Source organism: Streptomyces sp. NPDC046712 (assembly GCF_040645695.1).
Classification (GTDB): Bacteria; Actinomycetota; Actinomycetes; order Streptomycetales; family Streptomycetaceae; genus Streptomyces.
The window spans coordinates 1-110455 of sequence record NZ_JBEYYW010000019.1 but is presented as its reverse complement, the minus strand read 5'-3'; the positions used below and the strand labels follow the sequence as shown (position 1 = coordinate 110455).

General features: G+C 72.0%; 112 protein-coding genes and 1 riboswitch (1 of these 113 cut by a window edge). Of the genes, 56 read left to right on the top strand and 56 right to left on the bottom strand.

Annotated features, from left to right (window positions below):
* A protein-coding gene (locus tag ABZ939_RS24310; protein ID WP_361858895.1) for an alkaline phosphatase PhoX crosses the window boundary here: on the top strand, window positions 1-280 show its 3' end. The gene continues 1133 nt to the left of window position 1, outside the view; only the last 280 of its 1413 coding nucleotides appear in the window; its start codon lies off the left edge, out of view; its stop codon occupies window positions 278-280.
* Window positions 281-342: 62 nt separating this feature from the next.
* Here the strand turns inward: ABZ939_RS24310 and ABZ939_RS24305 are convergent, their stop codons facing one another.
* Together ABZ939_RS24305 and ABZ939_RS24300 are read right to left on the bottom strand one after the other, a co-directional pair.
* Window positions 343-1560, bottom strand: coding sequence for a TerD family protein (locus ABZ939_RS24305; RefSeq protein ID WP_361858892.1), 1218 nt, complete (start codon window positions 1558-1560; stop codon window positions 343-345).
* Window positions 1561-1605: 45 nt separating this feature from the next.
* A complete protein-coding gene (locus tag ABZ939_RS24300) occupies window positions 1606-1836 on the bottom strand; it encodes a hypothetical protein (RefSeq protein WP_361858889.1) in 231 nt (76 codons plus the stop codon).
* A 70-nt stretch (window positions 1837-1906) separates the two neighbouring features.
* Between ABZ939_RS24300 and ABZ939_RS24295 the strand changes: the two genes are divergently transcribed.
* Entirely contained in the window at window positions 1907-2878 is a 972-nt protein-coding gene (locus ABZ939_RS24295; RefSeq protein ID WP_361858886.1) for an AraC family transcriptional regulator, read from the top strand.
* A 204-nt stretch (window positions 2879-3082) separates the two neighbouring features.
* Here ABZ939_RS24295 and ABZ939_RS24290 read toward each other — a convergent pair whose 3' ends face one another.
* Window positions 3083-3892: an NAD(P)-dependent oxidoreductase gene (locus tag ABZ939_RS24290; RefSeq protein ID WP_361858883.1), complete on the bottom strand. Its 810-nt coding sequence runs from the start codon at window positions 3890-3892 to the stop codon at window positions 3083-3085.
* A gap of 224 nt (window positions 3893-4116) precedes the next feature.
* On the opposite strand from ABZ939_RS24290, the gene ABZ939_RS24285 reads away from it, so the two are divergent.
* The gene (locus ABZ939_RS24285; RefSeq protein WP_361858880.1) at window positions 4117-5055 is read left to right on the top strand and encodes a 5-dehydro-4-deoxyglucarate dehydratase; all 939 of its coding nucleotides are present in this window, start codon (window positions 4117-4119) and stop codon (window positions 5053-5055) included.
* Window positions 5052-6182 (top strand): hypothetical protein, encoded by a 1131-nt coding sequence (locus ABZ939_RS24280; RefSeq protein WP_361858877.1) that lies wholly within the window; start codon window positions 5052-5054, stop codon window positions 6180-6182. The genes ABZ939_RS24285 and ABZ939_RS24280 overlap by 4 nt, the downstream gene beginning before the upstream one ends.
* 64 nt (window positions 6183-6246) lie before the next feature.
* On the opposite strand, the gene ABZ939_RS24275 is transcribed toward ABZ939_RS24280, so the two are convergent.
* A complete protein-coding gene (locus ABZ939_RS24275) occupies window positions 6247-7437 on the bottom strand; it encodes an MFS transporter (protein ID WP_361858875.1) in 1191 nt (396 codons plus the stop codon).
* Between the two features lie 161 nt (window positions 7438-7598).
* Between ABZ939_RS24275 and ABZ939_RS24270 the strand changes: the two genes are divergently transcribed.
* Window positions 7599-9017 carry an NCS2 family permease gene (locus ABZ939_RS24270; RefSeq protein ID WP_361858872.1) on the top strand — a complete coding sequence of 473 codons (1419 nt, stop codon included), beginning with the start codon at window positions 7599-7601 and terminating at the stop codon, window positions 9015-9017.
* Here the strand turns inward: ABZ939_RS24270 and ABZ939_RS24265 are convergent.
* Both ABZ939_RS24265 and ABZ939_RS24260 read right to left on the bottom strand, forming a co-directional pair.
* A complete protein-coding gene (locus ABZ939_RS24265; protein WP_361858870.1) occupies window positions 9010-11055 on the bottom strand; it encodes a hypothetical protein in 2046 nt (681 codons plus the stop codon). The genes ABZ939_RS24270 and ABZ939_RS24265 overlap by 8 nt on opposite strands.
* Window positions 11052-11441 carry a hypothetical protein gene (locus tag ABZ939_RS24260; RefSeq protein WP_361859052.1) on the bottom strand — a complete coding sequence of 130 codons (390 nt, stop codon included), beginning with the start codon at window positions 11439-11441 and terminating at the stop codon, window positions 11052-11054. The genes ABZ939_RS24265 and ABZ939_RS24260 overlap by 4 nt, the downstream gene beginning before the upstream one ends.
* 69 nt (window positions 11442-11510) lie before the next feature.
* Between ABZ939_RS24260 and ABZ939_RS24255 the strand changes: the two genes are divergently transcribed.
* Window positions 11511-12056 (top strand): GNAT family N-acetyltransferase, encoded by a 546-nt coding sequence (locus ABZ939_RS24255; RefSeq protein WP_361858867.1) that lies wholly within the window; start codon window positions 11511-11513, stop codon window positions 12054-12056.
* A 1-nt stretch (window position 12057) separates the two neighbouring features.
* On the opposite strand, the gene ABZ939_RS24250 is transcribed toward ABZ939_RS24255, so the two are convergent.
* From ABZ939_RS24250 to ABZ939_RS24235, 4 genes are all read right to left on the bottom strand, one after another.
* Window positions 12058-13506 (bottom strand): penicillin-binding transpeptidase domain-containing protein, encoded by a 1449-nt coding sequence (locus ABZ939_RS24250; protein WP_361858864.1) that lies wholly within the window; start codon window positions 13504-13506, stop codon window positions 12058-12060.
* Between the two features lie 139 nt (window positions 13507-13645).
* A complete protein-coding gene (locus tag ABZ939_RS24245) occupies window positions 13646-14263 on the bottom strand; it encodes a response regulator transcription factor (protein WP_361859050.1) in 618 nt (205 codons plus the stop codon).
* Window positions 14264-14292: 29 nt separating this feature from the next.
* Complete coding sequence (locus tag ABZ939_RS24240) at window positions 14293-15549, bottom strand: histidine kinase (RefSeq protein WP_361858861.1); 1257 nt, start codon at window positions 15547-15549, stop codon at window positions 14293-14295.
* Window positions 15546-16541, bottom strand: coding sequence for a hypothetical protein (locus tag ABZ939_RS24235; protein ID WP_361858858.1), 996 nt, complete (start codon window positions 16539-16541; stop codon window positions 15546-15548). Before ABZ939_RS24235 ends, ABZ939_RS24240 begins: the two co-directional genes overlap by 4 nt.
* Window positions 16542-16703: 162 nt before the next feature.
* Between ABZ939_RS24235 and ABZ939_RS24230 the strand changes: the two genes are divergently transcribed.
* Window positions 16704-17201, top strand: coding sequence for a cupin domain-containing protein (locus ABZ939_RS24230; protein WP_361858855.1), 498 nt, complete (start codon window positions 16704-16706; stop codon window positions 17199-17201).
* Between the two features lie 69 nt (window positions 17202-17270).
* Here the strand turns inward: ABZ939_RS24230 and ABZ939_RS24225 are convergent, their stop codons facing one another.
* Complete coding sequence (locus tag ABZ939_RS24225; RefSeq protein ID WP_329122037.1) at window positions 17271-18041, bottom strand: IclR family transcriptional regulator; 771 nt, start codon at window positions 18039-18041, stop codon at window positions 17271-17273.
* A 119-nt stretch (window positions 18042-18160) separates the two neighbouring features.
* On the opposite strand from ABZ939_RS24225, the gene ABZ939_RS24220 reads away from it, so the two are divergent.
* The gene (locus ABZ939_RS24220; RefSeq protein ID WP_361858852.1) at window positions 18161-19654 is read left to right on the top strand and encodes an aldehyde dehydrogenase (NADP(+)); all 1494 of its coding nucleotides are present in this window, start codon (window positions 18161-18163) and stop codon (window positions 19652-19654) included.
* Window positions 19655-19672: 18 nt separating this feature from the next.
* Here ABZ939_RS24220 and ABZ939_RS24215 read toward each other — a convergent pair whose 3' ends face one another.
* Window positions 19673-20671 carry a zinc-dependent alcohol dehydrogenase family protein gene (locus tag ABZ939_RS24215; protein WP_361858849.1) on the bottom strand — a complete coding sequence of 333 codons (999 nt, stop codon included), beginning with the start codon at window positions 20669-20671 and terminating at the stop codon, window positions 19673-19675.
* Between the two features lie 87 nt (window positions 20672-20758).
* Between ABZ939_RS24215 and ABZ939_RS24210 the strand changes: the two genes are divergently transcribed.
* The 4 genes from ABZ939_RS24210 (at window position 20759) to ABZ939_RS24195 (ending at window position 24211) form a co-directional block, all read left to right on the top strand.
* A complete protein-coding gene (locus ABZ939_RS24210; protein WP_361858847.1) occupies window positions 20759-21673 on the top strand; it encodes an AraC family transcriptional regulator in 915 nt (304 codons plus the stop codon).
* 146 nt (window positions 21674-21819) lie between these two features.
* Window positions 21820-22296, top strand: a complete 477-nt coding sequence (locus ABZ939_RS24205) for a GNAT family N-acetyltransferase (protein ID WP_361858844.1) — start codon at window positions 21820-21822, stop codon at window positions 22294-22296.
* Window positions 22297-22358: 62 nt separating this feature from the next.
* Window positions 22359-23075 (top strand): DsbA family oxidoreductase, encoded by a 717-nt coding sequence (locus ABZ939_RS24200; protein WP_361858841.1) that lies wholly within the window; start codon window positions 22359-22361, stop codon window positions 23073-23075.
* Between the two features lie 80 nt (window positions 23076-23155).
* A complete protein-coding gene (locus ABZ939_RS24195) occupies window positions 23156-24211 on the top strand; it encodes an aminotransferase class V-fold PLP-dependent enzyme (protein WP_361858838.1) in 1056 nt (351 codons plus the stop codon).
* A 22-nt stretch (window positions 24212-24233) separates the two neighbouring features.
* On the opposite strand, the gene ABZ939_RS24190 is transcribed toward ABZ939_RS24195, so the two are convergent.
* On the bottom strand, window positions 24234-24758 hold the full coding sequence (locus ABZ939_RS24190) for a MarR family winged helix-turn-helix transcriptional regulator (RefSeq protein WP_361858835.1): 525 nt from the start codon (window positions 24756-24758) through the stop codon (window positions 24234-24236).
* 169 nt (window positions 24759-24927) lie between these two features.
* Between ABZ939_RS24190 and ABZ939_RS24185 the strand changes: the two genes are divergently transcribed.
* The gene (locus ABZ939_RS24185; RefSeq protein WP_361858833.1) at window positions 24928-25995 is read left to right on the top strand and encodes an alkene reductase; all 1068 of its coding nucleotides are present in this window, start codon (window positions 24928-24930) and stop codon (window positions 25993-25995) included.
* Window positions 25996-26112: 117 nt separating this feature from the next.
* Here ABZ939_RS24185 and thpD read toward each other — a convergent pair whose 3' ends face one another.
* From thpD to ectA, 4 genes are all read right to left on the bottom strand, one after another.
* Entirely contained in the window at window positions 26113-26979 is an 867-nt protein-coding gene (thpD, locus tag ABZ939_RS24180; RefSeq protein WP_361858830.1) for an ectoine hydroxylase, read from the bottom strand.
* Window position 26980: 1 nt separating this feature from the next.
* Entirely contained in the window at window positions 26981-27379 is a 399-nt protein-coding gene (locus ABZ939_RS24175; protein ID WP_361858827.1) for an ectoine synthase, read from the bottom strand.
* Window positions 27380-27456: 77 nt separating this feature from the next.
* Window positions 27457-28725 (bottom strand): diaminobutyrate--2-oxoglutarate transaminase, encoded by a 1269-nt coding sequence (gene ectB / locus ABZ939_RS24170; protein ID WP_361858824.1) that lies wholly within the window; start codon window positions 28723-28725, stop codon window positions 27457-27459.
* Window positions 28722-29222, bottom strand: a complete 501-nt coding sequence (gene ectA, locus ABZ939_RS24165; RefSeq protein ID WP_361858821.1) for a diaminobutyrate acetyltransferase — start codon at window positions 29220-29222, stop codon at window positions 28722-28724. The genes ectB and ectA overlap by 4 nt, the downstream gene beginning before the upstream one ends.
* Window positions 29223-29829: 607 nt before the next feature.
* Here ectA and ABZ939_RS24160 point away from each other — a divergent pair.
* Window positions 29830-31218 (top strand): MFS transporter, encoded by a 1389-nt coding sequence (locus ABZ939_RS24160; protein WP_361858818.1) that lies wholly within the window; start codon window positions 29830-29832, stop codon window positions 31216-31218.
* A gap of 117 nt (window positions 31219-31335) precedes the next feature.
* Here the strand turns inward: ABZ939_RS24160 and ABZ939_RS24155 are convergent, their stop codons facing one another.
* The gene (locus ABZ939_RS24155; protein WP_361859047.1) at window positions 31336-32436 is read right to left on the bottom strand and encodes an aminotransferase class V-fold PLP-dependent enzyme; all 1101 of its coding nucleotides are present in this window, start codon (window positions 32434-32436) and stop codon (window positions 31336-31338) included.
* A 143-nt stretch (window positions 32437-32579) separates the two neighbouring features.
* Between ABZ939_RS24155 and ABZ939_RS24150 the strand changes: the two genes are divergently transcribed.
* Window positions 32580-33665 carry an amidohydrolase family protein gene (locus ABZ939_RS24150; RefSeq protein ID WP_361858815.1) on the top strand — a complete coding sequence of 362 codons (1086 nt, stop codon included), beginning with the start codon at window positions 32580-32582 and terminating at the stop codon, window positions 33663-33665.
* 45 nt (window positions 33666-33710) lie between these two features.
* Here the strand turns inward: ABZ939_RS24150 and ABZ939_RS24145 are convergent, their stop codons facing one another.
* Window positions 33711-34271, bottom strand: coding sequence for a GNAT family N-acetyltransferase (locus tag ABZ939_RS24145; RefSeq protein WP_361858812.1), 561 nt, complete (start codon window positions 34269-34271; stop codon window positions 33711-33713).
* Window positions 34264-36474 (bottom strand): penicillin acylase family protein, encoded by a 2211-nt coding sequence (locus ABZ939_RS24140; protein ID WP_361858809.1) that lies wholly within the window; start codon window positions 36472-36474, stop codon window positions 34264-34266. Before ABZ939_RS24140 ends, ABZ939_RS24145 begins: the two co-directional genes overlap by 8 nt.
* A gap of 59 nt (window positions 36475-36533) precedes the next feature.
* Here ABZ939_RS24140 and ABZ939_RS24135 point away from each other — a divergent pair, with 59 nt between their 5' ends.
* Both ABZ939_RS24135 and ABZ939_RS24130 read left to right on the top strand, forming a co-directional pair.
* The gene (locus ABZ939_RS24135) at window positions 36534-37250 is read left to right on the top strand and encodes a siderophore-interacting protein (protein WP_361858806.1); all 717 of its coding nucleotides are present in this window, start codon (window positions 36534-36536) and stop codon (window positions 37248-37250) included.
* A 302-nt stretch (window positions 37251-37552) separates the two neighbouring features.
* On the top strand, window positions 37553-38530 hold the full coding sequence (locus tag ABZ939_RS24130) for an SCO1860 family LAETG-anchored protein (protein ID WP_361858803.1): 978 nt from the start codon (window positions 37553-37555) through the stop codon (window positions 38528-38530).
* A 73-nt stretch (window positions 38531-38603) separates the two neighbouring features.
* Here the strand turns inward: ABZ939_RS24130 and cobC are convergent, their stop codons facing one another.
* The gene (gene cobC / locus ABZ939_RS24125; RefSeq protein WP_361858800.1) at window positions 38604-40151 is read right to left on the bottom strand and encodes an Rv2231c family pyridoxal phosphate-dependent protein CobC; all 1548 of its coding nucleotides are present in this window, start codon (window positions 40149-40151) and stop codon (window positions 38604-38606) included.
* Window positions 40148-41305 carry an SAM-dependent methyltransferase gene (locus ABZ939_RS24120; protein WP_361858797.1) on the bottom strand — a complete coding sequence of 386 codons (1158 nt, stop codon included), beginning with the start codon at window positions 41303-41305 and terminating at the stop codon, window positions 40148-40150. The genes cobC and ABZ939_RS24120 overlap by 4 nt, the downstream gene beginning before the upstream one ends.
* A gap of 68 nt (window positions 41306-41373) precedes the next feature.
* On the opposite strand from ABZ939_RS24120, the gene ABZ939_RS24115 reads away from it, so the two are divergent.
* Window positions 41374-42102, top strand: coding sequence for a ZIP family metal transporter (locus ABZ939_RS24115; protein WP_361858794.1), 729 nt, complete (start codon window positions 41374-41376; stop codon window positions 42100-42102).
* A gap of 2 nt (window positions 42103-42104) precedes the next feature.
* Here the strand turns inward: ABZ939_RS24115 and ABZ939_RS24110 are convergent, their stop codons facing one another.
* From ABZ939_RS24110 to ABZ939_RS24080, 7 genes are all read right to left on the bottom strand, one after another.
* Window positions 42105-43532, bottom strand: a complete 1428-nt coding sequence (locus ABZ939_RS24110) for a cobyrinate a,c-diamide synthase (RefSeq protein ID WP_361858791.1) — start codon at window positions 43530-43532, stop codon at window positions 42105-42107.
* On the bottom strand, window positions 43526-44134 hold the full coding sequence (cobO, locus tag ABZ939_RS24105) for a cob(I)yrinic acid a,c-diamide adenosyltransferase (RefSeq protein WP_361858788.1): 609 nt from the start codon (window positions 44132-44134) through the stop codon (window positions 43526-43528). The genes ABZ939_RS24110 and cobO overlap by 7 nt, the downstream gene beginning before the upstream one ends.
* Entirely contained in the window at window positions 44134-46164 is a 2031-nt protein-coding gene (locus ABZ939_RS24100; protein ID WP_361858785.1) for a putative cobaltochelatase, read from the bottom strand. The genes cobO and ABZ939_RS24100 overlap by 1 nt, the downstream gene beginning before the upstream one ends.
* Window positions 46165-46204: 40 nt before the next feature.
* Entirely contained in the window at window positions 46205-47713 is a 1509-nt protein-coding gene (locus tag ABZ939_RS24095; protein WP_361858782.1) for a cobyric acid synthase, read from the bottom strand.
* Window positions 47710-48672, bottom strand: a complete 963-nt coding sequence (locus ABZ939_RS24090; RefSeq protein ID WP_361858779.1) for a cobalamin biosynthesis protein — start codon at window positions 48670-48672, stop codon at window positions 47710-47712. The genes ABZ939_RS24095 and ABZ939_RS24090 overlap by 4 nt, the downstream gene beginning before the upstream one ends.
* Before the next feature lie 32 nt (window positions 48673-48704).
* Window positions 48705-48849, bottom strand: a riboswitch (cobalamin riboswitch).
* Between the two features lie 154 nt (window positions 48850-49003).
* Window positions 49004-49225 carry a hypothetical protein gene (locus tag ABZ939_RS24085; protein ID WP_361858776.1) on the bottom strand — a complete coding sequence of 74 codons (222 nt, stop codon included), beginning with the start codon at window positions 49223-49225 and terminating at the stop codon, window positions 49004-49006.
* Window positions 49226-49237: 12 nt separating this feature from the next.
* Window positions 49238-50503 (bottom strand): inorganic phosphate transporter, encoded by a 1266-nt coding sequence (locus tag ABZ939_RS24080; protein ID WP_361858773.1) that lies wholly within the window; start codon window positions 50501-50503, stop codon window positions 49238-49240.
* A gap of 362 nt (window positions 50504-50865) precedes the next feature.
* Between ABZ939_RS24080 and ABZ939_RS24075 the strand changes: the two genes are divergently transcribed.
* Together ABZ939_RS24075 and ABZ939_RS24070 are read left to right on the top strand one after the other, a co-directional pair.
* Window positions 50866-51993, top strand: a complete 1128-nt coding sequence (locus ABZ939_RS24075) for an alpha/beta hydrolase (RefSeq protein WP_361858771.1) — start codon at window positions 50866-50868, stop codon at window positions 51991-51993.
* 103 nt (window positions 51994-52096) lie between these two features.
* Window positions 52097-53479, top strand: coding sequence for a hypothetical protein (locus ABZ939_RS24070; protein WP_361858768.1), 1383 nt, complete (start codon window positions 52097-52099; stop codon window positions 53477-53479).
* Window positions 53480-53510: 31 nt separating this feature from the next.
* Here the strand turns inward: ABZ939_RS24070 and ABZ939_RS24065 are convergent, their stop codons facing one another.
* The gene (locus ABZ939_RS24065; protein ID WP_361858765.1) at window positions 53511-53912 is read right to left on the bottom strand and encodes a VOC family protein; all 402 of its coding nucleotides are present in this window, start codon (window positions 53910-53912) and stop codon (window positions 53511-53513) included.
* Window positions 53913-54003: 91 nt separating this feature from the next.
* The gene (locus tag ABZ939_RS24060; RefSeq protein WP_361858762.1) at window positions 54004-54894 is read right to left on the bottom strand and encodes a neutral zinc metallopeptidase; all 891 of its coding nucleotides are present in this window, start codon (window positions 54892-54894) and stop codon (window positions 54004-54006) included.
* A gap of 275 nt (window positions 54895-55169) precedes the next feature.
* Here ABZ939_RS24060 and ABZ939_RS24055 point away from each other — a divergent pair, with 275 nt between their 5' ends.
* The 3 genes from ABZ939_RS24055 (at window position 55170) to ABZ939_RS24045 (ending at window position 58229) form a co-directional block, all read left to right on the top strand.
* On the top strand, window positions 55170-56768 hold the full coding sequence (locus ABZ939_RS24055) for an ABC-F family ATP-binding cassette domain-containing protein (RefSeq protein WP_361858759.1): 1599 nt from the start codon (window positions 55170-55172) through the stop codon (window positions 56766-56768).
* A gap of 322 nt (window positions 56769-57090) precedes the next feature.
* Window positions 57091-57312 (top strand): helix-turn-helix domain-containing protein, encoded by a 222-nt coding sequence (locus ABZ939_RS24050; RefSeq protein WP_006123601.1) that lies wholly within the window; start codon window positions 57091-57093, stop codon window positions 57310-57312.
* A 119-nt stretch (window positions 57313-57431) separates the two neighbouring features.
* Window positions 57432-58229 carry an enoyl-CoA hydratase/isomerase family protein gene (locus tag ABZ939_RS24045; RefSeq protein WP_361858756.1) on the top strand — a complete coding sequence of 266 codons (798 nt, stop codon included), beginning with the start codon at window positions 57432-57434 and terminating at the stop codon, window positions 58227-58229.
* Window positions 58230-58237: 8 nt separating this feature from the next.
* Here the strand turns inward: ABZ939_RS24045 and ABZ939_RS24040 are convergent, their stop codons facing one another.
* A complete protein-coding gene (locus tag ABZ939_RS24040) occupies window positions 58238-58936 on the bottom strand; it encodes a hypothetical protein (protein ID WP_361858754.1) in 699 nt (232 codons plus the stop codon).
* Window positions 58937-59028: 92 nt separating this feature from the next.
* Between ABZ939_RS24040 and ABZ939_RS24035 the strand changes: the two genes are divergently transcribed.
* Genes ABZ939_RS24035 through amaP form a run of 5 tightly spaced genes read left to right on the top strand, consistent with a single transcriptional unit; the run spans window position 59029 to window position 61288 of the window.
* Window positions 59029-59478 (top strand): Asp23/Gls24 family envelope stress response protein, encoded by a 450-nt coding sequence (locus ABZ939_RS24035; protein ID WP_361858751.1) that lies wholly within the window; start codon window positions 59029-59031, stop codon window positions 59476-59478.
* Between the two features lie 30 nt (window positions 59479-59508).
* On the top strand, window positions 59509-59727 hold the full coding sequence (locus ABZ939_RS24030) for a hypothetical protein (protein ID WP_361858748.1): 219 nt from the start codon (window positions 59509-59511) through the stop codon (window positions 59725-59727).
* Window positions 59728-59733: 6 nt separating this feature from the next.
* The gene (locus ABZ939_RS24025; protein WP_361858745.1) at window positions 59734-60084 is read left to right on the top strand and encodes a hypothetical protein; all 351 of its coding nucleotides are present in this window, start codon (window positions 59734-59736) and stop codon (window positions 60082-60084) included.
* Window positions 60081-60695, top strand: a complete 615-nt coding sequence (locus tag ABZ939_RS24020; RefSeq protein ID WP_361858742.1) for a DUF6286 domain-containing protein — start codon at window positions 60081-60083, stop codon at window positions 60693-60695. The genes ABZ939_RS24025 and ABZ939_RS24020 overlap by 4 nt, the downstream gene beginning before the upstream one ends.
* Before the next feature lie 5 nt (window positions 60696-60700).
* Entirely contained in the window at window positions 60701-61288 is a 588-nt protein-coding gene (amaP, locus tag ABZ939_RS24015; protein WP_361858739.1) for an alkaline shock response membrane anchor protein AmaP, read from the top strand.
* Between the two features lie 20 nt (window positions 61289-61308).
* Here amaP and ABZ939_RS24010 read toward each other — a convergent pair whose 3' ends face one another.
* The 6 genes from ABZ939_RS24010 to ABZ939_RS23985 form a co-directional block, all read right to left on the bottom strand.
* On the bottom strand, window positions 61309-62064 hold the full coding sequence (locus ABZ939_RS24010) for an SDR family oxidoreductase (protein ID WP_361858736.1): 756 nt from the start codon (window positions 62062-62064) through the stop codon (window positions 61309-61311).
* Between the two features lie 4 nt (window positions 62065-62068).
* Entirely contained in the window at window positions 62069-63853 is a 1785-nt protein-coding gene (locus ABZ939_RS24005; RefSeq protein ID WP_361858733.1) for a glycoside hydrolase family 15 protein, read from the bottom strand.
* An 87-nt stretch (window positions 63854-63940) separates the two neighbouring features.
* Complete coding sequence (locus tag ABZ939_RS24000; protein WP_361858730.1) at window positions 63941-64741, bottom strand: SURF1 family protein; 801 nt, start codon at window positions 64739-64741, stop codon at window positions 63941-63943.
* A 69-nt stretch (window positions 64742-64810) separates the two neighbouring features.
* A complete protein-coding gene (locus ABZ939_RS23995) occupies window positions 64811-65044 on the bottom strand; it encodes a hypothetical protein (RefSeq protein ID WP_352192130.1) in 234 nt (77 codons plus the stop codon).
* Between the two features lie 54 nt (window positions 65045-65098).
* Entirely contained in the window at window positions 65099-66073 is a 975-nt protein-coding gene (locus ABZ939_RS23990) for a DEDDh family exonuclease (RefSeq protein ID WP_361858726.1), read from the bottom strand.
* Window positions 66074-66300: 227 nt separating this feature from the next.
* Complete coding sequence (locus ABZ939_RS23985) at window positions 66301-66948, bottom strand: TetR family transcriptional regulator (RefSeq protein WP_361858723.1); 648 nt, start codon at window positions 66946-66948, stop codon at window positions 66301-66303.
* 97 nt (window positions 66949-67045) lie between these two features.
* Here ABZ939_RS23985 and ABZ939_RS23980 point away from each other — a divergent pair, with 97 nt between their 5' ends.
* The 8 genes from ABZ939_RS23980 (at window position 67046) to ABZ939_RS23945 (ending at window position 74279) form a co-directional block, all read left to right on the top strand.
* Window positions 67046-67843 carry an acetoacetate decarboxylase family protein gene (locus ABZ939_RS23980; protein ID WP_361858720.1) on the top strand — a complete coding sequence of 266 codons (798 nt, stop codon included), beginning with the start codon at window positions 67046-67048 and terminating at the stop codon, window positions 67841-67843.
* Window positions 67843-68727, top strand: coding sequence for an SDR family NAD(P)-dependent oxidoreductase (locus ABZ939_RS23975; RefSeq protein WP_361858717.1), 885 nt, complete (start codon window positions 67843-67845; stop codon window positions 68725-68727). Before ABZ939_RS23980 ends, ABZ939_RS23975 begins: the two co-directional genes overlap by 1 nt.
* Before the next feature lie 11 nt (window positions 68728-68738).
* Window positions 68739-70031: an amidohydrolase family protein gene (locus ABZ939_RS23970; protein WP_361858714.1), complete on the top strand. Its 1293-nt coding sequence runs from the start codon at window positions 68739-68741 to the stop codon at window positions 70029-70031.
* Window positions 70031-71254 carry an amidohydrolase family protein gene (locus ABZ939_RS23965; protein WP_361858711.1) on the top strand — a complete coding sequence of 408 codons (1224 nt, stop codon included), beginning with the start codon at window positions 70031-70033 and terminating at the stop codon, window positions 71252-71254. The genes ABZ939_RS23970 and ABZ939_RS23965 overlap by 1 nt, the downstream gene beginning before the upstream one ends.
* 24 nt (window positions 71255-71278) lie before the next feature.
* On the top strand, window positions 71279-71992 hold the full coding sequence (locus ABZ939_RS23960) for a VIT family protein (protein WP_361858708.1): 714 nt from the start codon (window positions 71279-71281) through the stop codon (window positions 71990-71992).
* 194 nt (window positions 71993-72186) lie between these two features.
* Complete coding sequence (locus tag ABZ939_RS23955) at window positions 72187-73077, top strand: sterol desaturase family protein (RefSeq protein ID WP_361858705.1); 891 nt, start codon at window positions 72187-72189, stop codon at window positions 73075-73077.
* Window positions 73074-73217 (top strand): hypothetical protein, encoded by a 144-nt coding sequence (locus tag ABZ939_RS23950; protein WP_361858702.1) that lies wholly within the window; start codon window positions 73074-73076, stop codon window positions 73215-73217. The genes ABZ939_RS23955 and ABZ939_RS23950 overlap by 4 nt, the downstream gene beginning before the upstream one ends.
* 18 nt (window positions 73218-73235) lie before the next feature.
* Window positions 73236-74279 carry a zinc-dependent alcohol dehydrogenase family protein gene (locus ABZ939_RS23945; RefSeq protein WP_361858699.1) on the top strand — a complete coding sequence of 348 codons (1044 nt, stop codon included), beginning with the start codon at window positions 73236-73238 and terminating at the stop codon, window positions 74277-74279.
* Here the strand turns inward: ABZ939_RS23945 and ABZ939_RS23940 are convergent.
* Window positions 74269-75588: a CoA transferase gene (locus tag ABZ939_RS23940; protein ID WP_361858695.1), complete on the bottom strand. Its 1320-nt coding sequence runs from the start codon at window positions 75586-75588 to the stop codon at window positions 74269-74271. The two genes, ABZ939_RS23945 and ABZ939_RS23940, sit on opposite strands and share 11 nt — an antisense overlap.
* A 77-nt stretch (window positions 75589-75665) precedes the next feature.
* Window positions 75666-77204, bottom strand: coding sequence for a S8 family serine peptidase (locus ABZ939_RS23935; RefSeq protein WP_361858692.1), 1539 nt, complete (start codon window positions 77202-77204; stop codon window positions 75666-75668).
* A 285-nt stretch (window positions 77205-77489) separates the two neighbouring features.
* On the opposite strand from ABZ939_RS23935, the gene ABZ939_RS23930 reads away from it, so the two are divergent.
* From ABZ939_RS23930 to moaA, 3 genes are all read left to right on the top strand, one after another.
* Entirely contained in the window at window positions 77490-77885 is a 396-nt protein-coding gene (locus ABZ939_RS23930; protein ID WP_361858689.1) for a DUF485 domain-containing protein, read from the top strand.
* Window positions 77882-79516, top strand: a complete 1635-nt coding sequence (locus ABZ939_RS23925; protein WP_361858686.1) for a cation acetate symporter — start codon at window positions 77882-77884, stop codon at window positions 79514-79516. Before ABZ939_RS23930 ends, ABZ939_RS23925 begins: the two co-directional genes overlap by 4 nt.
* 153 nt (window positions 79517-79669) lie before the next feature.
* Window positions 79670-80659, top strand: coding sequence for a GTP 3',8-cyclase MoaA (gene moaA / locus ABZ939_RS23920; RefSeq protein WP_361858683.1), 990 nt, complete (start codon window positions 79670-79672; stop codon window positions 80657-80659).
* On the opposite strand, the gene ABZ939_RS23915 is transcribed toward moaA, so the two are convergent.
* On the bottom strand, window positions 80642-80941 hold the full coding sequence (locus ABZ939_RS23915; RefSeq protein ID WP_361858680.1) for a hypothetical protein: 300 nt from the start codon (window positions 80939-80941) through the stop codon (window positions 80642-80644). The genes moaA and ABZ939_RS23915 overlap by 18 nt on opposite strands.
* Window positions 80942-81065: 124 nt before the next feature.
* Window positions 81066-81410, bottom strand: a complete 345-nt coding sequence (locus ABZ939_RS23910; protein ID WP_361858677.1) for a DUF3099 domain-containing protein — start codon at window positions 81408-81410, stop codon at window positions 81066-81068.
* Between the two features lie 181 nt (window positions 81411-81591).
* Here ABZ939_RS23910 and ABZ939_RS23905 point away from each other — a divergent pair, with 181 nt between their 5' ends.
* Window positions 81592-81867 carry a GlsB/YeaQ/YmgE family stress response membrane protein gene (locus ABZ939_RS23905; RefSeq protein ID WP_361858674.1) on the top strand — a complete coding sequence of 92 codons (276 nt, stop codon included), beginning with the start codon at window positions 81592-81594 and terminating at the stop codon, window positions 81865-81867.
* 109 nt (window positions 81868-81976) lie between these two features.
* Here ABZ939_RS23905 and tyrS read toward each other — a convergent pair whose 3' ends face one another.
* The 3 genes from tyrS to ABZ939_RS23890 form a co-directional block, all read right to left on the bottom strand.
* Complete coding sequence (gene tyrS / locus ABZ939_RS23900; protein ID WP_361858671.1) at window positions 81977-83248, bottom strand: tyrosine--tRNA ligase; 1272 nt, start codon at window positions 83246-83248, stop codon at window positions 81977-81979.
* 54 nt (window positions 83249-83302) lie between these two features.
* A complete protein-coding gene (locus tag ABZ939_RS23895; RefSeq protein ID WP_361858668.1) occupies window positions 83303-84694 on the bottom strand; it encodes a metallopeptidase TldD-related protein in 1392 nt (463 codons plus the stop codon).
* An 82-nt stretch (window positions 84695-84776) separates the two neighbouring features.
* Window positions 84777-86309 (bottom strand): TldD/PmbA family protein, encoded by a 1533-nt coding sequence (locus ABZ939_RS23890; protein ID WP_361858665.1) that lies wholly within the window; start codon window positions 86307-86309, stop codon window positions 84777-84779.
* A 185-nt stretch (window positions 86310-86494) separates the two neighbouring features.
* Between ABZ939_RS23890 and fabG the strand changes: the two genes are divergently transcribed.
* The 3 genes from fabG to ABZ939_RS23875 all read left to right on the top strand — a co-directional run bounded on the left by fabG (window position 86495) and on the right by ABZ939_RS23875 (window position 88563).
* The gene (gene fabG, locus ABZ939_RS23885) at window positions 86495-87214 is read left to right on the top strand and encodes a 3-oxoacyl-[acyl-carrier-protein] reductase (protein ID WP_361858662.1); all 720 of its coding nucleotides are present in this window, start codon (window positions 86495-86497) and stop codon (window positions 87212-87214) included.
* Between the two features lie 4 nt (window positions 87215-87218).
* On the top strand, window positions 87219-87995 hold the full coding sequence (fabI, locus tag ABZ939_RS23880) for an enoyl-ACP reductase FabI (RefSeq protein ID WP_361858659.1): 777 nt from the start codon (window positions 87219-87221) through the stop codon (window positions 87993-87995).
* 169 nt (window positions 87996-88164) lie between these two features.
* Complete coding sequence (locus tag ABZ939_RS23875) at window positions 88165-88563, top strand: hypothetical protein (protein ID WP_361858656.1); 399 nt, start codon at window positions 88165-88167, stop codon at window positions 88561-88563.
* Here the strand turns inward: ABZ939_RS23875 and ABZ939_RS23870 are convergent.
* Window positions 88517-89221, bottom strand: a complete 705-nt coding sequence (locus ABZ939_RS23870; protein WP_361858654.1) for a FadR/GntR family transcriptional regulator — start codon at window positions 89219-89221, stop codon at window positions 88517-88519. The two genes, ABZ939_RS23875 and ABZ939_RS23870, sit on opposite strands and share 47 nt — an antisense overlap.
* 64 nt (window positions 89222-89285) lie before the next feature.
* Between ABZ939_RS23870 and ABZ939_RS23865 the strand changes: the two genes are divergently transcribed.
* From ABZ939_RS23865 to ABZ939_RS23850, 4 genes are all read left to right on the top strand, one after another.
* Window positions 89286-90596 carry an MFS transporter gene (locus ABZ939_RS23865; protein ID WP_361858651.1) on the top strand — a complete coding sequence of 437 codons (1311 nt, stop codon included), beginning with the start codon at window positions 89286-89288 and terminating at the stop codon, window positions 90594-90596.
* Between the two features lie 17 nt (window positions 90597-90613).
* Complete coding sequence (locus ABZ939_RS23860; RefSeq protein WP_261992078.1) at window positions 90614-90730, top strand: SGM_5486 family transporter-associated protein; 117 nt, start codon at window positions 90614-90616, stop codon at window positions 90728-90730.
* 220 nt (window positions 90731-90950) lie between these two features.
* The gene (locus ABZ939_RS23855; RefSeq protein ID WP_361858648.1) at window positions 90951-91157 is read left to right on the top strand and encodes a hypothetical protein; all 207 of its coding nucleotides are present in this window, start codon (window positions 90951-90953) and stop codon (window positions 91155-91157) included.
* Between the two features lie 47 nt (window positions 91158-91204).
* The gene (locus ABZ939_RS23850) at window positions 91205-91723 is read left to right on the top strand and encodes a histidine phosphatase family protein (protein ID WP_361858645.1); all 519 of its coding nucleotides are present in this window, start codon (window positions 91205-91207) and stop codon (window positions 91721-91723) included.
* A gap of 79 nt (window positions 91724-91802) precedes the next feature.
* Here ABZ939_RS23850 and serB read toward each other — a convergent pair whose 3' ends face one another.
* On the bottom strand, window positions 91803-93017 hold the full coding sequence (gene serB, locus ABZ939_RS23845; protein ID WP_361858642.1) for a phosphoserine phosphatase SerB: 1215 nt from the start codon (window positions 93015-93017) through the stop codon (window positions 91803-91805).
* A 113-nt stretch (window positions 93018-93130) separates the two neighbouring features.
* Entirely contained in the window at window positions 93131-94705 is a 1575-nt protein-coding gene (locus tag ABZ939_RS23840; RefSeq protein WP_361859044.1) for a streptophobe family protein, read from the bottom strand.
* A 256-nt stretch (window positions 94706-94961) separates the two neighbouring features.
* Here ABZ939_RS23840 and ABZ939_RS23835 point away from each other — a divergent pair, with 256 nt between their 5' ends.
* Window positions 94962-97541, top strand: coding sequence for an FHA domain-containing protein (locus ABZ939_RS23835; RefSeq protein ID WP_361858639.1), 2580 nt, complete (start codon window positions 94962-94964; stop codon window positions 97539-97541).
* Window positions 97542-97613: 72 nt separating this feature from the next.
* On the opposite strand, the gene ABZ939_RS23830 is transcribed toward ABZ939_RS23835, so the two are convergent.
* From ABZ939_RS23830 to ABZ939_RS23820, 3 genes are all read right to left on the bottom strand, one after another.
* On the bottom strand, window positions 97614-98357 hold the full coding sequence (locus tag ABZ939_RS23830) for a transglycosylase SLT domain-containing protein (RefSeq protein ID WP_361858636.1): 744 nt from the start codon (window positions 98355-98357) through the stop codon (window positions 97614-97616).
* Between the two features lie 293 nt (window positions 98358-98650).
* Window positions 98651-99733, bottom strand: a complete 1083-nt coding sequence (locus tag ABZ939_RS23825) for an S-adenosylmethionine:tRNA ribosyltransferase-isomerase (protein WP_361858633.1) — start codon at window positions 99731-99733, stop codon at window positions 98651-98653.
* The gene (locus ABZ939_RS23820; RefSeq protein WP_361858630.1) at window positions 99730-100428 is read right to left on the bottom strand and encodes an SDR family oxidoreductase; all 699 of its coding nucleotides are present in this window, start codon (window positions 100426-100428) and stop codon (window positions 99730-99732) included. Before ABZ939_RS23820 ends, ABZ939_RS23825 begins: the two co-directional genes overlap by 4 nt.
* A gap of 171 nt (window positions 100429-100599) precedes the next feature.
* Between ABZ939_RS23820 and ABZ939_RS23815 the strand changes: the two genes are divergently transcribed.
* The 3 genes from ABZ939_RS23815 to ABZ939_RS23805 all read left to right on the top strand — a co-directional run bounded on the left by ABZ939_RS23815 (window position 100600) and on the right by ABZ939_RS23805 (window position 102772).
* Window positions 100600-101745, top strand: coding sequence for a GAF domain-containing sensor histidine kinase (locus ABZ939_RS23815; RefSeq protein ID WP_361858627.1), 1146 nt, complete (start codon window positions 100600-100602; stop codon window positions 101743-101745).
* Window positions 101738-102382, top strand: a complete 645-nt coding sequence (locus ABZ939_RS23810; RefSeq protein ID WP_361858624.1) for a response regulator transcription factor — start codon at window positions 101738-101740, stop codon at window positions 102380-102382. Before ABZ939_RS23815 ends, ABZ939_RS23810 begins: the two co-directional genes overlap by 8 nt.
* A 147-nt stretch (window positions 102383-102529) precedes the next feature.
* Window positions 102530-102772: a chaplin gene (locus ABZ939_RS23805; RefSeq protein WP_361858621.1), complete on the top strand. Its 243-nt coding sequence runs from the start codon at window positions 102530-102532 to the stop codon at window positions 102770-102772.
* Between the two features lie 67 nt (window positions 102773-102839).
* On the opposite strand, the gene ABZ939_RS23800 is transcribed toward ABZ939_RS23805, so the two are convergent.
* Window positions 102840-103046 carry a hypothetical protein gene (locus ABZ939_RS23800; RefSeq protein WP_361858618.1) on the bottom strand — a complete coding sequence of 69 codons (207 nt, stop codon included), beginning with the start codon at window positions 103044-103046 and terminating at the stop codon, window positions 102840-102842.
* Between the two features lie 2 nt (window positions 103047-103048).
* Complete coding sequence (locus tag ABZ939_RS23795) at window positions 103049-103834, bottom strand: hypothetical protein (RefSeq protein ID WP_361858615.1); 786 nt, start codon at window positions 103832-103834, stop codon at window positions 103049-103051.
* Window positions 103835-103987: 153 nt separating this feature from the next.
* On the opposite strand from ABZ939_RS23795, the gene ABZ939_RS23790 reads away from it, so the two are divergent.
* The 4 genes from ABZ939_RS23790 (at window position 103988) to ABZ939_RS23775 (ending at window position 107212) form a co-directional block, all read left to right on the top strand.
* Complete coding sequence (locus ABZ939_RS23790; protein WP_361858612.1) at window positions 103988-104785, top strand: ABC transporter ATP-binding protein; 798 nt, start codon at window positions 103988-103990, stop codon at window positions 104783-104785.
* A 71-nt stretch (window positions 104786-104856) separates the two neighbouring features.
* Window positions 104857-105285: an NfeD family protein gene (locus tag ABZ939_RS23785; protein ID WP_361858609.1), complete on the top strand. Its 429-nt coding sequence runs from the start codon at window positions 104857-104859 to the stop codon at window positions 105283-105285.
* 103 nt (window positions 105286-105388) lie between these two features.
* Window positions 105389-106348, top strand: coding sequence for an SPFH domain-containing protein (locus tag ABZ939_RS23780; RefSeq protein WP_361858606.1), 960 nt, complete (start codon window positions 105389-105391; stop codon window positions 106346-106348).
* A 90-nt stretch (window positions 106349-106438) separates the two neighbouring features.
* Window positions 106439-107212, top strand: a complete 774-nt coding sequence (locus ABZ939_RS23775) for a sulfite exporter TauE/SafE family protein (protein WP_361858603.1) — start codon at window positions 106439-106441, stop codon at window positions 107210-107212.
* Between the two features lie 59 nt (window positions 107213-107271).
* Here ABZ939_RS23775 and ABZ939_RS23770 read toward each other — a convergent pair whose 3' ends face one another.
* The 3 genes from ABZ939_RS23770 to ABZ939_RS23760 all read right to left on the bottom strand — a co-directional run bounded on the left by ABZ939_RS23770 (window position 107272) and on the right by ABZ939_RS23760 (window position 109311).
* Window positions 107272-107778 (bottom strand): HNH endonuclease, encoded by a 507-nt coding sequence (locus tag ABZ939_RS23770; RefSeq protein ID WP_361858600.1) that lies wholly within the window; start codon window positions 107776-107778, stop codon window positions 107272-107274.
* 163 nt (window positions 107779-107941) lie between these two features.
* Entirely contained in the window at window positions 107942-108478 is a 537-nt protein-coding gene (locus tag ABZ939_RS23765; protein ID WP_361858597.1) for a YbhB/YbcL family Raf kinase inhibitor-like protein, read from the bottom strand.
* A 50-nt stretch (window positions 108479-108528) separates the two neighbouring features.
* Window positions 108529-109311 carry a sporulation protein gene (locus tag ABZ939_RS23760; RefSeq protein ID WP_361858594.1) on the bottom strand — a complete coding sequence of 261 codons (783 nt, stop codon included), beginning with the start codon at window positions 109309-109311 and terminating at the stop codon, window positions 108529-108531.
* Between the two features lie 75 nt (window positions 109312-109386).
* On the opposite strand from ABZ939_RS23760, the gene ABZ939_RS23755 reads away from it, so the two are divergent.
* The gene (locus ABZ939_RS23755; protein WP_361858591.1) at window positions 109387-110028 is read left to right on the top strand and encodes a DNA-3-methyladenine glycosylase; all 642 of its coding nucleotides are present in this window, start codon (window positions 109387-109389) and stop codon (window positions 110026-110028) included.
* Window positions 110029-110455: the final 427 nt, after the last annotated feature.

Here is a 110455-nt window from a genome sequence, read left to right as displayed (position 1 = left end):
CGCCGACCCGGACAAGGACGGTGCCTACGACGGCCCGGACAACATCACCGTCTCTCCCTACGGCGGTCTCGTCATCGCCGAGGACGGCGAGGGCGTCCAGCACCTCTTCGGCGCCACCGAGCGCGGCCGCACCTACCCGATCGCCCGCAACGACCTGAACGACAGCGAGTTCACCGGCGTCGTCTTCTCGCCCGACGGCGACACGCTGTACGCCAACATCCAGGACCCGGGCATCATGGTCGCGATCACCGGACCGTGGCGCCGCCAGCCCCGCCGCTGACCTCGCCCCGAAACGCCGGAAGGGCCCGCCGGTCACCCGGCGGGCCCTTCCGCGTGCCGAGGTCAGAGCGCCTGGGCGGCGGGCTTCACCATGCCCCGGACCGTACGGGACTTCACGAACTCGCCCATCGCCGTCATCTCCCACTCGCCGGAGAACTGCTTGATGAGCTTCGCCATCATCACGCCCGTCTGCGGCTCGGCGGTGGTCAGGTCGAAACGGACCAGCTCCTCGCCGGTCGCCGCGTCCATCAGCCGGCAGTACGCCTTGGCGACCTCGGTGAACTTCTGGCCGGAGAAGGAGTTGACCGTGAAGACCAGACCCGTGGCGTCGGCGGGGAGGCGGCCGAGGTCGACCACGATGACCTCGTCGTCGCCCGCGCCCTCACCGGTCAGGTTGTCGCCGGAGTGCTTGACGGCACCGTTCAGGATGGAGAGCTTGCCGAAGTAGCAGCTGTCCAGGTGGTTGCGCTGGGGACCGTACGCGATGACCGAGGCGTCGAGGTCGATGTCCTTGCCGCGGTACGCGGGCTCCCAGCCGAGACCCATCTTGACCTGGGAGAGCAGCGGGCGGCCGCCCTTGACCAGGGACACGGTCTGGTTCTTCTGGAGGCTGACCCGGCCCTTGTCCAGGTTGATCTTGCCGGTGGAGACCGGGGCGGCGGGAGGAGCCGCCGGGGGAGCGGACGGCGGGGGAGGCGTCGGGGCGGCGATCCGCGGGTCGACGGGGGCGGCGGCCACCGGAGGCGCGACCGGGGGCGCCACCGGCGTGGCCGCCGGCTCCTCGTCCACCGAGACACCGAAGTCGGTGGCGATGCCGGCCAGCCCGTTGGCGTACCCCTGGCCCACGGCGCGCGCCTTCCAGGCTCCGTTGCGGAGATAGATCTCCACGACCACCAGCGCCGTCTCCGTACCGAGCTGCGGCGGGGTGAACGTGGCGAGGACGCTGCCGTCGTCGGCGTTCCTGATCGTCGCTGTGGGCTCGACGCCCTGGAACGTCTGGCCCGCCTCGTCGGGGCTGGCGGTGACGACGATCTTCTCGATGCCGGGCGGCACAGCGCCGGTGTCCACCAGGATCGCGTCGGGAGCCGTGCCGCCGCCGGAGCGGTAGGTCACACCGGGGCCGGTCGGCTGGTTGTAGAAGATGAAGTCGGCGTCCGAGCGCACCTTGCCGTCGGCGCTGAGCAGGAGGCCCGAGACGTCGAGCCGCACCGGGGCGGCCACGTCCACCGCCACGCGCGCGGCGGAGAGAGGGATGTTCGAGCCGGGGGTCATAGCGGTCATGTCAGGGGTAACGAGCGAGACCGCTTTGCCGTTCCCTTACCTTCGCTACCTTCGGCCACCCTGGTTACGGGGGTGGTTCCGGGCCGCGCGCTCGTTGCCGAACTTGTACGCGCCCGTCCAGCGCGCCATGACGAGCTGGGCGTCCCCCGACGCGACCTCCGTCAGGAACTTCTCCGCGCGTCCTCCGCGCAGGGTGCCCGCGGCGCGTCCTCGGTGGGTGAGGACGACCGTGCCGTCGGCGCGCTGCTCGTAGCTGAATCCATGAGGCTGTGGCATGACGCGCATCCTGCCGCTCCGGGGCAGGTCCGTCATATGAATATGTGAGCGGCTCGTATTCTTTCCGCTCGTGGGTGGGAGCTCTTTTCGTACGCAGGACGTGGACGAGGCGCGGCAGGAGATCGACGCGCGGTACTACGCCAATTTCATGGACGTCATCGAGCGGCGGCAGCGTCCCTTCGTGGCCCGGTTCGACACCGTCGACCTGGGCGAGGTGGTCATCGGCGACCTGGCCTGCGGCGCGGACGTGCGGATGCGCTTCGGCGAGCTCGGGGCGTTCCATGTCAACGCCCCGCTCAGCGGAACGATGGAGATGCGCCAGGGCGGCCGCGCCCCGGTGGTGGCGACGGCGACCGAGGCCGTGGTGCTCGACCCCTCGGGGGATACCTGTCTGGACCGCTGGAGCGGGGACTGCCGGACCGTCTCCGTCAAGATCGGCGCGGCCGCGCTGCACGACCGGCTGGAACAGCTCCTCGGGCGCCCGCCGCGCGGCGCCCTCGCCTTCGAGCCGACTCTGGACATCTCGCGCGGCCCCGGTCTGAGCTGGGCGCGCTTCGCCCGGCAGGTGGCGCGCGAGGCGCTCGCCGGGGACAGCCTGGCCCACCACGAGCTGGTCGCACGGCCCCTCCAGGAGGCCCTGCTCAACGGGCTGCTGCTGGCCGCCGAGCACCCCTGGCGCGAGGAGCTGGCCCACCCGGCGGAGCCGCTGCGGCCCGCGCCCGTCAAGCGCGCCATGGACGCCGTACGGGAGCGTCCCGAGCACCCCTTCACCACCACCGAACTCGCCGGCCTGGCCCGGGTCGGTGTGCGCCGGCTCCAGGAGTCGTTCCGGGAGTACGTGGGGATGTCACCGATGGCGTACGTCCGTGAGGTCCGGCTCGAACGGGTCCACGAGGAGCTGCGGGCCGCAGGACCGGGCGAGCTGAGTGTCAGCGAGGTGGCCTGGCGCTGGGGCTTCGCCCATCACGGGAGGTTCGCGGCGCAGTACCGGACCCGGTTCGGCGAGTCGCCCTCGCAGACCCTGCGGCGCTCGGCGGGGTGACGGCCGGACGCGCCGTCGGCCGGACGCGCCGCGTTTCGCGGACAGTTGCCGCGCTGAGCGGATCGCGGGGCCGCACACCGCCGCCGTAACGTTTCCTCTGTCGCGTGTGCCACCGCATGCAGTGACCCGGGCCCCGGCCGGCGCCCCCGCATAAGTCCGGCCGGGGGCCTGCGTACCCACCCCTCCCGCGCCGCGAGACACCCCCTAGTACGGCCAGCGCGGCGGGTCGGTGCAGAAGTGGCCGCCCAGGTTCGCGTCCCTCGGATCGTCCTCCGCCGGCAGCCCCTGCTCGGCGATGATCCGCTCGGCGAACCGCTCCGAGTCGTCCTGCGGCTCGTAGCCGAGCGCCCGGGCCGAGGAGAGATCCCACCACAGCCGGGTGTTGGCGGACGATCCGTACACCACGGTGTGCCCCACCTTCTCGGCGGTGAGCGCCGCGTGGAGGAGCCGCGCGCAGTCGGCGGGGCTCAGCCACATCGACAGCATCCGGACCGAGGTCGGCTCGGGGAAGCACGAACCGATCCGTACGGAGACGGTCTCGAGGCCGTGCAGGTCCCAGTAGAACTGGGCGAGATCCTCACCGAAGCACTTGGACAGGCCGTAGAAGGTGTCCGGCCGGTGCGGGGTGTCGACGGGGATCACCGGCTCGTCCCCGCGCGGGCGGGGAGTGAAGCCGACGGCGTGGTTGCTGGAGGCGAAGACGACGCGGCGCACCCCCTCCTCGCGCGCGGCCTCGTAGAGGTGGTGCAGGCCGGTGATGTTCGCGGCGAGGATCTTCTCGAAGGTCGACTCCAGGGAGATGCCCGCGAGATGGATGATCGCGTCGACCCCGCGGACGGCCTCGCGCAGCGCCTTGCGGTCGGTGAGGTCGGCGGTGATCGCGTCCGGTGCGCCCTCGACGGGCGCCAGGTCGAGCAGCCGGAGCTCGTACCCGTACGCGGGCAGCAGCTCGCGCATCAGCGTGCCGACGCCCCCGGCGGCGCCGGTGAGCAGGACGGTGCGGGGTGTGGGCATCGGGGAGGTCTCCGTCCGTGGATCTGATTCACAACCGTGGACACGGTAGGGAGGGGGCTCGTCGAGCGTCAAGAGCGCACACGGACCGTCAAGAGTGAACGCTGGAGGGTGTTTTGCGCCTTGACCGGCACTTCAGGGCTGCTCTAGCGTGAAGTCGTTCAAGAATATGGACAACAATCAGAACTGTGCACGACGGTGCACGACGGACTTCTCTGGGAGCGCCCGTGACCTCAGCCCCGCTCGCCGGCCGGCTCGACGGCCTGCTGTTCTTCCCCGTCACCGCCTTCGGACCGGACGGCACCGTCGACCTCGACACCTTCCGCGCCCATGTCCGCGGCGGCATCGAGGCGGGCGCGGCCGCGGTCTTCGCCTGCTGCGGCACCGGCGAGTTCCATGCCCTGACCCCCGAGGAGTTCCGCGTCTGCGTCGCCGCCGCCGTGGAGGAGTCCGCCGGCCGGGTCCCCGTCCTCGCCGGCGCCGGCTACGGCACCGCGCTCGCGATCCGGTACGCCCGGCTCGCCGAGGAGGCGGGCGCCGACGGGCTCCTCGCCATGCCCCCGTACCTCGTCGTCGCCGACCAGGCTGGGTTGCTGCGCCACTACACCGAACTCGCCGCCGCCACCTCGCTCGACGTCATCGTCTACCAGCGCGACAACGCGATCCTCACCCCCGAGACCGCCGTGGCCCTCGCCCGCGCCGAGGGGATCATCGGCCTCAAGGACGGCCTCGGCGACCTCGACCTGATGCAGCGGATCGTCAGCGCGGTCCGCGCCGAGGGCCTCGACCTCCTCTACTTCAACGGCCTGCCCACCGCCGAACTCACCGGACTCGCCTACCGCGGCATCGGCGTCACCCTCTACTCCTCCGCCGTCTTCTGCTTCGCCCCCGACATCGCCCTCGCCTTCCACACCGCCCTCGCCTCGGGCGACGACGTGACCGTGGAACGGCTCATCGACGGTTTCTACCGCCCCCTCGTCGAACTGCGGGCGAAGGGACGCGGTTACGCGGTCTCCCTCGTCAAGGCGGCGGTACGCATGGGCGGCCTGGACGTCGGTGAGGTGCGGCCGCCGCTGAGCGAGCCCGCGCCCGAGCACCTGAAGGAACTCGCCGCGATCATCGAGCGCGGACGCGCGCTGCTGGCGAAGCCGGAGGGCGAGGCATGAGGGCAGGGACCTTCGTCTACCCGTGGGACGTCGTCGGTGACCCGGCGGCGCCCGACCTCCTCGCGGACCTGGGCGTCGCACAGGTCACGCTCGCCTCCGCGTACCACTCCACCCGCGCCCTCACGCCCCGCCACCCGGGACACCGGATCGTCACCGCCGAGCACGCCGCCGTGCTCTACCCGCCGGACGAGACACGCTGGTCCGGGCGCGCGCTGCGACCGTACGAGGCGGGGGAGTGGGCGCCCGGCGACGCGTACGGGGAGGCATCGGGCGCGCTCGCGGCCGCCGGCCTGGAGGTGCACAGCTGGGTGGTCCTCGCCCACAACTCCCGCCTGGGGGCCGAACATCCCGGGACCTCGGTCGTCAACGCCTACGGCGACCGTTACCCCTGGGCCCCGTGCATCGCCCGACCCGACGTCCGCGCCCACCTGGTGGACCTGGCGGTGGAGGCGGCGGTACGGCCCGGCGCGGCCGGCACCGAGCTGGAGTCCTGCGGCTGGTACGGCCTCGCGCATCTGCACGCCCACGACAAGACCGCGGGGGTCGGACTCGGGGACCGGGAGCAGTACCTGATGTCCCTCTGCTTCTGCCCCTCCTGCCAGGAGGGGTACGGGGAGGAGGGCGTCGACCCCGACGCGCTGGCGGCGGCCGTGCGCGGCGCCCTCGCGCCGGTGTGGGCCGGAGGCGCCGTCGGCCCGCTCGACGGCTTCGCGGACGCCGCCCTGGCCTGGCGCACCAGGACCGCCCGCGCGCTCCAGGAGTCCGCGGTGGCCGCGGTCCGGGCGGCCGCCCCGCCCGGCTTCCGCGTCCTGCTCCACGCGGACCCGCACCCGTACCGCTGCGGGGCGAACGTCGGCACCGACCCGGCGCACGTGCTCGCCCTGGCCGACGGCGTGGTCACCCCGGCCGCCACCGTGGCGCCCTTCGCGGCCCACGCGGCACCGGACACCGTCGTCGCGGCCAACTTCCCGGTGGTGACGGGGATGGGCGGCTCCCCGTCCACCCTGATCGAGGACGCGAAGCGGGCGGCGTCGGAGGGGGCCACCGAACTCCGCCTCTACCACGCGGGCCTGGCCTCGAACTCCGACCTGGCAGCCGTCAGGGAGGCCCTGCGGGCGCTGGGCTGAGGCGGGGGCCAGGCCGGGGCCGGGGGCGGAGCTGGGGCCGGAGCATCTGGGACGCCCGGGTGCCTCAGGCGTCCGCCCGCGCCGGGGCCTCTGCGCGGGCGGACGTCCGGCCGACGAGGGCGATCGCTCCGGCGAGGCCCGCGACGGTCAGGAGGGGCAGCAGCAGCCGGATGTCGAGGAGGGCGACCAGGCCCGCGCCCGCCGCAAGGGCGATCGCGTTCGGGACGAAGACCAGGGTGTGTGCCGTCGCCGCCGCGCGTCCCATTGCGGCCTCCGGGGCCTCCCGCTGGACCGCCGTCATCGCGGCGATCAGGACGCAGGGCAGGCCCACGCCGATCAGCGCGCTCGCCACCAGCGCCACCCCGTCGTGCGGGACCGCGCGGGCGCCCGCCGCCACCGCGAAATGGGCCAGTCCGGCGGCGGACAGCAGCCGCTCGGGAACACGGCGCAGCAGCGGTCCGGCCGACAGCCCCGCGGCGACCGAGCCCGCTCCCTGGACGGCGTACAACACCCCCGCGTACGCGGGGGAGTGACCGAGTCCCCGGTCCACGACGGCGTAGATCGCCGCCCCGTTCACCCCGGCGAGCAGCATCGTGAAGGAGCCGGCCAGGACCAGGGGGCGCAGCACCGGCGAGGACCGGATCGTCCGCAGGCCCTCCGCCGTGTCGCGGAGCCAGTGGGCCGACGCCGGGCGCACCGGCTTCTCCTCCCGTACCCGCATCAGCGCGAACACCCCCGCGGCCAGCGCGAACGTCGCCGCGTCGAGCAGCGCCACCGGACCGCCGCCGTACCGGGCGAAGAGACCGGCCGCGGCGAGCGGGGCGATGAGCTTCACGCCCTCGTTGACCGTCATCCGCAGCCCGTTGAAGTCCCCGAGCAGCCGCTTGTCGAGCGCGCTCGCGGCCAGCGCGACCTCCGCCGCATCGTGGACGGTGCCCTGGATCCCGTACACGACAAGCACGGCGAACAGCAGCCACACCCGGTCCGCCGCGTCGACCCACAGCAGCGTCGGCAGCAGCGCCGCCATCGCCACGTTCGACCACACCATCAGCGGGCGCCGCCGCACCCGGTCCGCGACCGTGCCGAGGAGGGGACCGACGAGCGCCGGTGCCCACAGGGCGAACACGGTCAGCGCCGCCAGACTGTCCGAGCCGGTCAGGGACTTGACCCAGATCCCCGATGCCAGCCACATCGCCGTCGTGCCGAATCCCGACACCAGTACCCCGGTCAGATAGAGCCCCGCAGTTCCTCGCATGCCCGCAGCCTGGCGTCTGAGGTGGCCGGTGCGGATCGGGCAGATGCCCTAGAGGCAGAGGCAGAGGCAGAGGCAGAGGCAGAGTCCGGGTCCGTAACACCGGGGACACCTGAAACGGTCCACGGCTGGGCACAATCCAGCCAGCCGTCCCGAGGAGAACCATGTTTGACACCAGAACCAACCCGGTCGACCGGTACTTCGCGATCAGCGCCAGGGGGTCGACCTTCGGCCGGGAGATACGCGGCGGTCTCGCCACGTTCTTCACGATGGCCTACATCCTCGTGCTCAACCCGATCATCCTGGGCAGCGCGGAGGACAAGTTCGGCCACCAGCTCAGCGGCGCCCAACTGGCCACCGTCACCGCCCTGGTGGCCGCCGTCATGACCGTCGTCATGGGCGTCGGCGGCAACCTCCCGCTCGCCCTCGCCGCCGGACTCGGACTGAACGCCGTCGTCGCCTTCCAGCTCGCACCCCTCATGAGCTGGCCGGACGCGATGGGGCTCGTCGTCCTCGAAGGTCTGCTGATCTGCGTCCTGGTCGTCACCGGGCTCCGCGAAGCCGTCATGCACGCCATCCCGCACCCGCTCAAGCAGGCCATCAGCGTCGGCATCGGCCTCTTCATCGCCTTCATCGGCTTCGTCGACGCCGGCTTCGTGACCCGCATCCCCGGCGAGACCGGCGCCGTCCCCGTCCAGCTCGGCGCGGGCGGCCACCTCTCCGGCTGGCCCGTCCTCGTCTTCTGTCTCGGTGTGCTGCTCACCATCGCGCTCATGGCCCGCAAGGTGAAGGGCGCGATCCTCATCTCCATCGTCACCATGACCGTCGTCGCGATCGTGATCAACGAGATCGCCGACATCCCGGCGGCCGCCTGGGGCCTGACCGTCCCGGCCGTCCCCGAGGACGTCGTCGCCGCGCCCGACTTCGGCCTCGTCGGCTCCTTCAGCCTCTTCGGCGCCTTCGAGCACATCGGTGTCGTCACCCTCGTCCTGCTCGTCTTCACCCTGCTGCTCAGCGACTTCTTCGACACCATGGGCACCGTCGTGGGCGTCTCCAGCGAGGCCGGTCTCCTCGACGAGAACGGCAAGGTCCCGCAGCTCGGCCGGGTCCTCCTCATCGACGGAGCCGCCGCCGTCGCGGGCGGAGCCGCCTCCGCCTCCTCCAACACCTCCTACATCGAGTCGGCGGCCGGCGTCGGCGAGGGGGCCCGCACCGGCTTCGCCTCGGTCGTCACCGGTGGCCTGTTCGCGCTGGCCCTCTTCCTCACCCCGCTGGCCACCGTCGTCCCCGCCCAGGCCGCCGCACCCGCCCTGATCGCCGTCGGCTTCCTGCTGATGTCCCAGGTGCGGCACATCGACTGGACGAGCTACGAGATCGCGATCCCGGCCTTCCTCACGATCGCCGTCATGCCCTTCACGTACTCGATCACCAACGGCATCGGCGCCGGATTCCTCGCCTACGTCCTCATCAAGGCCGTCCTCGGCAAGGCGCGCGAGGTGCACTGGCTGCTGTGGGGGACGGCCGCCCTGTTCGCCGTCTACTTCGCGATCGACCCGATCGAGCAGCTGCTCGGCGTCAAGTAGCGCTGCCCGCAGGGGAGTCCGTCCCGGCGATGGCGAGCAGCGCGGCGCGCGCGGCGTCGCACAGCTCGTCGTCGTCCGGGACGGAGCGCCAGGTGCCGTGCGGGACGGGCCGCTCGTCGGCGTCGAGGAACGCCCTGAGGACCGGGAGGGCCGGCGCGGCGGGCGGGCCGATCCGGGCCAGGAGTCTCACGGTCTCGGTGACCGCCCGGTAGGCGTTGCCCCGTTCGGGGAAGGGCTCGATCGCGCGGACGAGGGCCGGAACGACCTCGTCGGCCTGTCCGGTGATCCGCCACAGCGCCTCGCCGACGCACAGCGGCAGCCAGCCCTCCGCGTGGACGTCGAGCAGCTCACGCAGCCGAGCGACGTACGGGGCGCCCTGCGGCCCCAGTTCGCCCACCACCCTGGCCGCGCTCTCCCAGCGGTACGCCTCGCCCCGCTCCGGAACCAGCAGCGCGAGCGCGGGCTCCCGGTCGCCCGTCAGCCGCCCGTACGCGACCGCCAGGGCGCGCGGAGCGAACGACTGGCCCTCGGGCGGGGCGTCGAGCAACGCGCGCAGCCGCTCCGGGGGCACGGCCGCGGACGCGGCCGGCCCGATCGCGGCGAGGGCGTCCAGCGCCCACACCGCGCCGTCGGTGTCCAGGAGGTCGCGCAGCTCCGGGATCGCGGGGGCCGCCGCCGCGCCCCAGGCCGTGAGGACCTGGCAGAGCGCGCGACGCTCGTCGACGGTCGAGGCGGCGGCCAGCCGGGCCCGCAGCGGCGGCAGCAGCGCGTCGGCGTGGGCGGCGAGACCTCCGGCGACCTCGGTCAGGCTCGGCTCGTCCGCCCCCCAGCCGGCGGAGTGCATCTCGAAGTACGAGAATGCCGGCCGCACCTCCGACAGCCGGCGTGCGACCGGCGGCACGCATCGGGCGTCCCCGATCCGGGACAGCGCCCAGACGGCCTGGTCCTGGGCCGGCAGGTACGGCTCGCCCTCGTCCGTCACCATGGCCGCCAGCGCGTCGGCCCAGGGGCGGGCGGCGTGCCCGCACATGCCGAGGACGCGGCCGGCGAAGCGCCGGTTCTCGGGTTCGGGGTCGGACAGCAGACGGGCGACGGCCGGGAGCAGTTCGGGCCCCGCGGAGCGCCGGCGGCTGATCGCGTCGGCGGCGGCCTGCAGCGCGCCCGCGCGTACGGCGCTCTCTTCGTGGGCGAGCAGCTTCACGGCCAGGGCGACCCGGCCGGCCCGGTCGTCGCCCAGGAGGCCGTGGGCCCAGGTGACGGTTCCCTCGAGGTACGTGACGCCCGGCCGCCAGGTCGCCGGCTCGCTCCCGAGCAGGACCTCGGACACCGTCCGTGCGTACGCCTCGTCGTCCTGCCCAGGCAGCGCGGCGCGCAGCGCCTGCACGGCGACGAGACGCGCGGCGGGCTCGGCGCCGTCCATGAGCGCACGCAGCCAGTCGACGGCCGCGGCCCGTTCCGCGCCGCCGTGCGGAGTCAACGAGCCGATCGACCCGACGAGTTGACCGCGTGTCTCCGCCGCCGGCTCCACCGCCCACCGGGCCCGCAGCGCCCTGAGCACCTCGTCGGCCCGGTCACGCGCCTCGGCGAGAGCCTCCGCGACGGCGCCGCGGATCGGGGCCAGGGGGTCGTCGAGCATGGTCAGCAGGTCCGTCACCGCCAGGTCCCAGGCGGCGGCCCAGGCCGGGTCGACGAACCGGGGCTCCGCGGTGTTGCCTTCGTGGGCCAGGCACCCGACGAGCTCGACGAGCTCCTGACGCACGCCCGGCTCGATTCCCGGGTCGGCCGCGGCGCGGAGCACGTACGGGACGGCGGGCGCCGCGGAGGTGTCGACGCATCCGCCCTGGTGGTGGATGTGCGTCAGCAGATCGTCGGCCGCCTCGGCCGCCTTCTCGGGCCGATGGAGATCCCGCAGCATGCCGGGCACGTCCTCGGCCGAACCGTAGGCATGGTGGAGGCTCGCCCAGTCGACGGCGTCGAGTCCCGCGAGGGGGTCGCTCATCTCCGTACAGGTCGGGTCTTCGAAAGGGCGCGGGCTCATGCCACGGCATTCTTCCGGGCCCGGTTCTCGTACCGCAGCGCGGCACCCGTCACCACCGCGCCGAGGCCCTCCCACAGGCCCACGCCGAGGAAGCCGGCCGGTGCGCGGCCCGTGACGACGGCGAGGGTGAAGACGGCGCAGGTGAGGAGGCGGAACGGGACCGTCCAGCGGAAGAACGGCTTCCAGTCCGCGAGCGAGGCCAGGACGTAGTAGACGCCCATGTTGAGCGCGGCCATGGAGGAAGCGGTCAGAAAGACGAGGGTGTGGTCCCCGTCCGCGCGGCTCGCGTCGGGGAGGGGTTCGAAGCCCATGACGGTGAGCAGGGTGTCGGGCGCCACGAGGCCCACCACCCCCAGCGCGGCGGCGAGCAACCCGAAGACGGCCATGGTCCAGCCGGACAGGGAACGGGGCAGTCGCACGGCGGTCCTCCGCGGGGTCGAAACTATGCTCGGTTCATGAGTGACCTTGCATACCGTGTCGCGGGGCCTGCCGACCAATCGGCCGTCGCCGCGCTCGACGACTCCTTCACCACGGAGTACGTCTACGAAGTCGCCGCCGGGGACGTCGGGTTCGGGCTGCGGCTCGTGGCCGTCGACCCGCCGCTGGTGAAGGTCTTCCCGGCGGACGACGAGAGCGAAGGGGACGACTCCGGCGGCGGCCCGCACGAGATCGTCGCCGTCGACGCCGACGGGACGATCTGCGGGTACATCGCCGTCGCCGTCGAGGAGTGGAACCGGCGCCTCGTCGTCCACCAGGTCACCGTCGCCCCCGCCCACCGCGGCCGGGGCATCGGCGGCGAGCTGATGCGCCGCGCCCTGGCCCACGGCCGCGAGCGCGGCGCCCGTACCGCCTGGCTGGAGGTCACCAGCGTCAACGTCCCGGCGGTACGGGCCTACCGGCGCATGGGGTTCCGGCTCTGCGGCCTGGACACCACCCTCTACACCGGCACCGAGTCCGAGGGCGAGACCGCGCTCTTCATGGCCAAGCCCCTGGACCGGTAGGTCACTTCAGGGCCGCCTTCATCATCTTCTGCGCCACCGGGGCCGCGAGCCCGTTGCCGCTGACCTCGGAGCGGGCGGCGCCGGAGTCCTCGATCAGGACGGCGACCGCGACCTCCTTCCCGGTCTTCGCGTCCTTGGCGTAGGACGTGAACCAGGCGTACGGCGTCTTGCTGTTGTTCTCGCCGTGCTGCGCGGTGCCGGTCTTGCCGCCGACCTCGGCGCCTTCGACGGCCGCGTTCGTGCCCGTGCCCTTGTCCACCACGGTCACCATCGCACTGCGCAGCTGCTCCGCGGTCGAGGACGAGACGATCCGCCGGGTGTCCCCGTCCTCGAAGGACTCGAGGGCGTCTCCGTCGGAGTCGACGACCTCCGACACCATGTGCGGCGCCGCCATGAGCCCGTCGTTGGCGATCGCCGCGGACACCATGGCCATCTGGAGCGGCGTCGCCGTCACATCGAACTGGCCGATGCCGGTGAGCGCGGTCTGCGCCTTGTCCATGCCGGACGGATACACGCTCGCGTAGGCGCGGACCGGGACGTCCCTCTCCTTGTCGTTGAAGCCGAACTTCTCCGCCATCGCCTTCACCTTGTCCTGACCGAGGTCGACGGCCATCTTGGCGAAGACGTTGTTGCAGGAGTACCGCAGCGCGGTGCGGATCGTGGCGTTCTCGCAGGGTGCCGAGGCGTTCTCGTTCTTCAGCACGGTCCGGGTGTCCGGCAGCGTGTACGGGTCGGGGCTCTCGGTCGCCGTGTCCACGGAGCCGTACAGACCGTTCTCGAGCGCGGCCGCCGCGACGACCAGCTTGAAGGTGGAGCCCGGCGGTAGCGGCTGTCGCAGCGCCCGGTTGACCAGCGGCTTGTCCTTGTCCGTGGTCAGCTCCTGCCAGGTGGAGCCGTCCGTCAGACCGGCGATCTTCGACGGGTCGTACGACGGGGTGGAGACCAGGCCCAGGATCCGCCCGGTCTTCGGGTCGATGGCGACTGCCGCGCCCTTGTTGTCGCCGAGGGCCCGGTACGCGGCCTTCTGCACGTCCGGGTCGATCGTGGTGACCACGTTCCCCGGCTCCTGCTGCTTGCCGGTGAGGGCGTCCAGCGGGTTCTTCAGCCGGGTGTCGGTGCCGTCCAGGACATCGGAGTAGATGCCCTCCAGCTGCGTGGCGCCGTACGCCTGCGAGCTGTAGCCCGTGACGGCCGCGTAGAGCTCGCCGTCGGTGTAGTCGCGCTTGTACGCGAGGTCACTGCCCGCAGTCTCCTTCGAACCGGTGACCGGAGAGCCGGCCACGATGATGTTCCCGAGCGGCTGCGCGTACTGCGCCATGACGTTCCGCCGGTTCTTCTTGTCGTCCGCGAGGGCCTTGGCTTCGTACGCCTGCACCCAGGTCGCCCGGCCCAGCAGGGCGAGCACCAGGAGCAGCGAGAAGACCGAGGCGCGCCTGATCGTCTTGTTCATCCCATATGCGGGACGAGCGGGAGGGGGCGGGTCGTTCCGGATGTGTCCCGTTTCTCAGGGAACCTTCATGCGCGAGGACACGAGGTCGGCCCGTTCGGCGGGGGCCGGCCGGCACCCCCGTGGTCGGCCGGCCCCGCCGTCACCGGGGCGTGATGAACCCCGACTCGTACGCCAGGATCACCGCCTGCGTACGGTCCCGTGCCCCCGTCTTCGCCAGGACCGCCGCCACATGGGTCTTCACCGTCGCCGGGCCCACGCCCATCCGGCCGGCGATCTCCGCGTTCGTCAGACCCGTCGCCACCAGGCGCAGCACCTCCGCCTCCCGCTCGGTCAGCCGGGCCACCCACGGCGGCGCCGCCGGGGGACGGCGGCGGGCATGTTCGGCGGCGAGGCCCCGTACCGCCGCCGGGTAGAGCAGGGAGTCGCTGCGCGCGACCAGCCGGACCGCGTCCACCAGCTCCTCGGCCGCCGCCCGCTTCAGCAGGAACCCGGCCGCGCCCACCCGCAGCGCGTCGTACACGTACGCGTCGTTCTCGAAGGTCGTCACCACCACGATCCGCGGGGGCTCCGCCATCCCCGTCAGGATCTGCTCGGTCGCCCGTATCCCGTCGATCTCCGGCATCCGCACGTCCATCAGCACCACGTCCGGCCGCCGCTCACGCACCACCGACACCGCCTCGGCGCCCGTCGACGCCTCGCCGACCACCTCCAGGTCGGGCTCCGCGTCGAGGATCACCCGCAGCGCGGTCCGTACCATCCGCTCGTCGTCCGCGAGCACGATGCCGATCACCGGCCACCCTCCTTGCTCGCGCTCGGCTTCGCCGTCCCCAGCGGCAGCCGCACCGCGAGGCGCCAGGCGTCGTCCACCGGGCCGGCCTCCGACGTGCCGCCCAGGAGGCGGGCGCGCTCCGCGATGCCGAGGAGGCCGCGGCCGCCGTCGGGGCGGGCCACCGGCGCGCGGGCGGGCAGGGGGTTCTCCATCGTGATCTCCAACTCGTCGTCGTGCAGGGCGAGCCGCGCGGTCACGCGCTCGCCGCCCGCGTACCGGCCCGCGTTCGTCAGGCCCTCCTGGACGATCCGGTACGCCTCCCTCGACACCGCCTCCGGCACCCGGTCCAGGTCCCCGGTCACCGAAAGCTCCACCTTCGGCCCGGCGCCCTTCACGAGCGCGTCCAGCGCGTCGAGCGGCAGCCCCGGCAGCTCTCCGTCGTCCTCGCCCTGACGCAGCAGGCCGAGGACGGAATCCAGTTCGCCGACCGTGCGCCGGGTGGTCTCCTCGATCGCGGCCAGCGCCTCGCGTACGAACTCCACGTCGGTGTCCAGGACCCGCCGCGCCGCGCTCGCCTGGAGCGTCACCGCGCTCAGGGCGTGGCCGACCGAGTCGTGCAGTTCACGGGCGAGCCGGTTCCGCACGGCCAGCTCCGCGGCGCGCCGCTCGGCCGCCGCCAGCCGGTCCGCCGGGCTCGGCCCGAGCAGCCGCGGGGCCTGGCGTGCCAGGAACTCCCCGCCGGCCGCCGCGGCGGCGACGAGCCCGAGGAGCATCAGCATTCCGAGCGGAATTCCGGCCCAGACCATCCACGCCCGGTCCAGGCCCCAGAAGGAGCTGAGCGCGGACTCCCGCAGCTCCGCCGAGAACGGCAGCGCCATCGTCGTGACCGCGAACGGCGGCACCGCCAGCGTCGCCCCGCTGATCAGCGCCCCGATGCCCACATGGAGCGTGTACCAGCCGGCCGTCCGCGCCTTGGCGCTCCGGCCCCTCGCCGGGCCGTCCGCGTACCGGTCCGCCGGGACCCCGCACAGCGCCCGCGCCGCCGCCACCGAGATCGGCCGGGTCAACGGGAAGAGCGAGCTGACGGCGGCGAGCGGCAGGCCGATCGCGTACGCCCCGAACTGCACGGTCAGGCTCGCCGCGAACATGCCCTGCCCGCCGGTGAACCAGGCCATCACCACGGTGCCGACCAGCCAGTACGGCATGAACAGGGCGCCGCCCAGGATCAGATGGACCCAGCGGAGTCTCGCCCGCTGTCCGAGCAGGGCTTTCACGCGCTCGCGCTCCGGCGCCGAAGGAAGACGGCCAGGCAGCCGGCCAGCAGGAACCCCGTGATCATTTCCCCAGCGTAGGTCAGCTGCATCAGGCCCGTGGGCTCCTTGGCGGGATCGGTCCCCGGCATGAAGGTCACCAGGAGCAGGTAGCCGCCCCAGCAGCCCGCCCCGCCCGACCCGACCCAGCCGACACCGAGCACCGTACGCACGGAGGCCGACCGGGCCCACTGGAAGACCAGGGTCAGGACGAAGACCACGGCGAGCGCGAGGAACAGCAGTCGCAGCCCTTCGATGACGTAGAAGTCCCCGTCCCGCTGGGCGATCCGCGATGCCGGGAGCCCGGTCGTGGAGCCCGCGGCCCACAGCAGGTGGACCGTGGCGGGGCCGAGGGCGACCAGCGTGGCAGTGACCGCCGTGACGCGGACACCGGTACGGGAGAAGCGGGCGGGCAGGTCGCCGAGGGTGCCGCGCCAGACATGGCCCCAGCGGTCGCGGGCGTAGAGGAAGAAGAGGGTGCCGAGCGCGAGTCCCTGGACGATGAAGCCGCCGTAGACGGTGCCGAACACCCACTCGTCGAGGAAGGGTTCTCGGCTGCCGGCCGGCTCGGGACCGGAGAGGAGCCCGACGGCGGTCTGGGCCGGGAAGCCGATCATGATCGGGGCGAGCAGGCCGGTCGCCACCCACATCGGGAAGGCGAGCAGCCAGGTCGGCACGCGCCGCCCCCACGGCTGGGTGAGCAGCAGAGCGAGGAGCACGACGACGGCGTCCATCACCACCGAGATCGCGTTGACGGCGGCCATCAGCTCCCGGTTCTCCAGCAGGACGCTGCCGGCCGGGATGCCGACGTCGCTGCCCGCGACCCAGGCGATCTTGAGCGAGATGTACGGGAGGCAGGCCACGACGGCCAGGGCGCGCAGGATCCGGCGGGCGGTGCCCGGGCGTCCGGGGGCCGGGTCGGGGAGGGGGGCGGGGAGAGGAGCGGTCCGTGTCATGGCTTCACGCTCCCGCGCGGGCCCCTGCCCTCACCTCCTGCCCACCGACGAACCGCCTCCGCCGCACGGGGGAGACGGCCCTCCACCCTCCCGGATTGACCCATGTCTTCCAAGCGGAAATGCACCCATCGCCCGGTCACTCGTCCCCATAGGGTGATCTTCATGAAGACGACGCAGCCCTTCGCCCCGCTCCTCACCCGCGCCGCCGGCGCCGAGACCACCGCCGACCCGAGCAGCGTGATGACGCTCCTCGCCGATTCCGACACCACCGGCGGGCAGCTCACCAGCTACCGCTCGACCTTCGCGAAGGGCGCCGTCGGTGCCCCGGCGCACTTCCACACCAAGGCGTCGGAGATGTTCTACGTGCTCGGCGGCTCGCTCCAGGTGCTGCTCGGCGAGGAACTGACCGTCCTGGAGGAGGGCGACTTCCTGCTCGTGCCGCCGCACACCCCGCACGCCTTCGCCGCGGCGCCGGGCGCCGAGGCCGACGTCCTGTTCGTCTTCACGCCGGGCATGGCCCGCTTCGACTACCTGCGGCTGCTCGGCCGTGTCATGCGCGGCGAGGCGAGCTTCGAGGAGATCAAGGAGTCCTCGGAGCGGTACGACAACCACTACGTCGACAGCCCGGTGTGGCAGCGGGCGCTGGCGGAACGAGCCTGACCGAAGGTGGGCGCGGCTCGGGGTGACGGGGCTCGGGGTGACGGGGCTCGGGCTAGGGCTCGACGAAGCTCAGAGCCGGCGGGTCGCCAGCGTCAGCCGGTCGCGCGCGTCGAAGAGGGCGTCCTTGATCATCTGCTCGTGCCCCGGGGTCAGCCGGGCCACCGGCACCGAGCAGCTGATCGCGTCCCGCGCCGGGGTCCGATAGGGGATCGCGATCCCGAAGCAGCGCAGCCCGAGGGTGTTCTCCTCGCGGTCCACCGCGTAGCCCTGCTCGCGGATGAGATGCAGCTCCTCGATGAGCTTCTCGCGGTCGGTGATCGTGTGCTCGGTCAGCGCCGGCAGCGTCTCCGGCAGCAGCTTGCGGACCTGCTCGTCGCTGTGGGTGGCGAGCAGCGCCTTGCCGAGCGAGGTCGAGTGGGCGGGCAGCCGGCGGCCGACACGGGTGAACGGCCGCAGATAGTGCTGGGACTGACGGGTCGCCAGATACACCACGTTGGTGCCGTCGAGCCGCGCCAGGTGGATGGTCTCGGTGGTGTCGTCGGAGAGCCGGTCCAGGGTGGGCCGGGCGGCGGCCACCACCTCGTCGCCGTCGATGTACGACGTGCCGACCAGCAGGGCCCGTACGCCGATGCCGTACCGCGTACCCGTCGCGTCCGTCTCCACCCAGCCCAGCTCGACCAGGGTGCGCAGCAGCATGTACAGGCTGGACTTGGGGTAGCCCACGGCTTCCTGGACGGCGGCGAGCGAGTGCATTCCGGGGCGCCCGGCGAAGTACTCCAGCAGTTCCACCGTGCGCACCGCGGACTTGACCTGGGCCCCACCCGTGTCGGCAGTCGACATTGCCCTCGCCCCTCATCTTGGTGCCTCTTGTGGAGACGGCACGCCCGTCAATAGAGTCCCGATTCATCTACAGGAACTTTGTTCAGAATAGCGAACAAGGCGTGAAGAGGGGCGTGGCGGTGGCAGCTGAACCAGTGTGGAGTGTGGACCCCCGGACGGGGAAGCCGCGGGAACAGGTTGCGGTGGAGGCCACAGCCGATGAGGTCGACCGGGCCGTCCGCGCCGCGGCCGCCACCCGTGAGGCGCTCGCCGACCGTACGGTGCGGGCCGCCCTGCTCCGTACCGCGGCGGACCTCCTCGACGAGGCAGGACCGCACGTCATCGAGGCCGCCGACGCCGAGACGGCGCTCGGCCCGGCCCGGCTGACCGGCGAACTCGCCCGCACCACCGCCCAGTTGCGCTCCTTCGCGGACGTGGTCGACGAGGGCTCCTTCCTCGACATCCGGATCGACCTGCCCGACCCCACGACCACCCCGCCCCGGCCCGACCTGCGCCGCTGGAAGATCCCGCTCGGCGTCGTCGCCGTCTACGCGGCCAGCAACTTCCCGCTCGCCTTCTCCGTCCCCGGCGGCGACACCGCCAGCGCTCTCGCGGCCGGCTGCCCCGTCGTGGTCAAGGCCCACCCCGACCACCCGGCCACCTCCGAACTCGCCGCCTCCCTGCTGCGCCGGGCCGCGGCCAAGGTGGGGCTGCCCGAGGACGTGGTCGTCCTCGTCCACGGCTTCGACGCCGGGGTGGAGCTCGTACGCCACCCGCTGGTCGCGGCGGCCGGCTTCACCGGGTCCATCCGGGGCGGGCGGGCGCTCTTCGACGCGGCGGCCGTCCGCCCCGTCCCCATCCCCTTCCACGGCGAACTCGGCTCCCTCAACCCGGTCGTGATCACCGGCGCGGCCGCCGAGGAACGGGCCGGCGAGATCGGGGCCGGGCTCGCGGCCTCCATGACCATGGGCCAGGGCCAGTTCTGCACCAAGCCCGGCTTCGTCCTGGCGCCCAGCGGTGAGGCGGGCGACCGCTTCGTCTCCGCCCTGACGGACGCCGTCAGCGAGACCGAGCCGGGCGTGATGCTCGACCACCGGATGCGGGGCTCCTTCCTCACCGGCACCTTCGAGCGCGCCGAACTCCCCGGCGTGACCGCGCCCGTCATGCCCGGCCCCGGCGGGCCGCACACCGTCAACGCGGGCTTCCTGACCGTGGACGCCGGCGCCCTGGTCAAGGGCGAGCACGACACCCTCCTGGAGGAGTGCTTCGGCCCGGTGACCGTCGTCGCCCGCTACGACTCCCAGGAGCAGATCACCGCGGTCCTCTCCCGGCTCCCCGGCAATCTCACCGCCACCCTGCAGATGGCGGAGGAGGACCCCGACGCGGCCGCCCTGCTCGCCGAGCTCACCCCGCTGGCGGGCCGCGTGCTGGTCAACGGCTGGCCGACCGGCGTGGCGGTGGCGGGCGCCCAGCACCACGGCGGGCCCTACCCGGCCACCACCTCCACCTCCACCTCGGTCGGTGCGACCTCGATCGAGCGCTGGCTGCGTCCGGTCACCTACCAGTCGACCCCGCAGCACCTGCTTCCGCCGGAACTGCGCGACGACAACCCGCTCGGGCTGCCGCGCCGCTGACCCGGCCCGTACCGGGGTTCACACCCGCACCACGATCTTCCCGGTGTGCGTGTTGGACTCCATCAGCCGATGGGCGTCGGTGATCCGCTCCAGACCTTCGAAGGTCTCGGCGATCACCGGCGCCAGCGAGCCGTCGCGCAGACCGGAGCCGATGAACCCGGCCATCCGACGCCGCCCCTCCTCCGTGCGCACCACCGCGCCGTTGGCGTAACCCCGCACGGTGAGCGGCCAGTTCATCGGCAGCGTGGCCGGCCGAGGGTCGAGCCAGCCGTACAGCACCGCCGTGCCGTCCGGCTCCAGGGCGTTGCCGAGCTCCGCGAACCCGGGCCCTCCGATCGCGTCGAAGGCCACCCGCGCGCCCCGGCCCCCGGTGAACCGCTTCACCTCCTTGACCACGTCCTCGCTCTCGGTCGTGATCACCCGGGCCGCGCCCAGATCGAGCAGTCGCTGCCGCTTCCCCTCGCCCCGCGTCGTGGCGATCGGCACCGCGCCGACCCGCCGGGCCACCTGGATCGCGGCCGTCCCCACGCCGCTGGACGCCCCGGTGATCACCACGGCATCCCCGGGACGCAGCCCGCCCGCCTCCACCATGCCGCCGTACGCGGTCGAGTACGTCAGCCACGACGCGGCCGCGGTCGCCGCGTCCACGCCGTCGGGCCGGGGCACCACGTACTCCTCGGGCAGCATCACCCGCTCCGCGTACACCCCGTGCACCCCGAAGTCGAAGTTGGCGGCCGCCATGACCGGATCCCCCACGGCGTACGCGGTGACACCCGCGCCGACCGCCTCGACCACCCCCGCCGCCTCGTAGCCGAGCCGGGAGGCGGGAAGGGTGGCCGGGTAGTAGTAGGTCCCCGCGCGGAACAGGGCCTCGGCGCGGTTGAGGCCGATCGCCTCGACCCGGAAGAGCACCTCGCCGGGGCCGGGGGCGGGGAGCGGAACCTCCTCCACGGTCAGTACCTCGGGCCCGCCGAGCTGGTGGAACAGCACCGCACGCGTCATCTGTCGATTCGTCATGTCATCGACCGTAGGCAGGCGTGGCGAGACGTTCCATGTCCCAGGACCTCCCCATCATGTCCACACGTCTCGCGGTACGGTGCGGTCATGGACGTACTGAGCGATGCCGTCGCGGCGATGCGCACCGGGCGGCCCCACTCCTCCCGTACCGTCAACTCCGGCTCCTGGGGCTTCCGTTTCCCGCCGGGAAAGGGTGCCGGCTTCCATGTGGTGGTCCAGGGCACGGCCTGGCTCGTGCCGCCGGGCGTCGGCGAACCCGTCGAACTCCGCCCCGGGGACGTGGTGCTGCTCGCGCACGGCACCGGCCACGGGCTCGCCGCCCACCCCGGCGCCCCGCTCGTCGACGCCGTGCAGGCCCCCGACGGCTCCTGGCCCACCCCGCCCGACCGCGCACCCGCCGGTGCCGACGAGACCCTGCTGCTGTGCGGCGCGTACCAGGTGAGCAGGGCCAGGGCCCATCCTCTCTTCACCGAGCTGCCGCCGTTCGTGCACATCCCGGCCCGTCCGGGCGCCCACCCCCGGCTGCGCGCCGCGGTGGACCTGCTCGGCGCCGAACTCGCCGACCCGCAGCCGGGATCCGACGCGCTCGTGCCCGCCCTGCTCGACACCCTGCTCCTCCTGATGCTGCGCACGTGGTGGCTGACCGAACGCCCCGACCGCACCACCGGCTGGTCCGCGGCCCTGAGCGACCCGGTCGTCACCGCGGCCCTCCGCGCGATCCACGCGGACCCGGCGCGGCCCTGGACCGTGGAGGAACTCGGCGCCGAGGGCGGCCTCTCCCGCGCGGCCTTCGCCCGCCGCTTCACCACGCTGGTGGGCCGGCCTCCGCTGGCGTATCTGACGTGGTGGCGCATGACGACCGCCGGGCGGCTGCTGCGCGCGGACGACACACCGCTGCGCACGGTGGCCCAACGCGCGGGATACACCTCGGAGTTCGCCTTCGCCAAGGCGTTCAAGCGGGAGTACGGCATGGCGCCGGGGCGGTACCGCAAGGGGGCCTGAAAGGGGGTGCGTCCCCGGGGGCTCGGTGGTCCGTAGGCCCCGGGGTCCTGGGGCCCGGGCGCGCGAGGGTCCGCGGCCCGAGGGGTCTGGGCCCCGGGTGCTCGACGGTCCGCAACCACGGTCCCGGCCGCCGCGTCCCCGTTGTCATGATCAGAAACGCGACCCCCGACGACCTCGACGCCATCGCCGCCCTGCACCTCGATGCCCGGTCCACGTACTACCGCGGGCACGTCCCCGACGCCGAGTTCGCCGGACCCGAGGAGCTCGCCCGCACCAGGGCCGGCTGGGGCAGGGCCGTCGAGCGCGGCGAGGTGCTCTGTGCCGAGCGGGACGGCGAGATGGCGGGCGTCGCCGCGTACGGGAGGGTGGACGGGACCATGATGCTCACCCAGCTCCACGTCCGGCCCGACCGCTGGCGCCGGGGCGTCGGCGCCGAGCTGCACGCCGCCTGCCTCGACCGGTGGCGGGCCGCGGGTGTGACCGGCGCCCGACTGGAGGTCTTCGAGAAGAACGAGCGGGCCCGGGCCTTCTACGCCGCCCATGGCTGGACCCCCGACACCGACGCCCCGCGCTCCGGCACGCACCTCGTGCTCCGGCTCACACTGGAGCCCGTCGCGGAATGAATCCGGCCGACCGGGGTGTTCCCGCCGTGGAACACCCCCCGACCCCGGAGAGAAGCAAGAACATGCGCGTCGAGATCTGGAGCGACATCGCCTGCCCGTGGTGCTACATCGGCAAGGCCCGCTTCGAGAAGGGGCTCGCGGCCTTCGCCCACCGCGACGAGATCGAGGTGGTGCACCGCTCCTTCGAGCTCGACCCGAACCGGCCCAAGGGCGACACCGCTCCCGTGATCGACATGCTGGCCAAGAAGTACGGCCGCACCCTGGAGGAGGCCCGCGCCATGGAGGCCCATGTCGCCTCCAACGCGCACTCCGAGGGCCTCGGCTACCGCACCGAGGGCCGCGACCACGGCAACACCTTCGACATCCACCGCCTCCTCCACCTCGCCAAGGAGCGCGGCCGGCAGAACGAGCTGCTCGACCTCGCCTACCGCGCCAACTTCGCCGAGGAGCGCTCCGTCTTCGACGCCGAGACCCTGGTGCGGCTCGGAGTCGAGGCCGGTCTGGACGAGGCCGAGGTCCGGTCCGTCCTCGCCGACGAGAACGCGTACGCGGACGCGGTACGGGCCGACGAGCGCGAGGCCGCCGAACTCGGCGCGAACGGCGTGCCGTTCTTCGTCCTCGACCGCCGCTACGGCATCTCCGGCGGCCAGCCCGCCGAGGTCTTCACACAGGCCCTGGAGCAGGCGTGGCAGGGCCGGGCGCTGCAGCCGGTCGGCGGGGACGCCGCCGCCTGCGACGCCGACGGCACCTGCGAGGTCCCGGGCCCGTCCGGCGCCTGACCGACCCATAAGCATCGCTTGGGGATTCCCCTTGATCACTCGTCGTTGACGTCAGGTCGGGGGGAGCCCAGGCTGGAGCCATGGATCTCATGGACCCCCTCGGCGGAGCCGAGTTCGCGCCGAAGCAGACGTATCTGAACACCTCCGCCTGCGCGCTGCTCCCACGCCGCACGATCGAGGCGATCACCCTGCTCGCCGAGGAGACCGCCGACGGGCGGCCGGAGGGCGCCGGCAGCTTCGAGATCGTCGCCGAGGCCCGCGCCACCTACGCCCGGCTCATGTCCGTCCACCCGGACCGGGTGGCCGTCGGCAGCTCGGTCTCCGTGCATGTCGGGATGATCGCGCAGTCGATGCCGGCCGGGTCCGAGATCCTCTTCCCCGAGGGCGACTTCAGCTCCGTCATCACGCCGTTCACGGTCCGCGGCGACCTCAAGACACGCTTCGTCCCGCTGGAGCGGCTCGCGGAGTCCATCCGTCCCGGGACGACCCTCGTCGCCTTCTCCGCCGTGCAGTCCGCCGACGGCCGGACGGCCGACTTCGAGGCGGTACGGGCCGCGGCGGCCGCGCACGGCGCCCGTACGCTCGTCGACGCCACCCAGTCGGCGGGCTGGCTGCCGCTGCGGGCGGGGGAGTGGGACTACACCGTGGCCGGCGGCTACAAGTTCCTGCTCTGCCCGCGCGGGGCGTCCTTCCTCACGGTCACGGAGGAGGCGCAGGACTCGCTGGTCGCGATCCACGCGGGCTGGGTGACTGGCGAGGAGCTGTGGGTCAACAGCTACGGACCGGTGCGCGAACTGGCCCGGTCGGCACGGCGGTTCGACGAGCCGCCGGCCTTCCTCTCGTACCACGGGGCCGCCCGCTCGCTCGCCCTGCTCGAAGAGGTCGGCATCGAGCGGATCGAGGCCCACAACAAGGCGCTCGCGGCCCGCTTCCGGGCGGGTCTCGTGGACCTGGGCCACGCCCCGGTGCGGGACGTCTCCGGCGTCGTCTGCGTGCCGGGCCTCGGCGACCGCCAGTCCGCACTCCGCGAGGCCGGCGTCGTGCTGTCCGCCCGCGCGGGCAACCTGCGGGCGTCCTTCCACCTGTACAACAGCGCGGCGGACGTGGACCGCGCCCTGGAGGTCCTGGCCGGCTGACGGTCCCCCGCCGCCCCGCGCCCTATGCCCCGCGCCGTGTCTTCGGTGCGGGGCATTCGTCCGTCTCCGCGCAGAGATTCCCCTCGACCTTGGCCAGCAACCGCACGAGCTCGGCGCGCTCGGCCGGGGCGAGGCCGGCCAGGGTGTGCTCCTCCAGGCCCGTCCAGGCGTCCGCGACCCCCGCCCGCAGCGCGCCGTCCCCGTCCGCCGCCTCGACCAGGACCGCGCGCCGGTCGGCGGGGTCCGGGCTGCGCCGTACGTAACCGCTCTGTTCCAGGCGCTGGAGCATCTTGGTGACCGTCGAGGGGTCGAGACCCATGGCCTTGATCAGCTCCGACTGGCGGACCGGACCGCAGTCCCACAGGCACATCATCAGGAACTCCTGGCCCGGGTAGAGCCCGACCTCCTTGAGCAGCCGGCCCGCGGCGATCCGGTGCAGCCGGGCCACCCGGGCGATCGCATGGCTCACCGGCCCGCCCTGAGCGGTGGACGGCACCGGGCTGCTACCGGCGGGGTCCGACGGGGACGCGGACGGGGACTCGGGCATCGCTGGCTCCTTGCGGCGGGGTCCGGGGGTACTTCCAGGCCCTTGGGGCCAGGGCGGAGGAGGGGGTGTCCGCCTGCCTCACCAAGATTACCTTGGTCGGCCAAGTAATGCGTTACAGTGGCGTCAGGCCGAATACTTGGCCGACCACATAAATTTTCCGGAGGCCGTCATGACCACTGCATTCGACCCCATCGACCTGGCCGGCACCCGACTCCAGAACCGCATCGCCATGGCCCCCATGACCCGCAGCCGCGCCCACTCCGAGGACCGGACCCCGAACGCGCTGGTGGCCGAGTACTACGCCCAGCGCGCCTCCGCCGGCCTGATCATCACCGAGGGCACCCAGCCCTCCGCGGTCGGCCAGGGCTACCCGAACACCCCCGGACTGCACAGCGCCGAGCAGACCGCCGCCTGGCGCGAGGTCACCGACGCCGTCCACGCCCGCGGCGGCACGATCTTCGCCCAGCTCATGCACACCGGCCGGATCGGTCACCCCGACCTCCTCGACGGCGACCTCCACCCGGTCGGCCCGTCCGCCGTCCGTGCCGGCGGGCAGCTCTACACCCTCGACGGTCTCAAGGACTTCGTCACCCCGCGTGAGCTGTCCGGTGACGAGGTGCGCGCCACCGTCGCGGAGTTCGCGGCCGCGGCCCGCAACGCCGTCGCCGCCGGCTTCGACGGCGTCGAGATCCATGGCGCCAACGGCTACCTCGTCCACCAGTTCCTCGCCGCCGGCTCCAACCACCGCACCGACGAGTGGGGCGGCTCCGTCGAGAACCGGATCCGGTTCGCCGTCGAGGTCGTCAAGGCCGTCGCCGCCGAGATCGGCCCCGAGCGCACCGGCCTGCGGATCTCCCCGGCCAACACCCTGAACGACATCGCGGAGACCGACTCGGAGGAGACGTACACCGCTCTGGTCGCGGCGATCGACCTGCTCGGCATCGCCTATCTGCACATCATGGAGGCCGCCCCGGCCGTCCGTGAACTGACGCTCGCGCTGCGCAAGCAGTTCTCCGGCACCTTCGTCCTCAACCCGGCGACCGAGGGCCCGACCGGCGCCGCATCGCTGGCCCTGATCGAGGACGGGACGGCCGACATGGTCGCGTACGGCCAGCTGTTCATCGCCAACCCCGACCTGCCGGCCCGGCTGAAGAACGACGGCCCGTACAACACCCCGGACCGCGCGTCCTTCTACGGCGGCGACCACCGCGGCTACACCGACTACCCGGCGCTCTGAGGGACCTGCGGGGGCCCACCCGGCCCCCGCACCCACCCACAGGTCACCGCGCCGGAGTCCCGGGCCGTCACCGCGCCGGAGTCCCGGGCGTCCTTCACGGCGCCGGTGCCGAGAACGTCACCGCACCGGGGTGAAGTCCCGCGCCCCGATGAACTCCGGCCGCCGCACCGGCGCCGCGAACGGCTCCACCGCGGCGTTCTCCACGCTGTTGAACACGATGAAGACGTTGCTGCGCGGGTACGGCGTGATGTTGTCGCCCGAACCGTGCATGGCGTTGCAGTCGAACCAGGTCGCCGAACCGGCCCGGCCCGTGAAGAGCCGGATGCCGTGCGCGTCCGCGAGCGAGGTCAGCGCCTCGTCCGACGGGGTGCCCGCGTCCTGCATCTGCAGCGAGCGCTTGTAGTTGTCCTTCGGGGTGGCGCCCTCGCAGCCGAGGAACGTCCGGTGCGAGCCCGGCATGATCATCAGGCCGCCGTTGGTGTCGTGGTTCTCGGTCAGCGCGACCGACACCGACACCGCCCGCATCCGCGGCAGCCCGTCCTCCGCGTGCCAGGTCTCGAAGTCCGAGTGCCAGTAGAAACCGGAGGCGCCGAAGCCCGGCTTCACGTTGATCCGGGACTGATGGACGTACACGTCCGAGCCCAGGATCTCGCGGGCCCGGCCCACCAACCGCTCGTCGCGCACGAGCCGGGCGAAGACCTCGCTGATCCGGTGGACCTCGAAGACCGACCGTACGGACTGCGACTTCGGCTCGACGATCGCGCGCGGGTCGGACCGTACGGCCGGATCGGCGATCAGCCGGTCGAGCTCCCGCTTGTAGACGGCGACCTCGTCGTCGGTCAGCAGATCGGGCTCGGCGAGGAAGCCGTCCCGGTCGAAGGTCTCCAGGCCCGGGGCGTCGCTCCAGACCACCGGGTCCCGGCGGGGAGTGAGCACCTCGGAAGCACCGCGCGTGGGGTACAGGTCCGTCAGTACGTCGGTCATGTCAGCCCTCCTCCGTGAGCAGCGGGTAGACCCCGTTCTCGTCGTGGTCCTCCCGGCCGGTGACCGGCGGGTTGAAGACGCAGACGCAGCGGAAGTCGGTCTTGGGCCGCAGCGTGTGCCGCTCGTGACCGTCGAGCAGATACATCGTGCCCGGCTCGATCCAGTGCGCCTCGCCGGTCTCGTCGTTCGTCAGCTCGGCCTCGCCCTCGACACAGAGGACGGCCTCGATGTGGTTCGCGTACCACATGGACGTCTCGGTGCCCGCGTACAGCACGGTCTCGTGGAGCGAGAAGCCGACGCGCTCCTTGGCGAGGACGATCCGCTTGCTCTCCCAGGTGCCGGAGGCGGCCCGCACATGGCGGTCGGTGTTCTCGATGTCCTTGAACGATCGGACGATCACGGTGACTCGATTTCCTTTCGTCTACGGGTCGTACGGGTGGTTCGGGTCGTGCGAGTCGTACGGGTGGTCCGGGAGGCTCAGACGGTCTCGCGGACCGCGCGGGACAGCGTGCGCAGCCCCTCGTCCAGCTCGTCGGGGGTGATGGTCAGCGGCGGGAGGAGTTTGACGACCTGGCTCTCCGGGCCCGAGGTCTCCAGCAGCAGCCCCAGCTCGAAGGCGCGCGCGCAGACCTTCGACGCCCGCGTCCGGTCGGCGAACTCCAGGCCCCAGACCAGGCCGCGGCCGCGGTAGTGCGCGCCGTCGGCGGAGTTCTCCTCGCAGAGGGCGAGGAGCGCCTGCTCGACCTGCTCGCCGCGCGCCAGGGTCTGCTTCTCCATCTGGCCGTCGGCCCAGTACGAGTCGAGGGCGGCAGCCGCGGTGACGAAGGCCGGGTTGTTGCCGCGGAAGGTGCCGTTGTGCTCGCCCGGCTCCCACACGTCCAGCTCCGGCCGGAACAGGCACAGCGACATGGGCAGCCCGTACCCGCTGATCGACTTCGACAGCGTGACGATGTCGGGGGTGATGCCGGCCTCCTCGAAGGAGAAGAAGGCGCCGGTGCGGCCGCAGCCCATCTGGATGTCGTCGACGATCAGAAGCATGTCCTGGCGGCGGCAGAGGTCGGCGAGCGCCCGCAGCCACTCGGGCCGCGCCACGTTGATCCCGCCCTCGCCCTGCACGGTCTCCACGATCACGGCGGCCGGCTTGTTCAGCCCGGAGCCCTGGTCGTCGAGCAGCCGCTCGAACCAGAGGAAGTCCGGGACCTGACCGTCGAGATAGTGGTCGAACGGCATGGGCGTGCCGTGCACCAGCGGAATGCCGGCGCCGGCCCGCTTGAAGGCGTTGCCGGTGACGGCGAGCGAACCCAGCGACATGCCGTGGAACGCGTTGGTGAAGGACACGACGGACTCGCGCCCCTTCACCTTCCGGGCCAGCTTCAGCGCGGCCTCGACGGCGTTGGTGCCGGTCGGCCCCGGGAACATCACCTTGTACGGCAGCGAGCGCGGTCGCAGCACGACCTCCTGGAAGCTCTCCAGGAAGGTCCGCTTGGCGGTGGTCGCCATGTCGAGACCGTGGGTGATCCCGTCGCGTTCCAGATAGTCGATCAACGCCCGTTTCAGTACGGGGTTGTTGTGGCCGTAGTTGAGTGAGCCGGCGCCGGCGAAGAAGTCGAGGTACTCGTGGCCGTCCTCGTCGGTGAGGCGGGCGCCCTGCGCGCGGTCGAAGACGGTGGGCCAGCCGCGGCAGTAGCTGCGCACCTCCGACTCCAGGGTCTCGAAGACGCTCAGTTCAGGCGGGGTGATGGTCACAGCGATGCTCCCGTGGAGTGGAAAGGGCCGATGCGGTGCAGTACTTCGGGCAGATGGGCGGCGCCGTCGGACGCGTCGGGGAACAGGCCCCCGTCGAAGAGGACTTCGCGCTCCAGGGGGAGCCCGTGCCGTGCGGCGTACGCGGTGAAGAGCCGTCCGGAGGCCGTGTTGTCGGGGGTGACGGTCGTCTCGAGGGCGGCGGGGGCGACCCGCGCGGTGAGCGCGTCGAGAAGCACCCCGGCCAGGCCCCGCCCGCGGTACTCCTCGTCGACGGCGATCTGCCAGACGACGAGGGTGCCTGGGCGGTCGGGGCGCAGATATCCGGTGACGAAGGCGACCGGGTCGCCGTCGGCGGCGCGCGCGACCAGCGAGGTGGCGGCGAAGTCGCGGCACCACAGCAGATAGCTGTACGGGGAGTTCAGGTCCAGGACCTCGGAATCGCGGGCGATGCGCCACATCGCGGCTCCGTCCTCCACGCGTGGGCTTTCCAGAGTCATTGCTGCTTGTGCTGCGGTCATGGCGAGGGAATTTACCGAGCAATTTCGTGGATTGCATGTGGCTGCGGGGTGTGACGGAGGCGCTGGATGTGTTATTCGCGCGGGCGCGAATCTCCGCCGTTTTGCCCGGATATTTCTGAGCAAATAGGGCGGGATGTGGAGTCGATCACAGGTCCAGAATGCGGCGGAAACGCTGATGAAACCTTTGTGTTTAGGGTCGGGGAAAGCGGGCAGAAGAAACGCGGAAGGTATACGGGAATTCGCTCGCAGAATGCACATCGATATTTCCCGGGTATTCACGGGAATCTGTCCCCCGGGTGGGCAGATGGTGCGGGCATGGAAAACGGGCGGGGCCGGCGGCCCCGCCCGTTTTCCCGCCTGCGGCCGGGCTTCTCGCCGTCGCGGGTCATGACGTTGTCGACGTCGGCCGCCGCCACCGGCTGGTCGGGTGCGACGTGGTGCGCCCGTGCCGGCGGTTCCTGGATCCATTTTTGCCGTGTTCGCAAAACTGATGGGCTGTGGTCGTCGTCCGGTCCGATCCTTGCCGCGCAGTGTTCCCGGACGTGCGAGGTGGACCTTGACGGCGACGACTCACCCTGTTCAGCCCGTGTTGAGCGCGCGCAGACGCTGGACGGTTCTGGCCGTCTGCTGCCTGAGCATGTTCCTGGTGGGCCTGGACACCACCATCGTCAATGTGGGTCTACCGGCGATCGGGCGCGGCCTGGATGTCGACACGCGCGGTCTCGAATGGATCGTGGACGCCTACACCCTCGTCCTGGCCAGTCTCCTGATCTCCTCCGGCGCACTCGCGGATCGCTTCGGACGCCGCCGCGTGTTCCAGTGCGGGCTGGCCGTGTTCGGCGTGGCCTCGCTGGTCTGCGCGCTCGCCCCGTCGGCGGGCGTGCTCATCGCGGCCCGTGCCCTGCAGGGCGTCGGCGCCTCCATGCTCAGCCCCGTGGCGCTCGCGATCGTGGTGAACGCGATGCCGGACCCGAAGGAACGGGCGCAGGCGATCGGCATCTGGGCGTCGGTGTTCGGGCTGAGCATGGCCGCCGGACCCGTCACGGGCGGCGCGCTGCTCGCGGGGCTCGACTGGCGGGCACTGTTCTGGGTCAACGCACCCGTCATCGCGGCCGCTCTGCTGCTCAGTGCCCTGTTCGTGCCGGAGTCCCGGGCACAGCGGGCCCGACGGCTCGACCTGCCCGGCCAGGCCCTGCTGACCATGGTCCTCGCCGTGGTGGTCGGCGTCCTGATCGAAGGGCCACGCATCGGCTGGACGTCGCCCGCGGCGCTGGCGGGGTACGTATCGGCTGCCGTGGCGGCAGCCGGATTCGTGTGGGTCGAGTCCCGCCGGCGTGAGCCGCTGATGGATCTGCGGCTCTTCGGGCGCCCGGTCTTCAGCGGTGCCGTCGTGGGCGCGGTGGCGGTCTTCGTCGCCCTGAGCATGACGCTGCTCCTGAACACCCTCTACCTGCAGCACACCCGGGAATGGACGCCGCTGGCCGCCGGTCTGGCGACCTTGCCCTTGGCCGTCGGAGCGACCGTCTGCGCCCCCTGGTCCGGCCGCATGGTCGGCCGTACGGGACCGAGGCTGCCGCTGCTCCTCGCCGGCGGTTTCATCACGGCCGGCGGGCTCTGTCTGGTTCGGCTCACCCCGCACACGAGCGTGCTCCTGCTTCTGGCCGCGTACGCGCTCATCGGCATCGGGTTCGGCTTCGCCAACGCCCCGATCACCAACACCGCGGTGAATGGACTGCCACCCGCCCGGGCCGGCGTGGCCGGGGCGATCACCTCCACCGCGCGGCAACTCGGCTCCGCCCTCGGCATTGTTCTCGCCGGCGGCCTGGTCGCGGCCGCCGGCCCGACGGGGCTCGCACACGCGTCCCGCCCGGGCTGGATCCTGGTCGCCACCTGTGGCGTACTGCTCTTCCTCGTCGCCCACGTATCACGGCCGAAGGAAGCCACCACGGGCCCCGCCTCCCCACAAGCGCGGTGAGCCACGCGAGTCACCGCAACACACCGTCGACGTAGCCCCGCACGACCCCAAAGGCCGTCGGCCACAGGCCCCGGCAGCTCGACCACGCCGGGGCGTCACCCACGTCGTGGCCCCGCTCTAGCCCCACGCCTCCGTCACCGCGCGCAGGGCGCCCTCGAGGTCCACCGTGCTGCCCGTCTCGCCGAGTGCGGCGCCCAGCGCCGCCAGCGAGGACCGGACCGCGCCCGGGGTCGCGTCCACGCCGTAGTGGTTGACGCGGATCATCTCCTTCGACAGCGCCCCGCCGCCCGCGATCAGCGGTAGCGAGGGGTCGGCCTTCAGCGCCTTCGCGACCAGCTCCGAGGCGTCCACGCCCGCCGGGGAGCGCAGTGTCGTCGCCACCGGGGCCGCGTCCTTCGCCTCGTGGACGTACGGCTCGAGACCGCCACCCAGGGCCAGCGCGCCCGCCCGGGTCGCCGCGGCGGCGGCGGCGTGCCGGGCCGTCAGCGCGTCAAGGCCCTCGGCCTCGATCCGCTCGACGCACGCCTCCAGGGCCAGCATCTCCAGCTGTGCCGGGGCGTGCAGCAGCGCCTTGCGGCCGCCGTCGATCCAGCGCTCCTTCCAGTCCAGGAGGGAGAGGTACGAACGGCGCGGCGCCCGCGGGTTGGCGGCGAACCGCTCCCACGCGCGCTCGCTGACGGAGACCGCCGAGACACCGGCCGGACCGCCCATCGCCTTCTGCGCGCCGATGATGCACATGTCGACGCCCCACGCGTCCGGCAGCACCGGCTCCGCGCCGATCGACGCGACCGCGTCCAGGTAGAACAGCGCGCCGTGCGCCCGCACGACCGCGCCGATCTCGGCGACCGGATTGGTGTTGCCGGTCGCCGCCTCCGCGTGCACCAGGGACACGAAGTCGATCTCAGGGTGCTCCGCCAGCGCCTGCTCCACCTGCGCGGCCGTCACCGCCGTGTGGAATGGCACCTCGAGGTCCACGACCGTGGCGCCGCAGTCCCGCAGCCAGTTGCCGAAGGTCTGGCCGTACGGCCCCGTGACGATGTTCAGCGCCGTCGAGCCGGGCCGGGCCCCGCTGCGGATGCACCCCTCCAGGGGCAGCAGCGCCTCGCCCTGGGTGATCACCACGTCCTGCTCGGTCGACAGCAGGGCGGCGACCCGCCGCTCGATGGACGCGAAGCGCGCGGCGGTCAGCGGGGCCAGGTCCAGAAACGGGTGTGTCACGGTCACGGCGGTGCCTTCTTCGGATCAGTTCGACGCAGGTGGGGCCAGGGTGGAGCTTCGGTTCAGGGTACGGGCCGCCTCCGCGCGGCGATCGACGCCCGACCGCCGTTCGGAGGGACGCCCACCCCTCGTAGAGTGCAGACATGAGCGATCGCGTGGTGCTGCATGTGAAGGGGCGGGTGCTCGTCGGCCCGGAGGACGTACGGGACGAGCTCTGGGCGGTCGACGGGCGGATCACGTACAGCCGGCCTTCCGGCGACGCGCTCACGGTGGAGGGCTGGGCCCTGCCGGGTCTCGTCGACGCGCACTGCCACGTCGGCCTGGACCAGCACGGCCCGGTCGACGAGGCCACGAGCGAGAAGCAGGCGCTGACCGACCGGGACGCGGGCACGCTCCTGATCCGGGACGCGGGCTCGCCGTCCGACACCCGCTGGATCGACGACCGCGAGGACCTGCCGAAGATCATCCGCGCGGGCCGCCACATCGCCCGCACCCGCCGCTACATCCGTAACTACGCGCATGAGATCGAGCCCTCGGAGCTGGTGGCGTACGTCGGCCAGGAGGCCCGGCGCGGCGACGGCTGGGTCAAGCTCGTCGGGGACTGGCTCGACCGGGAGTCGGGCGATCTGGGTGCCTGCTGGCCACGCGCCGAGGTCGAGGCGGCGATCGCCGAGGCCCACCGGCTGGGGGCGCGGGTCACCGCGCACTGCTTCGCGGAGGACTCGCTGCGCGACCTCGTGGAGGCGGGCATCGACTGCATCGAGCACGCCACGGGACTGACCGAGGAGACGATCCCGCTCTTCGCCGAGCGGGGCGTCGCGATCGTCCCGACCCTCGTCAACATCGCCACGTTCCCCAGGCTCGCGGAAGGCGGCGAGCGGAAGTTCCCGCAGTGGTCGGCCCACATGCGACGGCTGTACGAGCGCCGGTACGACACGGTCCGCTCGGCGTACGACGCGGGCGTCCCGGTCTTCGTCGGCACGGACGCGGGCGGCTCCCTGGCCCACGGCCTCGTCGCGGCCGAGGTCGAGGAACTGGTCAAGGCCGGCATCCCCCCGCTCGAGGCCCTCTCGGCGACGACCTGGGGCGCGCGCGAGTGGCTCGGCCGCCCCTCTCTCGAGGAGGGCGCACCGGCGGACCTCGTCGTCTACGGCGAGGACCCGCGGGCGGACGTCCGCGTGCTCGCGGCCCCGCGGCGGGTGATCGTGAACGGCCGTGTGATCGGCTGAGACGGCCGCCCGGGGCCCACGGCCCCGGGCGCCGCCCCGCCGGCGTCAGCGGGTCAGGAACGCGAGGCGTGCCTTCTTCTCCGGGATGAAGACCTCGGGGAGGTCCACCTCCGGCAGGACGATCTCCGGGCCCAGCTCGAACCCGGCGCGCAGCAGCAGGGCGATCGCCTTCTCGTTCGCGGCGTCCGGCTCGGCGACGGCACGCGTGCGGCCGGTCAGCGCGAAGTCGATCAGCGCCGTGAGCAGCCCGCCGGAGAAGCCGCGTTCGGGGGTGGTGGCCGGGGCGATCAGGACGTGCACGCCGATGTCGCCCGGCAGCACCTCGTAGCACTCGCTGACCCGGTCGGCCTCGGGCTCGTACGTCTGGAAGAGCGCCACCGGCTCGCCGTCGCGGCGGACCAGGAAGCCGTGGTGCGTGGTGAGCGAGTCGAGGTGCGCGTAGATGTCCCGCACCTGCTCGACGGTCGTCCCGCCCATGCCCCAGAACCGGGCGCGGTCCTCGTTGACCCAGCCGTGGATGAGGACGGCGTCGCGGTCCGGGTCGACAGGGTCGATCCGGACGGTGCCGAAGCCCTCCACGGTCTGGAGGTGCACGGGCTCAGTCATTCGGGGACTCCTTGGTGAGGTGGTGCCAGTCGGTGGTGACGGGGGCGAGGTCGCCCCGCAGCCACAGGGGGAGTTGGTCGCGGTGGTGGGGCTCGCCGGCGACGCCGGAGGCGCCGAACGGCACGACCCAGAGGCTGTTGTCGCGGTCGGCGAGGTCCCAGACGTAGCGGGCGGCCGACGCCCGGGCGCTGCGGTCGGTGAATCCGGGGACGCTGGACGTGGACAGCACGCAGTCGTGGTCCCCGCCCAGGCCCGGCCACTGCGCGTCGTCCTCGTCGGGAAGCGCCTGCCACGGCGCGAGGCGGTGCGTCACGCCCCAGGCGGGCGGCTCCTCCCCGGCGGCGACCTCTTCCAGGGCCGCGCGGACGATCTCGGCGATGTCCGCGGCCGGTACGGGCCCGGAGACCAGCAGCGTCTCCAGCGCGAAGGCCACGCGCGGTCCGAGCACGAGCCACGGCCGGAACAGCGCGGGGTACGGGGCGGGTTCCCGCAGCGCCGCGAACGCCGGATGCCCGGCGACCCGCCGCACGACGGCGCCGCGCACGGCGGCGTACAGCCCGGCGTCGACGCTGTCCACGTCCATCCGCCGGTCCCAGCCGAGCAGCCGTGCGCGGACGGCGAGCGCGGCGGGGGAGAGCGGGGCGGGCGCCCCGGTCACCGTGCCCGGCCCCGGGGCGTCCGTCGCGCGTACCGCCTCCAGGAGGCGGGCCGCCGAAGGGTTGTCGGTGTCCGTGTGGACGGAGGCCATCGCGCCCGGCGTCCAGGCCTTCGAGCCGGCGAGCAGCGCGTCGATCCGCGCCGCCCGGTGCCCGGGGGCGAACTCGACGCCCAAGGGTGCTGCGAGACCTCGGGCGTTGGCCATGACCGCGTGGCCCGAGACGTCCGCGCGGGGCGTCGTGGCCGGGCCGTCCTGCCAGGCGTGGGCGGCCTCCCAGGCCGGGACCACCCGGAGGGAGTTGGCGCGGTCGCGTACGGGGACGTACCCGGCGATCCGGTGCAGCAGGCCGCCGTCGACGTCCGCGGCCTGGAGGACGTTGACCGGCTCGACCCACCCGTCGACCGCGCGGTCCACGTCCGCGACGGTGCGGGCGGCGAGCAGCGCGGGCAGGACGCCGAAGCCCAGCTCGCCGGTCACCCTCGGCGGGTGCCGCAGACTGATCGCCTCCCAGGAGCCGGAATCGGAGCCGGCGCCGGCGGTGGACTCGGATCCGGAGGTGGAGCCGGAGCCGGAGCCGGATCCGGGGGCCGAGTCGGATCCCGAATCCGGACCACCCGCGTCCACGCCGATGATCACCGGCCCCCGTTCCGTCTCGATCACCTCGATCTCGACCGGCTCCCCGCCCGCGACCTCCACCGTCTCGATGTGCGCCGCCGCCGGGCGCCAGCCCTCCGGGCCGAGGGCCTCCACGCCGCCGTCCGCGGTCCGCCGCAGCCGTTCCCGGTACAGGTCCTGGTAGTCGGCCATCGCGTTGGTGATCGCCCAGGCCACCCGCCCCGTGTGGCCGAAGTGGGCGAGGCCCGGGACACCCGGCACGGCGAGGCCCAGCACGTCGTACTCCGGGCACGCGAGCCGGATCTGCTGGTACACCCCGGGCGCCTCGATGAAGCGGTGCGGATCGCCCGCCACGATCGCCGCGCCGCTCGCCGTGCGGTCACCGGACACCACCCAGCCGTTGGAGCCCGCCGTACCCGGTCCGTCCGTGGCGAACAGCTCCGTCCACTCCTCGCCGAGTCGGCGGGCGACCTCCTCCCGCCACAGCTTGGTGGGCATGCCCGCGAAGAGGATGTGGGTGGAGAGCCAGACCGCCAGCGGCGTCCACGGCTCCCAGCGTCCCGCCGCGAGCCCCGTCGTCGCGAACTCGGGTGCCCGGCCCGCGCCTTCCGGCAGACCGGCGTTGACCCCGTCCACGTACGCCCGCACCCAGCGCGCCGTCCCGGCGTCCAGCCGGTCGAAGCAGCGGCGCGCGGTGTCGGCGAGCCGGGCCTGCCGTACGAAGGTGTCCCAGCCGGTCTCGTCCGCACCGAGGAACGACGCCGTGGTGCCCTGCGCCCGGTGCCGTTCCACCTCCAGCTGCCAGGCCCGGTCCATCGCGGTCACCCGCCCCTGCGCGAAGGCGAGTTCGTCCGGATCGGCTCCCCGCAGATGCGGAATGCCCCAATCATCCCGGTAGACCTCGATGCTCACTCCGAACCCCGATCCCATCCGTGCTTAGGTTAGGCTGACCTAAATTAATCTACAGCTTCGCAGGGGAGGGGAGTGCGGTGGGGCATGGCTGGGAGGGTGTCGTCCTCAAGCTGTTCCGGGGCCGGGACTTCACGTTCACCGTGACGGGAGCCGAGCAGGTCACGGAGCACTACCGCCGGGTGCATCTGGCGGACGGCGGACTTCTCGCCGCCGCCGGCGTGCACCCGACGATGTGGGTACGGCTCTGGTTCGAGAACGCGGGCAAGCCGCACCAGCGCGCCTACACCCTGGTCGACCCCGACCCGGAGGCCGGGACCTTCAGCCTGGAGTTCGCCCTCCATGACGGCGCCGCCAGTGACTGGGCCCGCTCCTGCGCCGCCGGCGACACCATCGAGGCCACCCTGCAGGGCACCGGCTTCACCGCCCCCGAGCCGCGCCCCGACCGGATGCTCGTGATCGGCGACCCGGCCTCGCTGCCCGCCATCAACTCCCTCCTCGACTCCGCGCCCGGCGTTCCGGCCACCCTCTGGTTCGAGACCTCTCACGACGACGAGGAACTGCCGCTGCGGCTCGACGTGGACCGGCACGAGCTGCGCCGGGTCCCGCGGCAGGGCGGCGGGGCGGCCCTCGTCGAGCGTGTGCGGGCCGAGCTGCCGGAGCTGCTCGAGGGCGACCCGTACGTCTGGATCGCCTGCGACACGGCGACCACCCGCACCCTCGCCTCGTACGTACGCAAGGAGCTCGCGCTCCCCAAGGAGCGGGTGCACTCCCTCGGCTACTGGCGGGCCTCCTAGCGGGACCCCGGCCGATGCGCCGGGTTGACGGTCCGTTACCCGGCGGCTGGGCGCATCGTTGGAACACTTCCGGCGCGCGCCCGCGCGATACGCAACGCGCGGGGCGCGCGGGAACGCGTGTGCCGAAAGAATCGAATATGGGCGCGGAAACCCCCCTTTGGAGTGAACTCACGTCAGGTGTCTGTCGGTTCACTCTCCGTGCGTAAAGATTTCGGTGTCTCAAGTCGCCGACGCCGCGCCGACCCCGTGTCCCCGTGGTGAGCGGCCGGCGACGCCATGTCTCTTGTGGGGGTTCCACCATCTTGAACAGCAACACCTTCCGTATGCCCGTGCGCCGTACCGCCGCGGCCGCGACCGTCGCCGCGCTGGCCGTCGGGCCCGTGGTCCTCCTGGCCCCCGCGGCGCACGCCACGGGCGGCGAAGGGCGCGCGACCGCCGTCGTCCTGCGGACCGGCCTCGACGTCTCCCTGCTCGACAAGGCGGTGAACGTGCCGCTGCGGGCCTCCCTCAACGAGGTCGACGCGCCGGAGAGCGAGAACAAGACCGCGCTGACGGTGAAGGTGGAGGGCGCCGAGAACAACAAGCCGATCGACATCCTCCGTGCCGATGTCGCCACCTCGAAGGCCACGGTGGAGGAGAACAAGGCCGAGGGCTACGTGAACCTGGTCAAGGCGCGGGTCCATGTCCCGGGCATCCGGGCGCTCTCCCTGATCGAGGTCGAGAAGGTCACCTCCAAGGCGGTCTGCGAGTCCGGCAAGAAGCCGGTCGCCGAGTCCAACGTGCTCGGGCATGTGACCGTCTTCGGCAAGAAGACCACCCTGTCGACGGGCGGACAGACCAAGATCTCGGTGCCGGGCGTCGGTGACGTGACCCTCGATCTGTCCCGTACCTCCACCACCTCGCACACCGCGGCGGCGACCGCGCTGGAGCTGAAGGTGGAGGTCAACCCGGCGAAGCTGGGTGTGGCCGAGGTCAACGGCGTGGTGACGCTCGCGGAGGCGACCTGCGAGACGCCGAAGGGCACGAAGCCCACCGAGAAGCCGACCGAGAAGCCCACGGAGCAGCCGAGCGAGCAGCCCTCGAAGGAGCCCTCGGCCGAGCCCACCGACGCCGGCAACGTGCAGACCCAGAACGGCGGCTCCGACCCGGCCGACCAGAACCTCGCCGCGACCGGCGGCAGCTCGATGACCCCGTACCTGGCCGGCGGCGCCGTCGTCCTGCTCGGCGCGGGCGGCGGCGCCCTCGTCCTGGCGCGCGGCCGCGCCCGCGCCCGCGGCTGACCGACCCGAGGGGGGCCTCGAGGGGAACGGGGAAGGGGAGGGCGGTGGTGACGACACCGCCCTCCCCTCACGCTCAGCCCGTGATCAACAGGGCCTGGTCCAGGGCCTGCAGGAAGCGGTTCGTCGTGACCCGGTCCCGCACCGCCAGCCGGAGCCAGTTCCGGTCAAGGCCCGGGAACGTGTCACCTCGCCGTGCCGCGAAGCCGAGGGCCCGTAGCCGTTCCCGTACCTCGTCCGCGCGGTCGATCCGGATCAGGACGAACGGCCCCTCCGCCGCCGCGACCGCCCGGACCTCGTCGAACTCCGCCAGCCCGGCCAGCAGATGCGCGCGCTCCACCCCGATCCGGTGCGCGGCGTGCTCCGCCTCCGCGAGCGCCGCCCGTGACATGCACGCCTCCGCCGCCACCAGCGCCGGGGTGGACACCGGCCACAGCGGCTGCGCGGCCGCGAGGGTCTCGATCGTCTCCGGGTGCGCGAGGACGTAGCCGATCCGCAGGCCGGCGAGACCCCAGGTCTTCGTCAGGCTCCGCAGCACGACAAGACCCGGCACGTCCGTCCGCCCGGCCAGCGACTCCCGCTCGCCCGGCACCGCGTCCATGAACGCCTCGTCCACCACCAGCGTCCGGCCGGGACGCGCGAGCGAGGCGATCGTCTCCGCGGGGTGCAGCACCGACGTCGGGTTCGTCGGGTTCCCGATCACCACCAGGTCCGCGTCCTCGGGAACCGCCGCCGGATCGAGCCGGAAGCCGTCCTCCTCGCGCAGCAGCACCCGGCCCACCTCGTGCCCGGCGTCCCGCAGCGCCGCCTCCGGCTCGGTGAACTGTGGATGCACCACCACCGGCCGCCGCACCGGCAGCGCGCGGGCGAGCAGCACGAACGCCTCCGCCGCCCCGGCCGTGAGCAGCACCCGTCCGGCCGGCAGATCATGCCGCTCGGCGACGGCGGCCCGCGCCGCCCGCCCGTCGGGGTAGTGGGCCAAACCCGTGAGCGAGTCGGCGATCCGCTCGCGCAGCCACTCCGGCGGCGTGTTCGTGCGGACGTTGACCGCGAGGTCGATCAGCTTCTCGTCCCGTACTTCGGCGTCACCGTGGTGACGCAGATCGTGGACGTCAGTGTGCGCGTGGATATCCATGGCCGCCGTCGGGTGGTGAGTGGGGGGTGTACGGGGCTCCGTCTGACCAGCGATGTACCCCTGTCCCTGGGGCAACAACCGTACGGTGGAGGCATCTTCGTTCGGACGAAAGGGGAGGGATCGGGCGATAGCGCACGTCACGCGCCCCGATTTCCGCTTCGGTACGAGAAGTTCGGCACCGGGACCCGCCGCGAGCAGCGCCGCGGCCTCCGCCACCGAAGCCGTCCCCGTCGCCGCCAGCGGAGCCTGCGACGGATGCGGTACGGACACCGCGGCGAGCGCCTCGGCCCCGTACGCCCGCAGGGGCACGCCGAGCCGCTCGGCCGCCCCCGCGATCCCCGGCTCCGCCGCCCGCGCCTCCAGCGTGGCGAGCGCCGTCACGTCCCGGCCCGTGAGGCCCGCCTCCCGCATCGCCTCCGCGACCAGGGCGAGGACCTCGTCCACCGACACCCCGGAGCGGGCTCCGACCCCCACCGTCGCCCCGCTCACCGCGTGCCCCACACCAGGAACACGGGCGGCGCCGGGGCCATCGTCGAGGAACCGTCCGGCAGCGCGAGCAGCCGCTGGGACTGCAGCAGCACCCCGTCGGCCGCGAAGCCGCACGACTCCAGCGTCGAGCGGACCGGAGACACCTGCTCCAGAGCCGTCACCGCCACCACCACGGCACGCCGGGAACGACGGGCCGCGGTCAGCACGATCGACTTCAGCTCGTGGCCACCGCCGCCGATGAACACCCCGTCCGGATCGGCCAGATGGGACAGCACCGTCGGCGCCGCGCCGTGCACCGCCCGCACCTCCACGCCGTGCGCGGCCGTGTTCGCCCGGATCCGCTCGACACCGGACGCCGTCTTCTCCACGACGACCGCCGCCGCGCCGAGCCGGGCACACTCGATCGCCACGGCGCCGCAGCCCGTACCGATGTCCCAGACCAGGTCCCCGACCCGCGGCCCGAGCCGGGCGAGCGCCAGCGCCCGCGCCTCGTACGGCAGCACGGACCCGTCCGCCGAACCGAACTCCCCGTCCGGCAGCGCCCATCGGCCCGGCCCCGTCAGCGGCCCCGTCACCACCGGGGGCGGCCCCTCCGCCCGCGACTCGTCGAGACACAGGACCAGGCTCACCCCCTCCCAGCTCCGGCACATCGCCTCCGCGGGCTCCACCCGCTCGAAGCGCTCACGGAACGGATCGCCCAGGGCCGAGAAGACCACCAGCGTCCGCGACGGCACCCGGTGCACCAACTCCGCGCCGAGCTCCGCCGGGCCCACCCCGGGCCCGGGCAGCACGGCCACCTTCGGACGGGCCCGGCACACGTTCACGGCCCGGTTCAGCTCCGAGCCCTCGACCACGAAGGCGTCGTCCCACGGCAGACCGAGACGCGCGAACGCGAGCCCCACCGCGGTGGCCCCGGGCCACACCTTCAGCCCGTCCGGCCCGAATCGCTCCTCCAACGTGCGTACCACCCCGAAGAATCCGGGGTCTCCCAGCGCCCGCACGATCACCCGTGTCCCGCCCTCGGACACGTGCTTCTCGACCAGGTCGAGTTCCGTCTCCGTCAACTCGTCGCCCCGCACGTCCACCACCAGAGCCGCCTCGCCCGCCCAGGAGCCCGCGTCGGCGCCCGCACTGCTACCGATCACCGTGATCATGCGACCAGCCTCCCCACACCGACGCCACTGATGTGCGCGATACGCGCACGATCGGATAGCAAGGGCCCATGGCCGTTTTCGTCGCGCTCGGCGCGTTCCTCATGACGCTCTTCGGCGGCTGGACGGCGCAGCGCGTCACCGACCGACGGCACCTGGTCCTCGGCCTGGCCGGCGGACTGATGCTCGGCGTGGTCGGACTCGACCTCCTGCCGGAGGCGTTGGAGGCCGCGGGCCACAAGGTCTTCGGCGTGCCGCAGGCCCTGCTCCTCTTCGTGGGCGGCTTCCTCCTGGCGCACGTCGTGGAACGCCTGCTGGCGGTCCGTCAGGCCGCGCACGGCGTCGGCGCCCATGAGAGAGTGCCGCAGGTCGGCCTCACCGCGGCGGCCGCCATGGTCGCCCACAGCCTCATGGACGGCATCGCGCTCGGCGCCGCCTTCCAGATCGGCGGAGGCATGGGCGCCACCGTCGCGCTCGCCGTCATCACCCACGACTTCGCCGACGGATTCAACACGTACACGATCACCAGCCTGTACGGGAACGCCCGTCGCAAAGCGATCACGATGCTCGTCGCCGACGCGCTCGCGCCGATCGTCGGCGCCGCGTCGACCTTGCTGTTCACCCTTCCGGAGGAACTGCTCGGCAGCTATCTCGGGTTCTTCGGCGGCGCCCTGCTCTACCTCGCCGCCGCCGAGATCCTCCCCGAGGCCCACCACGAACACCCGGCCCGCTCCACCCTGTTGTGCACGGTGGCGGGCGTGGCCTTCATCTGGCTCGTGGTGGGCGTGTCCGGCGGCTGATCTCACGCGGCGGGCCCGTTCACGCAGTGCTCCACGAACCGCACGGCCGCCTCCGGGGCACCCGCCCAGTGGGTGTGCACATAACTCGCGTGCACCCCCTGCCGGACGAAGCCCTCGACTCTCCGCTCCGGCTGCCGCAGCCCCCAGGCCGCCTGCGTCCCGGCGCCCGGCTCGATCACCGTCCGATGGAACTCGTGGCCCCGCATCCGCGCCCCGGCCGCGGCGAGCGAACTGTCGCTCACCGCCACGGCGTCCCGATACCCGAGCGTCAGCCGCTCCGACATCCGCGCGTCCGCGTCGAGCACCCCGCACATCGGCGTCCCGTCGAGGGACCGGGCGAGGTACAGCAGCCCGGCACACTCGGCGGCGATCGGCGCCCCGGCCGCGGCGAGTTCGGCAACGGCCTTGCGAAGGGGCTCGTTGGCGGACAGCTCGGCCCCGTACATCTCGGGAAAGCCGCCACCTATGACGAGCCCGCTCGTCCCCTCGGGAAGCGCCTCGTCCCTGAGCGGATCGAACCTGACGACCTCGGCCCCGGCGGCGGTGAGCAACTCGGCGTGCTCGGCATACGAGAAGGTGAAGGCCGCGCCTCCCGCCACCGCCACGACCGGTTGTGGGCAATCGTTCCGCAGGGCGGTGGGGGTGCCCCCGGACGAAGTCTGGGGGAGGGTGGGCACAACCGACCCACCGGCGGTCAGCCGGACCGCGACGTCAGGCTCCCACGCCTCCGCGTGCAACGGAGGCGCCGACCGCGCAAGGGCCATGAGCGCATCCAGGTCGCACCCCTGGCGCACCTGCTCCGCCTGCGCGGCAACCGCCTCCACCGCCGCGGCCTGCCGCTCGGCCACCGGCACAAGCCCCAGGTGCCGCGACGGCGTGGCAACGGCAGGCGCCCGACGCAGCACGCCCAGCACCGGCACCCCCGACCCGCCAAGAGCTTCCCGCAGCAGATGCTCGTGCCGGTCCGTCGCGACCTTGTTCAGGATCACCCCGCCGATCCGCACCTCCGGATCCCACGAGGCGAACCCGTGCACCAGCGCCGCCACCGACCGCGACTGCGACGACGCGTCCACGACCAGCACCACCGGCGCCTTCAGCAGCTTCGCCACCTGCGCCGTGGACGCCAGCTCGCCCTGGTCGGCCGCCCCGTCGTACAGGCCCATGACGCCCTCGACCACGGCCAGGTCGCAGCCACGCGCCCCGTGCTCGAAGAGCGGCGCGATCAGCCCCGTACCGCACATGTACGCGTCGAGGTTGCGGCCCGGCCGGCCGGTCGCCAGCGCGTGGTAGCCCGGGTCGATGTAGTCCGGGCCGACCTTGTGCGGGGACACGGCCAGACCGCGGCCGGCGAACGCGGCCATCAGGCCGGTCGCGACCGTGGTCTTGCCCGCGCCGGAGGACGGCGCGGCGATGACGAGACGTGCTACCACTCGATGCCCCGCTGGCCCTTCTGACCCGCGTCCATCGGGTGCTTCACCTTCGACATGTCCGTGACCAGGTCCGCGAAGTCCAGCAGCTCCTGCGGGGCGTTGCGGCCGGTGATGACGACATGCTGCTGCCCGGGCCGGTCGCGCAGCACCTCGACGACCTCCTTGGTGTCGATCCAGCCCCAGTGCAGGAGGTAGGCGAACTCGTCGAGGACGTAGAACTTGTACTTCTCCTCGGCGAGGTCGCGCTTGACCTGCTCCCAGCCCTCGCGCGCCTTGTCCTCGTGGGACTGCTCGCCCTCGGCGACCTCGCGCTGGATCCAGGACCAGCCCTCGCCCATCTTGTTCCAGGTGACGGTGCCGCCCTTGCCGGTCTCGCCGAGCGCCTTGAGGGCGTTCTCCTCGCCGACCTTCCACTTGGCGGACTTGACGAACTGGAACACCCCGATCGGCCAGCCCTGGTTCCAGGCGCGCAGCGCCATGCCGAACGCGGCGGTCGACTTCCCCTTGCCGACGCCCGTGTGCACCATCACCAGCGCACGGTTGCGGCGCTGGCGGGTGGTCAGACCGTCGTCCGGAACGACGGTCGGCTGTCCCTGCGGCATTACGCGGCCCTCCTGGTTGTCTGTCCTGCCTGTACGTCTCTGACGAGCCCGGCGATCGAGTCGGCGCGCAGCTCGTCCAAGGTCACGGCGGTCCCGCCCAGTTCGCGGGCGAGGTCCCCGGCGAGACCGAGCCGCACGGGCCCGGTCTCGCAGTCCACGACGACGGCCGCGGTGCCCTCGGAGGCATGCAGCCGCGCCGCACGGGCGGCGAGCGCCACGGGGTCGGCCCCGCCGCCGGTCGCCCGGCCGTCGGTCACGACGACGAGCAGCGGGCGCCGCGAGGGGTCGCGCAGCCGCTCGACGCGCAGCACGTCATGGGCCTTGAGCAGCCCCGCCGACAGCGGCGTACGGCCGCCCGTCGGGAGCTGTTCCAGCCGCGCGGCGGCCGCGTCGACGGACGAGGTCGGCGGCAGCGCCACCTCGGCGTCCCGCCCCCGGAAGGTGACCAGGCCGACCTTGTCACGGCGCTGGTAGGCGTCGAGCAGCAGCGAGAGCACGGCGCCCTTGACGGCGCTCATCCGCTGCCGGGCCGCCATCGAACCGGACGCGTCCACGGCGAAGAGCACGAGGTTCCCCTCGCGGCCCTCGCGGGTCGCCTGCCGCAGGTCGTCCCGGCGGACCACGAGCCCGGGGCCGGACCGGCCGCGCGCCTTCTGGTGCGGGGCGGCGGCGTGCACGGTCGCGGCCAGGTGGAGCTTGGTCAGCGCGCCCCGGGGCCGCACGGACCCCGTCGTCCTGCCGTGCTCGGTACGGGCCCGGGAGCGGCGCCCGGCCGCGCCCTCGCCGAGTCCGGGCACGCTGAGCATCTTCGTACGGAAGGGCTCGGCGGCTTTCACGGCGGCCCGCTCACCGGCGCCGCCACCACCGCCCGGAGCGGGTGCGGGGGCCGGGGCCTCGTCCGAACCGGCGTTCTCCGGAGCCGAGTCAGGCCCCTCACCCTGCGGAGGAACTCCGCCGCCTCCGCCGTCGGGGCCGCCGTTTCCCGGACCGGGATCCGGATCGTCGTCGGGGTCCTCGTCGCCCTTGAACCGCTCCAGCGTCTCGTCGAGCTTGTCCTCGTCGAGGCCGGGCGCGTCGAACGGGTTCCGTCGCCTGCGGTGGGGGAGGGCGAGCAGCGCGGCCTGCCGTACGTCCTCGGAGGTCACCTCCGTCCGCCCCGCCCACGCGGCGAGCGCCGTCGCCGTCCGGGCCATCACGATGTCCGCGCGCATCCCGTCCACCTCGAACGCGGCGCAGGTCGCCGCGATCTGGAGCAGCGCGGCGTCGCCGAGCGCGACGCTCGGAAGGAGCCGGCGGGCGGCGACGATCCGGTCCCGCAGCGCGGTCTCCTCATCGGCCCACCGGGCGGCGAAGGCGGCCGGGTCGTCGTCGAAGGCGAGCCGGCGGCGCACCACTTCGACCCTTTGCTCGGGCTCGCGTGAGGCCGCGACCTCGACGGTGAGCCCGAAGCGGTCCAGCAACTGCGGCCGCAACTCGCCCTCTTCGGGGTTCATCGTGCCGACCAGCAGGAAACGGGCCGCGTGCCGTACGGAGACGCCCTCGCGCTCGACGTACGAGGAGCCCATGGCGGCGGCGTCGAGGAGCAGGTCGATCAGGTGGTCGTGGAGGAGGTTGACCTCGTCGACGTACAGGATCCCGCGGTGCGCGTCCGCGAGCAGCCCGGGCTCGAAGGCCTTCACGCCCTCGGCGAGCGCCCTCTCGATGTCCAGCGCGCCGACCAGCCGGTCCTCGGAGGCGCCGACGGGCAGCTCGACCATCCGCGCGGGGCGCGCGCCGGCCGGCGCGGCCTCGTGCGGCCCGTCCGGGCACTGCGGATCGGGCGCGCCAGGGTCGCAGCTGAAGCGACAGCCGGTGACCACCGGGACCTCGGGCAGCAGGTCCGCGAGCGCCCGCACGGCGGTCGACTTCGCGGTGCCCTTCTCGCCGCGTACGAGGACACCACCCACCGCGGGGCTCACCGCGTTCAGCAGCAGCGCAAGCCGCAGGTCGTCCATGCCGACGACGGCGGTGAACGGATACCGGGTGCTCATCGGGTGGTCACTCCTTCAACTCGTACGGACTCGGGGGCGTTCACGGCGCGCCCGGCGGGATGAACGGCAGCCCCGCCGGGGCCCCGGTCTCGATCAGCCGCAGCAGCGCGTCCGTGTCCGCGTGTTCCTCGATCAGGTCGCCGAGGCGGTCAAGCTGCTCCTCCCGCAGCGCGTGGAACGACGTGTCGGGGGCCGGGACGAAGCGCCGTCCGGCCGCCGCCGCGACCTCCCGAAGGAACGCCCGGCGGAAGCCGTCGCTCTCCAGCGATCCGTGCCAGTGGGTGCCCCACACAGCGCCGACCCGGCAGCCGTCCAGGAAGGGGTCGCCGCCGAGCACCTCCGCGACGCCGTGGTGGATCTCGTACCCCTCGACGTGCTCGCCGAGCGCCTCGCCGACCGGCCGGGCAAGGGTCTTCTCGGGCGCGAACCGGACGCGTACGGGCAGCAGTCCGAGCCCGTCCACGGTGCCCGCCCTCGACTCGACCTCGTCCTCGATCCGTTCACCGAGGGACTGGAAGCCGCCGCAGATGCCGAGTACCGGCCGGCCCTCCGCCGCCCGCCGTGCCAGCGCGTCCGCGAGTCCGCGCTCGCGCAGCCACGCCAGCGCCTTGACCGTCCCCCGGGTCCCCGGCACGACCACCAGGTCCGCGTCGACGAGCTCCTCGGCCCGGTCCACGAACCGCACCACCACGCCCGGTTCGGCCGCGAGGGCGTCCACGTCGGTGAAGTTGGACATCAGCGGCACGGCGCACACGGCGACCCGCAGCACGTCCTCGCCGACCGGCGGCGTCACGACCGACTCGCGGACGGCGCCCCGCAGGGAGACCCGCAGGCCGTCCTCCTCGTCGATGCCGAGCCCGTGCGCGTACGGCAGGACACCGAACGTCCGGCGCCCGGTGAGCCCATGCAGCATGTCGAGGCCCGGCTCGAGCAGGGTCACGTCGCCGCGGAACTTGTTCACGAGGTAGCCCGCGATCAGCTCCTGGTCCTCGGGCGCGAGCAGCGCCGTCGTACCGAAGAACTGGGCGAAGACCCCGCCCCGGTCGATGTCGCCGACCACCAGCACCGGCAGCCGCGCCGCCCGTGCGATGCCCATGTTCACGATGTCCGTGCGCCGCAGGTTGATCTCGGCCGGACTGCCCGCCCCCTCGCAGATCACGGCGTCATACGTGCCCCGCAGCTCCTCCAGGCACGCCAGGACCGGCTCGAAGAGCTCCTTCTGCCGCCCCCCGTGGTAGCCCCTGGCGCTGAGTTCGCCCACCGGCTTGCCCATCAGGACGACCTGGCTCGAGCGGTCGCTGCCCGGCTTCAGCAGAACGGGGTTCATCAGCGCGGTCGGTTCGACCCGGGCCGCCTGCGCCTGCATGGCCTGCGCCCGGCCGATCTCCGCGCCCTCCCTCGTCACGAAGGAGTTCAGGGACATGTTCTGGCCCTTGAACGGGGCGACCTTCACGCCCTGCCGGACCAGCCAGCGGCAGATGCCCGCCGTGACGACGCTCTTGCCCGCGTCGGACGTGGTCCCCGCGACCAGCAGCCCCCCGCCTCTCATGCCTTCCTCCGCTTCATCGCGCCCGCCACGATCCGTCCACCCACACACACCGCCAGCGTCAGCGCGGTCACCCGGCGCGAGAGCCGTACCGCCCGCTCGATGTCGCCGACCTCCACGGCCCGGCCCTCCCCGTTCAGTACGGGCCGGTGTTCGACCCGTCCGCCGTACGAGAGCGTCCCCCCGAGCCGTACGCCGAGCGCTCCCGCGAAGGACGCCTCCACCGGACCGGCGTTGGGGCTGGGGTGCTTGGCCGCGTCCTGGCGCCAGGCCTTCACGGCCCCCCTCGGGTTGCCGCCCGCCACCGTCGCGAGGGCGGCGGTCAGCCGGGCCCCCGGCCAGCCGGCCACGTCGTCGAGCCGGGCCGAGGCCCAGCCGAAGCGCCGGTACGTCGGGGACTTGTGGCCGACCATCGCGTCCAGCGTGTTCACGGCCCGGAAGCCGACCAGGCCGGGAACCCCCGCGACCGCTCCCCAGACCAGAGCGCCCACGACGGCGTCGGAGGTGTTCTCGGCGACCGACTCCACCACCGCGCGGGCCATCGCCGGACCGTCCAGGGCCTGCGGGTCACGCCCCACCAGATGCGGCAGCCGCTCTCGGGCCACCTCCAGGTCCCCGGCCGCCAGGGCCCCGCCGATGGCGCGGGCCTCCCGGCCCAGGGTCGTACCACCGACGACGGCCCACACGGAGGCGGCGGTCAGGGCGACGGCGGCTCCGGGACGATCGCGCACGGTACGGGCGGCCAGCGCCGCGACCGCCGTGGCACCGCCGGCGCAGACGGCGGTGTGCAGCGCGCCCCACCCGCGGTGGTCGCGCCGGAGAAGCTTCTCGACGGAGCCGGCGACCCGTCCGAACGCGGCGACCGGATGGCCGCGGCGGGGGTCGCCGATGATCAGGTCCGCCGCCAGACCGGCGGCGGCGCCGTACGCGAATACACCTGTGGCTGCTCTGCGGCCGGGCATGGCGCTGTGTCCTCACTCAGGGTCCGCGCCCTGGCTCGACGTGACCGGCGGTGAGAGTTCCTGGCTCCCGGGGTTCGACTCCCCGGTCACAGTGGCGGGACCGCGCCGGATTCGCACCGGACTTCCTCTACTGCCGCCGTAATGGCCCCGGAAGTCCACCACGCTGTGCGAACACCCGTCAACTCACCCTTGACCTGCGGCGGGACAGTGTGCGAAGCCCCACACCCAGGGTCTGTCCGGCGGATCATGGCCGGGTCGCGACCCCGACACGACGGACGGGCGGGCCGCACCCGAAGGTGCGACCCGCCCGTCCGTCGAAGCGGGACCGTCGTCAGACGACGATCAGATAGATGCCGAACGCGACGGCCGCCGCGCACAGCGCGAAGCAGGCGTACGCGCCGGTGCGCGCCAGGGCGGCGGAGCCTCCCTGGGAGGCGGCCTGCTCCTGCTTGGAGAGGCCGACGATGCCGAGGGTGAACAGGCCCACGAGGGCGACGGTCGCCACGAGGCTGACTCCGAAGACGGAGCCGAGAGCTGCCCAGTCGATCTTCATGTCGTTCGTTCCTTACACCGCGGCCGCGGGGGCCGTGGGGGCTGCCGGGTCCGTGGGGGCCGGCGAGGGGATGGTGGTCTTGAGGTCCTCGTCCGCGACGGCGGCGACGGAACCGGCGGGCGGCGGGGTGACGGCCGCGATCGCGGTGGTCACGACACCAGCGGGCTCGGCGTCGATGTCGTCGGCCGTGACGTTGTGGTGGTCGACCGGCTTGCGGCGCGACAGCGCCCAGATGACGCCCGAGCCGGAGACGAGGAGGACCGCGACGGCGGCGACGCCCCAGCTGCCCTGCTTGGTGAGGAACTCGGCGCCTGCGGCGACCAGGCCCGCGGCGGGCAGGGTCAGACCCCAGGCGACGAACATCCGGGTCGCGGTCGACCAGCGGACGACACCGCCCTTGCGGCCGAGGCCCGCGCCCATCACGGCGCCGGAGCAGGACTGCGTGGTGGAGAGGGAGAAGCCCAGGTTGGACGAGGCCAGGATGACCGTGGCGGCGCTGGTCTGGGCGGCGAAGCCCTGCTGCGGCTGCAGGTCGGTGAGCCCCTTGCCCATGGTGCGGATGATGCGCCAGCCGCCGAGGTAGGTGCCGAGCGCGATCGCGACACCGGCGGAGACGACGACCCACATCGGAGGGTTGGAGCCGGGGGCGACGACACCCTGGGTGACCAGGGCCAGGGTGATGACACCCATGGTCTTCTGCGCGTCGTTGGTGCCGTGGGCGAGGGAGACGAGACCGGCGGAGGCGATCTGGCCGACCCGGTAGCCCTTGGCCGTGGACTTCTCGTCGGTCCGGGAGGTGATCTTGTACGTCAGCCTGGTGGCCGCCATCGCGGCGAGGCCGGCGACGAGCGGCGCGGCGACCGCGGGGATGAGCACCTTGGTGACGATGGTGCCGCCGTTGACGGCCGACCAGCCGGCCGACATCACGGCCGCGCCGATGAGGCCGCCGAAGAGGGCGTGGGAGGAGCTGGACGGCAGACCCATGAGCCAGGTCAGCAGATTCCAGAGGATGGCGCCGACGAGCGCCGCGAAGATCACTTCGGTACGAATGCCCTGTTCGTTGATGATCCCGCCGGAGATCGTCTTGGCGACCTCCACGGACAGGAACGCGCCGACCAGGTTGAGCACGGCGGACATGGCCACCGCCGTCTTGGGCTTGAGGGCACCGGTCGAGATGGTCGTCGCCATCGCGTTGGCGGTGTCGTGGAAACCGTTCGTGAAATCGAACACGAGAGCTGTCACGACCACAATCGCGAGCAGCAGCGTGATGTGTTCCATTTACCCAGGCAATCGTTTGACGTCAGTGGCTGGTCGAACGTAGGCAACCTGAGTGAACGGAAGGTGAACTGGGTCGGGCTGCATGGTGTCCCTATCCGGTGTCGGAGCATTCCGCTTAGCCGTGCGGGAGGCCACCTGTCCACGATGTGGTCCCCGTGCAACCCGGGGTAAGCCATGCGGTTACAGGGCAGATGAGACTTCCTCCACTTCCGTCACTCCCGTCCCGTGTCACCCTCTGGACCGCATCAGCCGACCGGGGGACCCGCGGACGAGATCCACGTCACTCCCCAGGGGCAGACCCGGGAGGGTCCGTCCGGGTCTGTCCGGTGGCAGCCAGCCGCCGCCCTGCCGACACTGGGACAGTGCGCCCGGCTACAGCGACGGCAGCGGCCGTCACCACTCTGATCGGTGTCGGCGCGGCCGCGGTCGCGGCCGGCCGGTACGCCGGCGACGCCGCCCTCAAGGCGGCGTCCGGACGGCCCCTGCCCGGCGACCCCCGGCTCACCGTGCACGACACGGGACCCGACCGGGTCACCCTCACCCGCAGCCTCGCCTCCCTGCGTCCCGGTACGTACGGGATCCAGGGCCCCGACGTCCACGCCGTCGTCGGACCCGTCCTCGACCGCGTCCCGCACACCGCGGACACCGTCGTCCGCCGCCTGGAACGGGTCGAACTCGGCACCCTGGAACCCGGCGCCCGGGTCCGTCTCACCCCCGAGCTGCACAGCGGCACCCCGCACAGCGCGCTCGGCCTCGACCACGAGGACGTCGAGATCCCCGGCGAACTCGGCACCCTGCCCGCCTGGCTCGTCCCAGGGGCCCGCTCCACCTGGGTGATCGCCCTGCACGGCCTCGGCACCACCCGCCGGCACCCCCTCAACCTCGTGCCGTTCCTCTCCCGACGGCAGATCCCCGTCCTCTGCGTGGCCTACCGCGGGGACGAGGGCGCGCCCCCGTCCCCGGACGGCCTCGGCCACCTCGGCGACTCCGAGTGGCGCGACGTCGACGCGGCCCTCCGCCACGCCGTCCGCAAGGGCGCCCAGCAGGTCGTCCTGTACGGCTGGGGCACGGGCGCCGCGATGGCCCTGCACGCCGCCGCCGACTCCGGCGTACGGGACGTGGTCCGCGGCCTCGTCCTGGACTCCCCGGTGCTCGACCGCGAGGCCACCCTGCGCAACCTTGCCGCGGCCCGCGGCGTCCCCGGCCCGCTGCTCCCGCTCGCGGTCCGAGCCGCCCGGGGCAGGGCCGGTCTGCACGGCGACCGTCTCCAGGAGGTCGCCGACCCGGCCGGGCTGCGCGTGCCGACCCTCGTCTTCCACGGCCCCGACGACACCATCGCCCCCTGGGAGCCGTCCCTCGAGCTGGCCGCCCGCCGCCCCGAACTGGTCACCCTGCACACGGTCCGCGGCGCCCCGCACGCCTCGATGTGGAACGCCGACCCGGTCCGCTACGAAGAGGCCCTGCGTCGCTTCCTCACCCCCCTGATCTGACCCCTCCTCGGCGGCGTTCCACCGGCGCTGCCGATTCCGATTGGGCTTTCGGGCCGTCAGCGGGAAGACTGCCTCCGTGACGTCTCGAAAGCCTGATGAGCAAATGGCGCGCAACTCCAGACTCCGACTCGTCCGTCCGCGGGCACTCGCCACCGCCCGACGGGCTGTGACGACGCGGCGCACCCGGCCGGCGCCGCGGCCGCCCGAGGGCACTCCGCCCCGCGCGGAGCTGGCCCGCCAGGCACGGACCGTCCTCGCCGACGCCGTACGGATCGCCCGCTGGGCCGCCGTCGAGCGCGGCGCCGGGGCCACCGCCCCGACCGGTCCCGAGGCCGACCCCGACGCCGTCCCCGCCCAGGAACGCGCCGCCGCCGCACTGGACCTGACGCCCGGCCAGGTCCGGGCCGGCTGGGACCGGGCCCGGCTCGCCGGACTCGTCGAACTCCACGGCGGCACCGCCCGCCCCGGCTGGCGCCTGCACGCCTGGGACCGCGACGACTCGGCGGTGCTGCGCGGCTGGGTCGCCCTGTTCGACGCCTGGTCGCTCGTGCACCCCGCCCCCGAGGACGTGGCACCCGGCGCCGTGGCCGAGGTCGTCGAGGCCGTCCCCCAGGTGCTCTCCCTCCTCCAGCTCTCCGCCGGCCCCGTGCTCGTCCCCGCCCTTCTCGACCTGCTCCAGCAGCGGGTGGAGGAGCTGCGCGAGGAGCGCTGCGAGGTCCCCGTCCAGGGCCACGCCCCGGACGCGGACGCGGGCCCGGACCCCGACGGGCTCCCCGCCCTCCTCGACTGGGCCCTGGAGGGCCTCGCCGCCGTCGGCGCACTCACCCTGGGCGAGGGCCAGGCGACCCTGACCCCCCTCGGCAACTGGGCGGTCTGGGTCAAGCTGGAGCAGATCTGCGTCGCCGCCCAGAGCCCGGCCGGCAACATCGAGCAGTCCGCCGAGGACATGCTCCGCGGCTGCGCCCGCCTCACCCCCGGCCCGGCCCGTGACGAGTACCGCGCCTGGCTCGCCGCCCGCACGCTCTCCAGCGCGGTCACCGAGCTCCTCGCCGTCGCCCGCGGCGAGGACGCCCTGCTCCGCGGTCTCGCCTTCGAGGCGCTCCGGGTCGTCGGAGCCCCCGCCGAGGCCGAGGTCCGCGCCGCCGCCGAGGAGGCGTCGCTCCGTCCCTACGCCCTGCTCTGGCTCGCCGAGTACGACGGCGCGGACCCCGACGACGCCCCGGACGTGCTCACCCGCGAGGAGGCCACCTGGCTCTGGGTGGACACCGCCGCGGCCGTCGCCGACCACGGCGAGAGCGCGCTGCTCGTCCGCCACCTCGACTCCGCCGTGCAGGGCACCGTTCCGGCCCTCCTCGACGAGGTCAGGGCCGTCGGACACCCCCGTACGGTCCAGGTCCTGGTGGCCCTCGCCGCCGCCCACCCCGACCCGGCCCTCGCCAAGGCCGTCCGCAGGGCGGCCTTCCAGGTCCACACCGGGGGAGCGTGAGGGTCCGCGCCGGGGCGCGCGCGGGGGTCCGCTACTCCGCGCCGCCCGGGAGGTACGTGGCGAAGCTCCAGATGTTGCCCTCGGCGTCCCGGGCGATGTAGTCCCGCGAGCCGTATTCCTGGTCCGTGGGCGGCATGACGATCTCGACGCCGTGCTCCACCGCCCGTGCGTGGTGTGCGTCCACGTCGTCCACGTGGACGTACACCCCGACGGGCCCGGAGCCCTCCATCAGCTTGTCGAACTCGCTGCCCGTCCCCTTGCTCCCGAGCATCACCATGCCGTTCCCGTACGACAGCTCGGCGTGCGCGACCTTGCCGTCCTCGCCCTCGTACACCGCGGTGCGGGTGAAGCCGAACGCCTCCGTGAGCTGTTTGATCGCGGTGTGCGCGTCGTCGTAGGTCAGGGTCGGACAGATGTGGGGTGCCTCAGCCATCCCGATCACTCCTTACTCGCCTGATGCGCCTGAAACCTCGGAATGTGACCTGGGTCTCAGTCTGGCATTTGGAAACCGACAACGAGCCGCCTCACCGGAAGGTGTTGCAGCGCGCCATGTCGCCCGTGCGGAAGCCGGTGGCGAACCACTGCTGACGCTGTGCGGCGGAGCCGTGCGTCCAGTTCTCCGGTGTCACCCGGCCCTGGAACCTCTCCTGGATCCGGTCGTCGCCCACCGCGGCCGCCGCGCCCAGGCCGTCGCGGATGTCGGCGTCCGTCAGCCTCGTGATCAGCGGCCGCCCGGTCTTCTCGTCCGGCGTGGTCGTCGCGTGGTGCGCCCAGACCCCGGCGTAGCAGTCCGCCTGCAGCTCCACCCGTACGGCGTTCGAGTTCGCGCCCGCACGTCCGTCCTGGGAGCGGGCCAGGGTGCCCGTCATGTTCTGCACGTGATGGCCGTACTCGTGCGCCACCACGTACGCCTGGGCGAAGGGGCCGCCGGTCGATCCGAACGTCGTCCGCAGCTCGTCGAAGAACCCCAGGTCCAGATAGACCTGCCGGTCCCCGGGGCAGTAGAACGGCCCGACCGCCGAAGTGGCCGAGCCGCAGGCGGTCGCGACCCGGTGGGAGAACATCACCGTGCGCGCGTCCCCGTACCGGCCGCCCCGCCGCTCGTACTCCGCCCGCCAGAAGTCCTGCACGCTGTTGACGACCGCCACGATCCGGCAGTCCTCGCGGGTGTTCGCGTCCGCGCCGGTCCGGCAGGTCCGCTGGACCTGGGCCAGGGAGGAGGAGGTCGCCACCGGCTCGGGGGCGCCGGAGGAGAGCCCGAGCTGCTCGGGGCCCACCCCGAAGAGCATCCCGAGGATCAGCGCGATGAGGCCGACGATTCCGCCGCCGACGGTGGCCTTCCCGCCGGGGATGCGGCTGCCGCGGACGTCCCGGACCTCCGAGGTGTCCAGATCGGCGTCGTCGTCGAACTGCATGGGCCACCACCTCTGCCGTCTCCGCCGCGGCAGTGGTCGCCGCCCTGCGCCCGAGTATCGGCGAATCCGGCAGGGCTCGCCCCTTTTATCGGGCTTGTGCGGAACGCGGTGTAAGGCGGGTGTGAGCCGGTGCCGAGGCCCCGCCGTCCGGGCATGGCCGAAAAGCAGTTGCAGGGGCCCGTTAGACTGGCCGCATGGCCATTCTCCTCGTGCACTAGCGGCGTCGAACCGCCCGAGAGCCCTTCCGCCGTCCACCCCCGCCCTGGAGTCTGTCCGTGATCACCGCTTCCGGCATCGAGCTGCGCGCCGGCGCCCGCATCCTCATCGAGTCCGCTTCCTTCCGTATCGCCAAGGGCGACCGCATCGGCCTCGTCGGCCGCAACGGAGCGGGCAAGACCACCCTCACCAAGTGCCTCGCGGGCGAGGGCATGCCCGCCGGCGGGCAGATCGCCCGCTCCGGCGAGGTCGGCTACCTCCCGCAGGACCCGCGCACCGGCGACCTCGACGTCCTCGCCCGGGACCGCATCCTCTCCGCCCGCGGCCTCGACGTCCTGATCCGCAAGATGCGGATGAACGAGGAGCGCATCGCGACCGGCTCCGGCGCCACCCGCGACAAGGCCATGCGGCAGTACGAGCGCCAGGAGACCGAGTTCCTCACCAAGGGCGGATACGCCGCCGAGGCCGAGGCGTCCACCATCGCCGCCGCCCTCGGTCTGCCCGACCGCGTCCTCGGCCAGCCCCTGCACACGCTCTCCGGCGGTCAGCGCCGCCGGGTCGAGCTGGCCCGGATCCTGTTCTCCGACGCCGACACCCTGCTCCTCGACGAGCCCACCAACCACCTCGACGCCGACTCCATCGTCTGGCTGCGCGACTACCTCAAGACCTACCGCGGTGGCTTCATCGTCATCTCCCACGACGTCGACCTCGTCGAGACCGTCGTGAACAAGGTCTTCTACCTGGACGCCAACCGCTCGACCATCGACGTCTACAACATGGGCTGGAAGCTCTACCAGCAGCAGCGCGAGGCCGACGAGAAGCGCCGCAAGCGGGAGCGCCAGAACGCCGAGAAGAAGGCCGCCGCCCTCAACTCGCAGGCCGACAAGATGCGCGCCAAGGCCACCAAGACGGTCGCCGCCCAGAACATGGCCAAGCGCGCCGAGCGTCTGCTCTCCGGGCTGGAGGCGGTCCGGGTCTCCGACAAGGTCGCCAAGCTCCGCTTCCCGGAGCCCGCGCCCTGCGGCAAGACCCCGCTCACGGCGGAGGGCCTGTCCAAGTCGTACGGCTCACTCGAAATCTTCACCGACGTGAACCTCGCCATCGACAAGGGCTCGCGCGTCGTCATCCTCGGCCTCAACGGTGCGGGCAAGACTACGCTGCTGCGCCTGCTCGCCGGGGCCGAGACCCCCGACACGGGAGAGGTCACCCCGGGCCACGGCCTCAAGCTCGGCTACTACGCCCAGGAGCACGAGACGCTCGACCCGGAGCGCACGGTCCTGGAGAACATGCGGTCGTCCGCGCCCGACCTCGACCTCGTCGAGGTGCGCAAGACGCTCGGTTCCTTCCTCTTCTCCGGCGACGACGTCGACAAGCCGGCCGGGGTCCTCTCCGGCGGTGAGAAGACCCGGCTGGCGCTGGCCACCCTGGTCGTCTCCTCGGCGAACGTGCTGCTCCTGGACGAGCCGACCAACAACCTCGACCCCGCCAGCCGCGAGGAGATCCTCGGCGCGCTGCGCACGTACAAGGGCGCGGTCGTCCTCGTCACCCACGACGAGGGCGCGGTCGACGCGCTGGAGCCGGAGCGGATCATCCTGCTCCCGGACGGTGTCGAGGACCTGTGGGGTCCGGACTACAAGGACCTGGTGGCCCTCGCCTGATCATCTCGGTATGGATCATTCGGCTCATGGGTGATCCTTCATCTGAGTGAGTGCGTCTCATACCCCCGGCGCGGCCCCTGCGGAATCCTTCCGCCAGGGGCCGCGCCGTCCTTGTGCCCCGTGTGCGTCGCTGACCTGGCACTTCCCGTCCCGAGCGGTTCCGGGCCGTGGTCCGCGTACTGCGGAATGTGAGATTCCGGTCGTGACGGGACCTTCCGCGCCCGCAAACCTTGTGGCACGGACCTTGTCGAATGGGTGGCCAGGACGTCCGGAAGGGGTGATCATGAGAAGTCCAGAGCGCACTTCCCATGAGGAGGCACGGGTGGCCGAGACTCTGAAGAAGGGCAGCCGGGTGACCGGCGCCGCGCGCGACAAGCTCGCGGCAGACCTGAAGAAGAAGTACGACTCCGGTGCGAGCATCCGGGCGCTGGCCGAGGAAACCGGTCGCTCCTACGGATTCGTCCACCGGATGCTCAGTGAGTCCGGAGTCACGCTGCGTGGACGCGGCGGGGCGACGCGGGGCAAGAAGGCCGCCTCGGCCTGACAGGGGCGCGGTTCGTCGGGTCCATCGGTTTCGCGGTGGCCACCCGGTCGACCGTGCGGTCGTCCGGGTGGTTACTGTGCAGTCACTTAGCAGTGCTGCACCGGAACCGGAGGCGCCCCATGACTTCGCTCGACTCTGTGCTCGTGTTCGACAAGGACGGTGTACGGCTCACCGTCGAGGACGCCGTTGCCACGGTGACCCTGACCAACCCGGCGAAGCGCAACGCCCAGTCTCCCGCTCTGTGGCGGGCGTTGACGGAAGCCGGACGGTCATTGCCGGGCAGCGTGCGGGTCGTGGTCCTGCGTGGCGAGGGCAAGTCCTTCTCCGCCGGGCTCGACCGGCAGGCGTTCACGCCCGAGGGCTTCGACGGAGAGCCGTCCTTCCTCGATCTGGCACGTGGTTCGGACGAGGACCTGGACGCGGTCATCGCCGAGTACCAGGAGGCGTTCACCTGGTGGCGCCGTAGCGACATCGTGTCGATCGCGGCTGTCCAGGGGCACGCCATCGGTGCCGGGTTCCAGCTCGCCCTCGCCTGCGACCTGCGGGTCGTCGCCGAGGACGTGCAGTTCGCCATGCGCGAGACCAGCCTGGGCCTCGTGCCGGACCTGACCGGCACGCACCCGCTCGTCTCGCTCGTCGGCTACGCTCGCGCGCTGGAGATCTGCGCCACCGGCCGCTTCGTCCACGCGCAGGAGGCCGAGCGTATCGGCCTCGCCAACATCGCCGTGCCCGGTGACGAACTGGACGCCGCGGTACGGGACTTGAGCGCCGCACTGCTCGGCGCGCCGCGCGACGCGGTCATTGAGACCAAGGCGCTGCTCCAGGGCGCCGCCGGCCGCTCCTACGAGGACCAGCGCACCGCCGAACGCGCCGCCCAGGCCCGCCGCCTGCGCGACCTGGCGGGCCTCGGCGACTGACACCGCCCTCAGCGGATCTCCGACACCAGGACCGTGACCGCCGTCCCCTCGGGCGCGGTCGCGGTCGCCGTCGTGCGCACGGCTCGGGCCACGTCCAGGGCCCGGTGTCCGGCGGCCACCGCCACCTCCACACGGAGCATTTCCGGGCCGCGATGGACCGCGGTGCCCAGCACATCGGTAAGAGCCGCCACACCCTCGACCGCGAGGGCGGCGACGGCCGCCGGGTCCTCCGGGGCCGGCGAGGTTCGCCCGGGTGGAGGAGTGGCGTCCGGTGAATCCGCCGGAGCCTCCGACCCGGGCTCGGTCAGCCCCGTCACCCGGAGGTCCACCTCCACGACCGCCAGGCCCAACTGCTCCTTCGCCGAGGCGAACAGGGCCTCCCGCGCCTCCTTGGCCAGCGTCGGCAGCGGCCTGCTCCACTCCGTCCCGTACTCCGCCGCGAACTCCGCCGAGATCCGCAGCGTCCCCGGCGGCAGCCCACCCGGCGGCACCGGGAACGGCGCCTCGGCGCCCGCTTCCACGAGCCCCACCCGAAGCGTGCCCGGTACCACCCCCCGTACGGCCGAGACCGCCCGCAGCAGCACGGCGCGCGCCGCGCGCTCCGTCAGCCACGCGCCGTCCGCCGCCTCACCGAGCGGCAGCAGCCGGCCCGGCCCGAGCCGCTCGCGTACCGCCGCCGTCCATCCCGTCCCCGCTGTCGTCGTCATGTACCCAGCCTGCCGCATCCCTGGCGCAAGACCGGGCAAGCGCACTTAATGTGGGCGAAGAAGTACATATCTGCAGGGAAGGGATAGATGTCATGAACGATCCCGCGCACCCCAGGGAACCGAATGTGACCAAGCGTGGCGGCGGCGATCCTGCCACCCGCGGCCGGACCACCATCGCCGACGGGGTCGTGGAGAAGATCGCCGGCCTCGCCGCCCGAGACGTCGTGGGCGTGCACGCCATGGGCAGCGGATTCTCCCGCACCATGGGTGCCGTACGCGAACGGGTGCCGGGCGGCGGCGGGTCGAGCGCCACGCGAGGTGTGAAGGCCGAGGTCGGTGAGGTGCAGACCGCGCTCGACCTGGAGATCGTCGTCGACTATGGCGTCGCGATCGCCGACGTCGCCGGGGCCGTCCGCGAGAACGTCATCGCGGCCGTCGAGCGGATGGCCGGCCTGGAGGTCGTCGAGGTCAACATCGCGGTCAGCGATGTGAAGCTGCCCGACGAAGAGGACGAAGAGGAGTCGGAGCAGCGGCTCCAGTAGCCGCTGTCGGCCTGGCGGAAAGGGCTCGATATGAGCATGGCGGTGATCGGCCTGGTGGCCGGAATGGCTCTCGGCTTCGCCGGGTACTTCGGCGGTTTCGGAGCGTTTGTGCTGGTCGCGGCGTTGGGCGCGGTCGGCTTCGTGGTCGGGAGGTTCCTCGAGGGGGACCTCGAACCAGGCGACTTCTTCCGGAGTCGCGAGCGCGGCGACTTCCCCCGGGGTCGCGAGCGCAGCTACCGGCGGCGGTGACGGGGGGTGGCAGCAGATCCGGTGGGCCCCGCCGGCCGCGGGGCCACGACGATCGCCGACCGGGTCGTCGCGAAGATCGCCGCGCGGGCCGCACGGGAGGCGGTCGAGGCCGTACCTCCCGGCGGCTCCAAGCCGCACGCCTCGGTCGTCGTTCAACGTGACATCGCCCGGGTCTCGGTGAGCCTGGAGCTCGGATACCCCGTCGACCTCGGCCGCCAGTGCGGCGCGGTCCGCAGTCACGTGATGCGTCGGGTAAGGGAGTTGGTCGGTATGGAGGTGCCCGAGGTGACCGTCCATGTGGAGCGCCTGCACTCGCCGCGCACGGCGCGCGAACCGTCCGGGCGGGGGCTGCGATGAGCACGACCCCCGGAACGGACACCGAGGTCGACCCCGTACCCGTACCGAAGGACGCGCCGCCGGAAGCCGCGGCGGGCCGCTTCTGGGCGGTACGGCGGATCCCGGCGGCGCTGCTCGCCCTCGTCGTCCTCGGCGGCGCCGGGCTGCTGCTCTACGACGTGGCCGCGGTACGGGCCGACCACACGGCCATGGCCTGGCGGCGCGAGGTCGCCGACGAACTCGCCACCCGGCCCCTAGACAACTCCTGGGTCCTGGCCGGCGCGAGCGTGGCCGTACTCCTCGGCGCCTGGCTCCTGGTCCTGGCCGCCACCCCGGGCCTCCGCGCCGTCCTCCCGATGCGGCGCGACCACGCCGACGTACGGGCCGGACTCGATCGCCGGGCCGCGGCGCTGATCCTGCGGGACCGGGCCATGGAGGTCTCCGGCGTGCAGTCGGCACAGGTACGGACGGGGCGCAGGAAGGTTGCGGTGCGGGCGGTCTCGCACTTCCGCCCACTCGACGAGGTGCGTGCCGACGTCGAGCGCGCGCTCGGTACCGCCATCGACGAACTGGCGCTCGCGCGTCCTCCGGCGCTGAACGTACGGGTGGCCCGACCGTCGAGGAAGAGGTGAAGAGGGTGAGTGTCGTTCTCCGGCGCGTCAACCGGGTGCTGCTCGGACTCGTGGGCCTGCTGCTCGTCGTCGGCGGCGGAGCGGTCCTCGCGGCCGGCTTCGACCTGGGGGTTCCCTCGTGGTGGCCCTGGTCGGGGCCCTCCGACGTCCTGCTGAGCAAGGTGGACCGGCAGCGCTGGCGTGACGAGGGCTGGTGGTGGCCGGTGGTCATCGCCGTCCTCGGGCTCGTCGTGCTCCTGGCCCTGTGGTGGCTGGTCGCCCAGTTCCGCCGGGGCCGGCTCGCGGAGGTCCTGGTCGACACCGGCGACGGTGAGGGCGCGACGGTACGGGGCCGGGCACTCGAATCCGTCATGGAGGCGGATGCGGCGGCGCAGGACGGCGTGGCTCGCGCCCGGGTCGCCCTGACGGGCCGTCGCAGGGCGCCCCACACCCGCGTCGCCCTGCGACTGGAGCCCTACGCCTCTCCGCGCCAGGCCCTGGCCACACTGTCGGGCGAGGCCCTCGAGAACGCCCGCGGATCGACGGGCCTGCCGTCTCTCCCGACGGAGGCCCGCTTCCGCGCGGTCAAGCACCGCGCGAGCCGGGTGACGTGACGCGGCGCGCGGGCTGCCCGTCAGAACCCGTGCCGCGCCCCGCCGTCCACCGAGACCATCACGCCCGTCACGTACGAGGCCGCCGGCGACAGCAGGAACGCCGCCGTGCGGCCGAACTCCTCCGGCGTGCCGTAGCGGCGCAGGGGGATACGGGACTCGCTCGCCGCCCGAGCCGCGTCCGCGTCGCCCGACATCGCGTCGAGCGAACGCACCCGGTCGGTGTCGATGCGCCCCGGCAGGACGCCCACGACCCGGATGCCCCGCGGACCGAGGTCGCCCGCGAGGGACTTCGCGAAGCCGGCGAGCCCCGGGCGCAGCCCGTTGGAGATCGTCAGCCCCGGGATCGGCTCGTGGACGGAGCCGGAGAGCACGAAGCCGATGACGCCGCCCTCGGTCAGCGTCTCCGCCGCCGCCCGGGCCATCCGTACCGCCCCGAGGAAGACCGAGTCGAACGCCGACGCCCACTGCTCGTCGCTGTTGTCCGCGCCGAAGCCCGGAGCCGGGCCGCCCACGCTGACGAGGATGCCGTCGAAGCGGCCGAAGCGGGACCGTGCCTCGGCGATCAGCCGAGCGGGCGCCCCGGGGTCGGAGTTGTCGGCGGCGAGACCGGCCGCGCCCGGGCCCAGCTCCTCGGCCGCCTCGGCGACCGACTTCTCCTCGCGCCCGGTGATCAGCACCTTCGCGCCCTCGGCGAGCAGCGCCTCGGCCGACGCCCGGCCGAGCCCGCGCGTCGCGCCGGTCACCACGTACACACGGTCCTTCAGTCCAAGATCCATGGGCCTATCCTGCCGCCTCCTCCCACGGCAGCGCGAGGGCGGTCCCCACCAGGCCGATGTGGCTGAACGCCTGCGGGAAGTTGCCCAGCTGCCGCCGCCCCACCGGGTCGTACTCCTCCGCCAGCAGCCCCACATCGTTGCGCAGGTCCAGCAGACGCTCGAAGAGCTCCCGCGCCTCCCTCTCCCGCCCGGTCATCCGCAGCGCGTCCGCGAGCCAGAAGGAGCAGACGAGAAACGTTCCCTCCCCGCCGGGCAGGCCGTCCACCGAGACGCCTTCGGTGCTGTAGCGGCGGACGAACCCGCCGTGCGTCAGCTCCTTGCGCACCGCGTCGACCGTCCCCACCACCCGGGGATCGTCCGGCGGCAGGAACCCGACCCGCGGGATCAGCAGCGTCGCCGCGTCCAGCTCCCGCGAGCCATAGGCCTGCGTGAAGGTGTTGCGCTCCGGGTCGTACCCCTTCGCGCACACCTCGGCGTGGATCTCGTCCCGCATCACCCGCCACCGCGCCGCGTCCCCGCGCAGCGAGGGATCCGTCTCGAGGGCGCGCACCGCCCGGTCGGCGGCGACCCAGGCCATCACCTTCGAGTGCACGAAGTGGCGGCGCGGCCCGCGTACCTCCCACAGCCCCTCGTCCGGCTCCCGCCAGGTCGACTCCAGGAACCCCAGCAGGCTCAGCTGCAGGTTCCAGGCGTGCCGTTCGGCCGGGATCCCCGCCGCCCGCGCCATGTCGAGCGAGTCCATGACCTCGCCGTACACATCGAGCTGGAACTGATCCACCGCCGCGTTCCCGATCCGTACCGGCGCCGAGTCCGCGTAGCCGCGCAGCCAGGGCACCGACATCTCGGGGAGCCGGCGCTCGCCCGCCGGCCCGTACATGATCTGCAGATCGGACGGATCGCCCGCCACCGCCCGCAGCAGCCAGTCGCGCCACGCCACCGCCTCGTCGACATAGCCGGCCGACAGCAGCGCGCCGAGGGTGAGGGTCGAGTCGCGCAGCCAGCAGGAGCGGTAGTCCCAGTTCCGTACGCCGCCCAGCTCCTCCGGGAGCGAGGTGGTCGGCGCGGCCATGATGCCGCCCGTCGGCGCGTACGTGAGCGCCTTCAGCGTGATCAGCGAGCGCAGCACCGCGTCCCGGTACGGGCCGTCGTACGTACAGCGCGCCGACCAGTCGCGCCAGTCCGTCAGACACTCCTCGAGGGCGCCGAAGGGCTCGATCAGGTCAGGACGCGGCTCGTGCGAGGGGTGCCAGGTGAGCACGAACGCCACCTTCTCGCCCTCGTCGACCGTGAACGAGGAGCAGGTGGCGAACTGCTGACCCCAGGTCTTCACCGGCGGATCGCTGCGCAGCCACACCGAGTCGGGCCCCGCCACGGCCACCCGGTGGCCGTCGCTGCGCCGGACCCACGGCACGATCGAGCCGTAGTCGAAGCGCAGCCGCAGCACCGAGCTCATCTCGACGCTGCCGCTGACACCCTCGACGATCCGCATGACATCGGGCGCCTTGTCGCGCTGCGGCATGAAGTCGACGACCTTCACGGTGCCGGTGCGGGTCTCCCAGTACGTCTCCAGAACGAGGGAGTCGCCCGCGTAGCCCCGGCGGGTGCAGACCGTGGCGCCCTTGGGTGCGATCCGCCAGTGACCGTTGTCCTCGTCGCCGAGCAACGCGGCGAAGCAGGCGGCCGAGTCGAAGCGCGGCAGACACAGCCAGTCGATCGACCCGTCGCGGCCGACGAGCGCGGCGGTCTGCAGATCGCCGATGAGGGCGTAGTCGTCGATACTTTGCGTCACGCTTTGGCGTGTTCCCGGAAGCGACGACGGTCAATCAAAGGGGCATGACGGCCCAGGGCCTGGCCGACGGATCAGGGGCGGCGGGCTCTAGACGGCCGCGGGCGCCGGCTCCGGGGTTCCCGCGGCTCCGTCGGTGCGGGCCGCGGCCTCCCGGTCACGCTTCTCGCGGCGCACCAGGATGAACCAGCCGACCGGCACACCGGCCGTGAAGAGCCACCACTGCACGGCGTACGCCATGTGCGCGCCGATGGAGTCGTGGTCCGGCTCGGGAACCAGTTCGGGGGTGTTCCCCGCCGGCTCGGGCTCCGTCTGCTCCAGGTAGCCGCCGAGGACCTCGCGGCCGAGGAGTTCGGCCTGCTGCGCGCTGTTGATCAGCATCACCTGACGGTCCGGCAGCCCGCGCAGATCCTTGATGCCGCTGGCGTCGGTCGTCTCGTCGGCCTTGAGCCGGCCGGTGACGGTGATCTCGCCCTTGGGAGCCGGCGGGACCTCGGGGTACGCCTTCTGGTCGGGGGCGGCCGGGACCCAGCCGCGGTTGACCAGGACGACCCGGCCGTCCTTCAGGACCAGCGGTGTGAGCACCATCACGCCCTGGCGGTCGTCGGCGTTGGTGCGGCGCCGGACGACGACCTCGTGCGCGGTGTCGAAGGTGCCGGTGGCGGTGACCCGGCGCCAGTAGTCGGCGCGCGGGACGGTGTGGCCGGGGGAGGTCAGCTCCTGGACCGGGCGCGGTTTCGCCTTCAGGTTCTCCGCGATCAGGGCGTTCTGGGCGACACGGCGCTCGTGCCGGTGGAACTGCCAGAAGCCCAGCTCGACCATCGTCGGGACGAGGACGAGGGCGACGAGGGTGAGGATCACCCACTGCCGGGACAACAGGAAGCGGTACACCCCATGACCGTACAACTGTGGTCATGGGGTGCACGCACGGGGGTTCCGGTCGCGCGGGGCGCCCGGGGCTCAGACGTGGTCGACGATCCCCACCTTTCCCTCCGCGCGGGCGCAGTGGCCGCCGCAGTACCAGCTGCCTTCGACCTCGACGCCCTGGCCGATGATCTGCACCTTGCAGTGCTCACAGATGGGCGCCATGCGGTGAATGGCGCAGGAGAAGCAGTCGAAGACGTGCACCGCGCCCTGCGCGTGCACCTCGAAGGACATGCCGTAATCGTTTCCGCAGACCTCACAACGTGCCATGCGCCACAGGGTGCGACGTGCGCCCGGCTAAGCGCGGGCGGCACGCCCGGTGCGTCACCCGTCTGCCGGGGCCACGTCCCGCAGCAGCTGGGTGAAGGCCGCCTCGTCGACGATCGGCGTACCGAAGGACTTGGCCTTCACCGTCTTGGAGGTGGCGGCGTCCGGGTCGTTGGTGACCAGCAGACTCGTCAGCCGGGAGACGCTGGTCGCGACGTGCAGCCCCGCCTCGACCGCGCGGTCCTCCAGCAGCTCGCGGTCGATGGAGGTGTCGCCGGAGAACGCCACCCGCATCCCCTGCTTGAGCGGTTTGTCCGTTTCGTAACGCCCGGGGTTGGGGTGCGGGCACGGCGGCCGCTTCCGCGAAGGACGCCAGCTGTTCGCGTGGTACGAGGCCTGGTAGCCGATCCGCGGCGCGGCCGGAGTGGACACCCACTCCGTCAGCGGCCGGCATTCGAGCAGCGGCAGCCGCACGTTCCGCTCCGCCGCGGTGTGCAGACTCGGCCGGAAAGCCTCGGCCAGCACGCGCGCGTCGTCCAGCGCGTTGTGCGCCCGCTGCTGGACGACGCCGTAGTGCGCGGCCAGCGACTCCAGCTTGTGGTTGGGCAGCGGGAGCGACAGCTCCTTGGAGAGGGCGATGGTGCACAGCCGCTGCCGCACCGGCGCGGTGCGCTCGGCCCGCGCGTACTCCCTGGCGATCATCTGCCAGTCGAAGATCGCGTTGTGCGCCACCAGGACCCGGCCGTCGAGCCGGGCGGAGAACTCGGCGGCGATCTCGGGGAAGAGCGGCGCGTCCTCCAGGACGTCACTGGTCAGCCCGTGGATCCACACCGGCCCCGGGTCCCGCTCCGGATTGACGAGCGTGTACCAGTGGTCCTCGACATTGCCCTGGGCGTCGAGGCGGTAGACGGCAGCAGAGACTATCCGGTCGTCGCGGGCGAGTCCGGTGGTCTCCACGTCGACGACCGCGTACCCCTGTGGGTAGGCGGCCGGCCACGTCGCTGCTGTCGTACGGTCGTCGAGCATGGTCACTGAGAATACGGGCCGCCGCCGACAACGCCGCCCCCGGTGTCCCCCGGGGCGCCGGGAATCGGTCACGCCGTTGACGCGTCGTCCGGCTCCGCACGGCCATGGCGGGGCGCCCGCAGGGCAGTTCACCGGCACGGACCGCCCCCCGCTCGTCCCGGCGGGGCCACCAGGTCCCCGGCTCGCTGAGGGCGGTGCCGCACAGGACGACCCCACGCGCGCGTGCCGTCGACTCAGTCCGGGGTTCCGCCGCCCTCGCCGCCGGGCCCCAGCAGGCCGTCCACCAGGGCCCGTACGGACGCGGTGAAGAGGCGCTCCGTGTCGATCGGGGAGGCCAGGGCGCGGGCGAGGGCGGGGTCGTCCGGGTCGGTCGTCTCGGCTTCCCAGAGTTCCTCCTCGGCGGGCGACTGGACCGGGGCCCGTTCGCGGTTGCGCTCGACCAGGACGTAGCCGACGACCTGGAACTGCACGGCCCTGACCACCTCCGCCGCCCGCGCGCCGCGCAGCCCGGCCGCGTGCACCTCGTGGGCCAGGGCGCGCTGGGTGGGCAGGAACATCCGCTCCGTCAGGCCCCGTTCGTGGACCATCGCCACCAGATGCGGACGCTCGCGCAGATCGCGGCGGAGCGCGCGGGCCACCGAGACGATCCGCGCGGCGGGTGTGCGGCCGCGCGGTGTGATCGCGGAGAGGTCGGCGACCGTCCGCTCGACCAGCGCGTCGAGCAGGGACTCGCGGTTGCCGACGTGCCAGTAGATCGAGGTGACCGCGGTGCCGAGTTCGGCGGCGAGCTTGCGCATGGTGAGTGCGGCGGGGCCGTCCTGCTTCACCAGAGCGGCGGCGGTCTCCAGGACCTCCTCGCGGGTGAGTGCGGTGCGCGCCATCCGGTCCCCCCAATTCTGTTGCGTGCACGCCTATTTACCCTTCCTCGGTGCCGGTGTAACTGTGTTACAGACCCGACCCCTTGAAGGGTGGTACGTCATGGCACGAGTACGGTACGGGGCGCGCACCGACGCCGAGATCACGGCGGCCCGCACGAAGAGCGCGAAGCTCCCCGACATCTGGTCCACCGGAGTGGTCGCCGTCTGGGAGACCGATCCGGACGTGGTGGCGGCCGTCCTGCCACCACCGCTGAAGCCCACCGAGCGGCCCCTCGTGCGGGCCAACATCTCCCAGGTCGACCTGCCCGGCTACCCCCTCGGCGCCGGCTCGGTCGCCGTCGCCGCCGCCCACGGCGACCAGGAGGGCTGGTATCCGCTCGTCATGCCGATGACCCTGGAACGCGCCCTCATCGGCGGCCGTGAGGTCTTCGGCGAACCGAAGAAGCTCGGCGATGTCGTCGTCGAACGCGACGGACTCGTCGTCCGCGCCTCGCTCGCCCGCCACGGCATCGCCTTCGTCGAGGTGCGCGGCGCGGTCTCCGGTCCGCTGCCGCTGCCCGAGCCCACCGAGAAGACCGACTTCTACTTCAAGTTCCTGCCCGGCGTGGACGGCACCGCCTTCGACGCCGACCCCGTCCTCGTCCACTGCGTCCGGAACGAGAAGGTGCGCAAGCTGGAACAGGTCACCGGAGACGTCGTGCTGCGTGAGTCCATGTACGACCCCGTGGCCGACCTGCCCGTCCGCCGGATCGTCGAGATCACCATCGGCGAGAAGACCACCGACCAGAAGGGCCGGGTCGTGGAACGCGTGAGCGCCCAGGCCCTCCTGCCGTACATCCACCAGCGGTACGACGACCCGCAGCAGATCCTCGACGGCCCGCCGGAAGGAAGCGTCTGATGGAGCTGCGACAGGGACAGGTCGCCGTCGTCACCGGCGCGGCGAGCGGCATCGGGCTCGCCATGGCGCGCCGCTTCGCCGCCGAGGGGCTCGCCGTCGTCCTCGGCGACGTGGAGGAGACCGCGCTCGCCAAGGCGGCCGAGGAACTCATGGAGGACGGCGCCCAGATCCTCGCCAGGACCGTCGACGTCGGTGACGCCGCCTCCGTACGGGCCTTCGCCGACGCGGCGTACGACACCTTCGGCGCCGTCCACGTCCTCTGCAACAACGCCGGGGTCGGCTCCGGCGCGGAGGGCCGTATGTGGGAGCACGAGCCCAACGACTGGAAGTGGGCCTTCGCCGTCAACGTCTGGGGCGTCTTCCACGGCATCCAGGCCTTCGTCCCCCGCATGATCGCCGGCGGCGAGCCCGGACACGTCGTCAACACCTCGTCCGGCGACGGCGGGATCGCCCCGCTGCCCACCGCCTCCGTGTACGCCGTCACCAAGGCGGCCGTGGTGACCATGACCGAGTCGCTGTACGCGCACCTGAAGGCGGAGCACGCGCGCGTGGGGGCCTCCGTGCTCTTCCCCGGCCCGCACATGCTGCGCACCGGTCTGTGGGAGTCGCACCGCAACAGGCCAGAGCGGTACGCCAAGGAGCGGCCGCGCAAGACCCCGTACCGCAGCCTCGACCAGTGGGAGGCGGCCATGAAGGACGCCGGTCACGAGGTCGCCTTCACCCCGGTGGAGGAGGTCGCCGAGCACGTCGTCGACGGCATCCGCGCCGACCGCTTCTGGATGCTCCCGGCGAGCGAGCACAGCGACCGGCAGATCCGGGCGCGCTCGCAGTCGATGCTCGACCGCGCCAACCCGTCGTACCTGGAGAGCTTCATTCTCGACTGAGGGGCTTCGCCATGACCTATGAGGACCCGTACCTGATCATCTCCTCCGACTGCCACGCCGGTCTGCCCACCGAGCGGTACCGGCCCTATCTCGACTCCCGCTTCCACCGCGCCTTCGACGAGTTCCTCGCCGGGCGCGACGCCCGCCGTGAGGCCATGACCCGGCTCGGGGTGCGCAACGAGGACTTCGCGAACAAGTGGTTCAGTGACAACGAGGAAGGGCTGCGGGGCGGTTGGGACGCCGCGCAGCGGCTCAAGGAGCTCGACGGCGACGGGGTGGCCGCCGAGGTCGTCTTCCCCGACGCGGACGCCGTCGACAGCCAGACCGCCGCGCCCTTCGGGGTCGGCCTCGGACTCTCCGGCGACCAGGACCCCGAGCTCGGCATGGCGGGCGCGCAGGCGCACAACCGCTGGCTGGCCGAGTTCGTCGGACAGAACCCCGAACGCCACTGCGGAGTCGCGCTGCTGCCGATCACGGCGGAGCCGTCGAAGGTCGTCGCCGAGATCCACCGGGCCAAGGAGTCGGGGCTCGGGGCGCTGATGATCCCCTCCATGTGGGTGGACAAGGAGCCGTACCACGACCCGCGCTACGACCCGATCTGGGCGGCCGCCGCCGAGACCGGGATGCCGCTGGTCACCCACTCGGGCGCGGCGCCGCGCGAGGAGTACGGCGACCATCTCGGCATCTACGTCAGCGAGGTGACCTGGTGGCCGGCCAGGCCGCTGTGGTTCCTGCTCTGGTCCGGCGTCTTCGAACGCCACCCGGGGCTGCGGTTCGGTGTCGCCGAGTCCGGCTGTTGGTGGCTGCCGAACCTGCTGTGGTTCATGGACCGGCTCTACCTGGGCGCGCACGGCGGGAAGAAGCTGTCGCCGTTCGCCGAGCTGAAGCGGCCGCCGAGCGAGTACCTGGACCGCCAGGTCTTCGTCTGCGCCACCAACACCAAGCGGCGCGAACTGGCCCAGCGGTACGAGATCGGCGTGGACAACATCCTGTGGGGCTCCGACTTCCCCCACCCGGAGGGGACCTGGCCCAACACGCGCGCGTGGCTGCGGAACACCTTCCACGACATCCCGGTGGCGGAGACGCGCCGCATGCTGGGTCTCGCGGCGGCCGAGGTCTTCGGATTCGATGTGCACGAACTCGATCCCATCGCCCGCCGGATCGGCCCGACCCCCGCCGAGCTGGGCCAGTCGCCCGACCAGGCGGCGGTGGAGGCGTCCTGGGCGCGTTCGCGCGAGGTCGGCCGCCACTGGCTGACGGACCACGACTTCCCGACCCTGGGACCGACCCCGGGAGTGAGCTGATGGACCGCTACACGGTCATCTCGGCGGACTGCCACGCGGGGGCGGACCTGTTGGACTACAAGCCGTACCTGGAGAAGAAGCACCACGAGGACTTCGACGCCTGGGCGGCCGGCTACGTCAACCCGTACGAGGACCTGCTCGCCGACACCGCCGACCGCAACTGGAACTCGCGGCGACGGCTGCGCGAGCTGGAGGCGGACGGGATCGTCGCCGAAGTCGTCTTCCCCAACACCATCCCGCCGTTCTTCCCCTCCGCCTCACTGATGGCACCGGCCCCGACGCGGGCGGAGTTCGAGCAGCGCTGGGCCGGGCTGCGCGCGCACAACCGTTGGCTGGCCGACTTCTGCGCGGACGCGCCGGGGCGCCGCGCGGGCGTGGCGCAGATCCTCCTCAACGACGTCGACGAGGCGGTACGGGAGATCCGCCGCACCAAGGAGGCGGGGCTCACCGGCGGCATCCTGCTGCCCGGCGCCCCGCCGGGCTCGGGCGTGCCCGAGCTGTACTCCACGTCCTACGACCCGATCTGGGCGGTCTGCGCCGAGCTGGCCGTCCCGGTCAACCACCACGGCGGCTCCGCCTCGCCGCCGCTCGGCGACGAACCGGCCGCGCGCGCCGTGTTCATGGTGGAGACGACGTGGTTCTCGCACCGGGCGCTGTGGCACCTGGTGTTCGGCGGAGCCTTCCGCCGTCACCCCGACCTGAAGCTCGTCCTGACCGAGCAGGGTTCGGGGTGGATCCCCGGGGTCATGGAGATGCTGGACTACTACCACGCGCGCCTGGTCGCGGCGGCCTCGCGGGCCGCCACCGCCGAATCCAAGTTCGGCGCCGGTCTCGCGGAGTCCATGGGCAAGGGCCCCAGCGAGGTCTGGCGGGACAACTGCTTCGTGGGCGCGAGCTTCATGCGCCCGCACGAGGTGCCGCTGCGCGACCGGATCGGCCTCGACAAGATCATGTGGGGCAGCGACTACCCGCACGACGAGGGCACGACTCCGTACTCCCGCGAAGGCCTCCGCATCGCCTACGCGGGGCTGCCGAGGGAGGAGGTCGCGGCGATGGTCGGCGGCAACGCGGCCCGTGTCTACGGCTTCGACCTGCCGTTCCTGGACTCCCTGGCGGCCGTGCACGGCCCGACCGTCGAGGAGATCGCCGAGCCCCTGAAGGAGGTCCCGGCGGACGCCACCAGCCCCGCCTTCGCCCCGGGCGGGTCGGTCCGTGTCTGGTGAGGGGCCGGGTGAGACCCTCCCGGGGTGACTGAAGCACCCACCCACGACGAAGCCCACGGCGGCGGTCTCGGCGTCCGTCTCAACTGGCTCCGGGCCGCCGTGCTCGGAGCCAACGACGGCATCGTCTCCACCGCGGGCCTCGTCGTGGGCGTCGCCGGCGCGACGGAGTCGCAGGCCGCGCTCCTGACCGCCGGTCTGGCCGGCCTGCTCGCCGGCTCGATGTCGATGGCGGCGGGGGAGTACGTCTCGGTCTCCACCCAGCGCGACTCGGAGAAGGCGGCTCTCGCCCAGGAGCGGCGCGAACTGCGCGAACAGCCCGAGGCGGAACTGGCCGAGCTGACGGACCTCCTGTCGGCTCGCGGCCTCTCCCCGGACGTGGCCCGCGAGGCCGCGGAACAGCTCACCGAACGCGACGCCCTGCGCGCCCACGCGCGCGTGGAGCTCGGTATCGACCCCGACCAGCTCACCAACCCCTGGCACGCGGCGGGCGCCAGCTTCCTCGCCTTCACGGTCGGTGCCCTCCTCCCGCTCCTCGCGATCGTCCTCCCGCCCGCCTCGATCCGCCTCTGGGTCACGGTCCTCTCCGTCCTGGCCGCCCTCGCCGCCACCGGCTGGTGGAGCGCCCGCCTGGGCGCGGCCCCACCGGGCCGAGCGGTCCTGCGCAACATGGGCGGCGGGGCGCTGGCGATGGCGGTGACGTACGGGGCGGGGTCCTTGTTGGGGGCGGCGGGGGTCTAGGGCCGTCCCCGCCGGCCGAACCAGCGCAACTTCCACTCCCTGCAACGGAGTTCCTCCCCCTGCGGCCGCCGTCGCCGCGATCGTACGCCGAGCGGCCTTGTCGGAAGGTGCCAAAGCTTGCTGACAAGCCGTCTCGCATACTTGTCGGTAACAGCGTCTAGCCGGGTCCGACCCGCGCCCCTACCGTCGTCCCCATGCCGAACCTGCCCGACGTCGTGTTCTGGTCCATTCCGGCTTTCGTCCTGCTCACCGTCCTGGAGATGGTCAGCTACCGGCTCCATCCCGACGAGGACGCCGCCGGGTACGAGACCAAGGACGCCGCCACCAGTCTCGGCATGGGGATCGGCAGCCTCTTCTTCGACTTCCTCTGGAAGATCCCGATCGTCGCGATCTACACCGCGGTCCACGAGCTCACGCCGCTCCGCGTCCCCCTCCTGTGGTGGACGATCCCGCTGATGCTGCTCGCGCAGGACTTCCTCTACTACTGGCAGCACCGCGGACACCACGTCATCCGCATCCTGTGGGCCTGCCACGTCGTGCACCACAGCAGCCGCAGGTTCAACCTCACCACCGCGCTGCGCCAGCCCTGGACCGGCCTGACGTCCTGGCCGTTCTATCTGCCGATGATCGCCCTCGGCGTGCACCCGGCCGCCGTCGCCTTCTGCTACTCGATCAACCTCGTGTACCAGTTCTGGATCCACACCGAGCGCATCGACAAGCTGCCCCGCCCCTTCGAGTACGTCCTCAACACGCCCTCCCACCACCGCGTCCACCACGCCTCGCAGGGCGGCTACCTGGACCGGAACTTCGGCGGCATCCTGATCGTCTGGGACCGGATGTTCGGCTCCTGGGTGGGAGAGACCGCCAAGCCCGTCTTCGGGCTCACCAAGAACATCGAGACCTACAACCCGCTGCGCGTCGCCACCCACGAGTACGCCGCCATCGCCCGCGACGTACGGGCCGCGACGAGCTGGCGCGAGCGCGCCGGACGGGTCTTCCGGGGTCCCGGCTGGCAGCCGGGCGGCCCCGCCCCCGAGAAGGGCCCGGCCGCCGAGAAGCGCCCCGCCCCGGAGCCCGCCACGTGAAGAACTCCTCCCGTGTGCTCCTCGCCGCCTTCGCACTCGTCGTCGACTTCTGGGTCATGCTGACCTACATCGCCGCCCAGTACCTGCTGACCGCGGGAGTGCTGAAGGCGGAGTACGGTGAACGTCGTACAACCGACTGACAGCAAGGACCGTCCGCCATGCGCGCCACCACCATCCACGCCCCGTTCGACATGCGCGTGGAGGACGTACCCGACCCCGTGATCCAGGACTCCACGGACGTCGTCGTCCGTGTCCTGCGCGCCTGCATCTGCGGCAGCGACCTCTGGGCGTACCGCGGCGAGTCCGCGCGCCAGCCCGGCCAGCGGATCGGCCACGAGTTCCTGGGCATCGTCGAGGCGGCGGGCACCGACGTCTCCGGCTTCTCGGCCGGCGATCTCGTCGTCGCCCCCTTCGTCTGGTCCGACGGCACCTGCGACTACTGCGCCGAGGGCCTGCAGACCTCCTGCCCGAGCGGCGGTTTCTGGGGTTCCGTGGGCTCCGACGGCGGCCAGGGCGAAGCCGTCCGCGTCCCCTTCGCCGACGGCACCCTCGTCAAGCTGCCCGCCGAGGCCGCCTCCGACGACCGGCTGCTGACCGCGCTCCTCGCCCTCTCCGACGTGATGGGCACCGGCCACCACGCCGCCCTCGGCGCGGGGGTCCGCAAGGGCTCCACCGTCGCCGTCGTCGGTGACGGCGCCGTCGGTCTGTGCGGTGTCCTCGCCGCCAAGCGCCTCGGAGCCGAGCGGATCATCGCCCTCGGCCGCCACACCGCCCGTACCGACATCGCCAGGACCTTCGGCGCCACCGACGTCGTCGCCGAACGCGGCGAGGCCGCGGAGGCCGCCGTCCGCGAGCTCACCGGCGGCCAGGGCGCCCACGCCGTCATCGAGGCCGTCGGCACCGAGCAGTCCATGCGCACCGCCGTCGCGATCGCCCGCGACGGCGGCTCCATCGGCTACGTCGGCGTCCCGCACGGCAGCGGTACGGGACTCGACCTCTCCGTCATGTTCGACCGGAACATCGCGCTGCGCGGCGGCGTCGCGCCGGTCCGCGCGTACATCCCGGAACTGCTCCCGGACGTCCTCGACGGCACCATCGACCCCTCCCCGGTCTTCGACCTGACCGTCGGCCTCGACGGCGTCCCCGGCGGCTACAAGGCGATGGACGAGCGCACCGCGCTGAAGGTCCTCGTCAGGCCCTGAGCCATGTGGGGTCGTCCCGGCCCTGAAGGCCCGGCGGACGCGACCAGCCCGCCGGGCCGCCCTCGTACGAGACGGGCGACAGCGCATGCCGCAGCCGGCCCAGCGGGCCGTCCGTCTCGGTCAGGTACCGCTCCGGTTCGTAGCCGGGGAGCGTGTGTGTCAGCCAGTGCCCGGTCTGCGCCAGCGCGAGGCGTACGAGACGCGTACCGCCGTCCCGGTCCTGCTCGGTCAGGGAGCGCAGCACGGCCGCCGCGAGCAGATAGCCGGAGCCGTGGTCCAGGGCCTGTGCAGGCAGCACGCCAGGCTTCTCCTCCGAACCCTCGGTGAGCGCGATGCCGGTCGCCGCCTGCACCAGGCTGTCGAAACCGCGCCGCTCGGCCCACGGGCCGTAGTCGCCCCATGCCGAGAGCCGCGCGATCACCAGACCGGGCCGGTGCGGCTCGAAGCGGTCCAGAGCGCCGGGACGGTACCCGGTGACCAGGACGTCGGCCGCGTCCAGCAGCTCGTCGAAGGTACGGCGGCCCGAGGGGCTGTCCAGATCGAGCGCGGCCGTCCTCTTCCCGATGTCCGTTTCGGCGTGCTGGTCCGGCAGTTCGGGGTTGCCCGGCGGATCGATCCGCAGCACGTCCGCCCCGAGCAGCGCGAGCGTCCGCGTCGCGACAGGCCCGGCGATGACCCGGGTGAGGTCGAGCACCCGCAGCGGACCCGAACGCCGCCGCGGCGGAGCGTCGTCCAGCCGCTCCCGGGTCAGCAGCGGCCGCTTCGCCACCTCCCTGCCCTGCCCGGACGCCGCCCACTGCTCCGGGGTGCGGACGGCGACGGCGAGGCCCCCGGCCGCGTACACCGCCGACTCGACGTCGACGGCCTTCCGCTCGGCGATCGCCGCCGCGACCGCGGCCACCGCCTTCTCCGGGGCCGGCACCGTGCCCTGCGCGCCCAGCGCGTCGAGCAGCGCCCGCCGGTGGTGCGGATAGTTCGCGTGGGTACGCACCCATCCGTCCGACGCCCGCCAGAACCGCGACAGCGGCGCGAAGTTCACCGGTGCCCGGCCGTTCACCAGGAGGTGACGCTCGCTCACGAAGGCGGTGGCCACCGCACCGTCGTCCACCCGGACCCCGCCCGTCCGGCCCTCCCGCTCCACCGCGGCGAGGCCGGCGACCGCGACCGTCGCCCGGGCCAGGTCCATCACCGGAAGCCGGGCCGGCAGCAGCCCGGAAGGGCCGACGTACGACACCCGGTCGACCAGGGCGGGATCGCCGCCGAGGGCCGACCACAGCAACTCCGTACCCGTACGCACTGTGTTGTCCATGGAACGCATGATGGCACTCAGTGCCATGCGAAGGGGCCCTGGTGCGACACACCGCACCAGGGCCCCGTCACGCGTTCCTACCGGCGGACGGCGTCCAGCGCGTCCACCAGACCGGCTCCGTAGAAGCCGTTCTTGTTCTTGCCACCCTCGCACACGGCGTCGATCTTGCCGTCACCCTCGATGTCGTACGGGTTCGTGCAGGCGCGGTCGTCGGCCTGCGCGTACAGCAGGGCCTTGAGCGCGGCCGGGCTCGCCTTCGGGTGCGTCGACTTCAGCAGCGCGAGCACACCGGCGGCGTGCGGCGAGGCCATCGACGTACCGGCCTTGTAGTTGTAGCCGCCGTTGACCGTGGTCGACAGGATGCGGCCGTTGACCGCCGGGGCGGCCGGGGTCTGGTATTCGGTACGGTCGCCGCCCGGGGCCGAGATGTCGACGACACCGAGACCGTAGTTGGAGTACGAGGCCTTCAGGTCCTTCGCACCCGTGGCGGACACCGTGACCACACCCGGCAGCATCGACGGGTAGTCGAGGCACTCCTGCGGGTCGATGACGCGGGTCACCGGCGTGGTGTCGTTCGGGCTGGTGACGTCCGTGATCTCGTCCGCCGCCAGGTTCATCCTGGAGTTGCCGGCCGCCGCGACGTTGACCGTGCCCTTGTGCTCCGCGTAGCGGGTGGCGCGGGTGACGGCCTCGATCAGCGCCTTCTGGTCGGCGTCGTTCTTGCACGCGAACAGCCACGGGTCCGTGTAGTAGCTGTTGTTGGTGATGTCGACACCGTGCTCGGCCGCCCACACGAAGCCGCAGACGACGGCCTCGGTGTAGAAGAAGCCGTCGGGGGTGGACACCTTGATGCCCGAGACCTTCACGCCCGGCGCGACACCGGTGACACCGATGCCGTTCTTGGCGGCGGCGATGGTGCCGGCGACGTGCGTACCGTGGTCGCTCTCGCCCGGGTTCGGACGCCACGAGCCCGGCGTCGTGTTCGGGGCGCCGGTCACACAGTTGGCGGACGCGGCGGCGTCGAAGTTCGGCGCCAGGTCCGGGTGGGTGTCGTCGACACCCGTGTCGATGACGCCGACCGTCACCTTGCTGCTGCCGAGCGTCTTCTGGTGGGCCTTGTCCGCCTTGATGGCGGGCAGGTCCCACTGCAGCGGCTCGAGCGGGTCCTGCGCGTCCGTGGCACCGGCCGCGGCGGCCGTCGCCTCGGCCGCGGTCAGCGCCTGGCCGCCCTCGCCGACAGAGGTGTCGGTCTGGACGGACAGCGGGGCGGTGCGCGTCGAACCGGCGGACACCACACCCTTCGCCTGACGGATCGTCTTCGCGAACTCGGGGTTCTGCGAGTGGACGACGATCACACCGATCTGGTCATAGGAGATGACCACCGTGCCACCGGCCGCGGCTATCGCCTTCTTCACCGAGGCGGCCGTCCAGCGGCCCCCCTCGATGTTCACGACGTACGACAGCTTGGGACCGTCCGTCGAGACGGCGGCCGTCGCCGGGGTGTCGCTCAGTTCCGCGGCGGATGCGCCGGTCGGAAGGAAGCCGAGCGAGGCCGTGAGCGCGAGACCGGCAGGCAGAGCGAGTACTCGGCCGCGTCTCGATCCCAGATGAGCCATGGGTTCTCCACATCATCCGTATGTACTGCCCGCGCGCGGATTGCGGACGGGCAGGTGCATGACGAGTGAAGTTATCGCTGATCATCCCGCCCCTTCAATGAGTTGAGAGGACTTCATGAAGATCCGGAGGAAGGTCCAGGAGAGGAAACATTCGCGGTGAACCGCTTCGCCCCGCGCTCCGTGCCGTTGTGCAGGGGAGGAGCTCCGCCCGGAGCCCTCTTCCCCCACCCCCCCAGCGAGGCCCCTTTGTCCATGCCCACCGCACCCGCGTCACGAGGAGAATCCGTGGCTACCGAAGCACCGCCGCCGCCCGGAGGCGGCACGTACGCCGACCACACCGGCCCCGCCCAGCCCACGACAGAGGCGTTCGTCGAGGTGCAGGAGAGCGCGGAGTTCGGCGAACTGCGCCGCACGTACCGATCCTTCGCCTTCCCCCTGACGATCGCCTTCATCGCCTGGTACCTGCTGTACGTGCTGCTCTCCAACTACGCGGGCGGCTTCATGGGGACCAAGCTCTTCGGCAACATCAACGTGGCGCTCGTCCTCGGCCTCGGCCAGTTCGCCACCACCTTCCTCATCGCCTGGCTCTACTCGCGGCACGCGGCGGACCGCCTCGACCCGAAGGCCGAGGCCATCAAGTCCCGTATGGAGAGCACGGCAGGCACGGAGGCAGACGCGTGAGCAGCTTCTTCGAGACCGTGTCGGTGGCGGCCGAGAACGCCACCAGCGAGCACCGGCCGCTGATCATCACCCTCTTCGGCGCCTTCGTCGTCGCCACGCTCGTGATCACCGTCTGGGCCGGCCGCCAGACCAAGAGCGCCGCCGACTTCTACGCCGGCGGCCGCCAGTTCACCGGATTCCAGAACGGCCTGGCGATCTCCGGCGACTACATGTCCGCCGCGTCCTTCCTCGGCATCGCCGGCGCCATCGCGCTCTTCGGCTACGACGGCTTCCTCTACTCGATCGGCTTCCTGGTCGCCTGGCTGGTCGCCCTGCTCCTGGTCGCCGAACCGCTGCGCAACTCCGGCCGGTTCACCATGGGCGACGTCCTCGCCTACCGGATGCGGCAGCGCCCCGTCCGTACCGCCGCCGGCACCTCCACCATCGTCGTCTCGATCTTCTATCTGCTCGCCCAGATGGCCGGCGCCGGCGTCCTCGTCTCGCTGCTCCTCGGCATCACCAGCGACGGCGGCAAGATCGCCATCGTCGCCCTCGTCGGCGTGCTGATGATCGTGTACGTCACCATCGGCGGCATGAAGGGCACCACCTGGGTGCAGATGGTCAAGGCCGTCCTGCTCATCGCGGGCACGCTCCTGATCACCTTCCTCATCCTGCTGAAGTTCAACTTCAACCTCTCCGACCTGCTCGGCGCCGCCGCCACCAACAGCGGCAAGGGCCAGGCCTTCCTGGAGCCCGGCCTCAAGTACGGGGCCACCAGCATCTCGAAGCTGGACTTCATCTCGCTCGGCATCGCGCTCGTCCTCGGCACCGCCGGCCTGCCGCACATCCTGATCCGCTTCTACACGGTGCCGACCGCCAAGGCCGCCCGTAAGTCGGTCAACTGGGCCATCGGCATCATCGGCGCGTTCTACCTGATGACGATCGTCCTCGGCTTCGGCGCCGCGGCCCTGCTGAAGAACAGCGACATCATCGCCTCGAACAAGGCGGGCAACACGGCCGCCCCGCTGGCGGCCCTGGAGATCGGCGGCGGCGCCGGCTCCACCGGCGGCGCGATCCTGCTCGCGGTGATCTCCGCCGTCGCCTTCGCCACCATCCTCGCGGTCGTCGCCGGACTGACCCTGGCGTCGTCCTCGTCCTTCGCGCACGACATCTACGCCAACGTCATCCGGCGCGGGAAGGCCACCGAGCAGGAGGAAGTCCGCGCCGCGCGCTGGGCGACCGTCCTCATCGGAATCGTCTCGATCGCGCTCGGCGCGCTCGCCCGGGACCTCAACGTGGCCGGCCTGGTCGCCCTCGCCTTCGCGGTGGCCGCCTCCGCGAACCTGCCGACGATCCTCTACAGCCTTTTCTGGAAGCGGTTCACGACCCAGGGCGCGCTCTGGTCGATCTACGGCGGTCTGATCTCCTCGGTCGTGCTCGTGCTGTTCTCGCCGGTCGTCTCCGGCAAGCCCACCTCGATGTTCAAGACCGTGGACTTCTACTGGTTCCCGCTCGAGAACCCGGGGCTCGTCTCCATCCCGCTGGGCTTCCTGCTCGGCTGGCTCGGCTCCCTCCTCTCGAAGGAGGAGCCGGACAAGGGCAAGTACGCGGAACTGGAGGTCAAGTCCCTCACCGGTGTCGGAGCGCACTGAGCCGCGCACGGTACGCGACCACGGAGCGGCCGTGTCGTAGGACTCTACGACGCGGTCGCTCCGGTCCTCGTTCCAATCGGCCCCTGCTGGTTGTCCGCGCTCTCGCGTACTCTCGGCTGTAGAAATCACCGAAAGACAGGGAGGGGGCCCACAGTGCTCATCGACACCTACGGCCGTGTGGCCACTGACCTGCGTGTTTCGCTCACCGACCGGTGCAATCTGCGGTGTACGTACTGTATGCCGGAAGAGGGCCTGCAGTGGCTGGCCAAGCCCGATCTGCTGACCGACGACGAGATCGTCCGGCTGATACGGATCGCGGTCACCGAGCTCGGCATCACCGAGGTCCGCTTCACCGGCGGCGAGCCCCTGCTCCGCCCCGGCCTCGTCGGCATCGTCGAGCGGTGCGCGGCCCTGGAGCCCCGGCCCAAGATGTCGCTGACCACGAACGGCATCGGGCTCAAGCGCACGGCCGTCGCCCTGAAGGCCGCCGGCCTGGACCGGGTCAACGTCTCCCTCGACACCCTCCGGCCCGAGGTCTTCAAGACCCTGACCCGCCGCGACCGCCACCACGACGTGCTCGACGGCATGGCCGCCGCGCGCGACGCCGGTCTCACCCCGGTCAAGGTCAACGCGGTCCTGATGCCCGGACTCAACGACGACGAGGCCCCCGACCTGCTGGCCTGGGCCGTGGAGAACGCGTACGAGCTCCGCTTCATCGAGCAGATGCCGCTCGACGCCCAGCACGGCTGGAAGCGCGACGGCATGATCACCGCCGGGGACATCCTGGAGTCGCTGCGCACCCGCTTCACGCTGACCCCCGAAGGCGCGGACGAGCGGGGCTCGGCCCCCGCCGAGCGCTGGGTCGTGGACGGCGGACCGCACACGGTCGGTGTCATCGCCTCCGTCACCCGCCCGTTCTGCCGGGCCTGCGACCGGACCCGGCTCACCGCCGACGGTCAGGTCCGCACCTGTCTGTTCGCGACCGAGGAGACGGACCTGCGGGCGGCGCTGCGCTCGGACGCGCCGGACTCCGAGATCGCCCGGATCTGGAAGCTGGCGATGTGGGGCAAGAAGGCCGGTTCCGGTCTCGACGACCCGAGCTTCCTGCAGCCGGAGCGCCCGATGTCAGCGATCGGCGGCTGAGCCCCCGGCCGAATCGTCGCTCGACTCCCACTCCGCGAGCGGTACGACGTCCTTGAGGAAGCCCCGTACGCCCAGGAACTGGGAGAGATGCTCGCGGTGCTCCTCGCAGGCGAGCCAGGTCTTGCGGCGCTCGGGCGTGTGCAGCTTGGGGTTGTTCCAGGCCAGCACCCACACCGCGTCGGCGCGGCAGCCCTTGGCGGAACAGATCGGGGTTTCGTCGGTCACCTGATCATTGTCCAGCAATGGCGATGCCGAGCAGCCACGGGGGGAGCTGCCCGGCATCGGTCCGTCGCTCCGACGGGGGATGCGGAGCGCGTAGGAAGTATGTCACGGGGAATGGGGTGCGGTGCACCGGAACTTCATGATTGATCTGAGCTTTTCTTGAGCTTTTAGGTCGCTGTGATGATCAACTCTGACCGTACGAACGTTCCGTACGGGCTTCCGCCGGGCCGTCTCCGGCAGGGAGCTCCGGACGCGTCGGTGCCGGAACGAACGACGAGGGGAGGGACGGCGATTTCTCCCGACCCGCGTTGGCGATGACCACGGCGATATAGGGGAGCACTCCGCCGAGCACGAGAGCCACGATGGCCACATGGCGCTCGATGCCCCACAGGACGACTGCCGCGATGACGGAGACCGTTCGCACCAACATCGAGATCACATACCGCCGCTCCCGGCCGCGCACATCGTCGGACAGGCCCTGACGGGCCCCGGTGATTCGGAAAACCTCTGCTCCGCCATGCTTCCGCATCGCATTCCACCACCAGCGTCCACGCCGGACTCTCCCCGGTCCGGACCTGTCTCCACGGTACGCCCGACGTCCGACGCGGGGGAGACCGGGTCACGTATGGTGCCGTCCGACATGCGCCGTATGGCGGATGAGCCGAGACTGGGCCCACATGCGCAGATTGCGCCGCATGAGGAGGCGGTCCATGAGTTGGTTGTGGGCGATCATCGTGGGTTTTGTACTCGGCCTGATCGCGAAGGCGATCATTCCGGGAAAGCAGCAGATCCCGCTGTGGCTGACGACCGTATTCGGCATTATCGGCAGTGTTCTCGGTAATTCCGTCGCGGGCTGGATCGGGGTCGAGGACACCCGCGGTATCGACTGGACACGCCACCTGCTCCAACTCATCGGCGCGGTCGTCGTCGTCGGCCTCGGTGACATGCTGTGGGCCTCGATCCGGGGCAACAGGCAACGGGCGTGACGGCCCGGAGAGGCCCGGACATGACGGAGGCCGGCACGCGCGCGACGCGCGTACCGGCCTCCGTCATGTCGTGCTCCCGGGCATCTCCATGCTCCGGGGGCTTCGGGGATCAGACCTCCGCGCCGACCTCGATCGCCGCCAGGTTCTTCTTGCCCCGGCGCAGCACCAGCCAGCGGCCGTGCAGCAGCTCGTCCGCCGACACCTCGGCGTCCTCGGCGGTGACCTTCACGTTGTTCACGTACGCCCCGCCCTCCTTCACCGTGCGCCGCGCCGCCGACTTGCTCGGCGCCAGACCGACCTCGGTGAACAGGTCCACGACCTGACCGAGCTCCGCCACGCGCGCGTGCGGCAGCTCGGAGAGCGCGGCGGCCAGCGTGGGCGCGTCCAGCTCGGTCAGGTCGCCCTGCCCGAACAGCGCCTTCGAGGCGTTGATGACGGCCGCGCACTGCTCGGCGCCGTGCACCAGCGTCGTCAGCTCCTCGGCGAGCGCCCGCTGGGCGGCCCGGGCCTGGGGTCGCTCGGCGGTCTGCTGCTCCAGCTCCTCCAGCTCCTCGCGGGACTTGAAGGACAGGATCCGCATGTAGGTGGAGATGTCCCGGTCGTCCACGTTCAGCCAGAACTGGTAGAACGCGTACGGCGTGGTCATCTCCGGGTCGAGCCACACGGCCCCGCCCTCGGTCTTGCCGAACTTGGTGCCGTCCGCCTTGACCATCAGCGGGGTCGCCAGCGCGTGCACCTCGGCCCCCGGCTCCAGCCGGTGGATCAGGTCGAGGCCGGCCACCAGGTTGCCCCACTGGTCGGACCCGCCCTGCTGCAGCGTGCAGCCGTAGCGGCGGTACAGCTCCAGGAAGTCCATGCCCTGGAGCAGCTGGTAGCTGAACTCGGTGTAGCTGATGCCCTGCTCGGACTCCAGGCGCCGGGCGACGGAGTCCTTGGTCAGCATCTTGTTGACCCGGAAGTGCTTGCCGATGTCCCGCAGGAACTCGATCGCCGACATGCCGGCGGTCCAGTCCAGGTTGTTCACCATGACCGCCGCGTTCTCCCCCTCGAAGGAGAGGAACGGCTCGATCTGGGTCCGCAGCCGGTTCACCCAGTTCGCGACCGTCTCCGGGTCGTTCAGGGTGCGCTCGGCGGTCGGCCGGGGGTCACCGATCTGGCCGGTGGCCCCACCGACCAGCGCCAGCGGCCGGTGACCGGCCTGCTGGAGCCGGCGGACGGTGAGCACCTGGACCAGGTGACCGACGTGGAGACTGGCCGCGGTCGGGTCGAACCCGCAATAGAACGTGATGGGACCGTCCGTGAGAGCCTTGCGCAGTGCGTCCTCGTCGGTGGACTGGGCGAACAGCCCGCGCCACTTCAGCTCGTCGACGATGTCGGTCACGATTCGTCCGTCTCCTTGATTGGTTGTCGTCACGCCGCCCTCAGTCTAGGCGGGTCATACACCCTTGCTGACCGAGCTCATGTTGAAGTCCGGCACCCGCAGCGCCGGCATCGCGGCCCTGGTGAACCAGTCGCTCCACTCGCGCGGCAGCGTCTTCTCGGTCCGTCCCGCCTCCGAGGCCCGCGACAGCAGGTCCACCGGCGACTCGTTGAACCGGAAGTTGTTCACCTCGCCGACCACCTCGCCGTTCTCGACGAGGTAGACACCGTCGCGCGTCAGCCCGGTCAGCAGCAGCGTCGCCGGGTCGACCTCGCGGATGTACCAGAGGCAGGTCAGCAGCAGACCACGCTCCGTGGAGGCCACCATCTCCTCCAGCGAGCGCTCCCCGCCGCCGTCCAGGACCAGGTTCCCGGCCCCGGGCGCCACGGGCAGGCGAGTAAGCCCCGCCGTGTGCCGGGTGGTGATCAGATGCTCCAGCTTCCCCTCCCGCACCCAGTCGATCGGCATCAGCGGCAGACCGTTGTCGAAGACGGAGGAGTCGTCGCCCGAGGAGTGCGCGATCACGAACGGCGCGGACTCCAGACCCGGCTCGTTCGGGTCGCTGCGCAGGGTCAGCGGCAGCGGGGAGAGCGTCTCGCCGAGCCGCGTCCCGCCGCCCGGCTTCGAGAAGACCGTACGACCCTCCACCGCGTCCCGGGCCGCCGAGGACCAGAGCTGGTAGATCAGCAGGTCGGCCACGGCGGTCGGCGGCAGCAGCGTCTCGTACCGGCCGGCCGGCAGCTCGATCCGGCGCTCCGCCCAGCCGAGCCGCTGCGCCAGGTCGGCGTCGAGGGCGGCCGGGTCGACGTCCTTGAAGTCGCGGGTGGAGCGCCCGGCCCACGCGGAGCGCGAGCGGTCGGGGGACTTGGCGTTCAGCTCCAGGGTGCCGTTGGGCTGGTCGTGGCGCAGCCGCAGCCCCGTCGACGTACCGAGGTAGGTCGAGGTCAGCTCGTGGTTGGCGAAGCCGTACAGCTCGCGCCCGCCGGCCCGGGCCCGCGCGAACGCCTCGCCGAGCGCGGGCGCGAAGTCCGCGAAGACGGCGGAGGTGGTCTCGGCGGGCGCGTCCCTGAAGTCGGGGGAGACGTCGACGCCCTCGACCAGCGGCTGCGCGTCCTCGGCGGGCCCCGCGGCCCGGGCGGCCGCCTCCGCGGCCCGCACCAGCGGCTCCAGGTCGTCGACGGTCACCGCAGAGCGCGACACGACGCCGGACGCGGTGCCCTGCCCGCCGTCGACGGTCGCGACGACCGTGAGCGTACGGCCGCGCGTGACGCCGTTGGTGGTCAGCGCGTTGCCCGCCCAGCGCAGATTGGCGGAGGACTCCTCGTCGGCGATGACGACACATCCGTCCGCGCGGGACAGCTCCAGGGCCCGCTCGACGATCTCGTACGGCTTGCTGACGCGGCTCATCGACCGGCCTCCTGCGTCGTGTTGAGACTGTGCTTGCCCGGGGGACGCCCCCCGGACCCCCGGCAGATTCCGTGGTGACCGGTCATCGTCCCGCCTCCTGCGTCGTGTTGAGGATGTTGACGCCCCTGAAGAGGGCCGACGGGCAGCCGTGGGAGACCGCCGCCACCTGGCCCGGCTGGGCCTTGCCGCAGTTGAACGCGCCACCCAGGACGTACGTCTGCGGGCCGCCGACCTTCTCCATCGAGCCCCAGAAGTCCGTCGTCGTCGCCTGGTACGCGACGTCCCGCAGCTGGCCGGCCAGCTTGCCGTTCTCGATGCGGAAGAAGCGCTGCCCGGTGAACTGGAAGTTGTAGCGCTGCATGTCGATCGACCAGGAGCGGTCGCCGACCACGTAGATGCCCCGCTCGACGCCCCCGATCAGATCCTCCGTGGAGAGCCCGCCCGGGTCCGGCTGAAGGGAGACGTTCGCCATCCGCTGCACCGGCACATGGCCCGGCGAGTCGGCGAAGGCGCAGCCGTTCGACCGGCCCAGGCCCGTCAGCTTCGCGATCCGCCGGTCCAGCTGGTAGCCGACGAGCGTGCCGTCCTTCACCAGGTCCCACGACTGCGCCTCGACGCCCTCGTCGTCGTACCCGATGGTCGCGAGCCCGTGCTCGGCGGTGCGGTCCCCGGTCACGTTCATGATCGACGAACCGTACGCCAGCTTCCCCAGCTGGTCGAAGGTGGCGAACGAGGTCCCCGCGTACGCCGCCTCGTAGCCCAGCGCCCGGTCGAGCTCGGTGGCGTGCCCGATCGACTCGTGGATGGTCAGCCAGAGGTTCGACGGGTCGACGACCAGGTCGTACGTGCCCGCCTCCACGCTCGGCGCCCGCATCTTCTCGGCGAGCAGCTCCGGGATCCGCTCCAGCTCCGCGTTCCAGTCCCAGCCGGTGCCGGTCAGATACTCCCAGCCGCGCCCGACCGGCGGCGCGATCGTCCGCATCGAGTCGAACTCGCCGGTCGTCTCGTCCACGGCGACCGCGGTGAGCTGCGGATGCAGCCGGACCCGCTGCTGGGTGGTCACGGTGCCCGCCGTGTCCGCGTAGAACTTGTTCTCCTGGACGGTCATCAGCGAGGCGTCCACGTGCGCCACGCCCTCCGCCCGCAGCAGCCGCTCGCTCCAGTCGGCGAGCAGCGCGCCCTTCTCGGCGCCGGGGATGTCGAAGGGGTTGATCTCGTACGAGGAGATCCAGGTCCGCTCCGCGTGCACCGGCTCCTCGGCCAGCTCCACCCGCTCGTCCGACCCGGCCGCCGCGATCACCTTCGCGGAGAGCTTGGCCATGGCGACGGCCTGCGAGGCGACGCGCGCGGCCCCGTCCATGGTCAGATCGACCCCGGAGGCGAAGCCCCAGGCCCCGCCGTGCACCACCCGCACCGCGTACCCGAGGTCCGTGGTGTCCGATGAGCCCGAGGGCTTGGCGTCCCGCAACCGCCAGGAGGCGCTGCGCACCCGCTCCAGACGGAAGTCGGCATGGTCGGAGCCGAGGGCACGCGCGCGTGCGAGCGCGGCGTCGGCGAGCGCCCGCAGCGGCAGCGCCGTGAAGGCTGCGTCGATGGAATGGGCCTCAGATGGCACAGCTGTCTCCTGTCGTGTGAGACCGGTCGCCTCCGATCATGTCGCGCTTTCGGCCGCCGCGCCCAGACCTTTCTGTAGGGACCCGACAGTGACATCCGTACGCCACTGTCAGGGGTCGATTCCCCGGCGAAGGGACCGGACCGATAGGTTTTCGGTAATCAGACCGCTATCGAAAGGGTGATCCGTTGAGCCGCTCGGTTCTCGTCACCGGAGGCAACCGGGGCATCGGCCTCGCCATCGCCCGCGCGTTCGCCGAAGCCGGCGACAAGGTCGCGATCACGTACCGCTCCGGGGAGCCGCCGGCCGCCCTGACCGAGCTGGGCTGCCTCGCCGTCAGGTGCGACATCACCGACGCCGAGCAGGTGGAGCAGGCGTACAAGGAGATCGAGGAGAAGCACGGTCCGGTGGAGGTGCTGGTGGCCAACGCCGGCGTCACCAAGGACCAGCTGCTCATGCGGATGTCCGAGGAGGACTTCACCTCCGTCCTCGACACCAACCTCACGGGCACCTTCCGGGTCGTCAAGCGCGCCAACCGCGGGATGCTGCGGGCCAAGAAGGGCCGCGTCGTCCTGATCTCCTCGGTCGTCGGACTCCTCGGCTCGGCCGGGCAGGCGAACTACGCCGCGTCCAAGGCCGGCCTGGTCGGCTTCGCCCGGTCCCTCGCCCGTGAGCTCGGCTCGCGCAACATCACGTTCAATGTCGTCGCGCCCGGGTTTGTCGACACCGACATGACCAAGGTGCTCACCGAGGAGCAGCGCAAGGGCATCGTGTCCCAGGTGCCGCTGGGCCGTTACGCGCAGCCCGAGGAGATCGCCGCCACGGTGAAGTTCCTCGCCTCGGACGACGCTTCGTACATCACTGGAGCCGTCATCCCGGTTGACGGCGGATTGGGCATGGGTCACTGATCACATGAGCGGAATTCTCGAGGGCAAGCGCATCCTGATCACCGGTGTGCTGATGGAGTCCTCCATCGCCTTCCACGCCGCGAAGCTGGCCCAGGAGCAGGGCGCGGAGATCATCCTCACCGCCTGGCCGCGGCCGACGCTGACCGAGCGCATCGCCAAGAAGCTTCCCAAGCCCGAGAACGTGAAGGTCCTGGAGCTCGACGTCTCCAACGACGAGCACCTCGCGCGCCTGGAGGGCCAGGTCCGCGAGCACCTGGGCGACCGAATCGACGGCGTCGTGCACTCCATCGGCTTCGCGCCGCAGGACGCCCTCGGCGGCAACTTCCTGAACACGCCGTTCGAGTCCGTCGCCACCGCCATGCACGTCTCGGCCTTCTCCCTGAAGTCCCTGACCATGGCGCTGCTGCCGCTGATGAGCGAGGGCGGCTCGGTCGTCGGCCTCACCTTCGACGCGAAGTTCGCCTGGCCGCAGTACGACTGGATGGGCCCGGCCAAGGCCGCCCTGGAGGCCACCAGCCGCTACATGGCGCGCGACCTGGGCAAGCAGAACATCCGCTGCAACCTGGTCTCGGCCGGCCCGCTCGGCTCCATGGCCGCGAAGTCCATCCCCGGCTTCTCCGAGCTGGCGAGCGTCTGGGACAGCCGCTCCCCGCTGGAGTGGGACCTGTCCGACCCGGAGCCGGCCGGCCGCGCCATCGTGGCCCTGCTGTCCGACTGGTTCCCGAAGACCACGGGCGAGATCGTGCACGTCGACGGCGGTCTGCACGCCATCGGCGCGTAACCGGATCGGCGCACAAGCGTTCGCACGAAGGCCGGGCGGCCCCTCCCTGGAGGGGGCGCCCGGCCTTCGTCGTTCCCGCCTCCGTCCCCCGAGTCGAAAAGTTGGGCGAACCACCTCACACTGGATCGGAGCGTGACATTCCAGCTACTGACGGGGAGGAGGTAGGGACATGCGCGCGCCACACAGCAGGGCAGCCGCTCTCGCCTCGGCCGCCGCACTCCTCGCCGGACTCGCCGTCGCGGCCGAGGTGCGCGCGGCTCCCCCGCCCGCCGAGGACGCCCCGCCGTCCGCCGTCGCCCAGGAGCTCGAGGACTTCGGGGCCTCCTGCCGCACGGTCGTCGAGGGCTCCCGGGTCACGGCCTACTGCCACAACCCCTACCCACGCACCGACCGGGTCCGACTGCACGTCGAGTGCGACCGGTGGTGGGACGTGGACACCGACAGCGCCCCCGTCGAGGTGGGCCCGACCGTCTTCGCCCAGCTGACCGGCCGCTGCTGGAAGGAGGTCCGCACCGCCTGGCTCACGCATGAGCCGGCGGAGCCGGCTCCGCAGGCCCCAGGTTCCTGAGGCACATGAACGGATAGCCGGCCGCCTCGGCCGCCGCCGTGGCCGCGTCGCCTGCCCGGATCGCCTCCACCAGGCGCGCGTGGTCCATGTGGTGCTCCGGCCGCAGCTCCTGGCCCACGTCGTCGCGCAGCCACTGCCGAAGAACGTCCCCGAGGTCGGCGTAGAGCGCGGTCAGGACGTCGTTGTGCGAGGCCACCACGACCGCGTGATGGAACGCGGCGTCCGCCGTCACGAACCGCTCGGCGTCGCCCGACCGCCAGGCCTCCTCGCGCCCCGCCAGCAGCGCGTCCAGCTGCTTCATGTCGCGCTCCGTGCGCCGCTGCGCCGCGAGCCGCGCCGCCGAGGACTCCAGCGTCGAACGCAGCTCGGCGATGTGCCGCGGGTCGGACCCGGCGAACCGCCGGTGCATGACGCCGGCGAGCTCGCTGGTCGCGACGACGTAGGTACCCGAGCCCTGCCGGATGTCGAGCAGCCCGTTGTGCGCGAGCGCGCGGACCGCCTCGCGCACGGTGTTGCGGGCGACGCCCAACTGCTCGACCAGTTCCGGTTCGGTCGGGATCCGCGACCCGACCGGCCACTCACCGGAGGTGATCTGGTTCCGCAGCTCGGTGATCACCTGATCGGAGAGCCCGGAACGCCGGGGGGAGCCGAGCGCCATGGTGCACCTTTCGTTTCGTTCCGGATTGGACAATCAATCATCCCATGATTCTATGATGGCGCTCATGCATGACGAGCCCCAGACCCTCGAGACCGCCGCACCGCCGGCCCGTACCTCCACGACGACCGCCACCGAGGTGGATTCTTCCGCACCGGCCCGGCCCGCCCGCTGGATCATCCGGATCGTCCTCGTCGGGCTCGTCCTCGCCGCGCTCAACCTCCGCCCCGCCATCACCAGCCTCGGCGCCCTCCTCGAAGAGGTCCGCGACGGGCTCCACATGAGCGGCAGCGTGGCCGGCGTCCTCACCTCCGTGCCCCCGCTCTGCTTCGCGGTCTTCGGCATCACCGCGCCCCGCCTGGCCCGCCGCTTCGGCCCCGCCGCCGTCGTCTGCGCCGGCATGGCCGCGATCTTCGCGGGCCTCGCCGTCCGCCCCTTCGCCGCCGGCACCGTCGGCTTCCTCGCCGCCAGCGCCCTCGCCCTCATGGGCATCGCCGTCAGCAACGTCCTCATGCCCGTCATCGTCAAGCGGTACTTCCCCGACCGCGTCGGCTCCGTGACCGGCCTCTACTCCATGGCGCTCGCCCTCGGCACCTCCCTGGCCGCCGCCGCGACCGTGCCCATGACCGAGGCCCTGGGCGGAAGTTGGCGCACCGGCCTCGGCGTCTGGGCGGTCCTCGCCGCCCTCGCCGTACTGCCCTGGATCCCACTGCTCCGCGACCGCGGTACGGGACCGGCGGCCGCCCCCGCCGACGAGCCGTCCCAGGAGGCGGCCCAGGCGGCCCCTGCGGCCGCCCCGCTCCGGATCACCCGCAGCCGTACCGCCTGGGCCCTCGGCGTCTTCTTCGGCCTCCAGGCCACAGGCGCGTACATCACGATGGGCTGGATGCCGCAGATCTTCCGCGACGCCGGCGTCCCCGCCGGCACGGCCGGTGTGCTGCTCGCCGTCACCATGGTGATGGGCGTACCGCTGGCGTTCGTCATCCCGCGCCTCGCGACCCGGCTCACGAACCAGGGGCCGATCGCCGTCGCCCTGGGTCTGTGCGGCCTGGTCGGCTACACCGGCCTGTACGTCGCGCCCGCCGCCGGCGCCTGGGCCTGGGCCCTGCTCCTCGGCATCTCCAACTGCTCCTTCCCGCTCGCCCTCACCATGATCGGGATGCGCTCGCGCAGCGGCGCCGGTGTCGTCCGGCTCTCCGCCTTCGCCCAGAGCGTCGGCTACCTCATCTCCATCCCCGGTCCGCTCCTGGTCGGCGTCCTCTACCAGCACAGCGGCGGCTGGGCCCTGCCCATCGCGCTGATGGCCGGGCTGATGATCCCCCAGATGATCGTGGGCACGCTCGCCGGAAGGGACCGGACGGTCGAGGACGAATGCTGAGATGCGAGACTGTCCGCATGCCAGTGCTCGACCCGAACCCCCAGAACGGCCAGAAGAAGCTCCTGCTCGTGCTCGGCGCGATGCTCGGGATCTCGGTCGTCATCGCCGTCATCGCCACGATCGCCTCACCCTGATCGCTTCATCGTGATCCCTTCATCGTGATCGCCTCGCCCTGATCCCGCCCCCGACCGGCCCCGACCGGCTCCGTGGTGGGGTTAACCCCTCCATCCCCTAGGGGGTGAGTGTCAGGGTGAAGTGGGTGGATCACCGGATGGGCCCACAGGTCCGCGCTCCGTAGCGTGGAGACATCGCGGCAGTCACCGCCGCGGAAGTCCCCGACCCACGGAGGCGGCCATGGCGGCCCGTACGCACACCCGGACCCCGTCCCCGTCCGTCGGCGGCGTCGACACCCGGCTTCCCTGGTGGGCGCTCGCCCTGCCGGTGGCCGCGTTCGTCGCCCTCTTCCTGCTCATAGCGGGACCGGGCGGGGCCCAGGCGGCCGGGGGCGACGCGGCGGTCGGCCACCTCCTGGAGCAGATCCAGCAGGGGTTGCCCCGCTGACCCAACACCCTGCGCCCGGTGGCCCGTTTCATGCGAAGCTGGAGCCCATGAGCGTCGATACACCCCGCAGGATTGTGCTGCTCCGGCATGCCAAGGCCGACTGGCCCCAGGTGTCCGACCACGAGCGCCCGCTCGCCGAGCGAGGGCGCACGGACGCCCCCGTGGCCGGCCGCCGTCTCGCCGACACCGGAATCTCCTTCGACCTGGCCCTCTGCTCGTCCGCCGTCAGAACCCGCGAGACCTGGAAGCTGGCCGTGTCGGAGCTGCCGCACCGACCCAGGACCGTGTACGAGGAGCGGCTGTACGAGGCATCGCTCGGCGAACTGATCGCCCTGCTGAACGAGGTCTCCGACGAGGTCAAGGACCTCCTCGTCATCGGCCACAATCCCGGCATGCACGGACTCGCCGACGCCCTTTCGGGTGCGGCCGAGGGCGACGCGCTGGCCCGGATGAACCGGGGTGGCTTCCCGACCTCCGCCTTCGCCGTGGTCGGCTTCAACGGCTCCTGGAAGTCCGTGGAGCACGGTGTGGGCACCCTGCTCGACTACTGGGCCCCGCACAGCTGATCCGTCGCGTACGCCGAAGGGCCCGGTCACCGTGCGGCGACCGGGCCCTTCGCCGTACAGGCGGGGCGGGGCCCGGCGGTCAGTGCAGCAGCTCCTCGTCGCCGTCCGCCGCCTCGACCTCCTCGCGGGTGATCCCCAGCAGATAGAGGACGGTGTCGAGGAAGGGGACGTTCACGGCGGTGTGGGCGGCCTTGCGCACCACCGGCTTGGCGTTGAACGCCACCCCGAGCCCGGCCGCGTTCAGCATGTCCAGGTCGTTCGCGCCGTCGCCGATCGCCACGGTCTGGGAGAGCGGGACGCCGGCCTCCGCCGCGAACCGGCGCAGCAGCCGCGCCTTGCCCGCCCGGTCCACGATCTCGCCGGTGACCCGGCCGGTCAGCTTGCCGTCCACGATCTCCAGCGTGTTCGCCGAGGCGAAGTCGAGCCCCAGCCGCTCCTTGAGATCGTCCGTGACCTGGGTGAACCCGCCCGAGACGACCCCGACCTGGTAGCCGAGCCGCTTGAGCGTACGGATGAGGGTGCGCGCACCGGGGGTGAGCCGTACCTCGGCACGCACCTTGTCCACCACCGAGGCGTCGAGCCCGGCCAGCAGCTCCACGCGCGCGTGGAGGGACTGCTCGAAGTCCAGCTCGCCGCGCATCGCGGCCGCCGTGACCTCGGCGACCTTGTCCTCGCAGCCCGCGTGCGCCGCGAAGAGCTCGATCACCTCGTCCTGGATCAGCGTCGAGTCGACGTCCATGACGACCAGCCGCTGGGCACGGCGGTGCAGCCCGGCGGAGACGACGGCCACGTCCACACCGATGTCGTGCGCCTGGGTGGCCAGGGCGGTCCGCAGCGGCTCGGTCTCGCAGCCGGAGACGGCGAACTCGACCGCCGTCACCGGGTACTTCGCGAGGCGGAAGATACGGTCGATGTTGCCGCCGTTCTCGGCGATCCTGGCCGCTATGGCGGCGGTCTGCTCGGCGGTCAGCGGGTGGCCGAGGACGGTGACGTGCGAGCGGCCACTGCCGCGCGGACGGTTGTCGCCGGTGCCGGAGATGATCTCCGCCTGGAGCTTCAGCGACTCGGCCCAGCTGTGGACGGTCGCCCGCAGCTCGCCCTGGGAGGCGACGGTCGGCTCGGTGACGAGCGCGCACAGGACGAGGCGGCCGCGGGACACGACCTGCTCGATGTCCACGACGTCGACGGAGTAGGCGGCGAGGGTGTCGAAGAGCCCGGCGGTGATCCCGGGACGGTCCTTCCCGAAGATCTTGACGAGAAGGGTGGGAACGTCTGAGGTCTGCGATGCGCTCATGGTGGTTCCACCGTATCGGGCACTGGGTGCCACCAGTCCCCCCGTCCCGCGTACCGGACACCCGACTGGTCGCACCCTTGCCACGGTAGCCCTCCCAGGGCCGCCGCGACCCGTCACGGCCCGTCCCGCGGCCCCGGCGGGCGTGGGCGAGGGGGAGGCGGCGGTGGCGGTGGGGGAGGCGCCCAGAGCCCGGGACCCGCCTGCGTCGGAGCGCTGTGCAGACCGCCGCCGCCCTGTTCGGTCCCGTACGGATCCGGCCCCTCGCCCGGCGGGCGGTACGCCGTCGGGGGTAGGTACGGCCCCGGCCGACCGGCCGGCTCCCCGCCTTCGGCCTCCCGCCCACCCGCCACCCCCGCCGCACACACGAGCAGCGCCCCCAGGCCCCCCGCTCCCGCGCCCCACACCGCGCCCAGCAGCAGCGCCGCCCCCACGTCCCCGTGCAGCTCGAGCGACGCGTCGAACGCGCCGACCCCGAGCACCGCGAGAGACGCGTCCGCGGACACCCCGCTCAGGACCACCAGCAACGGCAGCGCGAGCGCGGTCGCCCCACCCAGCCGCACCCCGCACCGCCCGGCGAACGCGGCCGCGCCCCGCCCCGCCCGTGGCGTACGGGCCGCGGCCAGCACCCCCGCGGCCAGCATCGTCGCGGCCGCGGCGACCGCGAGCAGCCACACCGCCCCGTCGAGCTCCGCGAGCCCGGCCACCGTCACCGGCCGCTCCGCCGAGCCCCGTACCAGCGCGTCCAGCGGATCCGGCAGTACCTCCGCCAGCGACCCGCGCGCGGCGCCCCGCCAGGGCACGAAGAGCCCGAGCGGCACCCCGACCCCCACCCCGTTCGGCGCGCCCAGCAGCGCGGCGCCGGCGACCCGGTGCGGATGTTCGTCACCGATCGCCGCGTACCCCGCCGCCGCGTATCCGGCCGCCACCGCCACCAGGACCACCGTCACCAGCGCCGAGACCACCGGCCGTGCCACCCGCCGCACCGCGTCCCCGACCCGCCCCGGCGGCAGCGGCGCCCGCCGCGAGGCGAGCAGGGCGATCCCCACCACCCCGACGACCCAGAACAGCGCCCCCGCGAGCGAATCGGCGGCGTTCACCGTGAACCCCACCGTCGCCTTCGCCTCCACCAGGTCCCCGACCCGGTCCGGCAACAGCCCCCCGATGTCCCCGATCCCCCCGATCTCCCCGATGTCCGCGATGCCGCCGGTCCCCGGGATCTCGTCGACGCCCCACGTGCCCCCGTCGATCGTCACCACGTCGCTCCCGGCCCACGCCAGTCCACCCACGACAGCGAGGAACAGAATCACCAGCGCCAGGACCCGGGCGGCGAGTTCCGTCCCGGAGACGTACGGCCCGGCGCGACGCAGCGAGCGCAGAAAGAAGTACGCGAGGAACAGAGCCCCCGTCAGAGAGACGCCCAGTGGCGTGAAGTCGACGGCGGTCTCCACCGCCGCACCCTCCAGACCGAATGTCGTCACATCGCCGGACGGAGTCACCGAACCGCCCACGCCGAGCACGACCACCGCGGCCGTCATCGGCCCGAGTTCGCCGGCCGCGTCCGCGCCCAGCAGGTGCAGTCCGAGCGCCGCGGCACCCGCCATGCCCACCAGCGCCCAGCTCACCGCGGCGACCGAGGCCAGAATCACATCGATCGCGACCGCCCGCCCGCCATCACCGCCCACACCCATCAGAACCCCCCGGTTCATGGCGAGTTGCCCCATTCATTCATGATCCGTACGTACTCATGGGCGCTTACCACTCTCCGGGGTGGTTTCTCCTCGCGTCAACGGCTCGTGCAGGGGGCACTCGGGGGCGGTCGAAGCACGCCTCTGCGGGGTCTTCACACCGCCCGACTTTCGGAGTACGGGCAGGGCCTGAAATAGTTCCCCCCGATGTTCGCCATCCCTAGACTCCCTGCGACGGGGGTACATCGGGGGACAAGTAGTGGGGCATGGAGTGCCAGAACTCGTACTGGAATTGAACGGAAGGACCTGGACTCTCGATCCGTCCAGGTCGTACACCCTGGGACGTGATCCGCAGGGCGACCTGGTGATCGACGACGCCAGGGTCTCGTGGCGACACGCCACCATCAGCTGGGGCGGCCGGAGTTGGGTCATCGAGGACCACGGCTCGACCAACGGCACCTTCGTACAGGGGCAGCGGATCCACCAGATGGAGATCGGCCCCGGTTCCGCGGTGCACCTCGGCAACGCGACCGACGGCCCGCGGCTGAACCTCGCCGGCGGCGCCCCGGCACAGCAGCAGGCAGCGGCCCAGGCGCCGCACGCGGCGCAGGCGGCCCACGGGGCCCCGAACGCCCAGCAGGCCGCGGCACAGGCCGACTGGGCCACGCACCAGGCCCCGCCGCCGCAGCAGGGCTGGCAGCAGCCCCAGCAGGCCCAGGGACACGCCCAGCCGCCGTTCCCGCATCAGCAGGGCGGCCCCGTCGAGCAGTTGGCGCAGAAGGTGCCAGGCCAGGGTGGCGGCGCCGCGGGGGCGCCGCCGGTCTACGGGGACCGCAGCCCCACCACGTTCCACCAGCTGGCCCTCGGCCACGTCATGCGGATCGGTCGTGCGCTCGAGAACGAACTGGTCGTCTCCGACCTCCAGGTCTCGCGCCACCACGCCGAGTTCCACGCCACGCCCGACGGCCGCTTCGAGATCCGTGACCTCGGCTCCCACAACGGCACGTACGTCAACGGTCAGCCGATCGCCAAGGGCGGCTCCGTCCTCATCGGCCCCAACGACATCGTCGGCGTCGGTCACTCGACCTTCCGGATGGTCGGCGGCCAGCTCGAGGAGTTCGTCGACACCGGTGAGGTCTCCTTCTCGGCCCGCCACCTGACGGTCACCGTCGACGGCGGCAAGCAGATCCTCAAGGACGTCTCCTTCGGCGTCCCGGAGAAGTCGCTGATCGGCGTCATCGGCCCGTCCGGTTCCGGCAAGTCCACTCTGCTCAAGGCGCTCACCGGTTACCGTCCGGCCAACGAGGGCGATGTCCTCTACGACAACCGGAGCCTCTACAAGCAGTTCGCCGAGCTGCGCCAGCGCATCGGTCTGGTCCCGCAGGACGACATCCTGCACAAGGAGCTGACCGTCCAGAAGGCGCTCCGCTACGCGGCCAAGCTCCGCTTCCCCGGCGACACCGCCGAGGCCGAGCGCGAGGCCCGCATCGACGAGGTGCTGCGCGAGCTCAAGCTCGACATCCACAAGGAGAAGAAGGTCACCTCCCTCTCCGGTGGCCAGCGCAAGCGTGTCTCCGTCGCCCTGGAGCTCCTCACCAAGCCGTCGCTGATCTTCCTGGACGAGCCGACCTCCGGCCTCGACCCGGGCATGGACCGCGACGTCATGCAGCTGCTGCGCGGTCTCGCCGACGACGGCCGCACGGTCCTCGTCGTCACCCACTCGGTGGCCGAGCTCGGCCTGTGCGACAAGCTCCTCGTCATGGCGCCCGGCGGCTCCGTGGCCTACTTCGGTCCGCCGGAGGAGGCGCTGAACTTCTTCGGCTACAGCACCTGGGCCGACGTCTTCTCCGCCTTCGAGAACTACCGCGACTACGACTGGGCGGGCCGCTGGAAGGGCTCGCAGCACTACCAGATGTACGCCGCGGACATCGACGCCGTCGCCGCGCAGCCGGTCCAGATGCCGCAGCAGGCGATGGCCAGGCAGCCGAAGCCGCAGGGCTGGGGCTCCCAGCTGTGGACCCTGATCCGCCGCTACTCCTCGGTCATCGCCTCGGACAAGGGCTTCATGGGCCTGATGGTGATCCTGCCGGCCGTCCTCGGCCTGGTCTCGGTCGTCATCCCGGCCGACTTCGGCCTCGCCCCGCCCACGCCGCCGTCCCGCTTCAACGGCGACGCCGGCACGATCATGCTGATCCTCGCGGTCGGCATGTGCTTCTCGGGCGCCGCCAACTCCGTACGAGAACTGATCAAGGAGCGGGTCATCTACGAACGGGAGCGGGCCACCGGCCTGTCCCGCTCGGCGTACCTGATGTCCAAGGTCATCGTCCTCGGCCTGATCACCGCCTTCCAGGGCGTGATCATCTGCGGCATCGGCTTCGCCACCCGCGAGTTGCCGGCCGAGGGCCTGGTCATGCCGCCGGCCGTCGAGCTCTGCGTCACGATCATCGCGCTCGGCTTCACCTCGATGATGTTCGGCCTGGTCATCTCCTCGCTGGTGAAGACCGCCGAGAAGACGATGCCGCTGCTCGTGATGTTCGCGATCGTCCAGGTCGTCTTCACCGGCATCCTGTTCCAGGTGTACGGATCTCCCGGCCTGGAGCAGTTCGCCTGGCTGATGCCCTCGCGCTGGGCCATCGCGGCCGCGGGTTCGACCCTCGACCTCGCGCACCTGATGCCGCCGTGGGACCACAAGGACCCGACCAACCTGGACCCGCTGTGGGACCACACCGTCGGCCAGTGGGGCTTCAACCTCACGATCCTGCTGCTCATCGGCATCGCCTGCGGCTTCGCGGTGGCGCGTCTGCTGCGCCGCCACGAGCCCGAGGTCATGCGCAAGTAAGCGCCGGTCGTTCGACGCCGAAGGGCGGCACCCCGTACGTGGGGTGCCGCCCTTCGGCGTGAAGCGAGGCTCTTAGTACGCGCTGTTGACGTTGTCCATGGAGCCGTAGCGGTCGGCCGCGTAGTTGCAGGCGGCGACGATGTTGGCGACCGGGTCGTACTGGTCGAACTTGGTGCCCGGCACGTGGTACGCCTTGAAGGTCGGGTAGATGACCTGGAGCAGACCCTTGGAGGGGACGCCGTTGATGGCGTTGATGTCCCAGTTGTTGATGGCCCGGGGGTTACCGCTGGACTCCCGCATGATGTTGCGGTGGATGCCCTCGTAGGTGCCCGGGATGTTGTGCTTGTCCATGATGAACAGCGCCTCGCGGATCCAGCCGTCGAGGTTGTTCGCGAAGACCGGCTTGCGGGCGGCGGCACGGCTCGCGGCCGCCTTCGCCTCGGCGCGCTTCTTCGCCTCGGCCTTGGCCTTGGCCTCGGCCGCGGCCTTCGCCTTGGCCTGAGCGTCAGCCTTGGCCTTGGCGTCCGCCTTGGCCTTGGCCGCGGCCTTCGCCGCGGCGTCGGCCTTGGCCTTCAGGTCGATCGCGTTCTGCTGGTCGGTGAGGCTCGCGTGCAGAGCCTTGGCCTGCGGGCTGTTGGCGTTGTAGGCCCACGCGACCTGCTGGGTGTTGCTGAGCGCCTGCGGCTCGGTCTCGGCGGCAGCGTTGCTCGGGACGAGGGAGAAGCCCACGGCGATGGCGCCAAGGGCGGCCACACCGGCAAGGGAAGCCTTGTGCGTCTTCTTCAGCCGATAGTGGCCAGGAGTGTTCGCGGACATGCAGGACTACCTCTTCGAATAGCAGGGGGTCGCTCAGGCCGGGGCGGCGCTTCGCCCTCTCGGCGGCGACGGCTGCAATTCTTAGCGGCAGCAAAATGCTGTGGCAAAGGTGTGACGTACGATCCCGGGTAGTGGATCAGGGGCCTGTGCACGAGGCACGAAAACAGGCCCGGGACCCGCTCAGACAGCCCTCATCTGTCCCTTTTGCATCCACTAGGGGGGTTCGTAAGTGACCTGCGTCCTATGCGCGGGCTCACATCGGGCACGTAACGAACTCACCACGCGTTGCTTCACTAATGCGCACGGTGAGGGGCCTCCTCCGGGAGGATGAGGTGGACGTCGCCGAACTCGTGCCAGAGGTACAGCTCCCGTACCGCTTCGGTGTAGGCACGGTGCAGGGCCTGGCCCCCGGCGACCGCCTCCAGCATCAGCAGATGCGAGGCCTCGGGCTCGTGCAGCCCGGTCAGCAGCCCGTCCACCACCCGCACCCCGCGAGCCCGGGTCACGACCAGATCGGTCCACCCCGAGGCGGCCCTGACCACCCCCGCGGCACCGGTCGCCGACTCGAGGGCCCGCACGGCCGTCGTCCCCACGGCGATCACCCTGCCCCCACCGGCCTTCGCCGCGTTCACCAGCCACGCCGTCGACGCCGGGACCTCGAAGCGCTCCGGGTACGGCGGTTCGTGGGCCTCCGCCGACGCCACCCCCGTATGAAGGGTGAGCGGAGCGAACTGCACCCCCCGCCGCACCAGCTCCGCCACCAGACCGGCCGTGAAGGGCCGGCCCGCGCTCGGCATCTCCGCCGAACCCGAACCGTCGGGGGAGGGGAGCGCGAAGACCGTCTGATACGCGGCCAGCGGCTGGTCCCGCTCCGTGTACCCGTACCGGATCGGCCGCCCGTACCGTGCGAGCAGCGCCGGTACGGAGGTGTCCGCCCGCGCCCACCACAGCCGGTCCGCCCCCGGCACCAGCGGCTCCTCCAGGACGAGACGCGCCCCTCCCGGCAGCCGGACCACCGCTCCTCGCGGGCCGCCCGGCCGCGGCCGCGTGCTCCCGGCCCCGTCCGGCTCCCGCACCTCCACCGCCCACCGGCCGTCGTCCCCCCGCGTCGAGAAGTGCACGACGACCGCCTCCCCGCCGCCCTCCCCGCCCAGCCGCCCGGTGACGGCGGCGGCGAGCGTCGCGCTCGTGTTCACGACGAGCACGTCACCGGCCCGCAGCTGCCCCGGCAGGTCCCGGAACGCGTGGTGCGACACCTCCGTCCCGCGCGACACCATCAGCCGCACGTCGTCCCGCCCCCGACCGGGCCCGCGCTGCTCGGCCGGAATCCGCGCGCTCAGCTTCTCGGGCACCTGCACCCGGACCGCCGGCGTCATCGCGTCTCCATCAAGGCCGGTGCGGCATAGCGGCCACTCGCAGGACGCTCGTCGAGCAGCCGGAGGAAGACGGGAGCGACCTCGGCCGGAGCGGGCGTCCCCGTCAGGTCCTCGCCGGGCTCCGCGGCGGCCAGCATGTCCGTCCGCATACTGCCCGGATCCACCCACCAGACCCGCAGCCCCGGTTCCTCCACCGCCAGGACCGCCGACAGCTGGTCCAGCGCCGCCTTCGTCGCCCCGTACGCGCCCCAGGTCCGGTACGCCTCCGCGGCGGCGTCCGAACTCAGGTTGATCACGGCTCCCGCCGGTGCCGTGCGCAACAGGGGCAGTGCCTCCTGCAGCAGGCCCAGCGGAGCCACCACGTTGATCTCCAGGGCGGCCCGGAAACCGTCCAGCGAGTGGCTGTCGAGTGGCACCAGCGGCTCGGCGCCCAGGATTCCCGCGTTGTTCACCAGCAGATCGAGCCCACCGAGCTCCCGCGCCGCGGCCACCAGCTCCCGGCGGTGGACCGCGTCCGTGACGTCCCCGGGCAGCGCCACCACCCGTGCCCCACGCGCGCGTGCAGCCTCCGCACTCTCGTCGAGCACCTTCGCCGTCCGGGCGTCCAGCACCAGATCCCAGCCTCGCTCGGCCAGCGCCACGGCCAGCGCCCGCCCCAGCCCCTTCGACGCCCCCGTGATGATCGCGACAGCCATGACATCCATCCCCTCTCCCGACGATGGATCCAGCCTCCGGCCGCGGCCCCCGCCGCCGCCTCGTCCGCGGGCCCCGACCGCACAAGGCACTTCGACCTAGTCCCACGGTCCTAATCAGCGGCCGTCCCCAGGCGGATACGTACGGTCACCGGGCACCGGTACGGTGAATTCATGAGTCACCGACCGAGCTCCGGCCTGGCCGCCGTGAGTACCGCGCTCCTGGCGATGAGCCGCCATCTGGAGGTGCGCGACGTCCTCAAGACGATCGTGGCCTCCGCCCGTGAGCTCCTCGACGCCGAGTACGCGGCCCTGGGCGTCCCCGACGACCACGGCGGCTTCGCCCAGTTCGTCGTCGACGGCGTCAGCGACGAGCAGTGGCGGGCCATCGGGCCGCTGCCGCGCCAGCACGGCATCCTGGCGGCCATGCTCCACAAGGCCGAGCCCGAGCGGCTCGCGGACGTGCGCAAGGACCCCCGCTTCGAGGGCTGGCCCGCCGCCCACCCGGAGATGTCCGACTTCCTCGGCCTGCCCATCCAGGACGGCGAGGAGACCATCGGCGCCCTCTTCCTCGCCAACAAGCGCTGCCCCAAGCCGGACGGCAGCTGCGGCTTCACCGCCGAGGACGAGGAGCTGCTCTCGATCCTCGCCCAGCACGCCGCCATCGCCCTGACCAACGCCAGGCTCTACGAGCGCAGCCGCGAGCTCACCATCGCCGAGGAGCGCTCGCGCCTCGCCCACGAGCTGCACGACGCCGTCAGCCAGAAGCTCTTCTCGCTCCGGCTCACCGCCCAGGCCGCGGCCGCACTCGTCGACCGGGACCCGGCCCGCGCCAAGGGCGAGCTCCAGCAGGTCGCCGCGCTCGCCGCCGAGGCCGCGGACGAGCTGCGCGCCGCCGTCGTGGAGCTGCGGCCGGCCGCGCTCGACGAGGACGGCCTTGTCCACACCCTCCGCACCCAGATCCAGGTCCTGGACCGGGCCCACAGCGCCCGCGTCACGTTCGACAGCTCGGGTGTGCGCGCGCTGCCCGCCGCGCAGGAGGAGGCCATGCTCCGAGTCGCCCAGGAGGCCCTGCACAACGCGCTGCGGCACGCCGAGCCGGAGCTGGTCGCCGTCTCCCTGAGCCGCACCGGCCAGGGCGCGCTGCTCACCGTCACCGACGACGGCAAGGGGTTCGACCCCCGCACGGTCCGCCGGGCGGGCCGGCACCTCGGCCTCGTCTCCATGCGGGACCGGGCGGGCGGGGTCGGCGGCACACTCACCGTGACATCGGCACCGGGCCGAGGCACCACGATCGAGATGGAGGTCCCCGGTGGCTGACAACGTGATCCGCGTCCTGCTGGTCGACGACCACCAGGTGGTCCGGCGCGGCCTGCGGACCTTCCTGGAGGTCCAGGACGACATAGAGGTCGTGGGGGAGGCGTCCGACGGCGGCGAGGGGGTGGCGCGGGCGGAGGAGCTACGGCCCGACGTCGTCCTCATGGACGTCAAGATGCCCGGCATGGACGGCATCGAGGCGCTGCGGAAGCTGCGCGAGCTGGCCAACCCGGCCAAGGTGCTGATCGTCACCAGCTTCACCGAGCAGCGCACGGTCGTCCCCGCGCTGCGGGCGGGCGCCTCGGGGTACGTCTACAAGGACGTGGACCCGGACGCCCTGGCCGGCGCCATCCGCTCCGTACACGCCGGGCACGTGCTGCTCCAGCCCGAGGTGGCCGGGGCGCTGCTCTCGCAGGACGACGGCCACGGCGGCACCGGCCGCGGCTCCACGCTCACCGAACGCGAACGCGAGGTCCTCGGCCTGATCGCGGACGGCCGGTCCAACCGGGAGATCGCCCGGGCGCTCGTCCTGTCCGAAAAGACGGTCAAGACGCACGTCTCGAACATCCTGATGAAGCTCGACCTGGCGGACCGGACGCAGGCGGCGCTCTGGGCGGTGCGGCACGGTCTGACCTCCTGAGACGCGTGAGGCGGAAGGGGCACCTCCGTTCCCTTCTTCATACCGTCGGGTGTATGTCCCCCATTCGGCGCAACCCGGCGGGGGTGCGGGCGTTCTCCATGGCGTGCTGCGGCGGCCGGCCGCAGCGAATACCAGGAGGATCCTGAAGTGAACAACCTGAAGAAGGCCGCTGCCCTCACCATGGTCGCCGGTGGCATCGTCGCCGCCGGTGCGGGTGTCGCCTCCGCCCACGGCGCGGACGCGCACGGGCAGGCCGTCGGTTCGCCGGGCGTCCTGTCCGGCAACCTCGTGCAGGCCCCGGTCCACGTCCCCGTGAACGTCTCCGGCAACACGGTCAACGTGATCGGCCTGCTCAACCCGGCCTTCGGCAACGGCGCCGTCAACAACTGACGCCCCCACGAGCAGCCCGGCCCCCGGACGATCCCCCGGGGGCCGGGCTTTTCCCTGCCCCGACGCGTCAGCGTTCCCGCTCGCGCTCCTCCACGTACGCGTTGTAGGCCGCCACCTGTGCCCGCCTGGCCACCCGCTCCACCGGCCGCAACGCCGCCCCCCGCGCCGCCAGCCCCGCCTTCCTGACGCGTTCCTCGCACCGTTCGGCGCCGGGGCGCCTCTCGGGCTTCGGATCGCTGCGTCGGACTCCGTCCGCCGGTGGGGGGCGTCGCACGGTCAGCGTTCCCGCTCGCGCTCCTCCACGTACGCGTTGTAGGCCGCCACCTGTGCCCGCCTGGCCACCCGCTCCACCGGCCGCAACGCCGCCCCCCGCGCCGCCATCTCCGAGGCGCTGACCGCGCCGCCGTGGCCGTGGTCGTAGGCCAGGTCGATCAGCAGGCCCACCCGCTGGGCCAGTTCCAGTACCCGTACCGCACGTGCCGGATAGCCCGGGGCCAGGACCTCGCGGCCCGCCTCCGCTCGCGCCCGGTACGCGTCACGGGCCGCGTCCGCCACCGGGCCCGACGCCGCGACGTCCAGCTTCGTCAGCACGGCCGTCGCCTCGCGCAGCGCCTCCGCCAGCTCCCGCTCCGCCTCGCCGAGCGACGGCACGTCCGCGGGCGGGGCCTCCCGCACCGTCAGGCAGTGCCAGACCACCTCCACGTGCACGTCACCCGCCGGACCCGCCTCCCTGACCTCCGGCACCAGACCGTACGGAGCGCCGAAACCGACCACCGCCTCCTCCGCCTCCAGCGCCCTCGCGTTGAAGTCCGGCGGCCCGCTCAGCCCCAGCGGATGCCCCGGCGCAGGCAGCGCCACCCGCCACCCGGACACCCCGAGCCGCCGCAGCCGGCCGAGCGCCAGGGTCAGGCCGACCTGCCCCGCCTCACCCGGCAGCCCCTCCACGCGGTGCACCGCGTCGTCCCCGACAATGGCCAGCGCCGCGTCGTCCGGCGATACCGATCCGGCCAACAGGGCATTGCCCCAAGCGGCCAGGCGTCCTGAGCGTGGTTCCGAAAGCATGCCCCCAAGATTAGGGACTCCCCGCACCGCAGCAGGGAACTACCGGACCTAACGACCGGCCCGCTCCGACAGTGGCGTAGGTTTTCCCTGGACGCCGCGCCCACAGGCGCACGGCGACGACTCGACTCGACCGCAAGGGGAGACAACGCGCTCATGAGCGATGTACTGGAGCTGGTGGACGTATCCGTGGTCCGCGACGGACGGGCTCTGGTGGACGATGTCTCCTGGTCGGTCAAGGAGGGCGAGCGCTGGGTCATCCTCGGCCCCAACGGCGCCGGCAAGACCACCCTCCTCAACATCGCCTCCAGCTACCTCTTCCCGTCGACCGGCACCGCCACGGTCCTCGGCGAGCAGCTCGGCGGCGTCGGCACCGACGTCTTCGACCTCCGCCCCCGCATCGGTATGGCCGGCATCGCCATGGCGGAGAAGCTCCCCAAGAAGCAGACCGTCCTGCAGACCGTCCTCACCGCCGCGTACGGCATGACCGCCACCTGGCACGAGGACTACGACGCCGTCGACGAGGAGCGCGCCCGCGCCTTCCTCGACCGCCTCGGCATGACCGAGTACCTGGACCGCAAGTTCGGCACCCTCTCCGAGGGCGAGCGCAAGCGCACCCTGATCGCCCGCGCGATGATGACCGACCCCGAGCTCCTCCTCCTCGACGAGCCCGCCGCCGGACTCGACCTCGGCGGCCGCGAGGACCTCGTCCGCCGCCTGGGCCGCCTCGCCCGCGACCCGTACGCCCCCTCCATGGTCATGGTCACCCACCATGTCGAGGAGATCGCCCCGGGCTTCACCCATGTCCTGATGATCCGTCAGGGCAAGGTGCTCGCGGCCGGCCCGATGGAGACCGAGCTGACCTCCCGCAACCTGTCCCTCTGCTTCGGCCTGCCGCTCGTCGTCGAGCACGTCGGCGACCGCTACACCGCCCAGGGCCTCCCGCTCAAGTGACGCGCCGGGCGCCGTGACCGCACAGCACTGCGCCCTGTCCCGGAGCCACCCCACCGCCCTACCATGACCATGTGGACATCGACGCGTGGGTCTGGTGGCTGATAGGCGCGGTAGGTCTCGGCATTCCGCTGGTGCTGACCGCGATGCCCGAATTCGGTATGTTCGCCGTCGGTGCGCTCGCCGGAGCCGTGACCGCAGGTCTCGGCTTCGGCATCGTCGCGCAGGTGGTCGTGTTCGTCGTCGTCTCCGTCGCGCTCCTCGCGGTGGTCCGCCCCATCGCGGCCCGCCACCGCAACGGCCCGCCCCAGCACGCCAGCGGCATCGACGCGCTGAAAGGCCGTCAAGCCGTCGTCCTGGAACGGGTCGACGGCAGCGGCGGCCGCATCAAGCTCGCCGGCGAGATCTGGTCCGCCCGCACGCTCGACAACGGACAGGCCTTCGAACCGGGCGAACAGGTCGACGTCGTCGAGATCGACGGGGCGACCGCCGTGGTCATGTGACCGAACCCCCCGAACCCCCCACACGACGGCGTGCCGTCTGGGAAACTCGATCATCGAAATCAACCCGGCAGTCAACCGGTAGCGAAGGGCACGGGGAAACACGATGTCAGCAGTCATCATCGTCCTGATCATTCTGGTGGTGCTTGTCTTCATCGCCCTGATCAAGACGATCCAGGTCATCCCGCAGGCGAGCGCGGCGATCGTGGAGCGGTTCGGCCGCTACACCCGCACGCTCAACGCGGGCCTGAACATCGTCGTCCCGTTCATCGACTCGATCCGCAACCGGATCGACCTCCGTGAACAGGTCGTCCCGTTCCCGCCCCAGCCGGTGATCACCCAGGACAACCTGGTCGTCAACATCGACACCGTCATCTACTACCAGGTGACCGACGCCCGGGCCGCGACCTACGAGGTCGCCAGCTACATCCAGGCCATCGAGCAGCTCACCGTCACCACCCTGCGCAACATCATCGGCGGCATGGACCTGGAGCGGACCCTCACCTCCCGCGAGGAGATCAACGCGGCCCTGCGCGGCGTCCTCGACGAGGCCACCGGCAAGTGGGGCATCCGCGTCAACCGCGTCGAGCTCAAGGCGATCGAGCCGCCGACCTCCATCCAGGACTCGATGGAGAAGCAGATGCGCGCCGACCGCGACAAGCGCGCCGCGATCCTCACCGCTGAGGGCATCCGGCAGTCCCAGATCCTGACCGCCGAGGGCGAGAAGCAGTCGGCGATCCTCCGCGCCGAGGGTGAGGCCAAGGCCGCCGCCCTGCGTGCCGAGGGCGAAGCCCAGGCCGTACGCACCGTCTTCGAGGCCATCCACGCCGGAGACCCGGACCAGAAGCTCCTCTCGTACCAGTACCTCCAGATGCTCCCGAAGATCGCCGAGGGCGATGCCAACAAGCTCTGGATCGTGCCCAGCGAGATCGGCGACGCGCTCAAGGGCCTCTCCGGCGCCTTCGGCAACCTCGGCGGCGGAACCCCCGGCTTCAACACCGGCGCGGTGCCCGGCAGCCGTACGGGCGCCGAGACCGAGCGCCGCGAGGCGCCCCCGGTCGACTGACACGTACATCCAGTCGTGCATGATCGGTGCGAGCCCCTCGACCCCGACGGACGTCAGGGCGGGGAGGCGAGCCACTGATCCTGTAAGGAGATGGCGTTGTCCATCTGGGAAGTACTGGCGGTCTTCGCGGCCGGCGTCGGAGCCGGCACCATCAACACCATCGTCGGATCGGGAACGCTGATCACGTTCCCCGTCCTCCTCCTCACCGGACTGCCCCCGGTCACGGCCACCGTCTCCAACGCCCTCGGCCTCATCCCCGGCTCCATCAGCGGAGCAATCGGCTACCGCGAGGAACTCAAGGGCCAACGCCGCCGCATCCTGCGCCTCGGCACCGTCGCCGCGATCGGCGGACTCGCCGGAGCCGTACTGCTGTTGATGCTCCCGGCCCGGGCGTTCGAGACCATCGTCCCCGTCCTCGTCGCCCTCGCACTGGTCCTGGTCGTCCTCCAGCCCCGGATCTCCAAGGCCGTACAGGCCCGCCGCGAACGCGACGGCCACCCCGCAGACCCGGACGGCGGCCCGCTGCTGCTGACCGGCCTGCTCCTCGCCAGCGTGTACGGCGGCTACTTCACCGCCGCCCAGGGGATCATCTACCTCTCCCTCATGGGCATGCTCCTCGCCGACACCCTCCAGCGCCTCAACGCCGTCAAGAACGTCCTCGCCGCGATCGTGAACAGCATCGCCGCGCTGTTCTTCCTCTTTGTCGCCGACTTCGACTGGACCGCCGTCCTGCTCATCGCCGTCGGCTCGGCCATCGGCGGCCAGATCGGCGCCAAGGTCGGCCGCCGCCTCCCACCGCCCGTCCTGCGGGGCTTCATCGTCGCCGTCGGCACCGTCGCCATCGTGCAGCTGCTGCTCCGCTGAACGCCGAGGGCCCGCTCCCCGAAGAGGGAAGCGGGCCCGTGCCGTACGGAATCCCAGGATCACGCCGCCGAATTGGCCAGCCACTCCGGCAACTCGGACCGCTCACCGGCCCGCAGCGCAAGGAGCATCGCGTCCGCCGGCGTCGGCACGAACGGCTCGTGAAGCAGCGGCATCCCCGCCTGCTCCGGAGTCCGGTCCGCTTTGCGGTGATTGTCCTCGGCGCAGGACGCCACCGTGTTCAGCCAGCTGTCCCCACCACCCTGCGCCCGCGGCACCACATGGTCCACGGTCGTCGCGCGCCTCCCGCAGTACGCGCACCGGTGCTGGTCCCGGACCAGCACCCCCCGCCTCGACCACGGAGCCTGTCTTCGGAACGGCACCCGTACGTAGCGGCAGAGCCTGATCACCCGGGGCACCGGTATGTCCACGGCGGCGGCACGCATACGGAGATCGGGATGTTCCTGCTCCACGACGGCCTTGTCCTGCAGGACAAGCACCACCGCACGGTTGAGTGTGACCGTCGAAAGCGGCTCGAAGCTCGCGTTCAGTACCAGCGTGTCCCGCATTGTGCCCACCTCCCGTGTGCCGGCCCAGCCCCATGGCAGGGCTCCGGGCTGGGATCAACTCTGGCCGGGCGCGCCGGGTTGGACAACGCAATATCGTGCGCAACGAAAGATGCCCGCTTCTGATCTCTCCAAGACCAGAAGCGGGCAAACAACAAACGAACGCTCAGCTGTGCTCGGGAGCCGTGTACTCGGCGACCAGCTGCGCGCGCCCCAGCGTGTGGAACCGCAGATTGAATCCCACGGCCGCCGGCGACGCATCGGCACCCGGCCCGAGCTCCTCCGTGTCCACCGCGTACACGGTGAAGACATAGCGGTGGTTCTCCCCGGCCGGGGGAGCCGCACCGCCGAAGTCACTGGACCCGTAGTCGTTACGGACGTGCACGGCACCGGCCGGCAGCCCCTCGAACGACCCCGTGCCCGCGCCCGCCGGCAGCGTGGTCACCGACACCGGGATGTCGAACAGCACCCAGTGCCAGAACCCACTGCCCGTCGGAGCGTCCGGGTCGAAGCAGGTGACGGCGAAGCTCTTCGTCTCCGCCGGGAACCCCTCCCAGCTCAGCTGGGGCGAGGTGTTCCCCGCCGCGTACACCTGCGCGTCCTTCAGCACACCACCCGGCACGATGTCGTCGCTCACCACGGTGAACGCCGGCACCGGCGGATGGAAGTCGTGAGGGAGCGGCGCCCTCTTGCCCTCGGCCACGTCCGTACCTCCGTATCGCTGACCCGATGACCTGATGTACGGGGGCGAGCCTAGAGCCAGTTGCGCTTACCGCCGACGTCGGCCAGCCACTGGTTGACGTACGCGGCCCAGTCGGTCGTGTGGAAGTCCTGCAGACCCACCTTGAAGGCACGGAACGAGTCGCTGCCCTCGCTGAACAGCCCCGGCTTCTTGTCCATCTCCAGGACGACGTCCATCTCGCGGTCGTCCGCGACGAAGCTGATCTCGACCTGGTTCAGGCCGCGGTACTGCTGCGGCGGGAAGAACTCGATCTCCTGGTAGAACGGCAGCTTCTGGCGGGTCCCGCGGATGTGCCCCCGCTCCATGTCCGCGCTCTTGAAACGGAAGCCCAGCTGGATGAAGGCGTCCAGGATCGCCTGCTGCGCCGGCAGCGGGTGGACATTGATCGGGTCCAGGTCGCCGGAGTCCACCGCACGGGCGATCTCCAGCTCGGTGGTCACACCGATGTTCATCCCGTGCAGCTTCTGTCCCGCGATGGCGGTGACCGGCGTCTCCCAGGGAATCTCGAGACCGAACGGCACGACGTGCACCGCACCGGCCTGGACGGTGAAGGCGCCGCCGAGCCGGACCTTGACGAACTCGATGTCCTGCTTGGTCTCCTGGTCCGCACCCTCGACCTCGACCCGCGCCTGCAGTCCTACGGACAGCCCCTCGATCTGCTGGTCGACCGAACCGCCCTGGATCCGCACCTCACCCTGGACGACACCGCCCGGAACGACGTTCTCCTCGGTGAGCACCGTCTCGACGGACGCGCCACCGGCACCCAGGCTCGCGAGCAGCTTCTTGAACCCCATGAACAACTCCTTCTTGGTCCTGACCCCTACATACGCGCGAGGACCGTACCCGGTTCCCCAGTACGCTCGTACGCCATGAGCGAGAGCCCCGACCGTACGCCGCTCCCGCGGGACTTCTTCGACCGCCCCGTCCTGGAGGTCGCCCCCGATCTGCTCGGCCGCACGCTCGTACGGACGTCGAAGGCCGGCCGCATCGAACTCCGCCTCACCGAGGTGGAGGCGTACGCCGGCGCGATCGACCCCGGCTCCCACGCCTTCCGCGGCCGCACCGCCCGCAACGCCGTCATGTTCGGTCCGCCCGGACACGCGTACGTCTACTTCACCTACGGCATGTGGCACTGCCTCAACCTGGTGTGCGGCGAGGAGGGGCACGCGAGCGGAGTCCTGCTGCGGGCAGGGCAGATCCTGGTGGGCGCGGAACAGGCACGTACCCGTCGACTCTCGGCCCGATACGACAGAGAACTGGCCAAGGGACCGGCCCGCCTGGCCACGGCCCTCGACGTGACCCTCTCACTGAACGGCACCGACACATGCGCCGGCCCGGACTCCCCGCTGTCCCTCCTTACAGGCACCCCACCCCCGGCCGACCAGGTACGCAGCGGCCCGCGCACGGGGGTGGGCGGCGAGGGAGCGCCGCACCCCTGGCGCTTCTGGATCGACGCCGACCCGACGGTGAGCCCCTACCGCGCCCATGTGCCACGCAAGAGGGCCTCTTGACCCGACTTGACTCGGGTGCTGCGGACGCCTAACGTAGGCGAGCCGCTTGAAACGGGACATGCTTCTTCAAGCACCCCGGAGCGGCCATCCACTACCTACGACGAACCCCAACGGGTGCGGATTTCGGCATGCCGAAATTCAGTCCGAATGGCTCGATTATGAGTCGCCGGGGAATTCGGCTAAAGTAGTGACCACGCCGAAAGGCAAGGCCGCCAACCGGCCACCGGAAACAAAATCCGAACCGGAAACGGAACGGAAAAGGATCTGGTAAGGTTGGAAACACGAAAGACCGAAGGGAAAAGCCCGGAGGAAAGCCCGAGAGGGTGAGTACGAAGGAAGCGTCCGTTCCTTGAGAACTCAACAGCGTGCCAAAAATCAACGCCAGATTAGTTGATACCCCGTCCATCTTCGGATGGCGAGGTTCCTT

Coding starts and splice junctions, on each gene's coding strand:
- ABZ939_RS24305 (WP_361858892.1), bottom strand. CDS start 1,560: ATGACCGCTATGACCCCCGGCTCGAACATCCCTCTCTCCGCCGCGCGC.
- ABZ939_RS24300 (WP_361858889.1), bottom strand. CDS start 1,836: ATGCCACAGCCTCATGGATTCAGCTACGAGCAGCGCGCCGACGGCACG.
- ABZ939_RS24290 (WP_361858883.1), bottom strand. CDS start 3,892: ATGCCCACACCCCGCACCGTCCTGCTCACCGGCGCCGCCGGGGGCGTC.
- ABZ939_RS24280 (WP_361858877.1), top strand. CDS start 5,052: ATGAGGGCAGGGACCTTCGTCTACCCGTGGGACGTCGTCGGTGACCCG.
- ABZ939_RS24275 (WP_361858875.1), bottom strand. CDS start 7,437: ATGCGAGGAACTGCGGGGCTCTATCTGACCGGGGTACTGGTGTCGGGA.
- ABZ939_RS24270 (WP_361858872.1), top strand. CDS start 7,599: ATGTTTGACACCAGAACCAACCCGGTCGACCGGTACTTCGCGATCAGC.
- ABZ939_RS24265 (WP_361858870.1), bottom strand. CDS start 11,055: ATGAGCCCGCGCCCTTTCGAAGACCCGACCTGTACGGAGATGAGCGAC.
- ABZ939_RS24260 (WP_361859052.1), bottom strand. CDS start 11,441: ATGGCCGTCTTCGGGTTGCTCGCCGCCGCGCTGGGGGTGGTGGGCCTC.
- ABZ939_RS24255 (WP_361858867.1), top strand. CDS start 11,511: ATGAGTGACCTTGCATACCGTGTCGCGGGGCCTGCCGACCAATCGGCC.
- ABZ939_RS24250 (WP_361858864.1), bottom strand. CDS start 13,506: ATGAACAAGACGATCAGGCGCGCCTCGGTCTTCTCGCTGCTCCTGGTG.
- ABZ939_RS24245 (WP_361859050.1), bottom strand. CDS start 14,263: ATGGTACGGACCGCGCTGCGGGTGATCCTCGACGCGGAGCCCGACCTG.
- ABZ939_RS24235 (WP_361858858.1), bottom strand. CDS start 16,541: ATGACACGGACCGCTCCTCTCCCCGCCCCCCTCCCCGACCCGGCCCCC.
- ABZ939_RS24230 (WP_361858855.1), top strand. CDS start 16,704: ATGAAGACGACGCAGCCCTTCGCCCCGCTCCTCACCCGCGCCGCCGGC.
- ABZ939_RS24225 (WP_329122037.1), bottom strand. CDS start 18,041: ATGTCGACTGCCGACACGGGTGGGGCCCAGGTCAAGTCCGCGGTGCGC.
- ABZ939_RS24215 (WP_361858849.1), bottom strand. CDS start 20,671: ATGACGAATCGACAGATGACGCGTGCGGTGCTGTTCCACCAGCTCGGC.
- ABZ939_RS24210 (WP_361858847.1), top strand. CDS start 20,759: ATGGACGTACTGAGCGATGCCGTCGCGGCGATGCGCACCGGGCGGCCC.
- ABZ939_RS24205 (WP_361858844.1), top strand. CDS start 21,820: ATGATCAGAAACGCGACCCCCGACGACCTCGACGCCATCGCCGCCCTG.
- ABZ939_RS24200 (WP_361858841.1), top strand. CDS start 22,359: ATGCGCGTCGAGATCTGGAGCGACATCGCCTGCCCGTGGTGCTACATC.
- ABZ939_RS24195 (WP_361858838.1), top strand. CDS start 23,156: ATGGATCTCATGGACCCCCTCGGCGGAGCCGAGTTCGCGCCGAAGCAG.
- ABZ939_RS24190 (WP_361858835.1), bottom strand. CDS start 24,758: ATGCCCGAGTCCCCGTCCGCGTCCCCGTCGGACCCCGCCGGTAGCAGC.
- ABZ939_RS24185 (WP_361858833.1), top strand. CDS start 24,928: ATGACCACTGCATTCGACCCCATCGACCTGGCCGGCACCCGACTCCAG.
- thpD (WP_361858830.1), bottom strand. CDS start 26,979: ATGACCGACGTACTGACGGACCTGTACCCCACGCGCGGTGCTTCCGAG.
- ectA (WP_361858821.1), bottom strand. CDS start 29,222: ATGACTCTGGAAAGCCCACGCGTGGAGGACGGAGCCGCGATGTGGCGC.
- ABZ939_RS24150 (WP_361858815.1), top strand. CDS start 32,580: ATGAGCGATCGCGTGGTGCTGCATGTGAAGGGGCGGGTGCTCGTCGGC.
- ABZ939_RS24145 (WP_361858812.1), bottom strand. CDS start 34,271: ATGACTGAGCCCGTGCACCTCCAGACCGTGGAGGGCTTCGGCACCGTC.
- ABZ939_RS24140 (WP_361858809.1), bottom strand. CDS start 36,474: ATGGGATCGGGGTTCGGAGTGAGCATCGAGGTCTACCGGGATGATTGG.
- ABZ939_RS24120 (WP_361858797.1), bottom strand. CDS start 41,305: ATGATCACGGTGATCGGTAGCAGTGCGGGCGCCGACGCGGGCTCCTGG.
- ABZ939_RS24115 (WP_361858794.1), top strand. CDS start 41,374: ATGGCCGTTTTCGTCGCGCTCGGCGCGTTCCTCATGACGCTCTTCGGC.
- cobO (WP_361858788.1), bottom strand. CDS start 44,134: ATGCCGCAGGGACAGCCGACCGTCGTTCCGGACGACGGTCTGACCACC.
- ABZ939_RS24100 (WP_361858785.1), bottom strand. CDS start 46,164: ATGAGCACCCGGTATCCGTTCACCGCCGTCGTCGGCATGGACGACCTG.
- ABZ939_RS24095 (WP_361858782.1), bottom strand. CDS start 47,713: ATGAGAGGCGGGGGGCTGCTGGTCGCGGGGACCACGTCCGACGCGGGC.
- ABZ939_RS24090 (WP_361858779.1), bottom strand. CDS start 48,672: ATGCCCGGCCGCAGAGCAGCCACAGGTGTATTCGCGTACGGCGCCGCC.
- ABZ939_RS24085 (WP_361858776.1), bottom strand. CDS start 49,225: ATGAAGATCGACTGGGCAGCTCTCGGCTCCGTCTTCGGAGTCAGCCTC.
- ABZ939_RS24080 (WP_361858773.1), bottom strand. CDS start 50,503: ATGGAACACATCACGCTGCTGCTCGCGATTGTGGTCGTGACAGCTCTC.
- ABZ939_RS24070 (WP_361858768.1), top strand. CDS start 52,097: ATGGCGCGCAACTCCAGACTCCGACTCGTCCGTCCGCGGGCACTCGCC.
- ABZ939_RS24065 (WP_361858765.1), bottom strand. CDS start 53,912: ATGGCTGAGGCACCCCACATCTGTCCGACCCTGACCTACGACGACGCG.
- ABZ939_RS24060 (WP_361858762.1), bottom strand. CDS start 54,894: ATGCAGTTCGACGACGACGCCGATCTGGACACCTCGGAGGTCCGGGAC.
- ABZ939_RS24045 (WP_361858756.1), top strand. CDS start 57,432: ATGACTTCGCTCGACTCTGTGCTCGTGTTCGACAAGGACGGTGTACGG.
- ABZ939_RS24040 (WP_361858754.1), bottom strand. CDS start 58,936: ATGACGACGACAGCGGGGACGGGATGGACGGCGGCGGTACGCGAGCGG.
- ABZ939_RS24035 (WP_361858751.1), top strand. CDS start 59,029: ATGAACGATCCCGCGCACCCCAGGGAACCGAATGTGACCAAGCGTGGC.
- ABZ939_RS24030 (WP_361858748.1), top strand. CDS start 59,509: ATGAGCATGGCGGTGATCGGCCTGGTGGCCGGAATGGCTCTCGGCTTC.
- ABZ939_RS24020 (WP_361858742.1), top strand. CDS start 60,081: ATGAGCACGACCCCCGGAACGGACACCGAGGTCGACCCCGTACCCGTA.
- ABZ939_RS24010 (WP_361858736.1), bottom strand. CDS start 62,064: ATGGATCTTGGACTGAAGGACCGTGTGTACGTGGTGACCGGCGCGACG.
- ABZ939_RS23995 (WP_352192130.1), bottom strand. CDS start 65,044: ATGGCACGTTGTGAGGTCTGCGGAAACGATTACGGCATGTCCTTCGAG.
- ABZ939_RS23985 (WP_361858723.1), bottom strand. CDS start 66,948: ATGGCGCGCACCGCACTCACCCGCGAGGAGGTCCTGGAGACCGCCGCC.
- ABZ939_RS23980 (WP_361858720.1), top strand. CDS start 67,046: ATGGCACGAGTACGGTACGGGGCGCGCACCGACGCCGAGATCACGGCG.
- ABZ939_RS23975 (WP_361858717.1), top strand. CDS start 67,843: ATGGAGCTGCGACAGGGACAGGTCGCCGTCGTCACCGGCGCGGCGAGC.
- ABZ939_RS23970 (WP_361858714.1), top strand. CDS start 68,739: ATGACCTATGAGGACCCGTACCTGATCATCTCCTCCGACTGCCACGCC.
- ABZ939_RS23965 (WP_361858711.1), top strand. CDS start 70,031: ATGGACCGCTACACGGTCATCTCGGCGGACTGCCACGCGGGGGCGGAC.
- ABZ939_RS23955 (WP_361858705.1), top strand. CDS start 72,187: ATGCCGAACCTGCCCGACGTCGTGTTCTGGTCCATTCCGGCTTTCGTC.
- ABZ939_RS23945 (WP_361858699.1), top strand. CDS start 73,236: ATGCGCGCCACCACCATCCACGCCCCGTTCGACATGCGCGTGGAGGAC.
- ABZ939_RS23940 (WP_361858695.1), bottom strand. CDS start 75,588: ATGGACAACACAGTGCGTACGGGTACGGAGTTGCTGTGGTCGGCCCTC.
- ABZ939_RS23935 (WP_361858692.1), bottom strand. CDS start 77,204: ATGGCTCATCTGGGATCGAGACGCGGCCGAGTACTCGCTCTGCCTGCC.
- ABZ939_RS23915 (WP_361858680.1), bottom strand. CDS start 80,941: ATGCCGGGCAGCTCCCCCCGTGGCTGCTCGGCATCGCCATTGCTGGAC.
- ABZ939_RS23910 (WP_361858677.1), bottom strand. CDS start 81,410: ATGCGGAAGCATGGCGGAGCAGAGGTTTTCCGAATCACCGGGGCCCGT.
- ABZ939_RS23905 (WP_361858674.1), top strand. CDS start 81,592: ATGAGTTGGTTGTGGGCGATCATCGTGGGTTTTGTACTCGGCCTGATC.
- ABZ939_RS23895 (WP_361858668.1), bottom strand. CDS start 84,694: ATGAGCCGCGTCAGCAAGCCGTACGAGATCGTCGAGCGGGCCCTGGAG.
- fabI (WP_361858659.1), top strand. CDS start 87,219: ATGAGCGGAATTCTCGAGGGCAAGCGCATCCTGATCACCGGTGTGCTG.
- ABZ939_RS23875 (WP_361858656.1), top strand. CDS start 88,165: ATGCGCGCGCCACACAGCAGGGCAGCCGCTCTCGCCTCGGCCGCCGCA.
- ABZ939_RS23870 (WP_361858654.1), bottom strand. CDS start 89,221: ATGGCGCTCGGCTCCCCCCGGCGTTCCGGGCTCTCCGATCAGGTGATC.
- ABZ939_RS23865 (WP_361858651.1), top strand. CDS start 89,286: ATGCATGACGAGCCCCAGACCCTCGAGACCGCCGCACCGCCGGCCCGT.
- ABZ939_RS23860 (WP_261992078.1), top strand. CDS start 90,614: ATGCCAGTGCTCGACCCGAACCCCCAGAACGGCCAGAAGAAGCTCCTG.
- ABZ939_RS23855 (WP_361858648.1), top strand. CDS start 90,951: ATGGCGGCCCGTACGCACACCCGGACCCCGTCCCCGTCCGTCGGCGGC.
- ABZ939_RS23850 (WP_361858645.1), top strand. CDS start 91,205: ATGAGCGTCGATACACCCCGCAGGATTGTGCTGCTCCGGCATGCCAAG.
- serB (WP_361858642.1), bottom strand. CDS start 93,017: ATGAGCGCATCGCAGACCTCAGACGTTCCCACCCTTCTCGTCAAGATC.
- ABZ939_RS23840 (WP_361859044.1), bottom strand. CDS start 94,705: ATGGGTGTGGGCGGTGATGGCGGGCGGGCGGTCGCGATCGATGTGATT.
- ABZ939_RS23830 (WP_361858636.1), bottom strand. CDS start 98,357: ATGTCCGCGAACACTCCTGGCCACTATCGGCTGAAGAAGACGCACAAG.
- ABZ939_RS23825 (WP_361858633.1), bottom strand. CDS start 99,733: ATGACGCCGGCGGTCCGGGTGCAGGTGCCCGAGAAGCTGAGCGCGCGG.
- ABZ939_RS23820 (WP_361858630.1), bottom strand. CDS start 100,428: ATGGCTGTCGCGATCATCACGGGGGCGTCGAAGGGGCTGGGGCGGGCG.
- ABZ939_RS23815 (WP_361858627.1), top strand. CDS start 100,600: ATGAGTCACCGACCGAGCTCCGGCCTGGCCGCCGTGAGTACCGCGCTC.
- ABZ939_RS23795 (WP_361858615.1), bottom strand. CDS start 103,834: ATGCTTTCGGAACCACGCTCAGGACGCCTGGCCGCTTGGGGCAATGCC.
- ABZ939_RS23790 (WP_361858612.1), top strand. CDS start 103,988: ATGAGCGATGTACTGGAGCTGGTGGACGTATCCGTGGTCCGCGACGGA.
- ABZ939_RS23780 (WP_361858606.1), top strand. CDS start 105,389: ATGTCAGCAGTCATCATCGTCCTGATCATTCTGGTGGTGCTTGTCTTC.
- ABZ939_RS23775 (WP_361858603.1), top strand. CDS start 106,439: ATGGCGTTGTCCATCTGGGAAGTACTGGCGGTCTTCGCGGCCGGCGTC.
- ABZ939_RS23770 (WP_361858600.1), bottom strand. CDS start 107,778: ATGCGGGACACGCTGGTACTGAACGCGAGCTTCGAGCCGCTTTCGACG.
- ABZ939_RS23760 (WP_361858594.1), bottom strand. CDS start 109,311: ATGGGGTTCAAGAAGCTGCTCGCGAGCCTGGGTGCCGGTGGCGCGTCC.
- ABZ939_RS23755 (WP_361858591.1), top strand. CDS start 109,387: ATGAGCGAGAGCCCCGACCGTACGCCGCTCCCGCGGGACTTCTTCGAC.